The organism is Ancylobacter gelatini, assembly GCF_022601675.1.
Classification (GTDB): Bacteria; Pseudomonadota; Alphaproteobacteria; order Rhizobiales; family Xanthobacteraceae; genus Ancylobacter; species Ancylobacter gelatini.
Genome location: NZ_JAKVIL010000005.1, coordinates 113,770 through 227,143 on the forward strand (window position 1 = coordinate 113,770; position 113,374 = coordinate 227,143).

Genomic DNA, 113,374 nt, shown 5'->3' on the forward strand with positions numbered 1-113,374 from the left:
GAGGCGGCAGCGGCAGTTGCAGCGAGAAGGCCTGTCTTAATTGCAGCCATGGAGAAGTTCCTTCCAATAGAAGACGCCAGCTAGAGCAAGGCCGTCAAAAACGAGGAGTTTGGAGGTGCCGTTGTGTGGCAGGCGTGCAAAGGCATCGCCGCAGCCCTTCGTCGGGCGGCGCCAACAATCAAGAAACGCTTGAGAGGGCTCATTTTTTCGGTCGCCGGAGGCGAACGAAGAGAGGGGGATTAGGCGGTCAGATCAGGAGCTCTCGTTCTCACGCGGCGATCTCATTTGAGTTACGTTGCGTGGTCAGAAGTACCCGATCTTGCGCGGAAGGTGCTCTCGTAGTTTTTTCATTATTTATGATAAATGTTGAGAACGACCCCTTCAAATGGCTATCCCGGCGCATTTTTGGTTTGAAAATGAAAGAAACTTCCAAGCCTTCCCTCGATCGGATAGATGTCAAAATCCTGCGGGCCCTTCAGATCGATGGAAGGTTAAGCAATGCGGAACTCGCAATGCAGGTGAACGTGAGCCCGGCGACGTGTCACAGACGGACGCAGCGCCTGTTCGACAAGGGATTTATCACGGGCGTTCGAGCCGATTTGGCGCCGGAAATGGTGGGCCTGGGCACTCTCGTGATGGTCGGCGTTGCACTTGATCGAGCCGCTCCGGAGCATAGGCTGGCATTCGAAGAGGCGATTCTCAAGATGAAAGAGATCATCGACTGCCTGTTGGTGGCAGGAGAGTTCGACTTTCTACTGAAAATTCGATGCCGTGACATGGACGACTTCAACAGATTGCAGGGAGAGAAATTGATAGCCCTTCCTGGCGTCAGGCAGACACGGACGTTCTTCGTCATGAAGTCGGTTAAAGAGAACGTACGCCTGCCGTTCTGACACCAAGGTCGCGTTTGATAATATGTGCGACTTCGCCAATTGCTTCGCCTGGAAATCGCAGCACGCCCCAGCATCGTATGTTGAGCGCTGGTCCTGGTGAAATGACGTGCCCGTAGTGGAAGTAGCCACGTGTAAGCCCATCCTGGCGTGCCCCCTGAAGCGGACGCTCGGCGCGTCTGGTCTGCGCGCCAGATGGGGGTGCTGATCGAACTCGTCGGCGCACCTTCGCCTCTCAGCGAGCCGATGTCGTTCCGTTCAGGAATACACGGATGCATTCCCGGACATAGGCCCGGCGCCGGTCGCTGCCGTCCCAGTCGAGCCGTCCGTCGAGACCGCGCGTGACGGAGCCCGTCACCATGTCCATCAGCATACGCGCGGCATCTGTCGGATCGGGGACGTCGAGACGCCCGCGACGGCATTCATGCGCGATCCAGTCGCCGAGCAACTGCAAGACGACGCCTCTGCCGTGCGTTACCGATATCTGATCAAGTTCGGGATGCTGAACCGCCTCCACGAATATCAGCTGCAGGAACGCAAAGCGTTCGCGGTCGGCCTCGTCGTCGATGTCGTTGCCGAAGATCAGGTCCAGAGCGCGGTCGAGCGGCACATCATCGTAATTCGCCGGCAGCCGCACCATGAGCGCGCGATGCTGGTCGATGATAGCCGTCAACAGCGCCGCCTTGCTGGGAAACAGCTGGTAGAGCGTGCGCTTCGAGATGCGGCAGCGGGCCGCCACCGCGTCGGTGGTCAGCCGCGCATAACCCGCCTCCTGGAACATCTGCATGGCCACGGCAACGATGTCGTCCCGACGGGCGGCGTCGGGCGCCAGCTTGGGGCGTCCCCGAGAGCGTGGGGCAGTGGGAAGTTTCGTTTCTTCGGAGGGCACAGCAACGCTTCCCGCAGGCGATGACCGATGAGGGCAGACCTAACACAATTGACAAGCCGGGCGCTCGCAAAATATAGGTACTATCCAGTACCATAAATTGGATCGGTTGCGATGTCGCCTCCCAAGGGCCGTTTGGCCAGAATAACGGTGCCCGCATTCCTGGCGCTGGCGCTGGCCGCTTGCGACGGGAACGACAATGCGGGTCCCAATGGCCCGGGCGCGCCGGGTCGTGTGCAGGTTGGCGTCGTCGCCGTGCATCCGCAGTCGGTGGCGGTCACCGCGGAGCTGCCGGGGCGCACCTCGGCCTCGCTGATCGCCGAAGTCCGGCCGCAGGTCGGTGGACTTATCAAGGAGCGGCTTTTTAAGGAGGGCGGTGAGGTCAAGGCGGGCGACCCGCTCTACCAGATCGAGCCTTCGAGCTATCAGGCCGCCTATGACAGCGCCGTCGCCAGCCTCCAGAAGGCCGAGGCGGCCGTGCCGAGCGCCGAGGCCAAGGTCGAGCGCTATGCCGGCCTTATCAAGCAGAACGCGGTAAGCAAGCAGGACAATGACGACGCGATCGCCTCGCTGGCGCAGGCCAAGGCAGAGGTCGCGGCAGCACGCGCGAGCGTCGATACCGCGCGGATCAACCTCGATTACACCCGGATTACCGCGCCGATCGGCGGACGGATCGAGAAGTCTGCGCTTACCCCCGGCGCGCTGGTGACGGCAAGCCAGGATACGGCGCTGACCACGATCCGCACGCTCGACCCGATCAATGTCGACGTGACGCAGTCGAGCACCAATTTGCTCAATCTGCGCGAGGCGGTCCGGGAAGGGCGCATCAAGATCAGCGGCGACGATGTCGCGGTGCGGCTGAAGCTCGATAACGGCATCATCTATCCGCATGCCGGCACGCTCGAATTCGCCTCCGCCTATGTCGACGAGACCACCGGCACCTATTCCGTGCGCGCGCAGTTTCCCAATCCGGACCGCCTGCTGCTCCCCGGCATGTATGTGCACGCCGTCGTCGAGGAAGGCGTGGCACCCAACAGCTTCCTGGTTCCCCAGCGTGGCGTCACCCGCAATTCCAAAGGTGAGGCGGTGGCGCTCGTGGTGAATGCTCAGAACAAGATCGAGCAGCGCGTGCTCACCGTGGCGCGCAGCGTCGGCAATAGCTGGCTGGTCGAGACCGGCATTGGCGATGGCGACCGCGTGGTGGTCGAAGGCAGCCAGTTCGTGCGCAGCGGACAGGACGTCACCGCCATCGACGTGGTGGTCGACGACACCACCGGCGAGGTCAAGGAGCGTGGTCAGCAATCCGCGACACCGACGAGCGGCGCCATTGCAACGGGTGGCGCGGGCGCTTCCACCAGCACGCCGAACTGAGGCCGGTCATGTCGCGTTTCTTTATCGACCGCCCGATCTTCGCCTGGGTGATCTCCATTCTCATCATGCTGGGCGGCCTGTTGGCGCTGAACAGCCTGCCCATCGCGCAATACCCGCAGATCGCGCCGACCACGGTGACGATCAGCGCCAGCTATCCGGGCGCGGACGCACAGACGGTCGAGAACTCGGTGACCAAGATCATCGAGCAGGGCATGACCGGCATCGACCATCTCGACTACATGTCGGCGACGTCGACCTCGACCGGACAGGCCAGTATTTCTCTGACCTTCACCGGCTCCGCCGATCCCGACGTCGCCCAGATGCAGGTGCAGAACAAGCTGCAATTGGTGACCTCGCAGCTGCCGACGATCGTGCAGAACTCCGGCATCGAGGTCGCCAAGGCGTCCGACGGCTTCCTGATGGTGATCAGCTTCGTCTCGTCGGACGGCAAGATGTCCTCGGTCGACCTCGCCGACTATGTGGATTCGACGCTCTCCGACACGCTGAAGCGCGTCGAGGGCGTGGGATCGACACAGCTTTTCGGCTCGGGCTACGCGATGCGCATCTGGCTCGATCCCGACAAGCTGGCCAAGTATCAGCTTATGCCCGGCGACGTTTCCACGGCGCTGGAGAGCCAGAACACGCAGGTGTCCGCCGGCCAGCTTGGCGGCCTGCCGCAGGTTCGCGGCCAGCAGCTCAACGCCACCGTGACCGCTCGCTCGCGGCTACAGACCGCCGAGCAGTTCCGCAACATCATCCTGAAAAGCCAGACCGACGGCTCGCTGGTGCGGTTGAACGATGTGGCCACCGTCGAGCTTGACGCGGAAAGCTTCACCACGACCTCGCAGTACAACGGCAAGCCGGCAGCGGGCCTCGCGATCAATCTCGCCACCGGCGCCAACGCCATTGACGCGGCGGAGGCGGTGAAGGCGACCATCCAACGCCTTGCCGCGACCTTCCCCGAAGGCGTCGAGGTGGTCTACCCCTATGACACGACGCCGTTCGTGGTGCTGTCGATCGAGAGCGTGGTGCACACGCTGATCGAGGCGGTGGTGCTGGTGTTCGTGGTGATGTTCGTGTTCCTGCAGAACATCCGCAGCACCCTTATTCCGACCATTGCCGTGCCGGTCGTACTTCTGGGCACGTTCGGTGTGCTCTCCGTTTTCGACTATTCCATCAATACGCTGACCATGTTCGCCATGGTGCTGGCGATCGGCTTGCTGGTCGATGACGCCATCGTCGTGGTCGAGAATGTCGAGCGCGTGATGGAGGAGGAAGGCCTCTCGCCGCGCGAGGCGACGCGCAAGTCGATGGATGAGATCACCGGCGCGCTGATCGGCATTGCGACCGTGTTGTCGGCAGTGTTCGTGCCGATGGCATTCTTCGGCGGCTCGGTCGGCGTGATCTATCGGCAGTTCTCGGTGACCATCGTCACCGCCATGATCCTGTCGGTGCTGGTGGCGCTGATCCTGACGCCGGCCCTGTGCGCCACCATTCTGAAACCCGCCAAGCCCGGCGCCAAGCAGCGCGGCATCTTCGGTGCGTTCAACCGCGGCTTTGATCGCACCACGGAAGCCTATCGCCGGGGTGCCGCCGGCATCATCGCCCGCACGGGCCGCGCGCTGGTCGTCTTCCTCATCATCGCGCTCGGCATGGGCTGGCTGTTCGTTCGCCTGCCGTCTTCCTTCCTGCCGCAGGAAGATCAGGGCCTCCTGATCACCAGCGTCCAGCTGCCGGTCGGCGCCACGGCGGACCGGACGCAGCAGGTTCTGCAGCAGGTAACCGACCACTATCTCCAGGAGGAGAAGGAGGCGGTCGAGGGCGTCATGACCGTGTCCGGCTTCGGCTTCGGTGGACAGGGACAGAATGTCGGCATCGCCTTCGTGCGCATGCGGCCCTTCGATGAGCGCAAGACCGCCAATCTGTCCGCGGACGCCGTGGCAGGGCGCGCCATGGCCGCGTTCTCGACGTATCGCGACGCCATGGTGTTCGCCCTCTCCCCGCCCGCGATTCAGGGCATGGGCAACTCCAACGGCTTCAGTTTCTACCTTCAGGACATCAATGGCGCCGGGCATGCAGCCCTGATCGCGACCCGCAACGAATTGCTGGCCAAGGCCGCAGGCGATCCCCGCCTCGCCAATACCCGCCCCAACGGGCAGGAGGACGAGCCGCAATTCGTGGTCGATATCGATCAGGAGAAGGCCAGCGCGCTCGGCGTCTCTCTCGGCGACATCAACGACACGCTCTCCACCGCCTGGGGCAGCAGCTACGTCAACGATTTCATCGATCGCGGGCGGGTGAAGAAGGTCTATCTGCAATCGGCAGCCGCGTTCCGCATGCAACCGGAAGACCTCACCAGATGGCAGGTGCGCAACGCGGATGGCGCGATGGTGCCGTTCTCCTCCTTCGCCTCATCGCGCTGGACGTTCGGCTCGCCACGGCTGGAGCGCTTCAACGGCGTCTCGGCGGTGGAGATCCAAGGACAGGCCGCACCCGGCGTCAGCTCCGGGGACGCGATGACGGCGATCGACGAGATTTCCGCAACACTTCCCAGTGGATACGGCCATGTATGGACCGGGCTTTCCAATCAGGAGCGGCTGTCCGGCAACCAGGCGAGCGCGCTCTACGCCATCTCGTTGCTGGTCGTGTTCCTGTGCCTTGCCGCACTCTATGAGAGCTGGTCGATCCCGTTCGCGGTGCTGCTGTCGGTTCCGATCGGCATCTTCGGCGCGCTGGTCGGCGCTCACCTGTTCGGCCAGACCAACGACGTCTATTTCAAGGTTGGCCTGCTCACCACGATCGGCCTTGCCGCCAAGAACGCGATCCTGATCGTCGAATTCGCTATTGAGCGGCAGGCACATGGCCTCGGCCTCGTCGATGCGACACTGGACGCGGCCCGCCAACGCCTGCGGCCGATCCTGATGACGTCCTTCGCCTTCATTCTCGGCGTGACGCCGCTCGCCATCGCCAGCGGTGCCGGCTCGGGCGCGCAGAACGCCATCGGCATCGGCGTGATGGGCGGCATGATCGCGGCCACCGTGCTCGGCGTGTTCTTCATCCCGCTGCTCTTCGTAACGGTGCGGCGGCTGTTCGGAAGGAATGCGGCGTCGCGCGGCGTTTCAGAAGCCGCCCTTCAGGTGGAGGACGCCGATGCCCGCTGACCGCTTCTTCGGATGTGCCCGGCATCCTGCCGCTACCGGTGATCTCATGCCTCGCTCCAAGCCATGGCTGCTTTCGCGGGCCTGCGTGGTCTTGCTTGCCGGCCTTCTCGGCGGCTGTGCGGTCGGCCCCGATTACACGGCACCCACCCTGCAGCTTCCCACCGCCTGGGGCAGCGGCAAAACGGCCGGCATGACGGCCGGCGATGCCACCAGCCTGCCGCCGGACCTTGCCCATTGGTGGGAGCAGCTCAACGACAAGACGCTAAACCGCCTTGTCGAACAGGCTGTGGCCGGCAATCTCGATGTCGCGACGGCCAAAGCGCGGGTGCGGGAGGCGCGGGCTACCCGCCGACAGGCGATCGCCGCGCTCGCCCCGACGCTGACCGGCTCAGGCAGCTACAGCCGAGCCGACAATGGCAGCAACGTCTCGGCGCAGTCCGGTGATGTCACCGTCTCCGGCCCGTTCGACTCCTTCGGCGCCGGGCTCAATGCGAGCTGGGAACTCGACCTGTTCGGCGAAAACCGCCGCGGGGCCGAGGCGGCGGAATATGGGCTCGACGCCTCCGACGAGAACCTCCGCAACACGCTGCTGGTGCTGGTCGGCGACGTGACCACCAGCTATGTCGAAGCGCGCGGCTATCAGGCTCGCATCGCGCTGGCGCGCCGCACGGCGGCCTCGCAGCGCGAGACGGCGGCGCTGACACGCAACAAGCTGGAGGCGGGATCGGCCTCCGCCGTCGACGTGGCCAATGCCGAAGGGCAGGCGGCGAGCACGGAAGCCGATATCCCCCAGCTTGAATCCGCCTATCAGCAATCGATACATCAGATCGCCGTGCTGCTCGGGCAGCCGCCTTCATCGCTGAACGAAACCATGAAGCCGAGCGCGCCGATCCCCGCGCCGCGCCGTGCCGTGCCGCAGGGCGTGCCGGCCGATGTCCTGCTCTCGCGCCCCGATGTGCGGCTCGCCGAACGCCAACTCGCGCAGTACACCGCGAAGATCGGCCAGGCCGAAGCCGCGCGCTATCCCGATGTCAGCCTTGCCGGCGAGGTGTCGACCTCGGCAACCAAGGTGGGCGACCTCGGCAAGAACTCGTCCATCAGCTGGAGTTTCGGCCCGAGCGTGAGCGTGCCGATCTTCAATGCCGGACAGTTGCAAGCCGCCGTCGCGTACGCCCAGGCCGAGCGGGACGAATATTTCATCGCCTATCGCGCTGCCGTGCTGACGGCGCTGCAGGATGTCGAGAATGCCAGCGTGGCGCTGAGGCAGGAGCAGCGGCGCAACCGCAGCCTCGACGCGTCCGCGCGTTCCTACCGGCAGGCGACGTCGCTGGCGCGCACGCTGTATCAAAGCGGCAGCAGCAGCTTCCTCGACGTGCTCGACGCGGAACGTTCGCTCTATTCGGCAGAAGACGCCCAACTACAGAGCCGCGTGGCGATTGCCACTTACTACATCTCCCTGAACAAGGCGCTGGGCGGCGGATGGTCGGGCGTTGTCGATACGCGAACACCGGAGGTCACGGATCAGATGGCGCCCCGCTTTGTGCATGCCGTAAAGACGGCCTCATCCCACTGATCGACCTTGCCTGCCAAAACGTGGTGCGGATCGTCGCGTTCGCACGCGAGCCACGGGCCGGGGTGTACGCGGACCATAACGCTCCCGCACATCCCGCCACGGCGACCCCGCCCGGCTTGTTCGGCAAAAGCCGGGCAATGATCGCCCATTCCCCGTCGGCCCGTTCGTACCGGCGCATCGCTTTCTCCCCTATCGGGAAAGGGTGAATCACGCCCCAGCCGGCCAGCCAATTATTGGGATGACTGCCTGGCGGAATGACGATGCACCATCGCAACCGCGATGGCGGCGAGCATCATTGCGCCAGCCAGCAGGAAGGTCAGCCGCATCCCCGAAGCGATGGCCGACGTGCTGGCGCGCGCGAACTCCTCCGTCCCCACGCCGAAAGCGAAGACGGCCCCCATGGCGGATGCGCCGGCAATCAGGCCGATATTGCGCGACAGGCCAAGCAATCCGGAGATCGTGCCGCGCCGGTCCTCGGAGATATCGGCGAGCGCGGCGGTGTTGTTCGCGGCCTGGAACAGCTGATAGCCGGGCGTCAGCACGATGATGGAGAGCACATAGCCCGCAACGCCGATCCCGTTCGGCAGAAACGCCAGCAGGAAAGCGCCCGTTGCCAGCAGGCCAAGGCCGATGGCGAGCATGCGGCCACTGCCCCAGGCATCGACCAGCCGCCCGGACGGAACGCCGCTGAAAATGGAGATCACGGGGCCGACCGCCATGATGAAGCCGACCTGCGGCGCCGTCAGACCAAGCCCGATGCCGAGATAGAAGGGACCCACCACCAGCGTCGTCATCATGACGGCGGCGACCACGCCATTGACCAGGAGATTGGGCGCAAGGCTCCGGCTCATGACCGACCACAGGCTGACGGACGGCGCCTTTTCCTTGCCGGGATCGGCCGGAAGCATTGTGATTGCCAGTATCAGCGCCAGAATCACCAGCGGTACCTGTACCCAGAAGATGCCGCGCCATCCTGTCACGGGGATCAGCAGCCCACCCAGCGAGGGGCCAAGCGCCGTGCCGAGCGCCGAGACCGTACCGAGCAGGCCCATGGCTCGCCCGACGCGCGCCTCGTTCGCGGTCTGGCGCATCAGCGCCATGGCGAGTGTCATCAGGAATGCCGCCCCGATGCCCTGAAGCGCCCGCGCCCCGATCAGCAGCGGCAGGTTCGGCGCGACGGCGCACAGCAGCGAGGCGACGGCGAACACGGCGAGGCCGGCCACCAGCATGGGCTTCAGCCCGCGACGGTCGCCGAGCCGGCCCGCGATCACTACGCAGACCGTCAGCGCCGCCAGATAGGCGACGACCACCGCCTGCACCTGTGCGAAGGGCGCTGAGAAGGCCTCGGCCAGCGCCGGCAACGCGATATTGGCAATGCTCGTGCCGAGTGCGGCCAACAGCATCGCGAGCGCCAGCGTGACCGCTATCCCCGCTTGCGCCTTCTCCATTACGCCTGACCGTGCCTGTCCCATTGCGTCCTCCTCTTGCTTCGAGAGCCATGAGCGAGCAGGCTGCCACTTCAAGCCGACTTGAGGTCAAGCATGAAGTTTCTGGACATTGGCGAGGTTGCGGAGAAGAGCGGGAACAAGCCCTCGGCGCTGCGCTACTACGAGGAAGCCGGGCTGATTTCCTCGGTCTCCCGGCATGGATTGCGCCGACAGTTTGCCCCCGAGGTGCTGTTGCAGCTCAAGCTGATCGCAATGGGCAAATCGGCCGGCTTTTCGCTCGACGAGATCGCGGGGATGTTCGGCAGGAACGGTATGCCGGATCTGCCGCGCGCGGCCCTACACGCGAAGGCGGAAGAAATTGACCGACGAATCCGCGAGCTGACGGCGCTGCGCGACACCCTCCGCCATGTCGCCGACTGCCCGGCACCCTCTCACATGGAGTGCCCGACGTTTCGCCGACTGGTGGACATGGCGGGCAAACGCAGCGGCAAGCGCGCGAAGATGGCAAAGCCGAAAACGGGCGCGTCACGCGACTATTGACGATCCAATCATCATACGTATGATGATTGGATGACCCTGTACCATGACACTCTCGACCGATTGGGGAAGGACATCTGCGCGGGCCGCTATCGCCCGGGGCAGGTGATTCCGGCCGAGCCGGTGCTGTGTGCGCAACTCGGCGTCAGCCGGATCGTGCTGCGAGAGGCGATCAAGGGGCTGGTGTCGAAAGGCATGCTGGAGGCGCGCCGTCGCACCGGCACGGTGGTGCTGGAACAGAGCCGGTGGAGCCTGCTCGATCAGGAAGTGATGATCTGGCGCGCCGATGCCAATGGCGTCGATCTCGCGCTCGGCTCCGACATCATGGAACTGCGGCGCATCATCGAGCCGGCCGCCGCCCGCCTCGCCGCCGAGCGGGCCAGCCCGGCCGAACTCAAGACGCTGCGCGCGGCCTATGAGGCCATGGCGGCCGCCGTCGACGGGCAGGGCGACTATGTCGCCGCCGACCTCGAATTCCACAGCACCATCATCCGCGCCTGCGCCAATCCGTTCGTCACCCAGTTGCAGAGCGTGATGTCGACGGTGCTTCGCATCTGCTTCGAACGGGTCGCCGCCGTTCCCGGAGGGCGCGCGCATTCGCTGCCGCTGCACCGCCGGGTGTGTGAGGCGATCGAGAGCCGTCGGCCGTCCGATGCCGGCGACGCCATCATCGAACTGCTTGACGATGCCGAGCGCGACATGCGCCATCTGTTGAGCCTGAATGCCAATGCATTCCGCACGCCGGCCCAGAGCGCCAGCGTCGCGGAAGTTCAAAAGCGAGCCAAGCAAGAGCTCGCCCCACGCAACAGCCAAGAGGCTGCGGAGGAACGCCATGACCGGACCGTCCTGACCTGACGCTGCGCCTGTCCGCAGCCTGATCGTCTGCCATCTTCCGGCCGCCCCGCGCGGGCCGGGATAGCGGACCTGTGCCTTACATCGTCGGTTTCTCTGCCAGTTCGTCCTGCCGGACGGGCCACGGCGGAGTGTGTCCTCAAAGCTCCGTGCAAGCGCCATGAAAATCACAGCCATCGAGACTATCCGCCTCGCCGAATTCGCCAATCTGCTCTGGGTACACGTCCACACCGACGAGGGCGTGATCGGCCTCGGCGAGACCTTCTATGGCGCCGGCGCGGTCGAGGCGCACATTCACGACACGCTCGCCGGCCGGCTGCTGGGCCGCGACCCGCTGCGCATCGAGGCGCTCAACCGGGAGATGGTCAACCTGCCGCTGGCGCAGGCCTCGACCGGCGTCGAGTACCGCGCGGCCTCGGCCATCGATTTCGCGCTGTGGGACATTTTCGGCAAGGTCTGCAACCAGCCGGTCCACCAGATGCTGGGCGGCCTCGCCCATGACAAGCTGCGCCTCTACAACACCTGTGCCGGCTACAAATATGTCCGCTCGATGAGCATCAAGCCGGTGTCCACCTGGGGCCTCGGCGAGGCCGAGGGGCCGTATGAGGATCTCGACGGCTTCATGAACCGGGCCGACGAAGTGGCGGAGAGCCTGCTCGACGAGGGCATCACCGCCATGAAGATCTGGCCGTTCGATCCCGCCGCCATCGAGACCGGCGGCAATTACATCACCGCCGAGCAGATGAAGACGGCGATCCAGCCCTTCGAGAGGATCCGCAAGGCTGTCGGCGACAAGATGGAGATCATGGTCGAGTTCCACTCCCTGTGGAACCTGCCGACCGCCAAGCAGATCGCCCGCGCGCTCGAACCCTATGCGCCCACCTGGTATGAAGATCCCATCCGCATGAATTCGCCGCAGGCCCTTGCCGAATATGCGCGCTCGACGGATGTGTGGGTCTGCGCCAGCGAGACGCTGGGTTCGCGCTTTGCCTATCAGGATTTCCTGAACGTCGACGCGGTCGGCGTGGTGATGGTGGATCTGTGCTGGACCGGCGGCCTGACCGAAGGCCGCAAGATCGCCGCCCAGGCCGACACCTATCACCGGCCGTTCGCGCCGCATGACTGCACCGGCCCGGTGGCCTTCGCGGCAGCGATCCACTGCTCCTTCAGCCAGCCCAACACGCTGATCCAGGAGTCGGTCCGCGCCTTTTATCGCGGCTGGTACACCGAGCTGGTGACCGAGCTGCCGCGCATCGAGAACGGCTATGCCTACCCGATGGAAGGTCCCGGCCTCGGCCTTGAGCTGAAGCCCGACGTGTTCACGCGCCCCGACATCAGCACCCGCCGCAGCGCTCTCTAGAAAGCGATATCTCCATGTCCACACAGCTCTTTTCCCTCGAAGGCCGCACGGCTCTCATCACCGGTTCGGCGCGCGGCCTCGGCTATGGCATCGCGCGCGGGCTCGCCCAGGCCGGAGCGCGGGTGGTGCTGAACGGCACCCGGCCCGACACCACCGAAGACGCCCGCCGCCAGCTGGAGGGCGAGGGCCTGCACGCTCATGCGCTGCCCTTCGACGTGACCGACGATGCCGCCGTCGCCAAGGCTTTCGCTAGCCTCGACACTGAGGGCATCGAGGTGGACATCGTCGTCAACAATGCCGGCATCCAGTTCCGCAAGCCGATGGTCGATCTCGACCCGGCCGACTGGCGCCGGGTGATCGAGGTCGACCTCACCAGCGCCTTCCTGGTCAGCCAGCAGGCGGCGCGCCGCATGATCGCGCGCGGCCGCGGCGGCAAGATCATCAATATCGCCTCGCTGATGAGCCAGGCGGCACGCGCCACGGTCGCGCCCTACACGGCGGCCAAGGGCGGCATCAAGACGCTGACCCATTCCATGGTCGCGGAGTGGGCGCAGTTCAACATCCAGGCCAACGCCATCGGTCCCGGCTACATGGCGACCGACATGAACGAGGCCCTGATGAACGATCCGGCCTTCGATGCCTGGGTCAAGGGCCGCACCCCGGCGAAGCGCTGGGGCCAGCCCGATGAACTGGTCGGCGCGGCGGTGTTCCTCGCCTCGCCCGCCTCCAACTACGTCAACGGCCAGCTCATCTATGTCGACGGCGGCATGCTGGCCGTCCTCTAGGCGACGCGCCGCCGCATCCCTCAACAAAACCAAGCCGTACCAAGGAGAGACCCCATGAAGACGCCTTTCGGAACGACCGCCGCCCTTGCGACGAAGACCCCCGGCCTGCGCGCGGCCACCGCCGCGCTGCTCGCCGCCGCCGCCCTGTTCGCGGCCGGCCCCGCCATGGCCGAAATCAAGGCCAAGGCCGGCCATGCCATGCCGGAAAGCCACCCGCAGGCGGCCGCCATGAACAAGTTCGCCGAGCTGGTCGGGACCTACACCAATGGCAATGTGAAGGTGCAGACCTATCACGGCGCCCTGCTGGGCAGCGACGAAAAGCAGCTGCAGGCGGTGCAGTCCGGCACGCAGGAATTCTACATCGGCACGCTGGCGCCGCTGTCGTCGCGGGTCAAGGAAGTGCAGGTCTGGGATCTGCCCTTCATGTTCCAGAACACCAAGGAAGTCTACGCCGTGCTCGACGGCGCCTCGTCCAAGGAAATCTTCGAAAAGGTCGCGCCGTCCGGCATCGTCGGCCTGACCTGGACCGGCATGGGTTTCCGCAACCTGTCGAACAGCCGCCACCCGGTCACCAAGCTTGACGACATCACCGGCCTGAAGCTGCGCGTGATGGCCAACCCCGTCGCGCTCGATACCTGGAAGACCATCGGCGCCAACGCCACCCCGATGCCGTTCTCCGAGGTCTTCCCCGCTCTTGAGGTGAAGGCGATCGACGGCCAGGAAAATCCGCTCCTGCATATGTATGCCAACAAGATGCAGGAAGTTCAGAAGTACATCTCGCTCACCAACCACGTCTACACGCCGGTGGCGCTGGTGGCCTCGCAGAAGTTCTGGGACAAGCTCACCCCGGACGACCAGGCCGGCATCCGCAAGGCCGCCATCGAGGCGGGTCTCCTGCAGCGCAAGCTGCTCGACGAGGGTGACCGCGACGTCATCGCCAAGTTCAAGGAAGCGGGCGTCGAAGTCGACGAGGTTCCCGCCGACCAGCTGGCCCGCATCCAGGCCCAGGTGAAGCCGGTGGTGGCGAAGTTCAAGCCGCAGATCGGCGAGGCTTTCGTCGACGGCTTCTACGCCGAAATCGAGAAGGCGCGCAGCGCCAACTGAGCGATCGCACCCGGCGGCCCGCCTCGGCGGGTCGCCGGCCCCTCCTCCTGCGGCGCACCCCCTCCTTCGGTGACGGAGCGGCGTCCGGCTTTCGCGAGGTGTCACGATGAACCAACTGCTCAGCTGGGCGATTGCAGCGTTCTACCGCGTGCTTGAGGTGGTGATGGTGCTGTGCATGGTCGTCATGCTCGTCACCGTCTTCGGCAATGTGGTGCTGCGGCTCGGCTTCAACACCGGCATCGACCTGTCCGACGAACTGCCGCGCTTCGCGTTTGTCTGGCTCACCTTCCTCGGCGCCATTGTCGGCCTGCACCGGCGGGCGCATCTGGGCGTCGACCTCGTCGTGCGCGCCCTGCCGCTGCTCGGCCGCAAGCTGTGCTGGGGCATCAGCCAGGCCATCATGCTGGTGTGCAGCCTGTACATGCTCTACGGCACCTGGCTGCAGCACGACATCATCGCCGGGAACTCCTCGCCCGTCGCGCAGATCTCCACCCTCTGGGTGTATGGCGTGAGCTACATCACCAGCACCGCCATCGGCCTCATCTGCCTCGCCAATCTCGTTCGCCTCGCCCTCGGCCATGTCGCGGAAGACGAGCTGATCGACGTCAATGAGGAAGGCATGTCCGAGATCCACGACATCGAGCACGAGCTCGCGGACCAGACCTCCCGCAAAGGGGCCGCGTCATGATCGTCCTTATTTTCATCGGTTCGCTGCTGGGCCTCATGGCGCTCGGCATGCCGGTCGCCTTCGCGCTGATCGGCTGCGGCCTCGCCATGATGTTCTACATGGGCATCACCGATCCGCAGATCATCATCCAGAACATGTGGGACGGCGCCAACAGCTTCCCGCTGCTGGCCGTGCCCTTCTTCATGCTTGCCGGCGAGTTCATGAATGCCGGCGGCATGACCCGGCGCATCATCACCATGGCCATGGCCTGGGTCGGCCATATCCGGGGCGGGCTGGGTTATGTCGCGGTCATGGCGGCGGTGATCATGGCCTCGCTCTCGGGCTCCGCCGTCGCCGATACCGCCGCGCTCGCCTCGGTGCTGGTGCCGCTGATGCGCAAGTCCGGCTATGACGTGAACCGCTCCTGCGGCCTCATCGCCTGCGGCGGCATCATCGCCCCGGTCATTCCGCCCTCGATCGGCATGATCATCTTCGGCGTGGCCGGCGGGGTGTCGATCACCAAGCTGTTCATCGCCGGCATCGTGCCGGGCGTGCTCATGGGCATCGCCATCATGGTGGCGTGGCGCTGGTGCATCAAGCGCGACAATCCCCGCGTCGAGCCGCGCCGTTCGATGCGCGAGCGTGTGATCGAAACCCGCGACGCCTTCTGGGCGCTGCTGCTGCCCCTCGTCATCATTGGCGGCCTCAAGTTCGGCATCTTCACGCCGACCGAGGCGGCCGTCATCGCTGCCGTCTACTCGCTCTTCGTGGGCCTGTTCATCTACCGCGAGATCAAGCCGAGCGACCTGTTCCGACTGATCTATCGGGCGGCGGAGACGACGGCGGTCATCATGTTCCTGGTCGCGGCGGCTGGCGTGTCGGCCTGGCTGATCACCACCGCCGACATTCCCCAGCAGCTCGCCGTCTTCGTCGAGCCGTTCATGGACAGCCCGATCCTGCTGATGGCGATACTCATGGTGCTGGTGTTCATCATCGGCACCGCGCTCGACTTCACCCCCACCGTGCTGATCCTGACCCCCGTGCTGATGCCGGTGGTGAAGCAGGCGGGCATCGACCCGGTTTATTTCGGCGTGCTGTTCATCATGAACAACGCGCTGGGCCTGGTCACGCCACCGGTCGGCACCGTGCTCAACGTGGTCTGCGGCGTTGCCAAGGTTCCGATGAGCGGGGTGATACGCGGGGTGCTGCCCTTCCTGATCGCCCAGAGCGTCGTGATGTTCCTGCTGGTCGCCTTCCCGCAGATCGTCCTGTGGCCGCTGCACTGGATGACCCGGTGACGCCGACCGCGTTCCTGCCTCCCCTTCTCTCCAAGGACTTGCCCGCCATGCGCGCCATCGTCATCCACGCCCCGCACGATCTGCGCCTCGAGGTCCTGCCGGCCGCCGCGCCCGGCCCGCACGACGTCGTCGTGCGCATGGGTGCGGGGGGGATCTGCGGGTCGGACCTGCACTATTTCCACCAGGGCGGATTCGGCGTGGTCCGCCTGCGCGAACCCATGGTGCTCGGCCATGAGGTGGCCGGCACGGTGCAGGCGGTGGGCCCGGCCGTGACCTCGGTCAAGATCGGCGACAAGGTCGCGGTGAACCCCTCGGGACCGTGCGGGCAATGCACCTATTGCCAGCGCGGCCTGCGCAATCAGTGCCTCGACATGCGCTTTTATGGCAGCGCCATGCGCTTTCCCCATGTCCAGGGAGCGTTCCGCGAGGAGATGACCGTGCCGGAAGCGCAGGCCGTGAAAGTCGGCGACGCGGTCGACCTGTCGCTCGCCGCGCTGTGCGAGCCCTTCGCCGTGGCGCTGCACGCGGTGGCGCAGGCGGGCGAGCTGGCCGGCAAGACCGTTCTGGTCTCCGGCTGCGGCCCGATCGGCTGCCTCGTCATCGCGGCGGCACGGCTGGCGGGAGCGCGCGACATCATCGCCACCGATATCGCGCCGGAAGCCCTCGCCATTGCCGCCCGGCTGGGAGCGACGCGCTGCGTGGACGTCTCGGGCGGGACGGACGAGCTGGCCGATCTCGCGCAGGACAAGGGCCGCGTCGACGCGGTGCTCGAATGCTCCGGCAATGGCGGCGCGCTGGTGAGCGCCATCTCACTCACCCGCCCGCGCGGCACCATCGTGCTGGTCGGGCTCGGGGGCGAGCTGACCCTGCCGATGAATGCCGTCGTCGCCAAGGAGCTGAACCTCTGCGGCAGCTTCCGTTTCGACGCTGAATTCGCCCGCGCCGCCGAGCTGATCTCCAGCGAACAGGTCGATCTCGCCCCGTTGCTGACCGGCAGCTTCCCGATCGAGGAGGCGGACGCGGCGTTCGCTCTGGCCTCGGACCGGCGGCGGGCGATGAAGGTGCAGTTCCGCTTCGGCACGGCACCGTGACGCCCATGCCGCGCGAGTCTGTTCCCGCCATTGTGGTGATGGGTGTGTGTGGCTGCGGGAAATCCTCGGCCGGGCAAGCCCTTGCCGAGATGTTCGGCGCCGATTTCATCGAGGGGGACGCGCTCCACACCCCCGCCAGCATCACCAAGATGGCCCGCGGCGAGCCGCTGGACGACGCGGATCGCCGTCCCTGGCTTGAGGCGATCTGCCGGGCGATTGCCGACAGCCGGGCCGCCGGGCGCGGGGTCGTGGTGTCCTGCTCGGCGCTGCGCCGCGCCTATCGCGACCAGCTTCGCACGGCCGGGCCGCTCGACATCGTCTTCCTGAGCGGTTCGAGGGCCGTGCTGGCCGAGCGCATGGGCCAGCGTGCCGGGCACTTCATGCCGCTCGCGCTCCTCGACAGCCAGCTCGCCACGCTGGAGGTTCCGACCGGCGAGGCCGATGTGGTGACGGTCGATATCGACCGGCCGCTTGTCGACGTCATCGCCCAGGCGGGGGCGGCGATCGCCGGCGCGCAGGCAGAGCGGTCCGGCATCAGGACCGGCATGTGAGATGCACGCGGGCACCCGCGCGGGTGCTGTGCGAACCGCCGGAAAACGCGGGCAGAACATGAAGGCGGGGCCATCCGCTGGCGCGCGCCCCCACCTCCCGGAACGCGGATGTGACCCAGAAGCCGGAGCCGCGATTGTGCAGCGCTGCTGCTTGATTCCGCGGCGATCCGGCTTCGATACTGCGCGCCCGGCTGCCTCAAGGCACGGTCCGGGGGCCGCGACGAGGGCGTGTCATGGGTATGTTGGCCGGCGGCGCCTCGCGCGGGAGGGATGACCCGCCGGACCGGCACCCATTGCCGAGATGCCGTGTCGGCCCGCGCGCATTCCGGCGCCACCGGATGTCAGTCGTTCCCGTCGTCTTGCCGACGTTCTCGTCCTCCGTTCCCTCTCCGATCAGGGGACGCTCGAAGGCCGGAGCGGCCCGCCTGTTCGCAGGACGCCGGGCTGCCGGCCTCGCGATGCCGGCCTTTCCCGAGCGCTGGGGAAAAACACTCACGACTTTCCGGTGCGACCCGTGCGGTGGTGGAGCCGCCGAGCCGGAGAGATGAGGATTGCCCGCATGCAGGTTAGGCTTCCATTCCTGAAGGGCTTCGCCGGCTTCCAGCCCGGCTGGATCCGCAGCGATGTTCCGGCAGGCCTCGCCATCGCGACCGTGGCGGTCCCGAGCGCCATCGCCTACCCGGCCATCGCCGGGCTGCCGCCGGAAGTCGGCATCTATGCGAGCCTGTTTCCCCTCATCGGCTATGCGCTGTTCGGCCCGTCGCGCAAGCTCATCGTCGGGCCGGACGCGCCGACCATGACCGTGCTGGCCGGCGTTCTCGCCACCATGACGGCGGTGACGCCGGGCGACCGCATGGTGGCCGCCGCGCTGCTGGCCCTCACGGTCGGCGTGCTGTGCCTTATAGCCGGATGGCTGCGCTTCGGGGTTGTGGCGGCCTTTCTCTCAAAGCCGATCCTCATCGGCTTCATCAGCGGTGTGGCGCTCTCAATCCTCGTCGGCCAGATCGGCCGGTTCACCGGGCTGACCATCGAATCCGACGGGCTCATTGCCCCGGTGCTGGAGCTGGCGCGGAAGGCGGGCGAGATCCACTGGACGTCGACCGCGCTCGGCGTCGCGCTGCTGCTGCTCCTGCTGCTGCTCAACCGGCGGGCGTCCGCGATCCCCGGCCCCCTCGTCGTCGTGACGCTGGCGATCCTCGGCTCCTGGCTGTTCGGCTTCGAGGCAATGGGCGTGAAGGTGGTCGGGCCGATCCCCGGAGGCGTCCCCACCCCTTCATTGCCGTTCGGTGCCGGACTGTCGGCGAAAGACCTGCTGCTGGGCGCCATCGCCGTCTGGCTGGTAAGCTTCGGCTCTGGCATCGTCGCCGCCCGCAGCTTCGGCGCCCGCGGCACATTCGAGGTCGACCCCAATGCCGAACTGACGGGCCTCGGCGCGGCCAATATCGCGGCAGGGCTGTTCAGCGGCTTCCCGGTCACGGTCTCGGATTCGCGCACGGCCGTGAACCTGTCGGTCGGCGGACGCTCCCAGCTGAGCGGGCTCGTCGCCGCCGCGAGCCTCGCCATCCTGCTGCTGTTTCTGAATGACGCGCTGCGCATCCTGCCGGTACCGGCGCTCGGCGCCATCCTCGTCGCGGCCGCGCTGAACCTCATCGATCTCCGGGGGCTGGCCGAGCTTTGGCGCATCAGCCGGATGGAGGTGGTTTTCGCGCTGATCAGCTTGCTCGGCGCGGCCAGCTTCGGTGTGCTCAACGGCGTGATGGTCGCGGTCGCCGCAACCCTTGCCTATGTGCTGCTCAAGGAAATGCGCCCGCGCGACGCCATGCTCGGCCGCATTCCGGGGCTGCCGGGGTTCTACAAGCTGCATCGATCGCAGCAAGCACGGCCGGTGCCGGGGCTGGCCGTCTGCATGATCCAGGGCAGCCTCCTGTTCTTCAATGTCGACTATGTCCGCGAACGGCTCAAGGAACATCTGGAGGCGCTGCCTGCCGGGACGCGATGGTTCATCATCGATGCCAGTGCCATCACCCAGGTCGATTCGACGGCGGCCACCATGCTGGCCGCCCTGCAGGGCGAGTTCGCCGCGCGCGGTGTGGCATTGGGCATCGCCGAGTTGCACTGGGAGCCGAGGGACCTGCTCGCCCGCGCCGGCACGCTGGAGCGGATCGGCCCGGCCATGCTCTTCGAAGACCTCGAAGAAATCCTCCCGGCCTTCAGCCGAACGAGGGGCGATGCACAAGAAGGCGATCGCGGCCCTGCGTAGCGACGCCTTTCGCCGTGGGGCATTTCAGCGCCGCCGCCATGGACCTGCCGGCGCCCGCGTCGTGGCGATCCCGTCCGCCTCGTGCAGCCGGCGCGCACGTCTCTTACTTTCGGTAGATTGACCGGCGCCCCCGGCTCTTACACCCTCGCGTCCGAAAAATAGGCACGCACAAGAGGGAAGCACCATGAGCAATTCCTTGGATCACGCCTTGCGCCAGCGTGCGCTGCGTGTGGTTCCCGGCGGCATGTGGGGACACATGCACGCCAAGGCTCTGCCCGAGGGCTACCCCCAGTATTTCGCCCGCGCCGAGGGCACCAAGCTCTGGGATGTCGACGGCAACGAATATCTCGACTTCATGTGCAGCTGGGGCCCGATCATCCTCGGCCACCACCACCCGGAAGTCGACGCCGCCGCCTTCGCGCAATACCAGCAGGGCGATGCCATGAACGGCCCCGGCGAGACGATGGTCGAGCTCGCCGAACTGATGGTGGAACTCATCCCCCATGCCGACTGGGCGCAGTTCGAGAAGAACGGCACCGACGCCACCACCACCGCGGCGACCATCGCCCGCGCCGGCACCGGACGCCGCAAGATCCTCGTCGCCAGGGGCGCCTATCATGGCGCCGTGCCATGGTGCTCGCCCTCCCTCATCGGCGTCACCGCCGAGGACCGGGCGCATATCCTCGCCTATGACTACAACGACATCGACAGCCTGAACGCTGCCGTGGCCCAGGCCGACGGCGATCTCGCCGGGATCATCGTCAGCGCCTTCAAGCATGATTACGGCAAGGATCAGGAACTGCCGACGGTCGCGTTCGCCAGGGCCGCCCGCGCCGCCGCCGATGCCGCCGACGCGGCGCTGATCGTCGACGATGTGCGCGCCGGCTTCCGGCTCTCGCTCGGCGGCAGCTGGGAGCGCGTCGGCGTGCGCCCCGACCTCTCGGCATGGTCCAAGTCGATCGCCAACGGATTCGCGCTCTCGGCCGTGACCGGCAATGACCGCTTCCGCGCGGCGACGCAGTCCATCTTCTCCACCGGTTCCTTCTGGTGCGGAGCGATGTCGATGGCCGCGGCCGTGGCCACGCTGAACATCCTGCGCCGCGACGACGCGATCACGCATATGGAGACGATGGGCACCGCGCTTCGCGACGGCTTCGCCGCCTTGAGCGCCACCCACGGCACCCCCATCCGCCAGACCGGCCCGGTGCAGATGCCAATGGTGCTGTTCGACGACGACGCGGACTGCCGCAAGGGCTTTGCCTTCTGCGCGGCGGCGCTGAAGGCGGGGGTCTATTTCCACCCGCAGCACAACATGTTCCTGAGCGCGGCGCACACGCCCCAGGACATCGACCGGGCGCTCGAGGCCGCAGAACTCGGCTTCCGCGCCGTGCGCGCCCTGGCACCGGCCACCGCCTGAGCGGCCGCAACGTTCCCGTTCCTCGCCCCCTTCGTCCGGAGATATTGCCGATGGCCCGACCCTCCCGCCTTGCCCTCTCCACGGGCGTCGCCGCCTCACTGCTGGCATCGGTCTTCTTCATGCCGATGGCTGCGCAGACGGCGAGCGCCGCCGACGGCCCGCTCGTCGTGGCGCGCGCCATGGACATCAACTCGCTCGATCCGGCGCGCGGCTATTGCGACACCTGCCAGATCTACCTCTCGGCGGTCTATGCGACGCTGCTGACGCTCGCCGCCGACAACCAGACCATCATTCCCAGCCTCGCCAAGAGCTGGGAGGTGAGCCCGGACGTGACCACCTTCACCTTCCATCTCGATCCGGCCGCCACCTTCTCAGACGGCAGCCCGGTGACGGCGGCGGATGTGAAATGGTCGCTGGAGCGGCTGAAGAACGTCAAGGGCGGGCCGTCCTATCTGATGGACAGCCTGAAGTCGGTCGAGGCCAAGGACGACCAGACCGTCATCATCACCACCACGACGCCGAATTCCGAGTTTCTCGGCATTCTGGCAGCGCCCTATACCGGGATCATCAACGCGAAGCTCGCCTCCGCCAACGGCGCCAACGCCAAGGACGACGCCGCGACCTCCGACACCTCCGACACCTGGTTCCTCGCCAACTCGGCCGGCGCCGGCCCTTTCGTACTGGAGAAATACACGGCGGATGACTCGCTGCGCCTCGCCCGCAACGAGAAATACTGGGGCAAGAAGCCGGCGGTTTCCGGCGTGGTGCTGAAGCAGACCGCCGACGCGGTGACGCAGGCGCAGATGCTCCAGTCCGGTGCCGCCGACATCGCCATGCAGGTCGATCCCGACACGGCGAAGACGGTCTCGGCACCTGACGCCACCTTCAAGGCCGTGCCCTCGTTCAACTATGTCTATGCCGCCATCAGCCCGGCGGCCAAGGGCGCCCCCGTGCCGCTGACCAAGGAGGTCCGCGAGGCCATTGCGTTGGCCCTAGACTACCAGGGCCTCATCGACTTCACCGTCGGCGGCGACGGCAAGGAACAGTCCTCCGCGATCCCGAACGGCTATCCCGGCACCAAGGACCTGCCCGCGCCGGTGTTCAACATCGAGAAGGCAAAGGAGTTGCTGGCCAAGGCTGGCCATCCCGACGGCTTCGCGATGGAACTCGAGTTTCCGGCGATGAATGTCTATGGCGTCGACCTCTCCCTGCTCGCCCAGAAGGTGCAGCAGGATCTCGGCAAGGTCGGCATCAAGCTGTCGCTGAAGCCGGTGCCCTTCACCGTGTGGGCGAGCGACATCGACGATCCCGGCGTGCCCTTCGCTCTCGGCTTCTTCGCGCCGGACTATTTCGGCAGCGCCCAGTATGTGCAGTATTTCGGCATGATGCCGGACATGCCCTGGGCCAAGCGTGCCGGCGTCGGCAAGGTTGCCGGCCTCGACGGCAAGGAGCAGCTGGCCATGTACCAGAAGGCCCTCGCCGCGACCGATACCGCCGGGCAGGAGACGGCCTATCACGACCTCGCCATGAAGATGATCGACGACAAGATCATCCTGCCGCTGGTGAGCCCCAACCTCGTTCTCGCCTATCGCAACGATGTGAGCGGCGTGCGCTACAGCGCCTGCTGCAACCTGCCGCTCGGCGAAATCGAAAAGAAGTGAGGGGCTGAACCGCCATGCTGAAGGTCGTCGTGCGGCGATTGCTGGTGATGCCGTTCCTGCTTCTCGGGATCGTCACGGCGACCTTTTTGCTGGCCCAGTTCACCAAGGGCAACCCTCTCATCTCCATCATTGGCGCGCGCAATCTCGACAATGCCGAGATCGTCGCCGCCGCCAAGGCGCGCTGGGGGCTCGACGGCTCGGTGCCGGAGCGCTACGCGACCTATGTGTGGAACCTCGCTCATGGCGATCTCGGCACCTCGTTCCGCACCAAGCAGCCGGTGCTGACCGACCTCGCCCAGCGGCTGCCGGCGACACTCGAACTGGTCATCTGCGCGATGATCATCGGTGCCGTCGGCGGCATCGTGCTCGCCATCGTCTCCGCCGAATTCAAGAACACCTTCGCCGACCATCTGGCACGGCTGGTGGCCCTGCTGGGCTCCTGCCTGCCGGTGTTCTGGCTGGGGCTGATCGCGCTCTTCCTGTTTACCGTGCAGACCCAAATGCTGCCCGGCCCCGGCCGGCTCGACATCCGTGCCGTGCCGCCGCCCGCGGTGACCGGCTTCATGCTGGTCGACACGCTGCTCGCCGGCAACTGGGGCGCCTTCGTCGACGCGCTCCGACATCTCGTCCTGCCCGCGCTGGTGCTCGGCTGGTCGGTCATGGGCATCATCACCCGTATGGTGCGCGCCTCGATGCTCGACGTGCTGGGGCAGGACTACATCACCATGGCGCGGGCCAAGGGGGCGGGGCGGCTGCGGGTGCTGATCCACCACGCGCTCGCCAATGCGCTGATCCCGGCGCTGACCATTCTCGGCTTCACCTTCGCCTATCTCATCACTGGCTCGGTGCTGGTCGAGACGATCTTTTCCTGGCCCGGCATCGGGTCCTACGCGGTCGATGCCGCGCGCAGCCTCGACTATCCGGCGATCACCGGCGTGACCATCATCGGGGGCCTCGGCTTCCTCATCGCAAACCTGCTCACCGACATCGCCTATGCCGTAGCCGATCCACGCATGCGAGAGGCGGGCTGATGCTCTTCAGTCCCCCCGCCCGCGCCGCCGAGCGGCCCCGGCCACGCCTCTCGGCCGGCATCGGCCGTGCTTTCCGGCGCCTTGGCTGGTCGCATCTGCCGCTGATCTTCGCGATCGTCGTGCTGGTCGGGCTCGTCGTCATCGCCATCACCATTCCCTGGTGGACGCCCTACGATCCCGTCGCCCTCGCCGGCCGCCGCCTGCAGCCGCCGAGCGCCGCTCACTGGCTCGGCACCGACGCGCTCGGCCGCGACGTGCTGGTGCGCACGCTCTATGGCGCGCGCTACTCGCTGCCGATCGCGGCCGGCGTGCTGGCCGTCGCGGTCGCCCTCGGCGTGGCGGTTGGCGCGCTGGCCGGCTTTCTCGGCGGCCTCATCGACAATGTCCTGATGCGCCTTGCCGACATCACGCTGGCCTTTCCCCCCGTGCTGCTCGCCATGGCGATCGCCGCCTCGCTGGGACCGGGGCTGGTCAATACCGCGCTCGCGCTCATCATCGTCTGGTGGCCCATCTATGCGCGCCTCATGCGCGCGCAGGTGCTCAACGTGAAGAAACTCGACCATGTCGACGCGGCCATTGTCGGCGGGGTGAAGCCGGGCCGGCTGCTGTTCCGGCACATCATGCCGCTGTGCTGGAGCCCGATCTTCGTCAACATGACCATGGATGTCGGTCAGGTGATCCTGCTTGCCGCGGGCCTCAGCTTCATCGGCCTCGGCGCCCAGCCGCCCACCCCCGAATGGGGACAGATGATCGCCGAGGGCGCCTCCAACTTCTATTGCTGGTGGATCGCGCTGGGTCCGGGCATGGCGATCTTCCTCGTCTCGCTCTCATCCAACTTCCTCGGCGATGCGCTGCGCGATGTCGCCGACCCGCGCGGGCGCCAGTGAGAGGACCATGAGCCAGCCCCTTCTCGACATACGCGGCCTTGCCGTCACCATTCCCACCCGCGACGGCGAGCGCGCGGCGGTCTCGAATGTCGACTTCACGGTCGACCGGGGCGAAGTTGTCGGTCTCGTGGGCGAATCGGGGTCCGGCAAGAGCTTGTCCATGCTGGCGGTGATGGGGCTGCTGCCGCGGCAACTCCACGTCTCCGGCTCCATCCGCTTCGACGGTGTCGAAATCTGCGGCGCGCCGGAACGGCGGATGCGATCGCTGCGCGGACGGCGCATCGCCATGGTGTTTCAGGACCCGATGACCGCGCTCAACCCGGTGAAGACGATCGGGGCACAGATCACCGAGACCATCCGCCTGCACAACCCGACACTCAGCCGCGCCGAGGTGAAGGCGCGTGCGCTCGCCCTGCTGGAGATCGTCGCCATACCCGCGCCGGAGCGGCGGTTCGAACAGTACCCGCACGAGTTCTCCGGCGGGATGCGCCAGCGGGTGGTCATCGCGATCGCCATCGCCAACGACCCCGATCTGCTCATCGCCGACGAGCCGACCACGGCACTCGACGTCACCATCCAGGCGCAGATCATGGAGATATTCGCGCGGCTGCGCGAGGAGCGCGGCATGGCGGTGGTGCTGATCACGCATGATCTCGGCCTCGTCGCCGGGCTCGCCGACCGGATGAGCGTGCTCTATGCCGGGCGCGTCGCCGAGCGCGGGCCGGTGGGGCCCGTCTTCGCCGCGCCGCGCCACCCCTATACGGCAGGCCTGCTCGCCGCAGTTCCCTCGATCGACGATGTGGCCGAGCGGCTCTACGCGATTCCCGGCACGCCGCCCTCGCTTGGCGACAGGCCGGAAGCCTGTACTTTCGCCCCGCGCTGCGATTTCGCCGTGCCGCTGTGCCGGACCAGCGAGCCCGCGCTCACGCGCGTCGGCTCCGCGCTTGTCGCCTGCCACCGCGCCGGGGAATTGTCGCTCTCCGACCTGCCGCGAAAGGGGACGTGATGCCGACCGCTGCCGCCATTGCCGCCGGCCCGCTGCTCGATGTCGAAAATCTGCGCGTCGATTTTCCCGTGCGGCGCGGCCTCGTGTTCGCCCGCCAGGTGGGGGCCATCAGCGCGGTCGCCGGAGTGTCGCTGCATGTCCACCCGGGGGAGACGCTGAGCGTGGTGGGTGAATCGGGCTGCGGAAAATCCACGCTGGCCCGTGCCATCATGGGGCTGATCACGCCGACCGCCGGCCATGTCCGCTTTCGCAGTGCCGAGCTGGCCGGCCTGTCTCCGGCCGCCATGAGGCCCTACCGGCGCCGTATCCAACTGGTGTTTCAGAATCCCTATGCCTGCCTCAATCCGCGCATGACCGCGCTCGAGAACATTGCCGAGCCGCTGCGCATGCTGGCGCTCAACCATGCGGAGCGGCGCGAGCGGGCCCTCCGGGCGATGGAGCAGGTTCAGCTTCTGCCGGAGCAGGCGGACCGTTATCCCTTCGCCTTCTCCGGCGGCCAGCGCCAGCGCATCGGCATCGCGCGCGCCCTCGCGGTCGAGCCGGAGATCATGATCCTCGACGAGCCTGTCTCCGCGCTCGATGTCTCGGTGCAGGCCGGAGTGCTCAATCTGCTGAAGGACATCCAGCAGCGCACGGGCATCGCCTACATCTTCATTGCCCATAATCTCGCGGTCATCCGGCACATGTCGGACCGCGTGGCGGTGATGTATCTCGGCCGGATCGTCGAGAGCGCCGCCCGCGACCAGCTGTATCGCGCCCCCGCTCACCCCTACACGCAGGCCCTGCTGTCGGCCGCACCGATTCCCGATCCGGCGCGGGAACAGGCGCGTCAGCGCATCGTCCTGACGGGGGACGTGCCCAACCCGGCAGACCGGCCGACCGGCTGCGGATTCCGCACCCGCTGCTTCCGGGCGAGCGCGCTCTGCGCGGAACAGGACCCGCCGGCCCGGCAACTCGCCCCCGGTCACACCGTGTGCTGCCATCACCCGTCCTGACGCGGTAACAGAATGACCGACGCGGGTTTGGCAGCCTTCTTGCGTGTGGAGAGCGGCTTTCGCGACACGGGACCGCTGCCATGCTTCAGCTTCCGGAGTTTCATCCCAGGCCTGGAACCGACGCGCAGATCACGCAGATCCGCAGCGTGGCGCTGTCGGTCTTCGAGGCCAGTTCGGCGGTCTTCTACTGGATCGACGAGGACCGCTCCATGGTCGTCGCCGACACGACTGGCCCGTGCTGCCGTCACATCGGGCGCTATGTGCGCGACATGCAGGCATATGACCCGCTGAACATCGACCGGCTGGTCTCGTCCCGCAAGCGCGTGGCGACGATGAGCCATGATCGCTCGCTTGCCCCGCGCAGCGCCTTCGAGCGCTACAGCAGCTATCTGACGGAAAGCGAGATCGTCGACGTGCTCGACTTCGTGTTCTGGCAGGACAATGAGCCTATTGCCGGGCTCGGCATCCTCAAGCGCCGCGACGACCCGCTCATCTCGGGGGAGACACTGCGGGTGGCGCAGTCCATGCAGCCCTATATCGAGTACCACATCGGCAACCACCCCCGCCCGCGCGACCGCCGGCGCCAACGCCTGCTGCAACTGGTCTACGGACTGACGGCGCGGGAGATCGAGATCGCGGAACTCATCCGCGACGGCCTGGCAAACCGCGATATCGCCGAGACGCTCGCGATCGGGCTCGGCACGGTGAAAACCCACCTGCTGCACATCTTCCAGAAAATGGACGTGTCCAGCCGCACGATGCTCTCGATCCGCCTTGCCGATAACGACACGGACTCGGCGACCACGCCGCCGCTCGGCGAAACAGGTTGCGCCGGCCGGCGCTGAAAGCGCGCATGCGTCACGGAACCATCGCCTAGGCGGCTCGCGGCAGGTCGCTGCCCCAGTGTGAGCCGCCCGGCCCAAGCCCCGGCACTCCATCCCGGACGTGCCGGCGCCCGACGCGCCTCAGACCTTGAACGAACGCGCCGCCCATCGGGGATGGGCGGCGCGGGGATCGGCCGGCTTCTGGTTGCCGGATGCCGGTCAGGTCAGCGGGTCACTGGCCCTTGGCCTTGGCGAGGAACGAACCGTCGAAGGTCTTCGACAGGTCGATGCTGGAGGCGCCGAAGCTCGGGTCGGTGGTGGTGAGCAGGCTGAGCGCGCTCTTCATGCTGGCTTCGTTGATGTTGCCGTCGGTCGAATAGGCTTGGCGGGTCGCGTTGAACGCCTTGATGTAAAGCGCCTTGTCGCCCAGCCAGTACTCCTCCGGCACGGCGGCCGCGACCTGTTCCGGCGTCGCCGTCTCCAGCCACTTCAGCGTCTTGTAGAAGGCGTTGGTGAGAGCCTGGACGGTGTTCGGGTTCTCCTTGATGAAGCTTTCCTTCAGGTAGAGCACGGCCGCCGGGTTCATGCCGCCGAACACCTTCTGAGTGCCTTCGGTGGTGCGGGTGTCGACCAGCACCTCGATGGCGTCGAGATCCTGCAGCTTCGAGATAACCGGGTCGAGATGGGAGATGGCGTCGATCTCGCCGTTCTGCATGGCGGCCACGGCGGAGGCACCGCTGCCCACGCCGATGAAGGACGCGTCGTCCGGGTTCAGCCCGGCCTTCTTCATGAGATACTGCACGAGGATATAGGTCGAGGAGCCCGGCGCGGTGACGCCGATCTTCGCGCCCTTGAGGTCCGCGGCGGACTTGATGGTGCCCGCCTTGTCCTTGCGCACGGCGACGACGATGCCGGGATAGCGGCCGAGGTCGATGACCGCCCGCACATCCTGTTTCTTCTCCTGCATGCGGATGGTGTGCTCATAGGCGCCGGTCACGGCGTCGACCGAACCGCCGATCAGCGCCTGAAGCGACTTGGAGCCGCCGCCGAAATCGTTGATCTCGACGTTCAGGCCCTCTTCCTTGAAGTAGCCGAGGCGTTCGGCCAGGGTCAGGGGCAGGTAATACAGCAGGGGCTTGCCGCCGACACCCAGAGTGAGGTTGGGCTTCTCGATCTCGTTCGCCTGTGCGGCGCCGAAGGCGGGAATGAGAAGGCTTGCTGCAAGCAGCAGGGCACGCATCTTCATTAGTATTCCTCCCGTTTGTTTTCGATTGAGGTCCCGGAGCCCCTATCGATCAGGCCGAGCCACCTGAAAGATGAGAAGGCACCGGGTCTATGGACTGGGGCCGATCCCGTCGAACGTCTTTCGACCTTCCGCGGGATCACTGCCTAGTTCTGCCCGCTGGCGGATTGCGGCCGCCAGACGAGAAGCCGACGCTCGATCCGGGTCACGCCCCAGTCGATGACGAGCACGAAGGCGGCGAGAATGACCATGCCGGCGAACACACCGGTCACGTCGAACACGCCTTCGGCCTGATGGATGAGATAGCCCAGACCGGCCGATGAGCCGAGATATTCGCCGACCACGGCGCCCACCAGGGCGAAGCCGACCGCCGTGTGCAGCGAGGAGAACATCCACGACAATGCGGACGGCCAGTACACGTTGCGGAACAGCTGGCGCTCGTTCATCCCCATCATGCGGGCATTGGCGAGAACGACCGGGCTCACTTCCTTCACGCCCTGATAGACGTTGAAGAACACGATGAAGAAGACGAGCGTGACGCCGAGCGCGACTTTCGACCAGATGCCGAGGCCGAGCCACAGCATGAAGATCGGCGCGAGGACCACGCGCGGCAGGGCGTTGAACATCTTCACATAGGGATCGAACACGGCGGCCACATTCGGCTGGCGGGCGAACCAGAAGCCGAAGACGACGCCGGCGATCGAGCCGATGAGGAAGGCCAGCACGGTCTCGGTAAGCGTGATCCAGAGATGCTTCCAGATGACGCCGGTCGCGAACAGGGTGTAGACGCGCGTCAGCACGTCGCCCGGCTTGGAGAAGAAGAATTCCGGCAGCAGGTACTTGCCACCGATCGGCACGGTCGCCCCGACCTGCCAGATGGCGAGCGCCACCACAGCGACGAGGAGCTGAAGGAACAGCAGCTTGACGGGATGAAGCTTCATGACGCGAGGTCCTCCCCGTAGGTCTTGGCGACCTCGGCCTTGAGCTGGTTCCAGATCTGCCGATGCAACTCGTGAAAGCGCGGGTCGAGACGAATATCGGCCGTGTCGCGCGGGCGGGCGAGGTCGATCGGGAAGTCGCCGATGATCCGCGCCTCCGGGCCGGCGGACATGATGACGACGCGGTCGGAAAGCGCGATCGCCTCCTCCAGATCGTGGGTGACGAACAGCACCGCCTTGCGGTCCTGTGCCCAGAGGCGGAGCAGCAGCGTACCCATGATCTGACGCGTCTGGGCGTCGAGCGGCCCGAAGGGTTCGTCCATGAGCAGGATCTTGGGGTGACGCACCAGCACCTGGGCGAGGCCGACGCGCTTGCGCTGGCCGCCGGAGAGCTGGTGCGGGTAGCGGTCGCCGAAGCGGCCGAGGCCTACTTTCTTCAGCCATTCCTGCGCCTCGACGAGCGCGTCCGCGCGGCGCGTGCCGCCGATCTCCAGCGCGATCGCGATGTTGTCGAGCGCGGTCTTCCAGGGCATCAGGGCGTCCTGCTGGAAGAGATAGCCGGCCTGCGCGTTCAGCCCGTTCAGCGGGGCGCCGAAAACCGTCACCGTGCCGCTGGCCGGTGCGAGCAGACCGGCCGTGGCGTTGAGGAGGGTGGACTTGCCGCAGCCCGTGGGGCCGACAATGGCGACGAACTCGCCTTCGCGCACATGCAGCGAGGTCGGGGCAACGGCCTTGTAGACCGGCTGGCCCTTCATCGCGAAACTGATACTGACATCGTCGAGCGCGACCGCCATCGGCGCGGCATCAGATGCCGCCTCCTGAACGACCGGTCGCCTGAGGGCGGCCTCCATGTCACTTCCTCCCATCTTTTGTCTTGTTATGAGGCGGCAAGGCGGGTCGGCGCGGGGTGCAGATCGCCGCTCCGGCCCGCCTTGGCCACCTGTCCTGGTATGTCGTGCCCGATGAGGGACGGCAGAGCGCGTGCCCGTTCAAGCAGGCGGGCGAGGTCTACACCACTGTACACGCCCATCTCGTCCAGCATGTGGACGAGGTCCTCGGTCGAAATATTGCCGGTCGCGCCGGGTGCGAAGGGGCAGCCGCCCAGCCCGCCCAGCGAGGCATCGAAACGGTCGGCGCCGGCGTCGAGCGCCGCCAGCACATTGGCGAGCCCCATGCCGCGCGTGTTGTGGAAGTGCAGCGTGAGCGGCAGCGCGCCGAACTGGCGCCGCACGGCGGCGACGAGGTGAGCCACCTGTCGCGGATTGGCCATGCCGGTGGTGTCCGCCAGCGTGACGGAATGAAGGCCGATATTCAGGAAATTCTCGATCATCTCCAGCACCTTGGGCTCGGGCTGGGCGCCCTCGAACGGACAGCCGAAGGCGGTGGCGATCGAGCCGTTGAGCGTCGTTTGCGTGCCGCGTGCGGCCTCCACGATGGCGCGGAAGCCGGCAAGCGACTGCGCGGGGGTCATCCGCATATTGGCAAGGTTATGGGTCTCGCTCACCGACAGGACGAGGTTCAGCTCGTTCATCCCGGCGTCGAGCGCCTCCTGCGCCCCGCGCAGGTTCGGCACCAGCGCCACATAGGTCACGCCGGGCCTGCGTGTGATGGCGCGCGCGACCTCGCGCGCATCGGCGAGGTTCGGCACCGCTTTCGGGGAAACGAAGGAGGTGACCTCGATCTTCGACACGCCGGTCTGCGACAGGGCATCGATGAGGGCGATCTTGTCGGCAGTGGGCAGGAATCGCGGCTCGATCTGGAGCCCGTCGCGCGTGACGACTTCCTGGATGTGGACGCGGGGCGGGAAGGCTTCCCAGTTCATATGTCCTCTCCCCGCATGATGGCGCCACCGCGGGCGAGCCTCTCGATCTCCTCGGCACTGTAGCCGAGCCGCTCCAGAACCGGCGCCGTGTGTTCGCCAAGCCGGGGCCCGAGCCAGTTCACCGCCCCCGGTGTTTCTGAAAGCTGCGGCACGATGCCCGGCATCCTGACCTCGGTGCCGTCCGGCAGCGTCGAGGCGACGATCATGTTACGCGCGAGATATTGCGGGTCTGAAACGATGTCGGCCACCGAATAGATGCGCCCGTTCGGAACTTCGGCGCGGTCCAGCGCGGCCGTGACCTCCTCCAGCGAGTGGCGGCGGGTCCATTCCGCGATCGTGGCATCGATCATCTCGACATGGGCGACGCGGCCGTCATTGGACGCAAAGCGCGGATCGCTCGCCATGTCCTCGCGGCCGATCGCCGACATGAGCCGCTTGAAGATGGCGTCGCCATTGCCGGCGACGATGACGTAGCTGCCTTCGGAAGTGGGGTAGGAATTCGACGGCGCGATGCCCGGCAGCGAGCCGCCCGAGCGCTCGCGCACGAAGTTGAACAGGTCGTATTCCGGGATCAGGCTCTCCATGAGATTGAAGACGCTCTCATAGAGCGAGACGTCGATCACCTGGCCCGCTCCGCCGCTCTTGACGCGCAGCAGCGCCATCAGGGCGCCCATCACCGCGTGAAGGGCGGCCAGCGAGTCGCCGATGCTGATGCCGGTGCGCGCCGGGGGGCGGTCCGGGTCGCCGGTGGTGAACCGCATGCCGCCCATGGCTTCGCCCACCGCGCCGAAGCCGGGGCGCTCGCGATAGGGACCATCCTGGCCGAAGCCGGAGATGCGCACCATGACGAGCTTGGGATTGACCTCGCGCAGCGCCTCCCAGCCCAGACCCCAGCGCTCCAGCGTGCCGGGGCGGAAATTCTCGATCAGCACGTCCGCCTCACCCACGAGACGGCGCACGATCTCCTGGCCCTCGGGCAGCCGGAGATTGACCGCGACCGACTTCTTGTTGCGCGATTGCAGATACCACCAGAGCGAGGTGCCGTTGTGCAGCTTGCGCCATTTGCGCAGCGGGTCGCCCTCGCCGGGCGCCTCGATCTTGATGACCTCGGCGCCGAAATCGGCCATCAGCCGAGACGCGAAGGGCGCGGCAATGAGATTGCCGAGCTCGACAACGCGAATTCCAGACAGGGGACCGGCCGCAGGATTGGCCGCGGTACCTTCCATAGACGACGCTCCTCACCAGAACTTTTTTCTTTTTCTATCGGTCGAACCGGCGCCCGGGTCCAATAGTCTTTAGACAAAGACCATTCGCGAACGGAGAACGCTCTACGGTCGCGACGCCGCCGATGGACGCGCATCGCCGATGGCGGCTGCCTTGAGGTGCTCGTACATCAGCCGCGCGGCGGAGGGCAAGGTCCGCCCCTCGCGGACGAGAAGCTGGAGCTGGCGCGCTGCCCACGGATCGCTGAGCGGAATGGCGCGCAGGTTCATTCCCCCGCCGAGAATATCGAAGGACCGATCGGGAATGAGCGCTATGCCCATATTCGCCTGAACCATCCGGCAGACCGCATCGAAGCCTGGAACGTGCACGCGCAGCCTGATCTTGCGGCCCAGAAGACTGGCGGCGTAGTGCGAGCGCCGATAGATCGAACTCTCCGGATGCAGGCCGATATGGTCGAAGGCGAGCGTCTCCTCGAAATGCAGGCGTTCGCGAGCGGCGAGCGGGTGATCGGGGCGCATGACGACGACGAGATGATCCCGCCGATAGGGGCAGATCTCCAGCGCGCCGTTCTCGACGTCGCCGGAGCAGATCCCGATATCCGCGGCCCCCTCCGCGATTCCCGTCACCACCTCGGTACTGGGCCGCTCCTGCAGGTCGAGCCGCAGCAGGCTGTGCTTTTCCAGGAAAGAGGGCAGATCCTCGGGCAGGAACTGAACGATGGCCGAGAGATTGGCGAACATGCGCACATGGCCGCGCACGCCGATGGAATATTCGCTGAGTTCAACTCCCATTTTCTCGATGCCGAGCATGGTGGCCCGGGCGTGGTGCAGCAGCGTCTCTCCGGCCGGGGTCAGGACCATGCCCTTTGCCATGCGGTCAAAAAGGTTGATGGCGAGGATCTCCTCCAGATCCGACAGCCGCTTCGACACGGCGGAGGCGGCGATGCCCTCGCGGCGCGCGGCCTTGGTCAGCGAGCCTTCCTCGCAGATCGCCACGAACAGCCGCAGCGAGGTGATGTCCACGCGCCGCAGGAACTGATGGATCGTCGACGCGGAGGATGCCCCCGGCGGGGCGGGCGGCTGCGTGATCGCCATGGCTGTCCTCCCAATGGAACCGCAAGGGCGGACGGAGGCCCATGCGCCCGGTCTCCCGTTCCGCGCGTCAGACCGTTCGACCGATTCCGCCGCAGTATCGGTTCCGTCCGGGCCTGCCGCAACAATGGCGCGGGCATCCAGAGACCGACGTGTCGCAGGCCGACGCGAGCGGCACCGCGCACCCTAGGTGTGGGGGCCAAGCCGGTCGGCCATGGCGATGCCGACGAGCAGCAGCGCGAACGCGGTTCCCGTGCCTAGTCGGCGGGAGAAACGGGAGCGTGGCGCGTAGACGAACCTGTCAAAGAGGCCGGCCACGAGGGAGACCGCTGCCGCGGCCGGCCAGCCCAGCCGCACACCCAGCAGGAACAGCGAACCGATCAGCGCGGCGGTTCCCAGTGTGGCGAGAACGGGGCAGGCCTTCTCGTGTGTTTCATTCAGCAGCCCCAGGAACGTTGGCAGGCTCAACGTCACCGACAGAACGAGCATGAGCATCACGAAAGGGAAGAGCATGACATCTCGCTTGATCGGTCCCCGCCCGCCGTCACGATGAGCTGGCGCAGTTCGGGGAGGCAGGAGCCGCAATTGGTCCCGCATTTGAGGAGCTGGCCCAGTTCGGCCGTCGTGTCGGCGCCCGCGCGGATCGTACGACGGATCAGGTCGGCACCAATGCCGAAGCAGGAACAAACGATCTCGCCGGTCGCCGCCACCGGCTCCACCGAGCGCGCGGCCAGCAGGCTGCGGCGCGTGTGGGCGTCGAGCGGGCCGACGGCGGCAAACAGGCTGAACAGCCAGCCGGGGTCGGGAAGAGCGCCCGGCGCGTCGATCATGACGTAGTCGAGCATCCGGCCCGTCTCATCCGTGCCGGAGCCGCGAAAGATCCCCCGCGTCACATCCCGCAACTCGGCCCGTCCCGCAGATGCGCCGATGAGGCCGAGCACACGGTTGAAGCCGTCTTCCGGCATCCCTGCGCCGGACAGCCGATAGGCATACCCGCCCTCGATCCGGGTACGGGACCAATGCTCGATATTCTCGGGGCGCAGCTGGTCTCGGGAGAGCAACAGCCCCTCCCAGCCCGTTGCAACCGGGACGACGCGCACCGGCGTGTGCTTGAGCTCGGGCTGGCCGGAGACCGGGTCACAGGCGGGGTTGACCACCCGGCCGGGCGATCCGCCGGGCATGATCTCGTCGGTCCAGTGCATCGGCATGAAGATCTGGCCCGCGGCCAGTTCGTCGCTGAGGTTCACGCGGGCCACGGCGGAACCCCAGTCACTCGAGATTTCCGCCAGCCCGCCGGCGCGCAGCCCGGCCTCTTTCGCATCCGCAGGATGGACCGTCACGAAGGCTTCGGGCGTCTGCGCCATGAGGCGCGGCACTTCCCCGGTGCGCGTCATGGTGTGCCACTGGTCGCGCAGCCGGCCGGTATTGAGGATCAACGGCGCCCTGGACGAGAGAGGGTGAGCCGGTGCCGCCTGGCGGACCGGGATGCAGCGCGCGCGCCCGTCCGTCGTCGGGAACCGCCCCTGTGTCAGCAGCCGCGCCGTGCCGGCCCTCTGCCCGGCGGGGACCGGCCACTGGACCGGATCGAGGGCCTCATACTCCGCGTCCGAAAGATCGGCCAGGCCGGATATGTCGAACAGGCGTTCGCCGTCATTGCGAAAGCCTGAAAGCGCCGCGTGCTCGCGGAAGATGTCAGCCGGGTGCTGATAGGCGAAGGCCTCGCCATGCCCGAGCCGGCGGGCCAGTTGCGCGAGCATCCACCAGTCCGGCCGGGCTTCGCCGGGCAAGGGCATGAAGGCCCGCTGGCGAGAGATCCGCCGTTCCGAATTGGTGACGGTGCCCGCCTTCTCACCCCACGCGGCGGCCGGAAGCAGCACATCGGCGTGACGGGTGGTGTCGGTGCCGGCCACGCAATCGGACACGACGAGGAAATCACATCGTTCCAGCGCCGCCCGCACCCGGCCCCCATCGGGCAGGCTCGCGGCGGGGTTTGTTCCCATCACCCAGAGCGCGCGAATGCGCCCTTCCCCGAGAGCGTTGAAAAGCTCCACGGCCTTCAGCCCCGGCCGCTCGGCGAGGCGCGGCGCCTGCCAGAAATCGCGCACCCGGTCGAGATCGGCGCGGTCGGCAAATCCGGCATGGGCGGCGAGCTGGTTGGCGAGCCCGCCCACCTCGCGCCCGCCCATGGCGTTGGGCTGGCCGGTGAAGGAGAACGGGCCCATGCCCGGCGCGCCGATCCGCCCGGTGGCCAGATGGCAATTGATGATGGCGTTGACCTTGTCGGTGCCCTGCGAGGACTGATTCACGCCCTGCGAATAGACGGTGACCACGCGGCGCGTGCCGGCAAAGGCGGCGTAGAACGAGTCGACCTGAGCCGTTTCCAGCCCGCAGCCCCGGGCGACCGTCTCGATATCCGGCGCGTCCTCCTGTGCCGCGAGGAGCGTCGCGGCAAAACCGGCGGTCGAGCGATCGAGGAACGCGGGGTCCAGCGCCCCGACGCGGGCGAGATGGGCCAGCAGGCCGTTGAACAGCAGGACATCCGTACCCGGGCGGAGCGGCAGGAACAGGTCGCAGTCGCTGGCGGTGGCGCTGCGGCGCGGGTCGATCGCCACCAGCCGGGCGCCACGCCGGGCGCGGGCATCGGTCAGGCGACGGAACAGGATCGGGTGACACCAGGCGGCATTGGAGCCGACGAGAACGACGAGGTCGGCCTCGTCGAGATCCTCGTAGCAGCAGGGCACGACGTCCTCGCCGAAGGCCCGCACGTGGCCGGCAACCGATGAGGCCATGCACAGACGGGAATTGGTGTCGATATTGGCGGCGCCGATAAAGCCCTTCATCAATTTGTTGGCGACGTAATAATCCTCGGTCAGCAACTGCCCCGAGGCATAGAAGGCCACCGATTCCGGCCCATGCGCGTCAATCGCCTCGCGAAAGCGCGCCGCCACCAGATCGAGCGCCGTGTCCCAGTCGGCGCGCTCGCCCTTCACCATCGGGTGGAGCAGGCGATGCTCCAGCGAGAGTGTTTCCCCCAGCCCGGACCCCTTGGTGCAGACGCGTCCGTGATTGGCCGGATGGCTCGGATCGCCGGCTGTGACGGGCGCGGCGCCACCCAGCACCCCGCATCCTGTGCCGCAATAGGGGCAGGTGGTGCGAACCGGAGCGGGAGTGATGAGCGCCGTCATGAACCTGCCCGTCAGTACACGTCGGCCTGATAGCGGCCGGCCGCTTTCAGCGCCGCGATATAGGCCTTCGCGGCGGCGGCATCGCGGGCTCCATGCTGCTCGACCACGGCGTGCAGAGCCTTGTCGACATCGGCCGCCATGCGCTTGGCATCCCCGCAGATGTAGAAATGAGCGCCGCGCTCCAACCAGTCGAACAGCGCCGCGCCCTCTTCCCGCATCCGGTCCTGCACATAGACCTTGCGCGCGCCGTCCCGCGACCAGGCGAGCGAGAGCCGCGTGAGCGCACCGGCGGCCTGAAGCCCCTCCAGCTCCTCCTGATAGAAGAAGTCACTGTCGCGACGTTGATGGCCGAAGAACAGCCAGGCCCCGCCCGTTGCATCGGTGGCGAGCCGCTCCTGCAGAAAGGCGCGAAAGGGGGCGATGCCGGTTCCCGGACCCACCATGATGATCGGAATCGCCCCGGAAGCCGGCAATGCAAAGCCATGGGCCTTCTGAACATAAACCGGCAATTGAGCGCCCGGCTCAATCCGGTCGGCCAGAAAGGTCGAGGCCACGCCAAGGCGCGAGCGGCTGCCGACATCGTAGCGCACCGTATCGACCGTCAGGCTCAACTGCCCGGGCGCGGCCTTCGGGCTGGATGAGATGGAGTAGAGGCGGGGCTGAAGCGGATCGAGCGCGGCGAGGAAGGCACCGGTCTCCGGCAATGCCGAGGACTTTCCGAGCGCCGCCAGCACATCCGTGGTGTCGAGGTCGCCATCGGGATCCTCGCCCTCGGCGAGACGGGCCAGCTTCACCTTCTCGTCCAGGTCGGCCGTGGTCTCGGCCAGAAGGGTGAACAGCGCATCGGGCGCGGCCCCGAGCGCCTTGTCCCTCAGGAGCGTTTCGCGAACACGGCGTCCATCCACCAGCGTGTCGGGGGCGAGGCCGAGGCATGCCATCACCGCGTCCACCAGTTCGGGAGCGTTCGCCGGCAGCAGGCCGAAGCTGTCGCCGGCGGCGTAGTCGAGCCCCTCCGGCAACCGGAAATCGAGGTGCCAGGTCTGCTTGGCCGAAGCCCCCTTATTGAGCCGGCGGCGCGACAGGAAGGTCGCCTTCACCGGATGCTCGCGCGAATAGCCGGGCAACGAACCGGCGGGCGACGCGGCCGCGATCTGGCTGGCGCCGGTCGCGGCGGGCTTGGGCGCATCCGCCTCCCCGTCACGCTCGGCGGCCAGCTTCTTGAGCATCCGCAACGTTTCCTTGCCGCCCGGCTGGCACAGGTTGAGCCGCGTCTCGGCGCCACCGGCCAGCGCGTCGGAATAGGCCTCGCACGTATAGCCGCACTGGCCGCAATCCTGCTGGGCCATCGCGGCCATCATCCGGCGGCGCAACGGGCGGCCGGTGGCCATCTCCATGCGGTCGGCCAGCGGCAGCGTCGGGTCGTGCCAGGGTGCGGCACCGTCGTCGCCGTCACCCGGCCCTGCGGACGGCGATTCGAGGTTCACGCCGGGCAGCAGCGCCTGCGCCTGCTCGGGCGCGAGCGGCGCAGCACCCGGCCCTTCAAGCGACAGGAGCCCGGCAAAGAAGCCGTTGAGCCACGCGCGCTGGATGGGGCTGAACGGCGCATTGTCGGGCAGCAGCGGGGCGAGGAAGGGGGGCGGCTGAATGCTCATCGTGCGTCCTCCGCGCGGAACATCGCCGCGAGCTCGGCCACATCGTGGCGGCGGGAGAATTGCGCAAAACTCTCGTCGGGCGAGGCGCGCCGCTCCATCCAGACACCCAGCATGCGCTCGATCAGCCGCGGCGTGTCCTCCGCCTTCACCTGCGAGAACAGTTCCCGTCCGATGGCCGCATCGGGCCCGAAGCCGCCGCCGACCAGCACATTGTAACCGTCCGTGGTATCGCCCTCGTCGGAGATCGGGACACGGGCGCCGAGCAGCCCGATGTCGCCGATATAGTGCTGGGCACAGGAGTGATGGCAGCCGGTCAGGTGAATATTCACCGGCTGGTCGACGCTCAGGCGCCCGTCGCACCAGGCCGCGATTTCCTCGGCGTTGCGCTTGGTCGGGGCGGCCGCGAATTTGCAGCCCTCGCTGCCGGTGCACGCCACGAGCCCCGCGCGGACCGCGCTGGCGGAGATACCGATGCCCAGGGCCTCCAGAGCCGCGACGGCGAGCGGCACATTCGCATCGGACACGCCGGAGATGAGCAGATTCTGCCAGACGGTGAGGCGCAGATCCCCATCGCCGAGATCACGGGCGACGCGCGCGATGCCGCGCATCTGGTCGAGGTTCATGCGCCCTACCGGCAACACGACGCCGATCCAGTTCAATCCCGGCTGCTTCTGGCGGTGCACGCCGATATGCGTCTGCCGGCCGGCGTTGGGTCGTTCCGCGATGGCGCCGGCCGGCGCGCGGGTCAGCGGCGCACCGAGCTTGGCCTCGACCTCCCGCAGGAAGGCATCGAATCCCAGCTCGTCCAGCACATATTTGAGCCGGGCCTTGTTCCGGTTGGTCCGGTCGCCCCGGTCGATGAACACCCGGACGATGGCATCGGCGACGCGGGTCGCCTCCTCCGGCGGGACGATGACGCCGGTGTCGCGGGCGAAGTCCTTGTGGCCGGTGATGCCCCCCAGCGCGAGACGGAACCACACGCCCGGCGCGACGCCGTGGCCGTCGCTCACCTCCACCGCCTGAAAGCCGATATCGTTGGTGTCCTCCAGCGCCGCGATCAGGCCGGCGCCGTCGAAGGCGACATTGAACTTGCGCGGCAGGCCGTACATGGCCCGCTCATTGAGGATGTGGTGATGCCATTCCAGCGCATAGGCGCGGGTGTCGATCAGTTCCTGCGGATCGATACCGGCCGTCGGCGTGCCGGTGACGTTGCGGATATTGTCCGCGCCCGAACCCTTGCAGGTGAGCCCCAGCCCGACGAGCTTCTCCAGTACGGCGATGCCATCGCGCGCCGGCACCTCGCGGATCTGGAGATTGGCCCGCGTGGTGACATGCGCATAGGGGCCGCCATGAGCCTCGGCGATGTCGGCAACCCCTGTGAGTTGCCAATGGCTCATGATCCCGTTGGGAATGCGCAGGCGCACCATGTAGCTGTCCTGCGTCGGGCCGACAAAGAACAGCCCGTGATAGCGCCACCGCAGCACGTCGGGGCCCTTGGGAAAGGCACCATCCCGCGCGGCCCGCTTCATGCGGGGGTAGGAATCGAGGCCCATTTCCTCGCGCTTGGCAACCTCGGCATCGACCAGTTTCCTGCCCGCGACCTCGAAGCGGGCCATGGCCCGGTGGCTGGCGGCATCCGGGCCCACAGGCTCCGGCGGCACGGCAGCGCCCGGCGGGCGGGCGCCGCCGGGCGCGGCTTTCGCATCGCCGATGGGCGCGAGCCCGCGCGCGGCGCGCATCGCCGAAATGCCGGAGACGAAACCCTCCAGGTAGTTCTTCTGTTCGACGGTGAAATCCCCGCTCATGGCGTCCTCAGCTGGAATTGTCAGGCCGCCTTGCACAGGGCCGGGCCAAAGATCAGGGTGTCGCGGATCGGCTCGATATTCCGTCCGCTCTGGATCAGATCGAAGAAGAAGCCCGCATCGCCGGTGTCGCCGTAGAGCACGGCACCGACGAGCCGGTCCTCGCGCACGACGAGGCGGGCGTAGTGGCCGAGGCGCGGGTCGCGCAGCACGATGTCCTCGCACGCCGGTCCGCCGGTGAAATCACCCGCCGAGAACAGGTCGATGCCCGTCACTTTCAGCCGCGTGGCGGTCGGCGATGGAACATAGCGGGCGGCCTCGCCGACGAGATGGGCCGCGAGCGCGCGCGCCATGTCATAGAGCGGCGCCACGAGCCCATGGCAGAGGCCCCGGTGCTCGGCGCACTCGCCGAGCGCGTAAATGCCGGGAACGCTGCTGCGCAGCGCATCGTCGACGACAATGCCGCGCGCCACGTCCAGACCGGCGGCGCGGGCGAGGTCCACCCGCGGTCGCACGCCGATCGCCATGACGACAAGGTCCGCGGGCAGCCGGCGGCCATCGGCGAGCCGCACGCCGGTGACGTGATCCATGCCCAGAATCGCATCGGTCGTGACGCCCGTGAGTATGGACAGGCCCCGGCTTTCCAGAGCGCCGCGCAACAGGTCCGCGGCCTCGGCATCGAGTTGACGCTCCATCAGATGCGGCATGAGATGCAGCACCGTGACCGCCATACCCTGCCGGGCGAGGCCATAAGCCGCCTCAAGACCCAGCAGTCCCCCGCCGATCACCACCGCCCGCCGGCCTTCGCCGGCCCGGTCGAGCATGGCGGCGACATCCTCGACATTGCGGAAGTTGACGACACCCGGCAGGTCGGCGCCGGGCAATGGCGGGCTGACCGGGCTCGACCCGGTGGCAAGGACGAGGCGGTCATAGCCGAAGATGCGGCCATCGGGGGTCACGACGCGGCGCGGCCCCGGCTCGATCGAGGTCACGGTGGCGCCGGTGTGGAGGATCACGCCATGGCGCGCATACCAGCCGGCCGGGTGAAGGAGGATATCGTCCGGCGCACTGTCGCCCGCCAGCACAGGGGAGAGCAGAATCCGGTTATAGGCGGGGCGCGCCTCGGCCCCGAGAAGGGTGATGGCAAAGCGGCCGGGGGCGCGCTCGACCAGTTCCTCGACCAGGCGGGTGCTGGCCATGCCATGGCCGATGATGAGAAGGCGCTCGGGCGCAGCAGGTGGCATGATCGACCTCACGCCGCCTCGATGAAGCGATGGCGCTCATAGAGGAATTTGAGCACCGCCGCCCGGCAGCGCAGATAACCGGAGTCCGCCACCAGATCGAGACGCCGCCGCGGACGCTCCAGCGGCACGTCGAGAATCTCGCCAATACATGCGGCGGGGCCGTTGGTCATCATCACGATGCGGTCGGAGAGCAGCACGGCCTCGTCGACATCATGGGTGATCATCATCACCGTATTGCCGAGGCTGGCGTGAATCTGCATCACCGAATCCTGAAGATGGGCACGGGTAAGCGCGTCGAGCGCACCGAACGGCTCGTCGAGCAGCAACACTTTCGGTTCCATGGCGAGCGCCCGGGCGATACCGACCCGCTGCTTCATGCCGCCGGAAATCTCCGAAGGTCGTTTGGCGCGGGCATGGCCCATCTGCACCAGTTCGAGATTGTGCAGGGTCCAGTCATGACGTTCGGCGGAGGTCTTGCGGGAGCGGAACACCTTGTCCACCGCGAGCCGGACATTGTCGTAGACGGTCAGCCAGGGCAGCAGCGAATGGTTCTGGAACACCACGGCGCGATCGGGTCCGGGCGCGTTCACCTCGCAATTGTCGAGCAGCACGGCACCCGTGCTCACCTGGGTCAGGCCGGCCACGATGTTCAGCAGGGTGGACTTGCCGCAGCCGGAATGGCCGATGATCGAGATGTACTCGCCACGACCGACCTTCAGGTCGATGCCGGTCAGGACCTGGGTGACGGTCCCGCCGCGCGCATAGGACTTGCCGACCTGTTCGATGGAGAGATAGGCGCTTGCCATGATCGCGTACTCCTCAGGAGGTGGCGGTGCCGCGGGTGACCAGCACCCCGACCAGCGCAACGGAACGATCCAGGAAGAAGCCGACGATCCCGACATAGATCAGCGCCACGATGATGTCGCTGATGAGCGAAGAGTTCCAGGCATCCCAGATGAAGAAGCCAATTCCGACGCCGCCGATCAGCATTTCCGCGGCGACGATGGCAAGCCATGACAAGCCGATGCCGATGCGCAGGCCCGTGAAGATGTATGGAGCGGCGGCCGGGATCATGATCTTGACGGCATATTCCAGCGGATTGAGCTGGAGCACCCGCGCGACGTTTCGGTAATCTTCCGGAATATTGCGGATACCGACAGCCGTGTTGATCACGATCGGCCAGACGGCGGTAATGAAGATGACGAAGATCGCCGAGGGCTCGCCGCTCTTGAACGCCGCCAGCGCCAGCGGCAGCCAGGCGAGCGGCGGCACGGTGCGCAAAACCTGGAACAGAGGGTCGAGGCTGCGCATCGCCCATTGCGACTGGCCGATGAGCGTGCCGATCGCCACACCACCAATGGCGGCCAGCGAGTACCCCAGCAGCACGCGCTGGAGACTGGCGTAGAGGTGCCAGAACAGACCCTTGTCGAGCCCGCCCCGATCATAGAAGGGATCGGTGATCAGCTCCCACGTATCGGCGACGACGCGGGACGGCGGCGGCAGCGCGGCATCCGGCCCCGCGCACAGCAGTTCCCAAACCCCCAGAAGGACGATCAGCGGGATCAGCGGCGGCACCACCGTGCCCGCGACCGCGCGGGCGATGGCGACAGGCCGTGCGCTCCACGGCCTGGGTCGGGGCGCGGTGATCGCCAGCACCTTCGCCTTCGGAAAGGCGGCGACCCTGGGCTCGGCCGGGGAAAGATTGTCTCGGGCGGGCAGGCTCATGGCAGCTCTCCTGCGGCTCGCGCTCACGCGGCGATGCGCTTGATGTCGAGACTGGCGAGATAGTCGCCAGGCTTGCCGGGATCGAAGACCTTGCCGTCGAAGAATGTCTCGACCCCGCGCGACGTGGAGGCAGGAACATCGCTGACGCCGAGTTCGACGGCGGCCTGCTTCCAGAGATCCTGGCGGTTCACCTTGGCGACCATCGCCTTGATATCCGTCTCCGGCGGCAGCTTGCCCCAGCGGATATCTTCCGTGAGGAACCACAGATCGTGGCTCTCGAAAGGATAGGAGGTATGGTCGCGCCAGAACTTCATGACGTGCGGGCTGTTCTGCGCGACCCGGCCATTTCCATAATCGTAATTGCCCTTGATGCGGTCGATTATGTCCTTCCGGGGTACATTGAACCAGGCGCGCTTGCTGATGACGTCGGCCATCTGTTCCTTGTTGGCCATGTCATCGCACCATTGCTGGGCCTCCATCACCGCCAGCAGCAGGGCATGCGCCGCCCTGGGGTTGGCATCCACCCAGTCGGCGCGCATCGCCAGGCTCTTCTCGGGGTGGCGGCTCCACAATTCGGCGGTGTTGCAGGCGGTATAGCCGATGCCCTGATTGACGAGCTGCTCGTTCCATGGCTCGCCGACGCAGAACGCGTCCATGGTCCCGACCTTCATGTTCGCCACCATCTGCGGGGGCGGCACCACGATGGTCTCAACGTCCTTGTCGGGGTCGATCCCGGCCGCGGCGAGCCAATAGCGCAGCCAGAGATCATGCGTGCCGCCCGGAAAGGTCATCGCGACCTTGGCCGGCTGGCCGGCGGCCTTCTTCCGGGCAAACACCTCCTTCAGCGGGGTGGCGTCCACGCCGACCTTGATATCGGCATAGTCCTTGCCGACCGAGATGCCCTGCGCGTCGAGATTGAGCCGGGCGAGGATGTACATCGGCAAGGGAACGTTGTTCTGCGTCACCTTGCCGGCCGAGATGAGGTAGGGCATCGGGGTCAGGATGTGCGCACCGTCAATGCCGGACCCCTGCGAGCCCAGCACGAGATTGTCGCGGGTCGTCCCCCAGCTCGCCTGCTTGCTCACCTCGACATCGGGCATGCCATGTTTGGCGAACAGGCCCATTTCCTTGGCGATGATCAGCGGCGCGGCATCGGTCAGGGCGATATAGCCGAGCACGGCCCGCGTGGTTTCCGGGCCGGCGGCCTCGGCCACACGTACCCCGAACGGGAAGGCGGTCTTTGCCGCGGCAAGCACGGCGGTCGCCGACGCCGCCCGCAAGATGCTCCGCCGGGTGATCCCGCTGCGTGCCGTGATGCCGTTCGATTTCGTGAAACCCGTCATGTCGCTCGCCTCTGGTGCAAACAAAAACGCCGCCGCGCATCCCGGTCGTCATGACCTGGCTCGCAGCGGCGTTGCTTATGGATGCACCCTTCGTTGGGCGCGAAACATGCCGCCCACATCGCGGGGCGGCGGATAATCTTGGTCGAATGGCCCGCTATTGGCGGACCGTGACTTCACCAATAGTTTTGAAGCGGTCTTAACTTTCCGCAAGAATGTTTAATGGGCGACATCTGCCCAACGAATAGTCACACGCTGATTTTTGCGAGATAAGCGGTCAGGTCGCCCGGGTCGAAGGCAGGCCCGGCGAAAGCGCCGATGCCATCGTCCCGCCGCCCGGCTCCTGCCAGGCCCGCGAGGGCCGTGTCATATATTTCAGTGGCGTAGCAGGCCTCCACGGCCATCCGGGCGGCATCATCAAGGCTGGCCTGGCCCCAGCGCACCATCTGCGCATAGAGCCAAAACGCCTGCCGGGCATCCGGCCGCGCCGCCGCACTTTCGAGCACCAGATAGCGCGGATCCTCGCGCACCATGCCTTGGGCGTCGATCCGCAATCGGCCGTCGAGCGATCGCAGGATGAGATCCGCGTCTAGATTGAGCCGTTCGGGCGCGGCCAGCAGATGGGCGAGTTCCACCCGGTTTTCCGGCGTGGCGCACCACGCGGTGGCGCGGATCAGCGCGCGGGTGAGCGCCAGCGTCGCCTCGCGGTTCTCCGTGACGAAGCCGGCTCGCATGGCCAGAACCTTCTCCGGGCAGGTCGCGACGATCTCCGAACCGAAATGCAGGATGCGGCCGATGCCCGCCTCCACGGCCACGCTGGGCCACGGCGCTCCGACGCAGAAGCCATGGACATGCCCGTTCGACAGGGCATCGACCATGTAGGGTGGCGGGAGCACGATGAGGCGAACGTCGCGGTCCGGATCGATGCCGGCGACGGCCATCCAGTAGCGCAGCAGGTAGTTGTGGGTGGAGAACGGGAAGGTCATGCCGAAGACGAGCTGATCCTCCCCCCGCGCGGCGCGCACGGCGAGCAGGCGCTTCAGCGCCGAACCGGAAATGAAGGGATCCGCGAGGTCGCCGCCCTGCGCTTGCTCTTCCAGCGCCCGGAACGTCTCATTGCCCAGAAGGAAGGAGTTGCCGTTCTGGTTCATCGCCACCAGGCTGGCAAGCGGCACCCGCGCATGATCGAGCCCTAGGCTGATGGCGATCGCCAGCGGCGCGAGAATATGGGCGGCTTCGAAATGGCCGAGCGTGAGCTTGTCCCGCACATTGGACCAGGAAACCTCGCGCACGAGTTCGAGCTCCACCCCTTCGGCGGCGGCGAAACCATGATCGGCGGCGGCCACCAGTATCGCGGCATCGACCAGCGGGATGAAGCCGGCGCGGATTCTCATTTCAGCAGCTCCGCCGCCGTGATGACGGACTGGGCGATCTCCGCGACCTTCTTCTGGTCCTTCATCGCCTTGGAGCGCAGCAGGTTATAGGCGTCCTCCTCGTTCATCCCGCGCGCCCGCATCAGGATGCCCTTGGCGCGGTCAATCAGCTTGCGCTCGGCGAGGCTGGTGCGCGCGAGATCGAGCTCGCGTCGCAGGCGTTCGAATTCCTGAAAGCGCGCCACCGCGACATCCAGCACCGCCTTGACGCGCTGGGGTTGAAGACCATCCACCACATAGGCGCTCACCCCCGCGCTCACGGCGGTACGCATGGCATCGGTATCGCTCTGGTCGACGAACATCACGATGGGCCGGGCAACTTCGCGGTTGGCGATGCGCAGCTGTTCGATGGTGTCGCGGTCCGGAAGGTCGAGATCGACGATCAGCACGTCCGGCGCCGCCTGCCTCAGCAGCGGCAGCAAATGGCCGGAGCTGACGGCGGCAATCTGCACCTCCACATCCGGCTCCGCCTGCAAAGCCGCCTGAACGCCCTCGGCCCGCTTGCGATTCTGATCGATCACCAATACGCGCAGCACTATCGAACCCCGTTTGCCCGCCAGCAGCAAATTGCAGGCCAGCCGCCGGATCGAGGCCGGTTCGGTTCATGCGAAATCCGGTCGCGGCGTCTCAATGCGCGAGGAGGAGAGGCAGGTCGGCGACCTGCAGCAGTTCCCGCGTCACGCCGCCAAACAGCCATTCCATCAGTTCCATGTGCCCATAGGCGCCGGCGACCAGAAGATCAGCATCGAGCTGGTCCGCTTCGCGCACAAGCCGGGTCGCCGTCGGCTCGTCCGTCGGCGGAACCTTGAGAAAGTCAGGCGCGATGGTCGCAAGGGGCCACATCGCGGCCGGATCGGCGGTGACATTGCTCCCGCCCTCGATACTGATGGCCGATATGCGGCCCGCCCCGCGCAGCCAGGGTTCCGCCGCTATGATGGCACGGCGCATCGTGTCGTCGTCGATCAGCCCGACGGCGATGTGGGCGAAGTGCGTCCGCGCATTGGCGCGCCAGGTTGGCGGCACGAGTATCACCGGCTTTCCGGTCGCGAAGATCGCGGCGTGCAGTGCGTCCGATGCATCCATATTGGCATCGTGCGGCACCACCATCAGGGCCACGTCCGGCGCGGCCTCCCCGACCACACTGTCGGTTTCGGCGCCGGTGACGGAGCGCCAGAGGACCGGGGCAGCCCCTGGATCGCGCCCGGCCATCCAGCCGTCAAACGCCGCGCGCACCGCTTGGGCACGTTCCTGCGCCGAGCCCTCCCTCAACGCCCGCAATTGCTGGATGCTGACTTCCTCACTGGACGCCATCATATGCCCGGGATCGACGACGACATCGAGCGCCTCGATCGAGGCGCCAGCCAACGCGGACGCTGCCAGCGCAGCGGCGTCGAGCGCCGCGGGAACGCTGGCCGCGCTCGTCATGACTGCCAGTATCCTCATGCTCCCACACTCCTCGACAAGGTGGCGACGGTGCCGGGCAGCATATAGCCGAGAGCGACGGCGGTCAGGCAGAGCGCCAGCGACAACGCAATGTTGATCAGCGCCCGGCCGGGCTCCCCCGCATTCAGCAGCGTCAGGGTCTGCAGGCTGAAGGACGAGAAGGTGGTGAAGCCGCCGCACAGGCCGACCAGCACGAACTGGCGGACTTCAAGCGGCGTCGAGGTTCCGGCGGCACCCTCGAACAGCGCCGCGAACAGGCCGATGACGAACGATCCGCCGATATTGATGAGGATGGTTCCCCAGGGGAGTGAATCGCCCAGCAGCAGGGTGAGCCAGCGGTTTATCCCGAAGCGCAGCACGGAGCCGATGGCGCCGCCGAGCGCGATATATCCGTATGAAAGCATGCCCGCCTCTCCCCGTTTCGCCACGCCACTTCCCGGCGCGGTCGAGGTGGAGAGTTCCACGGGTCCGCTGGCAATCACATTCTACATTGAGTTCGGCCCGCTGAACTAACGTATGTCATGCTCACCCGCTGGTACGGAGTGGGCCTCGACGCCCTTCCGGCGGAATATCGGCAGGGCGGCGCGGGATTTCGGCACGAAACGATCGGGGCAATGGATGCCGGCCCATGTGGCCGGACCGCGCTCGACAGTGCCGACCGATCGGGTAGCGGATGGAAGCAGCCGGCAAGAGGGGCGTTCTTGTCGGGCCCCGGACCGCGTGTTGCGACGATGTCTCACGCGTGATCGATACCGGGCTCGCCGTCGACGCGGATCGGTGTATCGTCCCGCCGGCAGGACGCTCGATCTCGGCGGGCAGGAGAACACGCGATGAAGACACGCACGCTCGGGCAGTGCGGCGCTGGAAAAGGCGGCCTTGAGGTTTCCGCGCTCGGCTTTGGCTGCATGGGGCTCAATCACCATTATACCAGCACGCTGACCCGCGCCGAAAGCGTCGCGCTGGTCCGTCAGGCGGTGGAGCGCGGCGTTACCCTGTTCGACACGGCCGAGGTCTACGGCCCGTTCACCAATGAGGAGATTGTCGGCGAGGCGCTGCGCCCGATCCGCGACCGGGTGATCATCGCCACCAAGTTCGGCTACCGTTTCGAGGACGGCAAGCAGGCCGGGCTCGACAGCCGGCCCGCGCATATCCGCGCGGCAGTCGAAGGCTCGCTGAAGCGGCTCGGCATCGAGACCATCGATCTCCTGTACCAGCACCGCGTCGATCCGCAGGTGCCGATCGAGGAGGTGGCGGGCACGGTCCGCGATCTGATCGCGGAAGGCAAGGTGAGGCATTTCGGCCTGTCGGAGCCCGGGGTCCAGACCGTGCGCCGCGCCCATGCCGTGCAGCCGGTAACCGCGCTGCAGAATGAATATTCGCTGTGGACCCGCGATCCCGAAACCAACGGCATTCTCGATGCCTGCGAGGAACTGGGCATCGGCTTCGTCGCCTTCAGCCCGCTCGGGCGGGGCTTCCTGACTGGCGCGATCAACACCGATACCCGGCTGGGCGAGACAGATGCCCGCCGGAACCTGCCGCGCTTCGCGCCCGAGGCCATCGCCAGCAACCTCGCTCTGGTCGAGCTGCTCAAGCGCATCGCGGCCGGCAAGGAGGCCAGCGCGGGACAGATCGCGCTGGCTTGGCTGCTGTCGCGCCGGAGCTGGATCGTGCCGATCCCCGGCACCACCAAGCTGGCGCGGCTGGAGGAAAATCTCGCGAGCACCGAGATCGCGCTGACCGCCGCCGAAATCGCCGACATCGACGCGGCGCTGGCGACGATCCCGATCGCCGGTGCGCGCTACCCGGAACAGCAGCTCGCCGCCGTCGGCCGCTGACCCGCGAGGACATCCATGACCAAGAAGGACTGGCGCCGCCTGCGCAACATCTCGGCCGGGCTGCTCGCCGCGCTGCTCGCCGCTTTCACCGCCTATATGTGGCTGCGCGCGCGCTGACGCGCGTCTCTCTCCATCGCGGGTCCGCACGAGCACGGATCGGCTGGTTTTTCGTGGAACCGGCCCGGACCGGACGCTAGGATCGCCCGAAACAGGCCGGTGCCGGGACGGCGGCGGCGCGATGGGAGGTTCCGATGAAAGCGCTCCAGAGTTTCAGTCTTCCCATGGCCCTGCTGCTGGCGATGGCGGCCGGCGCGCCGGCACTGGCGCAGGACCTTCCGCCCGGCGGCGGCAATGGCGGCAGCCTTGGCCCCGCGCTTCCCGATCCGAATATCCTGCCGCCGCCCGAGGGCGATCCGATCCCGCCCGCCCCGATGACCGGCGAGACCGTGCCCCCGCCCGGCCCGCCCCCGGAAGGCTCCGCGGCCAGAATCAAGCTGCCCGACTGCGCGCCCCCGAACTGCGGCACGCCGCAGATCATGGCGGAATAGCGCGGGCCGGCCGGCGGGCCTTGCACCCGCCGCGACGAAGCGACAGGCAGGACATGAGCGAGCAGGACAATCCCCCGGCGACCACGCGGGCACTGGCGACGCGGGCACTGGAAGGCGTGCGCGTGCTCGACCTCTCCCGCGTGCTGGCCGGCCCCTGGGCCACGCAGATGCTCGGCGATCTCGGCGCCGACATCATCAAGGTCGAGAAGCCCGGAGCTGGCGACGACACCCGCGGCTGGGGGCCGCCCTGGCTCAAGGACGGCGCGGGACACGACACAAGCGAGAGTGCCTATTTCCTCTGCGCCAACCGCAACAAGCGCTCGGTCACCATCGACATGGCGCGACCGGAGGGGCAGGCGTTGATCCGCCGGCTGGCGTCGGCGAGCGACGTGGTGGTGGAGAATTTCAAGGTCGGCGGGCTGAAGCGCTACGGGCTCGATTATGAAAGCCTCGCCGCGCTCAACCCGCGCCTCATCTATTGCTCGATCACCGGCTTCGGGCAGGACGGGCCGGAGGCCTCCCGCGCCGGCTATGATTTCATGATCCAGGGCATGGCCGGGCTGATGTCGGTCACCGGCGATCCCGACACCGAGCCGCAGAAGATCGGCGTCGCGCTGGTCGACGTCCTCACCGGGCTGCACGCCACCATCGCCATCCTCGCCGCGCTGGAGGCGCGCCACCGCAGCGGGCGCGGGCAGTATATCGATCTCGCTTTGTACGACGTCGCCATGGCCAGCCTCGCCAATCAGGCGCTGAACTATCTGGTCGGCGGCACCGCGCCGCGCCGGCTCGGCAATGCCCATCCCAACATCGTGCCCTATCAAGCGTTCGAGACCGCCGACGGCCATCTCATCCTCGCGGTTGGCAATGATGCGCAGTTCGCCCGGTTCTGCCGCCTCGCGGAACTGGCCGAGACCGCCACCGATCCGCGCTTTTCCACCAATGCCGGCCGCGTCGCCCATCGCGAGGTGCTGATCCCGGTCGTGGCGGCCGCCTTGAGGACGCAGACCACCGCGCAATGGCTCGCCATGCTGGATACTGCCGGCATTCCGGCCGGGCCGATCAACAATGTCGCGCAGGCCTTTGCCGAGCCGCAGGCGCTGGCGCGCGGCCTCGCGCTCGCCCTGCCCCACGCCAGCGGCGGCCTCGCCCTCGGCGTGCGCAGCCCGTTGCGGCTCAGCGAAAGCCCGATGGACGAGGCGAACGCGCCTCCCCTGCTCGGCCAGCATACGGACGAGGTGCTGGGCGCGCTGCTCGGCCTGGGCGAACCGGAGCGCAACCGGCTCCGCGCCGACGGGGTCATCTGAGCGCGGCCCTTCCATATTGGCAGGGAATATGATCCTTTTTCCAAAATTGGCGCCCTGATGGAAGGTATCCGTGGAACGCCTCGATTGCGATCGCATGTTCGTGGCGGTGCTGGATGGCGGCAGCTTCGCCAGCGCCGCGCAGCGGCTCGGCACCAGCAGCGGGCAAGCCTCCAAGCTGGTGTCGCGGCTGGAGGCCGAGCTGGGCGTCCAGCTCCTCAAGCGTACCACGCGTGCCCTGTCGCCGACCGAGGTCGGCCTCGCCTATTATGAGCGCATCAAACCGCTGCTCGATGAGTTCGACGCGCTGGACGCTTCGGTGCGCAATGCCTCGGGCGCCCCCGCCGGCCGGCTGCGACTGACCGCGCCGATGTCGTTCGGGACCCTCCAACTCACCCCGGCTTTGCTCGATTTCGCCCGCGCCTTCCCGGATATCCAGCTCGATGTCAGCTTCTCCGACCGCATGGTCAATCTGGTCGACGAGGGGTTCGACGCCGCCATTCGGGTTGGCAGCCCCGGCGATAGCAGCCTGATCGCGCGGCGGCTCTGCGACATGCGCCTCGTGCTGGTCGCCGCCGACACCTATCTGGAGCGGCGCGGCACTCCCGCAGGGCCGGACGAACTGGCCGATCATGACTGCATCCTCGACACCAATCTGCGCGACCTGCCGAACTGGCCGTTCCGTTTGCCTGGACAGGCGGCGCCGGTGACCGTGGCGGTGTCGGGCCGGCTGCGCTTTTCCTCGGGCGAGGCATGCCTCGCGGCGGCGGAAGTCGGGCTCGGGATCGCCTATCTGCCAAGCTTCATCGCCGGGCCGAGCCTGCGCGCGGGCAAGGTGCGGCTATTGCTGCCCGAGCTGGAAGGGCCGCCGCACGGGCTTTACGCGCTCTATCCGCCGAGCCGGCATCTAGCGCTGAAAGTGCGGGTGCTGGTCGATTTCCTCGCCAGCTGCTATCGCGGCGCACCGGCATGGGACCAGGGCTGGTAACGGAGGGTAGCGGACGGAACACCGCCGTGCGGCCACGCGGACACAGGCCCGCATGGAACGTTTCACCTTCCCCGAAGGCACGGATTGCCCATCCGCTTCCGGCAGGCTAGGAGCCGGTTCCGCTGGCGCGCCCCCGCCGCCGGCCGACAGGAACGACCCGCGTCATGGCGACCGAAACGGCGGAGCACGCAGCGCCCGCTCCCATCCCGCTTTCCGCCTATGGCCATCTGCTCACCATCTATCTTGTGTGGGGCGGCGGCTATCTGGCGGTGAAGGTCGCGCTGTCCGGGCCGGCCGCGCTTACCGTGTTCCAGCTCCAGAGCGCACGCATGTGGTGCGCGACGCTGCTGCTCGCAGGCCTCGCCGCGTTCCGCCACGGCTGGCCGGGCCGGCCGGCGCCGCGCGATCTGCTGGTGTGCGCCGCGAGCGGGCTGCTGATGTGGGTCGCCGGCAACGGGCTGGCGACGCTTGCCTCGCGACATGCCGCCTCCAGCTTCATCGTCATGGCGATGGGCGCGATCCCGCTGTGGAGCTGCGTGCTCGACCTGCTGATTGAACGGGCGATCCCCGGTCCGCGGCTGGTCTTCGGGCTGGTGCTGGGCCTGTTCGGCCTGTTCCTCGTGGTGGCGCCGGCCCTGTTCAACAGCGCCACCGCGATCATCGAGCCGGGCTTTGCCGAATTCACCGTGCTGGTGCTGATCGGCGCCGGCACCAGCTGGTCGCTCGGCACCATCGTGCAGCGCCCGCTGGCCGGGCGGATGAAATCCGAATGGGCCGCGACCTTCCAGATGCTCGCCGCATCGCTGGCGCTCACGGTGCTGGTCACCGGCGAGGCCGCGCCGCTGCCGGAGATGCCGGGCCTGCGGCAATGGCTGGCCATCGGCTTCCTCATCGTGTTCGCCTCGGTGATCGGGCTGACCTCCTATCTGCGGGTGCTGCGGGTGTTCAGCCCGGTGATCGCCACCACCTTCGCCTACGTGAACCCGATCGTCGGCGTGCTGGCGGGTTGGGCGATCCTGGGCGAGGAGCCGGCGCCATTGTCGCTGGTCGGGCTGGTCATCGTGCTGGCGAGCATCGCCATCGTGCTGTCGCGACGGCGCTGAACGCGCGAAGATTTTTAACGCTCCAATCTAGGCAACACGGGGCAAGCCGCCCTAATCTCCCCGACTAAGGGCGTAGGGAGACGGGACGGCGAGCCAAGGCTGGATGAATCGCGCCTCCCGCGTGACACTCGCCGCCGCGCTCGCCGCGACCGACATGCCCGGTCGCGAGGGGGGCGGCATGGACCAGCATACGGTATGTTCAGTGCTCGCGCCGGCAGCGCCGGCGGAGATTTCCAGCTGGCCGCCCGGCCATGCCTGGCTCGCCGGGGGAACCTGGCTGATGTCGGAGCCGCAGATCGGCGTCGACACCTTCGTCGATCTCAACGCCTTCGCGTGGCCTGATCTGATCTCCAGCGAGGCCGGCCTCGACATCGCGGCCACCTGCCCGATCGGCGTGCTCGGCGATTTCAAGGCCCCTCCCGGCTGGACCGCCGCCCCGCTGCTGCGGGGCTGCGTCCATGCGCTGCTGATGTCGTTCAAGGTCGCCCATGTCGCCACTGTCGGCGGCAATATCTGCATGTCGCTACCCGCCGGGGCGATGGTCTCGCTGACCGTGGCGCTTGAGGCGCGCTACACGCTGTGGCCGCGCGGCGGCGAGGCACGCACCGTGCTCGCGCGGGATTTCGTGACCGGCAACCATGCCAACGTGCTGGCGCCGGGCGAATTGCTGCGCGCGATCCATATCCCCGCCGCGGCGCTGGAGCGACGCGCCGCGATGCGCCGGGCCTCGCTCACCAAGCTCGGCCGCTCGGCGGCCCTGATCATCGGCACCGCGGGCGCGTCGGGCGACCTCTTGCTGACCATCACCGCCGCCACGCCGCGCCCGGTGCAACTCGCCTTCGCGGCTCCGCCCACGGCACGGGAGCTGCGCGAGGCCATCGCCGCGGCGGTGCCGGAGGATGGCTGGTTCGACGACGTCAACGGCACGCCGGCCTATAAGCGGCACCTCACCACTCATTTCGCGGAAGAGATCCGCGCGGAACTCGCGGGGGCGGGGAGCCTGTCATGAGCTTCACCATTGACGGGCGGGTCGTCACCGCCGAGCCGAAGCCGGGCCAGTGCCTGCGCACCTTCCTGCGCGAGACCGGGGTGTTCGGCGTGAAGAAGGGCTGCGACGCCGGCGATTGCGGCGCCTGCACCGTGTGGCTCGACGGCAAGCCGATCCATTCCTGCCTGATGCCCGCCTTCCGCGCCAAGGGCCGGGAGGTCACCACCATCCAGGGCCTCTCCGATGGCGACGGCCTGCACCCGGTGCAGCAGGCGTTCCACGAGGCGCAGGCGTTTCAGTGCGGCTTCTGCGCCGCCGGCATGATCATGACCGTCGCCGCGCTGGACGAGGAACAGCGCGCCGACCTGCCGCGCTACCTCAAGGGCAATCTGTGCCGCTGCACCGGCTACCGCGCCATCGAGGACGCGGTGCACGGCCGGCGCTCGACGCAGGATGACGTGGCGGGGGAAGCCTGCGGGGCGAGCCTCGCCAACCCGTTCAGCATGGGCATCGTCACCGGCCACGCGCATTACACGATGGATGTCGCGGTCGAGAACCTGCTGCACCTGAAAGTGCTGCGCTCGCCCCACGCCCATGCCCGCATCCTGTCGATCCGCCGCGACAAGGCGCTGGCGATTCCCGGTGTGGTCGAGGTGTTCACCTTCGAGGACGTTCCGCGCAAGCTGTACAGCACCGCGACCCATGAGGATCATCTGGTCGACCCGGACGACACCTACATCCTCGACAATGTGGCCCGCTTCGTCGGCCAGCGCATCGCCGCCGTGGTCGCCGAGAGTGAGGCCGCCGCCGAGGCCGGCTGCCTGGCGCTGGAGGTCGAGTACGAGATATTGCCCGCCGTGTTCGATCCGGTCGCGGCCATGGCCGACGATGCGCCGATCCTTCACGACAAGGGCACCGAGGCCAGGGGCAACATCTACGTCACCATCAAGGGCGAGGTCGGTTCGGTCGAGCGCGGCTTCGAACAGGCCGACATGGTGCACGAGCACACCTACGCCACCTCGCGCGTCCAGCACGCGCATCTGGAGACCCACGGCTCCATCGCCTGGCGCGGCGAGGACGGGCGGCTGCATGTGCGCACCTCGACGCAGGCGCCGTTCATCACCCACAAGAAGCTGTGCTACCTGTTCGGCATCTTTCCCCACGATCTCCATGTCTTCACCGAGCGTGTCGGCGGCGGCTTCGGCGGCAAGCAGGAGATGATCTCCGAGGATCTGTGCCTGCTGGCCACGATGAAGCTGGGCCGGCCGGTGAAATGGGAATTCACCCGCGAGGAGCAGTTCATCGGCGCCACGACGCGCCACCAGATGACCACCCGCGTGAAGCTCGGCGCCAAGGCCGACGGCACGCTCACCGCGCTGGAAATCCATGTGGTGTCCAACACCGGCGCCTATGGCGGCCATGGCGGAGAGACGCTGGGCGCCGCGCTCGGCTCGCCGCCCGCCGCCTATCGCTGCCGCAACAAGAAGGCGGTGGGCCACGCGGTCTACACCAACATGGTGCCCGGCGGCGGCTTTCGCGGTTATGGCGCCTCGCAGACCAGCTTCGCCATCGAATGCGCCATCGACGACCTCGCGGCCAAGCTCGGCATCGACCCGTTCACCATGCGCCGCAGGAACATGATCGGCCCTGACGACGTGATCGAATCGGTGTGGAGCGACCCGACCGATGTCGCGTTCGGCAGCTATGGGCTCGACCAGTGCCTCGACATGGTGGAGCGCGAGCTGGCGGGCGACGGGGGATTGGAGAAGCCCGCGGGCGACGACTGGCTGGAAGGCACCGGCATCGCCTTCTCCATGCTGGAATCCGGCCCGCCCACCGAGCACCGCTCCGGCGGGCAGATGAGCCTGCGGCCGGACGGCTCCTATCATCTGGCCATCGGCTCCACCGAGATGGGCAACGGCTCGGTAACGTCACACCGCCAGATCGCCGCCGCGCTGCTCGGCACGCGGGCTTCGAAAATCGCCATCATCAATGCCGACACCGACCTCACGCCCTACGACACCGGCACCTTCGCCTCCACCGGCACCGTGGTCGCCGGGCAGGCGGTGGAGCTGACCGCGCGGGCGCTGCGGGCGAGCATCCTCGCCTATGCCGCGCGGCGCACCCACACCGCGCCGGACGACTGGACGCTGACCGACGGCGCGGTCGAGAGCGGCAATACGCGGATCGAGCTGACCGAGCTCTACCGGCTCGGCACGTTGGCCGGCCACCGCTTCGAAGCCAAGCGCAAGGCCTATCTTTCTCCGCGCACCGTCGCCTTCAACGTGCAGGGCATCCGCCTCGCGGTACATCGCATCACCGGCGAGATCCGTATCCTGCACAGCGTGCATGCGGCCGATATCGGCCGGCTGATCAACCCGCTGCAATGCCGTGGGCAGATCGAGGGCGCGGTGGCGATGGGGCTGGGCTGGGCGCTGACCGAGCACATGGTCCATGACGCGAACGGGCGGATGCTCAACCCGGCGCTGCGCAACTACCACATCCCCGCCTTCGCCGACATTCCGCGCACCACGCTGCTGTTCGCCGACACCTACGACACGATCGGCCCGCTCGGCGCCAAGGCGCAGGGCGAATGCGCGATCAACTGCGTCGCGCCCGCCGTGTCGAACGCGCTGCGCGATGCCACCGGCATCCGCTTCGACAGCCTGCCCTTCGCGCCGGACCGGGTGTTCGACAAGTTTCCCGCGCCGGAACCCGCATTGTGACGGAGCCCGGGGACCGTGCGGCGGGGGACGGCGCCGTCACCATCGTCACCCAGACCCGCGTGCTGCCGGGTCGCGAGGCGGAGTTTTCGCTCTGGCAGAAGGAGACCGGCGCCGTCGTGGCCGGCTTTCCCGGCTTCATCGAACAGTCGGTAAACCCGCCCGCCCCGCCGGCGCAGGTCGACTGGGTGATCCTGCAGCGCTTCACCACCACGCAGGCGGCGACGGCCTGGCTGAACTCGCGGGAGCGGCTCGCCCGCGTCGCCGGCATCCAGCCCGCGCTCTCGGGCAGCGACGACGTGCATCTGGTGCGCGACGGCGCGGCGGGCGTGCTGCCCTCCCCGGTCTCGGCGGTGATCTCCACCCGGGTCAAGCCGGGACAGGAGGCGGCCTATCGCGCCTGGGAGCAGCGTATCGCGGCAGCGCAGAGCCGGGCGCCGGGCTTTCAGGGCTACCGCTTCGAGCCGCCGATCCCGGGCGTGCAAGAGGATTGGCTGTCGATCCTGCGCTTCGACACCGAGGAGCACCTCCAGGGGTGGTTCGCCTCGCCGGAACGGCTCGCCCTCCTGAAGGAGGCCGACGCCTTCACCGAGGAATTCCACGCCCGCGTGGTGCGCACCGGCTTCGAGCAATGGTTCCCCTCGCCGATCGGCAGTCCCTGCACCTCGCCTCCCGCGTGGAAGCAGAACATGCTGGTGGTGCTGATGCTCTATCCGGTGGTGTTCCTGTTCGGCCTCGCCATTGGCGGGCCGGTGCTCTCAGACTGGGCTCAGATGCCCTTCGCCGCGGCACTCTTCATCGGCAATGTCGCGAGCGTGCTGATCCTGTCGAAGCTCGTGCCCTGGGTCAGCCGGCGCTTTTCCTGGTGGCTGCGCCCGGGCGAGACGCGCGCCTGGGTCCACCCCGCCGGCGCCGCGCTGGTGGTCGCGCTCTATGGGGCGATGATCGCGCTGTTCCTGTGGCTGTGAACGCCTGATCGCCCCGCCCCGTTCCCGATCCGGAGGGAGCGGGAACGGGCGACGATCATTGCGGCGGTGGCGACCCGGCCGCCGCCGAGACCGTGCCGGAGAGCGTTTGCAGCAGCGGAGCCGACAGGTGGCGCGCCGCGGTCAGGCTGATGTGGTTCTCGTTAAAGTAGAGCACGCCCACCGCAGGCCTGTAGACCCGGCACAAGGCGCCGTCACAGAACAGCGCGGCGGGATCGAAGATCCTGGCGCCGTAGCGCGCGGCGAGGTCGGTGAGGAAGGTCCGGGTGTCGGCGACCGACGCGTCGAACTCGGCCTGTCGGACACCGATTGTCGAGGGATCGCCGCCGCGCTCCTGCACGCTGCCGAGCACACTCGGCACGTCGAAGTCGTAGACCGGAATGGGCAGGACGATCACGACATTCTTGCCGGCCTTGCGCAGATCGCGCACCACGTCCTCGAAGCCGGTATCGAAGCCCTTTTCCTTGCGCAGCACCTGATAATAGGCGACCAGAACCACCGTGCGGACGTTGCGGTCGGCGACGAGGGCGGTCAATGTCCGGGCATTGTGAGCCTGGCAGCTCGGCCGCCCGGCACGCGCGGTGTTGAGCGCCGGCGGACAGGCCGAGGCGGTGATCTGCATCACCTTGTGCCCGGCGGCAGGTGCGATCTCGCCGAGCGCATAGGCGAGTTCCGCGCCGTGACTGTCGCCCCACACCACGACATCAGCGGCGACGCCCTCGGCGCCGAACACGCAGTTGCGGTCATAAGGGATGTTGGCTTCCGTGCCGTTGTGACACTGGGCGCGCCTGGGATTGGCATCGTCCGTCGCCGCGAACAGCGCGCGCGCCTCCGGCGAGAAGCGCATCGGTAGTCCGTTCAGCGCATGGCCGGCGATACCGACGGCGCAGAAGGCCGCGATCATGCCGGTTCCCACCGTGAGATAAGGTAGCCGGGGATAGCCCGGGCGGATGAACGGGACCTCCACCCAACGATAGCTGGCCGCGCTGATGAGGATGGCCGCGACCACGCTGAGGCTCGCGACCCACGGCTCCAGCTCCAGCCCCAGCACGGCGCGCGGAAAGGCGAGCAGCGGCCAGTGCCAGAGATAGAGCGAATAGGACAGGTTGCCGAAGAACTGGCACGGCCCGGTCGACAGAACGCGCCCGACCAGCGTACTGGTGCTGGTGCCCCCGACGAACAGCACCAGTGCCGTCCCCAGGCAAGGAACGGCGGCGGCGATGCCGGGGAAGGCGGTCTTGTTCGAATAGACCACCATCGGCACGATCATCAGCGCCAGCCCGAGAGCGGCGAGCGCCTCCATCGCCTTCGGCCAGGCCGTGAGGCGGAAGCGCGGCACCATCAGCGACACCGTGGCGCCGATCAGCAGTTCAAAGGCGCGCGCCGGCGTGAAGAAATAGCCCCATTCCGGGCGCAGGCGCACGATCGCCTCCGACAGGATCAGGCACAGGATGGTCAGCAGAACCATCGACCCGAGCGCGCCGCGCCGGAAATACCGGAACAGGAAGAACATGAAGATGGGGAACAGGATGTAGAACTGTTCCTCCACCGAGAGCGACCAGGTGTGGAGCAGGGGCTTGGCATCCGAGGCGCCGTCGAAATAGCCCGTCGTCTTCATGAAATAGACGTTGGAGACGAAAAGCATCGTCGCCACGACCGACTGGCTCAGGCCGCGAAGCTGCTGCGGGTCGAAGAAGATGTATCCGGCAACGATGCACGCCGCGAGGACCAACGCCATGGCGGGAAACAGCCGCCGGATGCGCCGCCGGTAGAACTCCTTCAGGGAAAACCGCTGGAGCTCGATATCCTTGGTAATCGAATTGGTGATGAGATAGCCGGAGATGACGAAGAAGATGTCGACGCCGACAAATCCGCCCGTCAACAGGCTGGGAAAGGCATGAAAAATGACCACAGAAAGCACCGCGAGCGCGCGGATTCCCTGAATGTCATACCTGAACTCGCCAAAACGGACCCCTGAGGCAAAACGGCGCTTGGAACTGGCTATGCAAGATGAATGCTGAAAATGAATGGGCGCTATGAATTCGTCGGTTCGTGAAACGTACAAATCGAGCCCGTGAGGCTCCGAGCCCAAGCGGCTCGCCGTCATCATGCACGGTGGGGTCCGGGGTGTTCAAGTAACCTGATCGCCCTCATGCGGGAAGCCGCTCTTTCGGCCTGCGCCGCTATGACACCTCGATGAGTTGCATCATGCCCATCTCCTCATGGTTCATCATGTGACAGTGGAGCACGTAGCGGCCGGGAAAATCGGTGAAGCGCGAGCGGAATGTCAGGCTGCCGTTGCGCGGCAGCACCACCGTGTCGAGCCAGACCGGGGGGATGGGATCGCCATTCACCTTGATCAGTTCGAACGGGTTCACATGGATGTGGAAGATGTGGTCGTGGAAATGGGCGTTGACCAGCGTCCATTCCTCCACCGCGCCGAGCGTGATGGCATGATCGACGCGGTTGATGTCGAACACCTTGCCGTCGATCAGGAAGGTGAATTCGCGCCAGTGCGCCGCGGCTTCCGCCTCCGGCACCACCGCGGAGAACACCAGCTCGCGGCGGTTGGTGATCTCCTCATCGCGAATGGTCGGCAGCGGCGGCGGGGCGAGCCGGCCGGGCAGCGCCATGTCCAGCGGCTCACCCTCCACCATCAGCGTGGCGATCGGGCCGAAGGGCGAGGGGTAGCCCTGATTATAGGGCAGCGCCTGCAGCGCATAGCTTCCCGGCGCGCCGGCCTTTACCAGCACGTCGATTCGTTGACCGGGCGCGATCAGCACGGCGTCGGTGCGCTCGGGCTGGTCGGTGCAGACCTGTCCCTCGCCCATCAGCACGAGCCCGATGCCGTCACGGGCGATGGCCTCCATACGATGGCCGGCGAGGTGGAGGAACAGATCGTCCTGATAGCCGGCATGGACGAGGCGCCAGCGCTGCACCTCGCCGGGGCGCATGGTGATGGTGGGCGCGCGCTGCCCATTGAGCGACAGGAAGCGCACTGAGGTTTCGGAGAACAGCGCTTCGAAGCCCTCGACCATGCCGAAACCGTCGAACACCACTTCGCCCAGCACCATGGTCACGTCCTTCGCGGCCACCACCTCCGGCACCTGCTCGGGACCATCCTCGATGATCAGCACCCCGACCATGCCGCTGGACAGCTGCACATCGGCCGAGCCGTGATGATGGGGGTGATACCAGTAGGTGCCGCGCGGGTGATCCTGCGGAATGCGGATCTCGACCTCGTACCGCGACCCCGGCACCATGGTGCGCAGCACGTTGTCGGACACGCCCGCCGGGCTGACGTGGCCACCGTGGAAATGGAAATTGGTCAGGTTCAGCATATGCGGCTGGTTCATGAAGGCCGGCATCTGCTCGCGATTCGGCGGCAGGTCGTTGATCAGGGTAAGGCGCAGCACGTCGCCGGGCTGAACACGTAATGTCGGGCCCGGCATCTGGCCCTCATAGCCGCGCAGATAGAGCCGATAGCCGCCAATGTCGCGATAGCCATAGGCCGCGCGCAGCGTGGTGGCGAGCACGCCATCGACGGAACGCCGAACCTCCGGCTCGCGCAACCGCTCGCCCGGGGTGAACGGGATGCGCAGCGGCGATCCCGCCCCGAGATCAGCCTCGAAGGACGGCCCGGCACTGCGAGGCGCGCCCGCCCCGGCCGGTGCATGGTTCATGGCCGGCGGGACTGTCGGCGCCGCCTTGGCCGGGAGTGAGGCGAGCGGTGCGACCAGAGGCACCGCCAGCCCGGCCAGCCCCGGCACCGCGACGCCGGCAAGGCCCGCAATCAGTATGTCGCGACGCGACGCACCCGCCACCGGCTGCCCACTCGCCACCGTCTCGTTCGCGTGCCCGCGATCCGCCTTGTCCATCCGCCCCTCCCCATCGGCAGTCGCCGATCCGCTCACACCATATGCCGGGAACCGGCGGGCGCGGAAGTTCATCCGCAGCAACAAGGCGACAGGATCTTGGGAGGACCGAAAATTCCCTAACGTTATGGACAGGAACAGCGGCATAAGCCCAGTCGAACTTCTTCACGCTGAACTTGCGTTCCGCTGCAATGTCGCCGCAGCGACGGATCGGGGCACCCGGCACCAGCCGCATGGCGTCCGCTTGACGCCCATGCTACGCCGCGTGCCGGACGAGGCCGGCTGCGGCGGGCCTGTCGGGCACCCGAGGACCAGATGGCGCGCATCAACATCACCCACACGACGGAATACCGTTACCGCAACCCGGTGGGCCTGACGCGTCATTCCATGATGCTGCGCCCCGACGACAGCCATGATCTGCGCCTGCACCACGCGGTTCTGAAGATCGACCCGGAACCTTCCACGATCCGCTGGACCCATGACGTTTTCAACAACGCCATCTGCGTCGCCGAATGGCCGCAGACCCTGCGCACCAACCGGCTGCGCATCGTCTCGACGCTCGACCTCACTCACCACCCGGAAGGCCCGAGCCTGCCGGCCTACAGCCTCGACCCGGCGGCCGAATTCCTGCCCTTTTCCTATTCCGCGCAGGAAATCGCGGATCTCGCCCGCCTCGCCGAACGCCAGCTTCCCGACCCCGAACGCACGGTGGACACCTGGGCGCGGCGCTTCATCGCGGGGCCGGGTCCGGTCCGCACGCTGGACGCCATCAACGCCATGAGCCGCGCCATCAAGGCAGAGCTGGCCTATGGCGCCCGCTACGAGGAGGGAACGCAGAGCGCGGCGCAGACGCTCGCGCTCGGAACCGGCACCTGCCGTGACTTCGCGGTGCTGATGATGGAGGCGGTGCGCAGCCTCGGCCTCGCCGCGCGCTTCGTCACCGGCTATCTGTATGATGACACCAGCGGCACCACGCGGGGCGGCGGCGCCACCCATGCCTGGTGCTCGATCTACCTGCCCGGCGCGGGCTGGGTGGAATATGACCCGACCAACGGGCTGATGGCCGGCAACAACCTGATCCGCGTCGGCGTCACCCGCTCGGCCGAACAGGCCATCCCGGTCGCGGGTGGCTATTTCGGCGACGCGAACGACTTCGAGAACCTGTTCGTCGACGTCTCGGTCAGCGCGGTCCCGCTCCGCTGAAACCGGCTCATATCTCGTTGTCGTCGAAGATCTTAAGCCGACGAAGGATCACCTTCTCTCCTTCCAGAAGCACCATCAGCGTCACGCCGACCGCGACGATCAGCACGCCGTCGGCGAGCGGCACCGGGCGCGTGTCGAAAATCTCCTGCATCGCCGGCAGATAGGTGAAGGCGAGTTGCGCCACCACCACGGTCACCAGCGCGGCAATCACCGCGCGGGTGCCGAGCACGCCGCGCCAGGTGATCGAGGCCATGTGCAGGAAGCGGACGTTGAACAGGTAGAAGATTTCCATCACCACCAGCGTGTTCACCACGATGGTGCGGGCCAGCTCCACCGAATGGCCGCGCGCCAGCGCGAACTCGAACATGGCCAGCGAGGCCGCCAGGAACAGCAGCGAGACCAGCACGATCCGCCACAGCATGAAGCGCGACAGCAGCCCGGCCTGCGCCGCGCGTGGCGCGCGCGTCATCACCCCCGGCTCCGTCGGCTCGAAGGCGAGCGCGAGGCCGAGCGTGATCGAGAGGATGAGGTTGATCCAGAGGATCTGCGCCGGCGACATCGGCATGGTCGACCCGGCGATGATGGCCACAATCACCGCCATCACCTCACCGCCATTGGTCGGCAGCGTCCAGGCGATCATCTTGCGGATATTATCGTAGACGGTGCGCCCCTCCTTCACGGCCGCGACGATGGCGGCGAAATTGTCGTCGAGCAGCACCACCTCGGCGGCCTCCTTCGCCGCCTCCGTGCCCTTGCGACCCATGGCGATGCCGACATCGGCCTGGCGCAGCGAGGGCGCGTCATTCACCCCGTCCCCGGTCATCGCCACCACCGCGCCGGTGGACTGCAGCGCGCGCACGATGCGCAGCTTGTGCTCCGGGCTGGTGCGCGCGAACACGGCCGTCCGCTGCGCGAGCCCGACCAGCGCGTCGTCATCCAGCGCGTCGATTTCCGCCCCCGTCACCGCCACCGGGTCCTCATCGATGCCGAGCTGGCGGGCGATGGCCTGCGCCGTGGCGCCGTGGTCGCCGGTGATCATCTTCACGCCGATGCCGGCCGTGCGGCATTCCGCGATCGCCGCCACCGCCTCGGCGCGCGGCGGATCGATGAAGCCGGCGAGGCCCATCAGTTCCAGCCCGTCGTCCAGGTCGGCGAAGGTGAGGCGCTCCGGCGCGACGTCCAGATGCTTGCGCGCGAAGCCGAGCACGCGCTCGCCCCGCGCCGCCGCCTGTCCGATATAGCCGGCCCACGGACCGTCTCCAGCGCCGCACATCTCGATGACACGCTCCGGGGCGCCCTTCACCAGCACAACCGCGCCACCTTCGGGGTCGCGGTTGAGGCTCGCCATGAAGCGATAGCTGGCATCGAACGGAATCTCGTCGAGCCGGGCGAAGGCGGCGCGCTCCTCGGCCTCATCCAGCCCGGCCTTGCGAGCGAGTGCCACCAGCGCGCCCTCCATCGGATCGCCCTCGACGCGCCAGTGCCCGTCGTGACGGACCAGATGGGCGTCGTTGCACAACACGCCCGCGCGGGCGAGCGCCGTCACCTCGTCCGCCAGCGCGCCGGCCGGGGCGACATCGCCCGCGGTAAGGGCGCCCTCGGGCTCATAGCCCGCGCCGGCCGCCTCGACCTCGCCGCTGGCGACGAACAGCCGGCGCACCGTCATCTCGTTGCGGGTCAGCGTGCCGGTCTTGTCGGAGCAGATCACCGAGGTCGCGCCCAGCGTCTCCACCGCCGGCAGGCGGCGGATGACGGCGTTCCGCAGCGCCATGCGCCGCACGCCGATGGCGAGCGTGATGGTGATCACCGCCGGCAGACCCTCCGGCACCGCGCCCACCGCCAGCGCCACCACCGCGATCAGCGCATCGGCCCACCCATAGCCGCGCACCAGCACGGCGAAGGCAAAGAGCGCCGCCGCGCTGCTGATGGCCACCCAGGTGAAGCGGCGCGCGAAGGCGTCGATCTGGCGCAGCAGCGGCGTCGCCAGCGGCTCGACCCCGGCCAGCAGCCGCCCGATGCGCCCGATCTCGGTGTGCAGGCCGGTCGAGACCACGATGCCGGCGCCCTGACCGGCCGCAACCGTGGTGCCGGAATAGGCCATGGAATGGCGATCGCCCAGCGGCGCGTCTTTGTGCGCGGGCCCCTCGTGCTTGGAAGCGGCCAGCGATTCACCAGTGAGGATGGATTCGTCGATCAACATGCCGCGCGCCCGCACCAGACGGGTATCGGCCGGCACCTTGTCGCCCGCCTCCAGCAGCACGAAGTCGCCCGGCACCAGTTCGTGGGCGTCGACGCTGATGCGGGTGGCGCCGCGAATGAGAGTGGCGCGCGGAGTGATCATGTTGCGGATCGCGGCCAGCGCCTCCTCCGCCTTGCCCTCCTGCAGGAATCCGACGATGGCGTTGACCAGCACCACCGCGAAGATCACGCCGGCATCGACAAAATGTCCCAGCGCGAGCGCGGCCACGGCGCCGGCGAGCAGGAAATAGATCAGCGCGCTGTTGAATTGCGCCAGGAAGCGCAGCAGCGGGTGGCGGCGCGGCGCCTCCGGCAGCCGGTTCGGACCATGAGCGGCCAGCCGGGCCTGCGCCTCCGCGGGCGACAGCCCCTCGCGCGAGACGGCGAAATGGCTCGCCACGTCGTCGGCGTGCAGGGCGTGCCAGTCGAGATCGAGGCGGAAGGGCGGCGTGCGCGCGGCATCGGTCATGGGCGGGGCGGGCGCTCATCTCTGGAAAGGGCGACGCCACCAATCTAGGGCTCTCCCGCCCGGTCGCCTTCCGGGATTTCCCTTACGTCTGATCGCATAAGTCCTTGTTGCTGAAAGAAAAAGAGGGGCCGGCACGGACCGGCCCCAGTTTGGGGATCGAAGAAACACCCGACCACGCACCGACAGGGCGAGGGGAAAGCCGATCGCGGCCTCGTGGCGGGAGTCTTGAGACCGACGCACCTCCCGGCTACCCCGGACACCAAGGACCGGAGAGCCGCTGCGGCGCGTCAGAACTCTTCACCGCCCCCGAACCAGTCGCCGCCGCCATCGAACCAGCCGCCCTCATCCGAAGCCGCCGGCTCGTCAGCGGCAGGCTCGTCAGCGGGAGCGGTCTCAGTCGCCGCGGCATCAGCCGGGGTGGCGGCCTGCGCCTCACCCCCGCCGGAGAACATGCCGGCGATCGCATTGCCAAGCAGCACGCCGCCCGCAACGCCCATGGCGGTCTGCGCGGCACCGGCAAGGAAGCCGCCACCGCCGAAGCCGGGCCGGCCCGCAGCGGCGCCGGGAGCGCCCGACGCCTGCGCGTTGGGACCCCAGACCGCGCCGGACGGCGCGCCCGGGCCGGGCGAGCCGCCCTCACCCATCGGCGCGTCCATCCCCGGCGCTGCCATCCCCGGCGCTGCCATGCCGGCACGCGGCATGGAAGGCACGGAGCCGCGGCGCGGCGCGGGCTGGCTGGAACCGAACAGGCTGCCGAACAGCCCGCCACCTGACGCGGGCGCGGGAGCCGCCTGAGCGGAGGCGGCCTGCGCCTCCAGTTCCTGGATGCGGGACTGCGCCTGCTGCAGCGCGTAGTCCTGCATCACGATGGTCTGCGCCATGTAGTACGGCGCGCCGGGCTGCTGGCCGATCTGCTGGCCGATGAAGGCCTCGGCCCCGGCATCGCGCGGGGGCGACTGGCGCTCCACCTGGGCCAGCTTGTCGAACAGGCCGGCAATGGCCTGGCGATCATTGTCGTTCATCGTATCCGTCTCCCTGTGTCCGGCCGGATCACTCACGCTCGCCGGTGAAGTTCAGCAGGAGCTGGAAGATGTTGACGAAATTCAGATAGAGCGAGAACGCGCCGAACACGGCCAGCTTCTGCTGGGATTCCGCGTCGAAACTGTCGGCATACTGCTCCTTGATGTTCTGGGTATCCCAGGCGGTCAGCCCGACGAACACCAGGATGCCGACCACCGACACCACGAACTGCAGCAGCGACGAGCCGAGGAAGATGTTCACGAGGCTCGCGATCACCACGCCGATCAGGCCCATGATCAGGAACGAGCCGAACTGCGAGAGGTCGCGCTTGGTGGTGTAGCCGTAGAGGCTGGTCGCGCCGAACATGGTGGCGGCGATGAAGAAGGTGCGCGCGATCGAGGTCCCGGTGAACACCAGGAAGATCGACGCCATCGAGACGCCCATCACCGCGCAGAACGCCCAGAACATGGTCTGCGCGGCGCTGCCCGACATGGTCTGCATGCGGAAGGAGAAGAACAGCACGAAGGCCAGCGGGGCCAGCATCGCCACCCACTTCAGCGGGGTGGAGAAGATCGGCACATAGAGCGCCGGCGTGGTGCCGACGATGAAGGCCACAGCGCCGGTCAGCACGAGGCCGAGCGCCATGTAGTTGTAGACGCGCAGCATGTGCCGGCGCAGGCCCTCGTCGAAGACGGCCTGGTCGACGCTGCGGGCGCCGGTTTGCCACTGGAAGCCGGTATTCGGCGGGTTCATGTCATTCTCCCTGAAGAGACAAGAGGTTGATCAGTAAAGCGAGCGGGCGAGCCTGGACGCCGCCCGGTCGAGCTCGGGCGAGTTTGCCCCTGCGACCAGCGCATAGGCGACCTCACCGACCTGCCAGTAGGCCGCACTCAGTTCGTCGCGATAGGCCATGGTGGCCGGCACGACGTCGAAGGTTCCCGGCCGCACCGCGAACAGCGAGACCGTTCCGAAATCTTCGGTGCGGACCGACAGCTCGATGCTGGGGCCGAAGGCCGAGGGGAACACCTGCACATCCGCCACGCTCCAGTCGCGCGGCAGGGCCGGCATCTCGATCGCGGTGGCGGCGCGGATGTCGGCCGGGTCATAATCCTTCGCCCCCGGCTGGGACGGCATGGTCGCGCGCACCTGACTGGTGCGGTGGGCCATGACGGCATCGTTGACATAGGCCGGCGCCAGATCGGACGCGACGACCTTGCCGACGCCGAGCGGGCCGAACTGGGCATGGGCCAGCCAGCCGGCGCCGACGAGAAGCGCGACCGACGCGACGAGGCGCAGGCGGCGCAGCAGCCTGTCCTGGCTGAGCGCCCGCGACAGGCGCCGCGCCGACTCGACGGTCGAGACCCGCATGGCGGCGGCGCTGGCGCTGCGCGGCGCCTCGGCGAGGGCGAGGCGCATCTCGTCGCGGATGCGCAGATCCGCCATCACCCGCGAAGCCTCGGCCGGCCGCGTGCTCAGATAGGCTTCGACATCGATGCGCCGCGCCGCCGACAGCTCGTCGTCGATATAGGCCTGCAGGTCGTCGTCCGAGACCGGATCAGCGTGCGGGATCATCGGAACCTCCAACCACTCTCAAATGCCCCGCGCGGCCCGGCGGCGTGGCGGTCGCCGCGGCGCCGTCCTCCATGGCGCGCAGCGCGGCACGGGCCCGCGACAGGCGCGACATGAGCGTACCCTGCGGAATGCCGAGCGCGGCGGCCGCGGCGGCATAGCCGAGCCCCTCGATCGCCACGAGATGCAGCGCCGCGCGCTGTTCTTCCGGCAGGGCCAGAAACGCCTCGCGCACCTGGGCGAGGCGGACATGATGCTCCTGTGCCGGGGCCGCGCTGGCCTCGGCAAGGTCCACCGCCTCGGCGGTGCGACGCTGTTCCGCCCCGACGGCGCGGCGGCGATCGATGAAGGCGTTGTGCAGCACGGAGAGCAGCCAGACCCGCAGACCCTTGCCGGGCTCGGCGCCGCTTCCGGCGGCGCGTTCGGGCGAAAAGCTGCCGCGCCGTTCATAGGCCCGCACCAGCGCGTCCTGCACCAGGTCCTCGGCGTCGGCCTCGCTGCGCGTCAGCACGCGCGCATAGCGGCGCAGCGCCGGAAGCTGGGCGGGGACATCGAAGCTGGTCGTCTCGCGTGTCATGACCTGTATACGGAGCCCCCGGCGATCCTATTCCCGGCATCCTGACAAATATTGCGCGCGGCGCGCCGAGGGAACGCCCGGCGGGCTGGTTCGTTCTCTCCCGAACCCACCGAGCCGTCAGCGAGAACGCCCGATATGAGCACAGCCGAGAAGACGCGCCCCGCCGATACCCGTCGCGACGACGCGACTGCCCCCGCCACGGTCGCGGTGCACGGAGCCGAGCGGCTCACCGCCGTCACGGTGGATGCCTGCAACAGCCAGCTCCGCGATGAAGACGGCTTCATCGGCGACCGCGCCCGGCGCGCCGCCTTTTTCGAGGCGCTGGAACGTGGGCGCGGATTATGGCCCGGCGGCGCGCTCCCCATGCTCGGCGACACCACGCTGGAGGCGATCTCCAAGAAGCAGGTCGACGAAATGCTGCAGGACGGCTCGCCCGCCGAGCAGGCTCTGGTCGTGGCGGCGATCGAGGAATATGCTGGCGAGCTGGCGACCGTGATCCGGCGGCTGCTGCGCACCAAGGACTGGCGCGACACGCAGCGCATCGCCATTGGCGGCGGGCTGAGGGAGGGGCGTTTCGCCCAGATCGCGGTGGCCCGTGCGCAGATGATCGCCCGTGCCGCCGATGCCGACATTGAACTGACCCCGATCCGCAATCACCCCGACGAGGCCGGGCTCATCGGCGCCGCCCATCTCGCCCCGAGCTGGATGTTCGCGAGCTTCGACAACATTCTGGCGGTCGATATCGGCGGCACCAACATGCGCGCGGGCATCGTGAAGCTCAATCTGGAGAAGGCGCCGGACCTCTCCCGCGCCCGCGTCAAGGAAATGGAGCTGTGGCGCCACGCCGACGAGGAGATGAAGCGTGACGAGGCGATCGGCGGCCTCATCGCCATGTTGAAGGGGCTGATCAAGCACGCCGAGGAAGAGAACATCAGCCTTGCGCCCTTCATCGGCGTCGGCTGCCCCGGCAAGATCCTCGCCGATGGCGGCATCGAGACCGGGGCACAGAACCTGCCGGGCAACTGGGAAAGCTCGCGCTTCAACCTGCCCCATGCGCTGTGGGAGGCCATCCCCGAGATCGGCGGGCGCGAGACCGTGGTGATCCTGCACAATGACGCCGTGGTGCAGGGTCTGAGCGAGGCGCCGTTCATGCAGGATGTCGAGCACTGGGGCGTGCTGACCATCGGCACCGGGCTCGGCAATGCCCGCTTCACCAACCGCACCCCGCCCAAGGACAGCCGCAAGGACAAGGACAGCGGCAAGGACAAAGACAGCAGCAAGGACAAGAGCGGGAAATAAGCCCCGGCGCACGGGCGCATACCCGGGCAGAGCCGGGGTTCGCCCGGCTAGGCTTTGGTTTTCGTGCGCGGTGACTTGGTGCCCCCGCCCGTGGGGTCCGCGCCCGCCCGTTCGCCGGCGACGCGCGCCTTGCGGGCCATGTCCTCGAAGTCGCGCCTGAGCTTTTCAAGCTCGCCCTCATCCAGCTCTTCGAGATCGAGCAGGATTTCGCGCGGGCCATCAAGCTTGGAGATCAGTTCGTCCAGCTTGATCTGCAGCGCGGCGGTATCGCGGTTCTGACTATTCTGGATGATGAACACCATCAGAAAGGTGATGATGGTGGTCGAGGTGTTGATGATCAGCTGCCAGGTGTCGTTGAAGCCGACCACCGGCCCGGTGGCGCCCCAGACCACGATCACCAACGCCGCCGCGACAAAGGTCGCCGGCTTGCCGGCATAGCGGGCGACGGCCTGGGAAAAGCGCGTGAAGAGAGAGCGCGTCGGTCGCCCGTGGGCGTGACTCTGACGCGTATCGCGGACCGGCATGGCGGACACCTCTTTTGACCGGAAAGTCGGCGGGGAGCTAACCCACTTCGTGACGTCCCGTTCCAGCGGCGGACAGCGCTACGGTGCGTCGTCCGCCTCCGTGCGCACCGCGTTACGCCGCGCTAGTCGCGCGAAACATGGTCGGGCTTGCCCTTGCGCCTGGTGGCGGCAAGCTCGTGCAATTCCTTCTCGGTCATGGATTTCTCCATGTCTTTCGAGGCGCTGACCAGATCGCGCTTGGGAATGTCCCCGCGCTTGGCGGCGAGCGCGGCGCCGGCGGCTTTCTGCTGGGCCTTGGAATGGGCAGGCATGGCGGCCTCCTGTCGGATTCGGGGGAAGGCGCCCCGCCGTGAAGCGGGGCGGCCTCGCGCACCACTACTCGGCGGCGCGCAGGTTGACGCGCGATTCAGCCAGCTTCGTCAGCTTGGCATCCGCGTTCTTCTCCTCCGCGAGGGTCTTTTCCAGCACCTTGGCGCAGTCCGGGCGGCCAAGGGTCTGTGCCCAGGACACCAGCGTGCCGTAGCGCGTCATCTCGTAATGCTCCACCGCCTGCGCGGCGGCGATCAGCGCGGCATCCAGCACCTGATCGTCGGCCACGTCGCCGGCGATCTCGTCGGCTTCCTCCAGAATGCCGTCGATCGCCGGGCAGGTGACCGCCTTCGGCTTGACGCCGTGCATCTTGAACACTTCCTCCAGCCGGCGGACATGCTCCTCGGTCTCGGTGAGGTGCTTGTCGAAATCCGCCTTGAGCTGGGCGCTCGACGCCTTGTCGATCATCTTCGGAAGCGCCTTGAGAATCCGGCCTTCAGCATAATAGATATCCTGAAGCGTATGAACGAACAGATCGTCCATCGTCTTAATATCCTTTGAGAACAAGCCCATGGGATTAGCCTCCATCTCTGTGGTATTGGTGTGCGGACGGGGTATTCCGTTCTGGAACAACTGCCGTCTCGCGACACACCCGCAGACAAACGCCTGCCGTCGGTGAACGTTCCCCGCTATTTTGCTGACGGAGCGCGCCAGATTTCGCATGGCGTACCGGCATCTTCGCATCAGGGGTGCGCGATCCCGCGCGCAGCGGCCATGCATGCTTGGCGCTTGCACGCTCGCCGGCTCCGGTCGATATAGCGCTCTCGCCTCTCTACCGAGGAGCCCTCCCGTGCAGCACGGCATACTTCCCCAGATCGAGGCTCGCGCGGACGAGCACACCGCCTGGCGCCGCCACCTTCACACCCTGCCGGAGACCGCCTTCGAGGAGGTGCGCACCAGCGCCTTCGTCGCGGAAAAGCTGGAGAGCTTCGGCCTGCCGGTACATCGCGGCCTTGCCGGCACCGGGCTGGTGTCAACGCTGAAGGGCAGGCTCGGCGAGGGTCCCGCCATCGCGCTGCGCGCGGACATGGACGCGCTCGATATCCATGAAGAGACCAACCTCCCCTGGCGCTCGACCACGGCGGGGAAGATGCACGCCTGCGGCCATGACGGGCACATGACCATGCTGCTCGCCGCCGCCGAATATCTGGCCGCCCACCCCGATTTCGCCGGCACGGTGCATTTCGTGTTCCAGCCGGCCGAGGAGAATGAGGGCGGCGGCAAGGTGATGGTCGACCAGGGCCTGTTCGAGACCTTCCCGGTCATCGCGGCCTATGGGCTTCACAACTGGCCGAACGCGCCGTTCGGCAGCTTCCTCGGTCGCTCCGGCGCGATGTTCGCGTGGTTCGACATTTTCGAGGTGACGATCACCGGGCGCGGCGCGCACGCCGCCATGCCGCACAAGGCCATCGACCCGGTGGTGACGGCGGCCGAACTGGTCGGGGCGCTGCAGTCGGTGGTTTCGCGCAGCGTGCCTCCGCACGAGCCGGCGGTGCTCACGGTCACCCAGATTCACGGCGGCGAGACCTGGAACGTTATTCCCGACGAGGTGGTGCTGCGCGGCACCGCGCGTGGCTTCGACCCGCAGGTCCGCGACCTGATCGAGGCCCGCTTCCGCGACATCGTTGGGGGGGTGTGCGCGGCCCATGGCGCAGGGGCGCGCATCCGCTACGAGCGGCGCTATCCCGCCCTGGTCAACGCGCCCGTCGAGCTGGAACAGGCCTTCGCCGCGGCGGGCGCCACCGTCGGCGGCGAGCACCTGATCCGAGACGCCGCCCCGTTCATGGCGGCGGAGGATTTCGCCTATATGCTGGAACGCGTGCCGGGCTCCTATCTCTGCCTTGCCAGCGGACCCGGGCCCAATCTCCACAACGCGCAGTACGACTTCAACGACGCGCTGATCCCGGTCGGCGCCAGCTACTGGGTCAATCTGGTGCGCCAGGTGCTTGGCCCGGCGGCATAGGTTCCATCATGGCCCTCCCCCACGCCGCTGCACCGGAAGAGACGGGCGCACCCGCTGCAACCGATCCACCGGCGCGGCATGTGCCTCCCCGGCCCGGCGGGCTGTTCATCTCGGCGCTCGGCGCTGCGCAGATCTGCTCCTGGGGCTCGCTCTATTATGCCTTCCCGCTGGTCGCGCAGGCCATGAGCGAGGATCTCGGCTGGAGCAAGGCCGAGCTCTACGGCGCCGCCACGCTCGGCCTCGCTCTGGCGGGCCTTGCCGCCTACCCGATCGGCGCGGCGATCGATGCCGGCCGGGGGCGCCTTATCATGGCCGGCGGCTCGCTGATCGCCGGAACCCTGCTGGTCCTGTGGTCCTTTGCCGGCAACATGGCGCTGTTCTATCTCGCCGTTGCCGGCATCGGCGCGATGCAGGCCGCCACGCTCTACGACCCCGCCTTCGCGGTGGTGGCGCGCCGGGCGGGGCCGCTGCACGCGCGCTCCGGCATCACGGCCATCACCATGTGGGGCGGCTTCGCCTCGACCGTGTTCATCCCGCTGGTCCATCTGCTGATCGAGGCCGGCGGCTGGCGCGAGACTCTGCTGGTGCTCGGCCTGATCAACATCGTCATCTGCGCGGGACTGAACTTCGCGGTCATCGACCCCGCCGCCGACGCGCCACAGCCGGCGGCGGCGCATGATGATCCGAGCGCGCGGCAGGTCATGGCGCAGGTAGTGCGCATGCCGGTGTTCTGGGCTCTCGCCATCGCCTTCACCGCCTATTCGGCGATGTTCTCCGGCTTCACCTTCCATCTCTACCCGCTGCTGATCGAACGCGGCTTCGACGCCGCCACCGTGGTCGCGGCCATCGCCATCATCGGCCCGGCGCAGGTCGGCGGGCGGCTGGTGATCTGGCTTGCCGTGCCGCATGCGCCCGTGCGCGTGGTGGGCTCGATCATGGTCGCGGTATTCCCGCTGGCCTTCCTCGCGCTCGAATTCATGCCGCCCTCCTTCGCCGGCGTGGCCGGGTTCGCCCTGTGCTTCGGCGCCGCCAACGGCATCATGACCATCGTGCGCGGGCTGGTGGTGCCGGAACTGCTGACGCGCCGGTCCTATGGCGCGGTCAATGGCGCCCTCGCCGTCCCCGCCACCGCCGCGCGCGCCGTCGCCCCGGCCGGCATGGCCCTGCTGTGGTCGGCGGCCGGCTCCTATGACGCGGTGCTTGGCGCCGTGATCGTCGGCGCGCTGGTGCTGGCCGCCGGCTTCTGGTGCGCGGCGGCGCTTTCCAGGGCGCGGGCGGAACTGGACTAGCCGGCCCCGGAAGCGCCATCGATCGCACGCCCGGCCTTCAGCGCCGCGTTCTCGGCCTCAAGCTCGGCGAGGCGACGGCGCAGCGGGGCGACCGCCTCGGCAACCTCGCTCTCGGTGAAGCGCGGTGTGATGTGCTGCGGGCAGTTCCAGTCGAAGGCGGTGAGCCTGAGGCGGTAGAGGCGCTCGATCCGTCCCCGGTAGCCGGGCACGCGGAGCTGATCAGCCAGCGCGGGGTCGGCGTCCACCGCGAGCACCTGCGCATGGGCGTAGATCTTCAGCCGCGCCCGGCGCGGATAGTCCATCAGGAACAGGCAGACCCGATCATTGGCGGCGGCGTTGCCGGTGCTGATATATTGCCGGTTCCCGGCGAAATCGGCGAAGGCCAGCGTGCGCTCGTCGATCATCTTGAGAAAGCCGCGCGGCCCGCCGCGATGCTGGACATAGGGCCAACCGGTCTCGGACACGGTCGCCATGTAGAAGCTGTCCCGGCTCGCGATGAAGGCCGCCTCGCTCGGCGTGAAGCGATCCGAGGCGCGCTCGCTGGCGAAGTCCTCCCACATCTCGGCGGTGCCCATCTGCTCCTGAACGGCGCGGACGGCCGGCGTGATGGCGATATCGAGAAACCCATAGCCCATGATAAGCCTCCCACGGCAGATGGGGGCCGAGCCCGGCGCCCGGCCCTTTCGACGTCACGCGGCCTCGGAAGCCCGCACCACCGGAAAGTCGATGTCGGTCTTGGCGACCTCGTTCAGGTAATTGGTGAAGCTGTTCTCCGCGACCAGCGCGACGATTTCCACGATCTGGCCGTCGGTGAAGCCGGCCGCACGCACCGCCGCGAGATCGGCGTCGCCGACATGGCCGCGCTCGCGCGCCACCTTGGCCGCGAAGGCGACGGCCGCATCGGCGCGGGCATCGCCCGAAGCGCCGTTGCGGTTCAGTGCGATTTCCTCCGCGGTGAGCTTGGCGAGGTTGAGCGCGAGATAGCTGTGAGCGGACAGGCAGTAATCGCAGCCATTGACCTGCGCCACGGCAAGCGCGATGCGCTCGCGGGTCTTCACGTCGAGCACCTTCGACAGCGCTCCGTTGAAGCCGGTATAGGCGGTCAGCGCCGTCGGGCTGGTGGCAATGAGGCGGAACAGGTTCGGCACCGCGCCGAGCGCCTTGTGAACGGCGTCGAGCGTGGGCTTCGAGCCTTCCGGGGCGTCGTCGCGGGCGGGGATGGCGATACGGGACATCGGTCTTTCCTTCGCTGATGCGGGCCAGCACGGCCTGCCTGCGACGCAACATGCTCCGTTCCGGTTAGCTGGATAATCTGCTAGTTGTGGGAATTATCCTCTCGAAAACCGGAATGATGAATGGACCGCTTCGAGGCGATGTCCCTCTTGGTGGCGGTCTCCGACGCCGGAAGCTTCTCGGCGGCCAGCCGGGCGCTCAAGGTCCCGCTGGCGACGCTGAGCCGCAAGATCGCCGAGCTCGAAGCGCTGATCGGCGCGCGGCTCCTGACCCGCACCACCCGCCGGCTCTCGCTCACCGATGCCGGCACCGCCTATGTGGCCGCCGCCCGGCGCATCCTGGAGCAGGTCGAGGAGGCCGAGCGCGAGGTCGCCGGCGAGTTCACCACGCCGAAGGGCGAACTGGTCGTCACCGCGCCGCTGATGTTTGGCCGGTTGCATGTGCTGCCAGTGGTGGCCGAGTTTCTCGCGGCGTTCCCGCAGATCGACGTCCGGTTGCTGCTGGCCGACCACAACCTCCATCTCGCCGAGGACCACGTCGACATGGCGGTGCGCATCGGCGCACTGCCAAATAGCACGCTGGTCGCGACCGGCATCGGCACGATGCGCCTCGTCACCTGCGCCAGCCCGGCCCTGCTTGCCGGCCACGGCGTGCCGGACCGGCCCGACGCCCTGCCGGCCCTGCCGACCATTGCCTACGAGATGCCCTCCGCGGTGCCGGCATGGCGCTACCGCGTGCCCGGCAGCTCCGAACCGCTGGATGTTCCGGTGCGGTCGCGGCTGCTGGTGAGCACCACCGAAGCTGCCGTCGACGCGGCCACGCGCGGCATCGGCGTGGTTCGCCTGCTGCATTATCAGGTGGCGGAGGCGATCCAGCGCGGCGCGCTGACCCTGATCCTGGAGGATTTCGAACCGGAGCCGGCACCGGTGCATCTGGTCCACGCCGCGCGCGGGCAGATGCCGCTGAAGATGCGGCGCTTCCTCGACCTCGCCGCGCCACGGCTGCGCGGCACGCTGGCGAAGCTGTCACAAGGGCGGGCGAGTTAGGCGAACAGCGCGCCGAGATAAGGCCGCACGCCGTCATAGACCAGCTTCAGCGACAGCACGAACAGAGCGCCCATCACCAGCCGGAAGAACAGCTGCTCGGGGATGCGCCGGTTGAGCCAGACGCCGAGGAAGGTCGCCGCCACCGCGACCGGCGCCAGCCAGGCGGTGATGGCAAGATTGGTCGGGTTGAGCTGCCCGAGTGCCCAATAGGGCAGGATCTTCATCGCATTGATCGCCGCGAACAGCAGCGTCGAGGTGCCGGCGAACACCATTTTCGGCAGGCGCTGCGGTACCATATAGATCTGATAGGGCGGGCCGCCGGCATGCGTCATGAAGCTGGTGAAGCCGCACACCGTTCCCCAGAACATGCCGCGCGGAACATTGGCGGGCTTCGCTTCGAGATTGGCGCGGCCGAGCCAGCGGTGCAGGCAGAAGGCGAGGCCGATCAGCCCCACCGCCAGCATCACCTCCGCATCCGTCACCACCGAGGCACTCGCCCAGCCGAGCCCGATGCCCAGCGCCGCCGCCGGGGTCAGGATGGCGAGGTTGCGCACCGAGAATTCGCGACGGTAGGCCCAGACACCGAACATGTCGGAAATGACATACACCGGCAACAAAAGCCCGGCGGCGGCGATGGGCGGCATGGCGAGCGAGAGGATCGGGACCGCGAGCAGGCCGATCATCGGCACGCCGCCCTTGCTCATGCCCACGGCAAGGGCAGCCGGCACGGCGGCCAGCGCGAACGCCAGTTGCGGATCGATCATGTCACACTGTCACGCCCGTCGCGGCCCGTTCCCTTCGCGCGATCAGGCCGCCTGCGCACCCTCGATGCGCTTGCCGACCAGCGCGCGCAGGCTGTTGAGGTCCTTCACGAAGGAGCGGATGCCCTCGGAAAGCTTCTCGGTCGCCATGGCGTCCTCGTTCAGCGCGAAGCGGAACGCCTTCTCGTCGAGAGCGAGCCGGTCCGGGGCGCCCTCGACGTGGGAGGGGTCGAGCCGGCGCGCCAGCGTACCCTCGTCCTTGGCGAGTTCGTCGAGCAGCGCCGGGCCGATCGTCAGCCGGTCGCAGCCCGCCAGCGCCTCGATTTCCCCGGTGTTGCGGAACGAGGCGCCCATCACCACCGTCGGGATGCCGTGCTTCTTGTAATAGGCGTAGATCTCGCGGACCGACACCACGCCGGGGTCGGTCTCGGCGGTGAACGGCCCCTTGCCGGCCTTGACGTGCCAGTCGAGGATGCGCCCGACGAAGGGCGAGATCAGGAACGCGCCGGCATCCGCGCAGGCGCTGGCCTGGGCGAGGGAGAACAGAAGGGTGAGGTTGCAGTCGATCCCCTCCTTCTGAAGCACCTCGGCGGCCTTGATGCCTTCCCAGGTCGAGGCGATCTTGATCAGGATGCGATCACGCCCGACGCCCCGCGCCTCATAGGCCTTGATGAAGGCCCGCGCCTTGTCGAGGGTGGCGGCGGTGTCGAAGGACAGATCCGCATCGACCTCGGTGGAGACACGGCCGGGCACGATGCCGGACAGCTCCGCGCCGAAATTCAGCGCCAGCCGGTCGCAGGTCGCCGCCACCACCGCCTCATGCGCGCCGGACTGCTTCTGCCCCCAGGCGATCGCTTCATCAACCAGCCCGGCATAGGCCGGGGTCTCCGCGGCCTTCAGCAGCAGCGTGGGGTTGGTGGTGCAATCCTGCGGTTTGAGCCGGCGCACCGCCTCGATGTCGCCGGTGTCGGCGACGACCACGGTCATGGCGCGCAATTGCTCGAGCTTCGAGGGCATCGTCGTGTCTCACTCTCTCATGGTGGCACGGGTCGCCACCCTTTGAACCTTGGTTCCACTTGGACCACGGAACCCCGGCACGCTTCAAGATGGCCGGCATGCTCCGTCCGGGCGGCGACCGTCTTGTGACGATCGGGGACTAGGCGTAAACCCTTGTTGCACGGCACGAGGCGACCGTTACCAAGGCATACCGATGGACGATATTCACTACCGTGAATACAAAATTCTGCTCCGCCCGGAGCGGTTCTTCGATCCGCATCAATTCGAGGTCTACTGGCACAAGCTGTGCCTCATCGCCGCCGAATTCAAGGTGGGCGTCACCACCAACAAGGATGCGTTCAAGCGTCAGGTCCGCGAGGTGCTGTTCTACGACACACCGGACTACGACCTGTATCGCCAGTCCTTCATCCTGCGGAAGCGCACCTTCTACACCGATGGCTGGCCCGAGCCGCAGCATGAGCTGACCTTCAAGTTTCGCCATGCCGACCTCGAGACCGCGGCAAGCATCGACGTCACGCCGCATCTGCACGGCAGCGCCAACATCAAGTTCAAGGAAGAGCTGCTGCCGCTGAAGGACAGCGTCGGCGGCATGCGCTCGCTCTACTCGCACAATTGCGTGCTGCTCACCCCCGGCCTGGTGCTCGACGAGGGGCTGGAGCGTATCTCCACCGTGTTCCCGACACTGAACGAGCACTGCCCGGCGCAGAAGGGTTCGCCCGTTTCGCTGGTGAACAACCTGCCGGTGGAAGAAGTGCAGGTGAATGTCGGGCTGTTCGATTTCGGCCACGAATTCGAGGCCAAGGCGACGCTTTCGGTATGGCGCGACCGCCCGACCGAGACCACCATCATCGGCGAGTTCGCCTTCCAGGCGAAATTCGACCGCTACGACGCCGTGCACGCCAAGGCGCGCATCCGCTCGGAGGAATTCTTCAAAGCGGTGCAGACCGAGGCCAGCGAGTGGGTCCAGCTCGGCGCCACCAAGACGGCGCTGGTCTACAGCTTCGGCCAGAAGGCAGCGGTCGGCCACGAATGAACACCTCGCTCCCTCCCGTCGAGGCGGCCCCGACGGGGCCGGACGCGCCACCGCCGGGCGCGGCCCCGACCGCACCGGCCAAGGTGCCGATGGCCGAGTTGTTCATCACCTTCCTCATCATCGGCGCCACCAGTTTCGGCGGCGGCGTGGTGGCCTATCTGCGCAACGCGCTGGTGCTGCAAAAAGGCTGGCTCGACGAGGAACGCTTCCTCTCCGCGCTGGAAATCTCGCAGGCGCTGCCGGGGCTGAACGCCACCAATATGGCGATCATCGTCGGCGACCGGCTGCGCGGCGTGGTCGGCTCCGTCGTCGCCTTTCTCGGCATCACCCTGCCGGGCGCGACGCTGGTGATGGTGCTGGGCGTGCTCTACGCCTCCAATGCCAAGAACCCCTATGTGAACGCCGCGCTGATCGGCGTCGGCGCGGCGGCGGTCGGCATGCTCACCGCCGTCACCTTTCAGATCGGGCGCAAGCAGTTCGGCAAGTGGATCGACGTCGCGATCATTCTCGTGACCGTGACGCTGATCAATTACCTCCATGTCTCGCTGATCTGGGTGCTGCTCACGGTCGGGCCGGTCGCGGTCTTCATCTACCGGCCCTCGCAGCTTGAGCCGCCATCGGTACCGCCGAAACAGGAGACGGTGCCGTGAATCTTCAGGAGAACCTCACCGTCCTCGGCGTGTTCTCGCTGCTTTCCGTGCTCGCGGTGGGCGGAGGCGCGGCCGTGCTGCCGGAAACCAAGGCGCTGGTGGTCGACACCCATCACTGGCTGACCGACGACCAGTTCCGCGACATTTACGGCCTCGGGCAGGTGGTGCCCGGGCCGAACATGCTGATGGTGATGGTGATCGGCTATCACGTCTCGGGCTATTTCGGCGCGCTGCTGGCCTATCTCGGCTTCTTCGTGCCGGCCGGACTGATCTCCTGGGGCGCTTCGCGGATCTGGGATCATTTCGAGGGTTCGCCCTGGCGCCGCTCGCTCCAGGAGGGCTTGGCCCCGCTGGTGGTCGGGCTGATGGCGGCCGGCACGATCTCGATCGCCCGTACCGCGATCGACGGCGCGACCACGGTCGCGATCGCCATCGCGGTGTTTCTCGGCGTGCGCTTCGTCAAGAAGGTCAACCCCGCCATCTTCGTGCTCGGCGGCGGGGTGGTCGGCTTCCTGACACTCAGCTGAACCGGCCCGCCGGCGCGGGCCGGCAGCGTTCAGTGCTCGCGAGCCTGCGGCAGGTAATGGCTCAGCGTGTGGGCGAGGCCGGGCGCGGTCAGCGTCTGCAGCCACACCTTGCCGGGCCCGGAAAGCCTGGCGAGGAAAAGCCCATCGCCCCCGAACAGCGCGTTCTTCACTCCGCGCATGGTGGTGATCTCGAAGGAGACGCTCTCCTCGAACATGCCGACATGGCCGGGATGGGCGAGGATGACCTGCCCGGGCTGGAGGTCGTAGGTCACGAGTTCGCCGCCAAGCTCGATCCAGGCCTGCGCGGAGCCGGACAGCTTCTGCAGGATGAAGCCCTCCCCGCCGAACACCGCCCCGCCCAGCGTCTGCTGGAACGCGCTGGCGATCTCGATGCCCGGCGTGCCGCACACGAAGCCGTGGCGATGCACCAGATAGCCGGCACCGGGCCGCACCTCGATCTCCACGATGTTGCCCGGCATCTTGGCGGCGAAGGCGACGTTGCCCGGCCCGCGCGCGGCATGGAACTCGGTCATGAACAGGCCGGCGCCGGACACCGCGCGGCTCACCAGTCCGAACAGTCCGCCGCCACCGCCGCCGCCCATGGCCGATGTCGTCAGCTGCATGTCGCCGGACATCCAGGACAGTTGGTCCGGTGCGCCGATGACCGTCTCCCCGGCATCGAGCCCGACTTCCAGCACCGGCAGCGTGGTTCCGATGATCTTCGCGCGCATCTCGTGGCTCCTCCCGTGGTTCGTTCCGTCACTCATCTGCGCTGAGCTTAGGCGCGCCGCTCAAGGGTAGAAAGTGGCGAAAGGGGGCGAAAGGTTCCACACGCCCTCACCGGCGGTGAGAAAAACGAAGCCGACGAAATTCCTCCGTCTCCGGCCCGCGCTACCGTTCGTCGCGGCCGGGTGACGTGCTATGCTGAAACTGTCCGGCTTTCAGGCCGGTTCTCAGTTCGGGAGTGCTCCATGCCTGCCGTGCCCTCATTCCCTCGCCTGAAACTTTCCCCCTGCCTGCGCTCGCTCGGCCTCGCTGCCCTGCTCGCGCTCGGCACGCTGGCCGCGCCCGTCCTCACCGGCGGCACCGCACAGGCGGCCGTTGCGACCCCCGCGCTCGCAGCCGCACCGGCCATCGCTCCCGCGACGGAAAACGTGCGCTGGGTCTGCGGACCCTGGCGCTGCGTCTGGCGGCCGAATTATCGCTACTGGTATGTGCCGCCCTATGCCCGCGCCTGGGGACCGCCGGTCGGTCCCGGCTGCTTCTGGCGTCGCACCGGGTGGAATGGCTGGGTACACGTCTGCCCGTGAGGCGCGCGCCCGTTCAACTCCGGCGCGCGACGCGGTGCGATACAGGCTGAAGCGGGGCCATGGGCCTCGCTTCAGCTGTCTTGCGGGATCATTGCAGCCCGACGGCATCGCGCGCGGCGGCGACTTCCTGCTGGCAGGCCTCCGTGTCGCCCGCGGCATCAGCCTTGCGCGCGCGCTCCAGCGCGGCCAACGCCTTTTCCGGCGCCGTGCCGTCGCCCAGTTCGCCCTCGACCTTGGCCATGCCGTCCGGCGAAGGATCCTCGCTCAGCAGCGCGGTGTCGCCCTCCGGCGCAGACGGGCCGCTGGCGGCGCGGTCGGCAATGATGCGGTCGACGGCCGCCTGGGTGTCGACCACCGTCTGCGCGCAGGTCGAATCGGCGCGGGCCGTTTCCCCGGGGCCGAGCAGCCCCACCACCAGGGCGGCGAGGGCGGCGAAAAGGGGCAGGCTCCGTTTCATGGCACTTTTCCTTGAGAGGCACCGGCCCGTCCGGTGCCCGACCCTGGCGATTCGGGAGGGGAGCAGGTCTCGCCCCGCGCCATCCTAGCAAAGACCGGCAGGCGATTTCGAGAGCCCTCGCGTGACGCCGTGTCACGAGGCACCAGGCCCGCATCAGTCGCGCGCGATCAGCTCACGCTCACCGCGATGCACGGAGGGGTTCAAAGCCGGGCGGCCCAGCGACCGGCGCTGGAACACGCTGGGACGGCGGTGCTTCAGGCCACCGCGACGGCGGCGACGCAGCTTGGTTGCGGCGACAACCAGACGGCCGAGCATCGGATAGGCCGGATGGCGACTGCCATCCTCCTCGGTCACCAGCATGGGCAGGCCGAGCGCCTCGCTCCAGCCGCGCCACTGCGCCACCACGTCGTCGATACCCGGCGCGCTGTAGAGCGTCACCGAAAGCCCGGGATCGGCATGGACCAGAACCACGGCCACGCCGTCATCCTCGCCTTCCGGGTCGAGCAGCGCCACCGCCACGCCCTCATAGCGCGACAGCTCCATCTCGATCCGCATCGGCACGCCGGAGAGCCGGCGCCGCAGCACGATGCGCGTGGGGTGAAGCTCGATCAGCCGCGCACCGGCATCGGCATTGGGATCAAGCGACTGAAAGACGATCGGCCACCCTTCCGGCGCGGACGGACGGTCCAGCGCGACATAGGGGTAGGACGGAACGGGAGGGCACGCCTCCACTGCGAACTGACGCCTCATGGTACTCCCCGCCGGTTTCGGAAGGCTCTGTCGGCCCCGGTCGTGAGGGGAAGCTATGGGACGCCCTCTCCCTGTCGGCTTAAGGGAAATGGTTGATCGTTTCTTTGCGGGCTTCTTCCGGGTCTATGCTTGACGAAACCTTGAAAAGCTGCGGCTTTTTCGACCGGACCGGCTAAGAAACGGCGCACACCATTGGTGGGGCTTGCCAGCCCGCCCGTGCACGCATAAGGCGTTGCCATGACCTCGCCACTCCACGATCCCGCGTCCGACCCGCTGGCCGATCCGGCCATCGCGGCGCGCCATCTCGCGGATGCGGTGGTGGCGGCCGGTGCGGTCGCTGCCGCCATGTTCCGCGCCGGGGTGAAATCCTGGTCCAAGCACAATGACTCCCCGGTGACCGAAGCCGACCTCGCGGTCGACGCCATGCTGCGCGAGCGGCTCGGCGCGCTGGCGCCGGCCTATGGCTGGCTCTCCGAGGAGACGGTGGACGAGCCCTCGCGGCTGGAGCGCGACCGGGTATGGATCGTCGACCCGATCGACGGCACCCGCGCCTACATGGCCGGCGGCGCGGACTGGTGCGTGGAAGCCGCGCTGGTGGAAAACGGCCGCCCGATCGCCGGCGCGCTCTTCGCCCCGGTCACGGACGAATTGTTCGTCGCCGTGCTCGGCGGTGGCGCTACCCGCAACGGCCAGCCGATCCGGGTCTCGGAGGCCGCGCGCGTGGAAGGCGCCCTTGTCGACGGCCCCGGGCCGTGGCTCAGCCATATCGACCGGGCGGGCGCGGTGCGTCGCCATCCGCGCATCCGCTCGCTGGCGCTGCGCATCGCCCGTGTCGCGACGGGCGAGCTGGATGCGGCATTCGCGTCACCCAATGGCAATGACTGGGACCTTGCCGCCGCCGACCTTTTGGTGCACGAAGCATATGGCCGCCTGACCACACTCGACGGCCTCCCGCTCGCTTACAACGCGCCCGTGCCGCGACATGGCGCCCTGGTTTCCGCCGGCGCCCTGTTGTACCCGTCCATGCTGGATGCGGCGCGCTGAGGCTGGCCCGATCGTAGGAACGCAACCGGCATGACCGAGACCAAATCCCAGCTTCTCCACCTCGTCTTCGGCGGCGAACTCGAAGACATTGACGGCGTGACCTTCAAGGATCTCGACCAGCTCGACATCGTCGGCATCTACCCGAACTATGCCGCCGCCCATGCCGCCTGGAAGTCCAAGGCGCAACAGACCGTCGACAACGCGCATATGCGCTACTTCGTCGTGCATCTTCACCGGCTCCTGGACCCGGAATCCGGCTCCAACGCGCGCTGAGAGTGACATCGACACATGTGGCGCCGCATGCGCACATCGCGGAAGCTCCGCACCGCGCTCGGTCGGAGCATGGCCGCCTATCTGCGTTTCGTCTGGCGCTCCTCGCGCGTGGTGATGGAGCCGGCCGACCTTTATGATCTGGCGGAAGTGCAGCTTCCGATGATCCTCACCTTCTGGCACGGCCAGCATTTCCTGACGCCGTTCCTGGTCAAGCCGCACCATAAGGCGAAGGTCATGATCTCGCGCAGCAAGGATGCGGAAGTGAACGCCATCGCCGCCGAGGCGCTGGGAATCGGGACCATCCGCGGCTCCGGCGCGCAGGGCCGCAACTTCCACCAGAAGGGCGGCCTCAACGCCACGATGGAGATGATCCGCAGCCTGGAAGAGGGCTGCAATGTCGCGATGACCGCGGATGTGCCCAAGATCAGCCGGGTGGCGGGGCTGGGCGTCATCACCATCGCCAAGCATTCCGGCCGGCCGATCTACCCGGTGGCGATCGCCACCCGGAACCGCATCCTGGCACGCAGTTGGGACAGGGCGGCGATCCACCTGCCCTTCGGCAAGGCGGCAGTGGTCGCGGGCGACGGCGTGCGCGTGGCGGCGGACGCCGGACCCGAGGAACTGGAGGCCGCGCGCCGCGAATTGCAGCGCCAGCTCGAAGTGGCAACCACCCGCGCCGAGGAGCTGGTCGGCCGGTGTACCCCCGCAAAGGAGTGCGTCGCGCATCATGGCTAGCGCGCGTTTCACCCTGCCGATCCGCGCCTACCGGCTTGCGACCTGGCTCGCGACGCCGTTCGTGCGCCTGCTGCTGATGAAGCGGCTGAAGCGCGGCAAGGAGGATGGGCAGCGGCTGCGCGAGCGCCACGGATTGAGCCGCGTGCCCCGGCCCAAGGGGCCGCTGGTGTGGCTGCACGGGGCCAGCGTCGGCGAGATGATCGCGGTGCTGCCGTTGATGGACCGGCTGCGGGCCCGCGGCTTCAAGGTGCTGCTGACCTCGGGCACGGTCACCTCGGCGCGGCTCGCGAGCTCGCGGCTGCCGCCCGACATCGTGCACCAGTTCGTGCCGCTGGATTCACCCCTTTTCGTGCGCCGCTTCCTCAAGCACTGGCGGCCGGATCTGGTGCTGCTGGTAGAATCCGAACTCTGGCCCAACCTCTTGATCGAGGTGAATGCCCGCCGCACACCGCTGGTGATGGTGAACGCGCGCATGTCGCCGAAATCCTTCGTCAACTGGCGCCGCATGTCCAAGAGTGTGGCGGCGTTGCTGGCGCGGGTCGATCTGTGCCTTGCCCAGGGCCCGGATGATGGCGATCGCCTCAGCCGGCTCGGCGCGCCGCGCGTCACCGTCACCGGCAATCTGAAATTCGATGCCCCGCCCCCGCCGGTCGACATCGTCGCCTTCGACGCGCTGCGCACCGCGACCTCGGGCCGTCAGGTGCTGGTCGCCGCCTCGACCCATCCGGGCGAGGAGGAGATGGTGATCGAGGCCCATCAGCGCCTGCGCAAGGAATTGCCGAACCTCCTGACCATCATCGCCCCGCGCCATCCCGAGCGCGGCCGCGCGGTGCTCCAGCTCGCCAACGAGGCCGGCTGCCCGGCGGTGCTGCGCTCGGACGGCTATCTGCCCGATCGTGGCACGCAGATTTACGTCGCCGACACCATCGGCGAGCTCGGCCTGTTCTACCGGCTGGCGCCGGTCGCGCTGCTCGGTGGTTCGCTGGTGCGCCATGGCGGGCAGAATCCGATCGAGCCGATCAAGCTGGATTCGGCGATCCTGCACGGACCCTATGTCACCAATTTCGCGGAGATTTATGGCCGGCTCGACGCCGAACGCGGCGGGGCGCAGGTGACCGATGCTCGCTCCCTGGCCGCCGCCGCCTATATGCTGTTCGCCGACGCGCCCGCGCGCCAGCGCATGAGCGCGGCCGGGCAGGCCACCATCGCCAGCTATGGCGGCGCGCTCGAACGTACCCTCGCCGCGATCGACCCCTATCTGGTGCAGATCCGGCTGGAAAGGCACTGAAGACGATGCGGGCCCCCGATTTCTGGTGGCGGCGAAAAGCGGGGCTGGAGGCAACGCTGCTCCGCCCGCTCGGCGCGCTGGTCGGGGCAGCCACGGCCCTGCGCATGCGCCGCGGCGGCATCGACCCCGGCATTCCGGTGATCTGCGTCGGCAACCCGACCGCCGGCGGCTCCGGCAAGACCCCGACCGCCATCCACCTTGCGCGCCATCTCGCCCGGCAGGGTCGGCGGCCGGCCATTCTCACCCGCGGCTATGGCGGGCGCGAGAAGGGGCCGGTGCAGGTCGATCCCACCCGCCACCTCTCCGGCGATGTCGGCGACGAGCCGCTGCTGCTCGCCCGCGCCGCGCCGACCTATGTGTCGCGGGACCGGGTGGCCGGTGCCGCCGCCGCCGTCGCCGACGGCGCCGACGTGCTGCTCATGGATGATGGCTTCCAGAATCCGGCGCTGGCCAAGGCGCTGTCGCTCCTCGTGGTCGATGGCGCGGTGGGCATCGGCAATGGCCTGTGCCTCCCCGCCGGCCCGCTCCGGGCGCCGTTGCCGCCCCAGTTCGCCCGCGCTCAGGCGCTGCTGGTGATCGGCGAAGGTGCGGCGGGCGAGCGCGTGGCGCGCGACGGCTACGAGGCCGGGCTGAAGGTGCTGCGCGGGCGCCTCGCCCCGGATGCGCAGGTGCTCGCCCAGCTCATCGGCCGGCGCGTGCTGGCCTTTGCCGGCATCGGCCGGCCTGCCAAGTTCTTCGACACGCTGCGCTCGCTCGGCGTGCTGCCGGCCATCACCCGCGCCTTTGCCGACCATCACGTCTTCACCGGCACCGAGGCCGTCGACTTGCGGCTTCAGGCCGAGCGCGAAGGATTGCTGCTGGTGACGACGGAGAAGGACGCGGCGCGGCTCGCCGGCAGCGATGCCGGCCGTGCGCTGCTCAGCGCCTGCGTGGTGTTGCCGGTGCGGCTCGCATTGGAACCTCAGAGCGCGGCGGCACTGGACGTGCTGATCGCCGACCGGGCGGCGCCCCGGCGCTGACGCTTACGCTGTGGGGGGACGCAGCCGGCCGGGATGCAGCCGGGCGAGCACCGCCTGCGGCGTGGCATAGGCTTCCTGCAAATCGACGCTCCAGTAGCGCAGTTCGTCGAGCGGGATCGCCTCGCCGGTCACCGCGCAGCGCACATAGGTGCCCGGGCGAACGACGCGGAAATCGCCGTCGAGATAACGCACCTCGGCCTCGCCGGACGCGGAGAATCGTTCAAACCTGTTCATCGCCTGATGCGGCCCTGTTGGCCGCCCTTCAATGCCCTGCGCGCAGCGTCATGCCGGAAACCGGGACGACCGCACCACCATAAAGACCGGGGCACCCTCACGGCAACCCCGCTTCGCACCGTCATTCGCCGAACAAGGTGGGCTGTCCGTCCGTGTCCGGCAAGGGCTTGGCCCGGCGACGCGGCGCGGGACGGACATCCGGTCGCGCCTTGGCCGGCGGGGCGGAAGGCGCCGGCGGCGCGGCCGGATCGCCACCCGCCACCGCCCCGACGCGGCCATCGGCGAATTCAAGGTCCAGCACCGCCCCGGACGCCACGCTCGCCGCCCGGCGCAGGGGCGTGCCCGAAGCATCGCGCACCAGCGCGAAGCCGCGCTCCAGCACGCCGTGATAGGACAAAGCCTGCATGAGTTGGCCGAGCCCAGCGAGCCGGCGAGCCCGCTCCTGACCCGCCCGCAGCATGGCCGGCTGCAGTCGCGCCGCCAACCCTTCCAGCCGCTCGCGCGAACGGGCGTTGCGCTCGGCCTGCGCCTTGGCATTGGCCCGCAGCGCGCTGTCGAGGCGGGCAGCGAACAGTTCGAAGCGCTCACGCCGCCGCTCCACCAGCACGGCGAGCCGGGCAGGCGCGAGCCGGCCTTCGGCACGCGTCAGCCGCAGCCGGTGAGCGGCGGCATTGGCGGTCAGGGCGCGCGGCAGCCGGCCCGACGCCATGTCGAGCCGCTGGCGCGGCTGGGCGAGCAGCGCGTCCGCGTTCGGCAGCAGGCGGGCGAGAGAACGAAGCTCCCCGCGCCGCCGCTCCGCCATGCGCGCCATCGCCCCGCCAAGCCGGGCACCAAGCCCCTGCACCTCGGCGATCAATTCGCCGCGCACGGGCACCGCCATCTCTGCGGCGGCGGTCGGGGTGGGCGCGCGCACATCGGCCGCGAAGTCGATCAGCGTCACGTCGGTCTCGTGGCCGACGGCGGAAATCAGCGGAATGCCGCTCTCCGCGGCCGCCCTCACCACGATCTCCTCGGAAAAGCCGAGCAGGTCTTCGAGCGAACCGCCGCCGCGCGCGACGATCAGCACATCCGGGCGCGGCACCGGGCCGTCCACTGGGAGCGCGTTGAAGCCGCGAATGGCGGCAGCGACTTCCGCGCCCGAAGTCTCGCCCTGTACCCGCACCGGCCACACCAGCACATGGCGGGGGAAACGGTCCTCCAGCCGGTGCAGAATATCGCGGATCACCGCCCCCGTCGGCGAGGTGACCACGCCGATCACGCGCGGCAGGAAGGGCGGGCGCCGCTTGCGTTCGGGCGCGAACAGGCCCTCGCTGGCGAGCCGGCGCTTGCGCTCCTCCAGCATCGCCATGATCGCGCCGGCACCGGCGAATTCAAGCTGCTCGATGACGATCTGGTAGGAGGATTTGCCGGGAAAGGTGGTGATGCGGCCGATCGCCACCACTTCCAGCCCTTCCTCGGGCTTGAGCCGCAGCCGGCCGAAATTGCCCTTCCACACTACGGCGTCGAGCCGGGCAGTGGAATCCTTCAGGCTGAAATAGGCGTGGCCGGAGGAATGCGGCCCGCGATAGCCGGAGATTTCGCCGCGCACCCGCACATGGCCGAACGCATCCTCCACCGTGCGCTTCAGCGCGCCGGAAAGTTCGGAAACGGTCCAGTCGGGGGCGTTGGAGGTCGGGGAATCGGTCATGTCGTCGGGCATCAGGGAGTGATAGTCGCTTTTGCCGGAAGCGGGAACGCCTGCCGGCTACCCGGTCATGTTCGCCTTGATCCGCGCGGGCGCCCGCCTTAGGTTGCGCGCGATTTTTCCGCCAACCGCCGGCTTTCCCATGATCGATCCCACGCTGCCGCCCCATATGCGCCCCGACAAGTCGTTCCAGGGGCTCATCCTCGCGCTCCATGCCTTCTGGGCGGATAAGGGCTGCGTGGTGCTCCAGCCTTACGACATGGAAGTCGGCGCCGGCACCTTCCATCCCGCCACCACGCTGCGCGCACTCGGTCCGCTGCCGTGGAAGGCCGCCTATGTGCAGCCCTCGCGCCGGCCCAAGGACGGCCGCTATGGCGAGAATCCGAACCGGCTCCAGCATTATTACCAGTATCAGGTGATCCTGAAGCCCTCGCCGGCCGATCTGCAGGACCTCTACCTCGCCTCGCTCGACGCCATCGGCATCGACCTCAAGCTGCACGATGTGCGCTTCGTCGAGGACGACTGGGAAAGCCCGACGCTCGGGGCCTGGGGGCTCGGCTGGGAATGCTGGTGCGACGGCATGGAAGTCTCGCAGTTCACCTATTTCCAGCAGGTGGCGGGCATCGAGTGCTCCCCGGTTTCGGGCGAACTCACCTACGGGCTGGAGCGCCTCGCCATGTATGTGCAGGGGGTCGAGAACGTCTACGACCTCAACTTCAACGGCCGCGAGGGCGACGAGAAGGTCACCTATGGCGACGTGTTCCTGCAGGCCGAGCAGGAATATTCCCGGCACAATTTCGAGCATGCCGACACGGCCATGCTGCTGGAACAGTTCCGCATGGCGGAGAGCGCCGCCGCGAAATATCTCGCCGCCGGCTGGAACGACGACAAGAGCCGCCACCTGATGGCGCAGCCCGCCTACGACCAGTGCATCAAGGCGAGCCACGTCTTCAACCTGCTCGACGCGCGCGGGGTGATCTCGGTGACCGAGCGCCAGAGCTACATCCTGCGCGTGCGCGAACTGGCCAAGGCCTGCGGCGCCGCCTGGCTGGCGACGGCGGCGGGCGGAGCGCCCAGCGCGGCGTGAGCGAGCGCGAACGTCGATGTTCGCAGCCTGACCTGATTGGCCGGCCTCAAGGCACGGGCGAACGCGCGGGCCGGCCTTCCGGCCGCGCCCTCCCTGTGTCGCGCCGCCCATGGCCATGGCGGAAGCGACATCATGTTCGGCAACAGACTTCGCCCGCCCTCGCCCGCCTCGGAAGTGAGAGCGCCGGTTCGACGACCTCGCGGCTTTCAACGACCCACGGCGGGTGGCGGATTTGGCCGGTAGGTGGCTCGCGGGGCGATTTCCTCGGCGCGGTCCGGCGGCTACACTGTCGTCGCGCGGGTGCGTCGCGGGCGGGCGGGGGCGGCCGCGGCGAGCACCGCCGGGCGACCGCCATCGGCCGACCGCCGCTTCCAGCGCCCCGCGGGATCAATGCCGGTGACCGTGACCAGCCTCGACGACGCCTCCGCCGTCCCCTCGCCGGTCTCCGCCCCGCCCCGCGCCCTCATCGCCGGCGCGCTGGGCAATGCGCTGGAATGGTACGACTTCGCCGCCTACGGCTTCCTCGCCGCGATCTTCGCGAAGAACTTCTTCCCCGCCAGCGACGCTTTCGTCGGCCTGCTCGCGGCTTTCGGCGTGTTCGCGGCCTCATTCCTGATGCGGCCGGTCGGGGGCATCGTGTTCGGGCATATCGGCGACCGCTACGGGCGGCGGCAGGCGCTGTTCATCTCCGCCGGCATGATGACCTTTTCCACCGTCGCCATCGGCCTGTTGCCGACCTACGCGACGCTCGGCGCGCTGGCGCCGCTGCTGCTGCTGATGCTGCGGCTGCTGCAGGGGCTCTCCATCGGCGGCGAATACACCACATCGGCGATCTTCCTCGCCGAGAATGCCCGCCCGCCCCGGCGCGGCTTCATCGCCTCCTTCGCCGGCTGCGGCGCCTCGGGCGGCACGCTGCTCGGCTCGGCCGTGGCGGCAGTGACCGCCACCGCCATGAGCGGCGACGATCTGGTCGCCTGGGGCTGGCGCGTGCCGTTCCTGCTCGGCGTCCTGCTCGGCGGATTCACGCTCTATCTGCGCGGCTCGGCGATTCCCGAGCCCCGCCGCGCGCCCGCCGCGCCAGACGCTCATGACGGCCTGCCGCTGATCCTCGCCTTCCGCATCGACGGCGCCAACATGCTGCGCGCCGCCGCGCTGAACCTCACGCTCGGCGTCGGCTTCTACATGCTGTTCGTCTATCTCACGACCTATATGCAGCAGGTGGATGGGCTGCCGGAGCGCCTGTCGCTCCAGATCAACACGGTGAGCATGGTCGCGGTGCTGGTGCTCGCCCCGCTGTTTGCGGCGCTGTCGGACCGGGTGGGGCGCAAGCCCGTGGTCTGCGCCGGGCTGGTCGGCCTCATCCTGTTTTCCTGGCCGCTGTTCCGCCTGCTGGATGCCGGCACGCCGGGCCTCGCGCTCGCCAGCCAACTCGGCTTTGCGGTGCTTATCGCCGCCTATGCCGGGCCGATGCCCTGCGTGCTGGTGGAGATGTTCCGCCCGGAGACGCGCTGCAGCGCGCTCTCGCTCAGCTACAATGTCGCGCTCGGCCTTGCCGGCGGCACCGCGCCGATGGTGGCGGTGTATCTGGTCACCCGCGAGCAGTTCGACATGGGGCCGGCGGTCTATCTGATCGCGGTCTCGGTGGTGTCGCTGATCGCAGCGCTGACACTGACCGAGCGTCGCGGCGGCAGCTTGAACTAAACTCAACCCTCCCTTTGCGCGCCCGGGCGTGCTAGGGCGTCGCTCGATCATTTTCCCAAGGCGCGGCGGCCGGCTCGCCGCGCTCCAAGACGCAAGCGTACGCCACGATGCCCGATCTCCTGCTCGAACTGTTCTGCGAAGAAATTCCGGCCCGCATGCAGGCGCAGGCCGCCGACACGCTCAGGAAGCTCGTCACCGACGCGCTGGTGGAGCGCGGCCTGGTCTATGAGGGCGCCAAGGCCTTCGTCACCCCGCGCCGGCTGGCGCTGGCGGTGCATGGCCTGCCCGCCAGCCAGCCGGATGTGCACGAGGAAAGGAAGGGCCCGCGCGTCGGCGCCCCGGACGGCGCGATCCAGGGGTTCCTGAAGGCCTCGGGCCTCGCGTCCATCGATCAGGCCAAGATCGAAAACGACCCGAAAAAGGGCGAGTTCTACGTCGCCCATATCCACAAGCACGGCCGGCCGACGCCGGAGGTGATCGCCGAGATCGTGCCGGCGATCATCCGCAGCTTCCCCTGGCCGAAATCGATGCGCTGGGGCAGGAACTCAGTGAATCCGAACACGCTGCGCTGGGTGCGCCCGCTGCAATCGATCATCGCCACCTTCGGCCCGGAGACCGAGGAGCCGGAAGTGGTGCCGTTCGAGGTCGACGGCATCCGTTCCGGCGACGTGACGCGCGGCCACCGCTTCCTGTCGCAGGGCACGATCCGCGTGCGCCGGCTTGACGACTGGCTGACCAAGCTGGAGGCCGCCTTCGTGGTCGCCGACCGCGAGCGCCGCAAGGACATCATCCTCAACGACGCCAAGGACCTCGCGCTGGCGCAGGGGCTGGAACTGGTCGAGGATGCCGGCCTGCTCGACGAGATTGCCGGGCTGGTGGAATGGCCGGTGGTGCTGACGGGGTCGTTCGACCCGGCCTTTCTCGACGTGCCGGACGAGGTGATCCGCGCCACCATCCGCGCCAACCAGAAGTGCTTCGTGCTCAAGGACCCCGCCACCGGGCGCCTCGCCAACCGCTTCATCCTGGTGTCGAACCTCGAAGCCACCGATGGCGGCAAGGCGATCATCGCCGGCAATGAGCGCGTGATCCGCGCCCGGCTGTCGGACGCCAAGTTCTTCTGGGAGACCGACAAGAAGACCAACGCCACCGTGCCGCTCGAGGAGCGGCTGGCGAAGTTCGGCAATGTGACCTTCCAAGAAAAGCTGGGCTCGCAATTGGAGCGCATCCAGCGCATTGCGCGGCTCGCGCGTGAACTCGCACCGATGGTGGGCGCTGATCCGGACCTCGCCGAGCAGGCCGCGCTCTACGCCAAGAGCGATCTGCGCACCGAAGTGGTGGGCGAGTTTCCGGAAGTGCAGGGCCTGATGGGCCGCTATTACGCCGAACTGGAAGGTCTCGACCCCGCCATCGCTCTTGCGGCGGAAGAACACTACAAGCCGCAGGGCCCGACCGACCGCGTGCCGACCGCGCCGGTCTCTGTCGCCGTGGCGCTGGCCGACAAGCTCGACACGCTCACTGGCTTCTGGGCCATCGACGAGAAGCCGACCGGCTCCAAGGACCCTTACGCGCTCCGCCGCGCCGCGCTCGGCGTGGTGCGATTGATCACAACAACTGGCGCATCGATCAACCTACGAGACGCTGTAAAAAGATCAATTGTTCTTCACGTTATTCATGGCATGCGGCCCAGCAATGGATACCCCTCTATCGCGGCGTATTATGATTGCCAGCACGAGGAGCAACCTAAGCCAGATTGGAATGCGACACCGTACTCTCTGTTGCTGAATGCTGATGGCTTCCTTGATGCTAAGGGCAGCGATGCCGCAATTTGTCAGGCAGGCAATCCTGATTTGGGTAGTGACCCTGAGAGTGCGTCGACAGGCGAGCTGAGATATGCGGCATACACCGAACTAACCAATAGGCTCGAAACGCTCGACTCCGTATATATTTGCAGCGTTTTTGACGATCTCGATAACCCGACAGCCTCATACCTTGAGGTTGCCTGTTTGTTCGTTGCACAGCATTCATGGCTGGATAAAGCCGTAAATGACCTTGCCACCGACCTCCTCTCCTTCTTCGCCGATCGCCTGAAGGTCCATCTGCGCGAGGCCGGTGCCCGTCACGACCTCGTCGATGCCGTGTTCGCACTTGAAGGGCAGGACGACCTCCTGCTTGTCACCAAGCGCGTCGAGGCGCTCGGGCGCTTTCTTGCCACCGAGGACGGCCGGAACCTGCTGGCCGGCACCAAGCGCGCGGCGAATATTCTGCGCATCGAGGAGAAGAAGGACGGCGTGTCCTATGACGGCGGCGTCGATGTCGTGCTGCTGCACGAGCCGGAGGAGCGCGCGCTCGCCGACGCCATCGCCGCGCTCGGCCCGAAGATCGAGGCCGCGCTGGCGCGGGAGGATTTCGAGGGCGCCATGGGCCTGATCGCGGGCCTGCGTGCTCCCGTGGACGCGTTCTTCGACAAGGTGACGGTGAACGCCGCCGATGCAGGCCTGCGCGTCAACCGGCTGCGGTTGCTCGCGGACATCCGCGCCATTACCCGCCAGATCGCGGATTTCGACCGCATCGAAGGCTGATACACGGCGGCAAAATGCCGGGCGGGAAGGTCGTTGCCGGAACCTTCCCCGCCCCGCGCGGTTCTTGAGGGTAACCCCACGGGAGTACCCTTCATGGCCGTCAGTATCGTCGCCCTTCAGCCGATCATCGCGCTCATCGCCGGCATCCTCATCCTGGTGATGCCGCGCCTGCTCAACTACATCGTCGCGATCTACCTGATCTTCATCGGCGTGGTCGGCCTGCTCGGCCCCGGCGGGCTGGAACGCTTCGGGCTTTGAGCGAAGGCGGGGCTTCGGCCCCGCCGCCCGTCACCGCGCCGTCACGCCCGGCCCATCGCCCGGTCCACGCTCCACGGGCCGGGGCCGGAGAACACGAAGTAGAAGAAGACGAAGCAGTACAACGCTGCCAGTTCGCCGCCATTATTGATGGGATAGAATTCCCGTCCGGCATGGACGAGGAAATAGGCGAAGGCCATCACGCCCGACAGCACGAACGCCACCGGCCGCGTGAACAGCCCGATCGCCAGCAACAGGCCGCCGACCAGTTCGAACACGCCCGCCGTCCATGACAGCGAGAACATCGCCGGCGCGCCGCGGCCGCCGGGGAGAAAATCGGGAAAGCCGAGAAGCTTCTGTGTGCCGTGCTGCATCAGCAGCAGCGCCGCCATGACGCGCAGAAGGCTGAGCGCATGCGGCGCGAGACGGGTAAGCGTGGTGATCATTGAACAGTCCCCCTAGCGGTGGGTTGAGTAGCCCGGCCGGCTTCCAGATGCCCGAATCCATCCCCTGCGACAATCGGCGCGGGGCTCACATTGATGTGCATCGCACAAAAAATGCCGCATCGCGAATGATGGCCCCTCAAACCCTGCGAATGATGGATTGAACCCTTGTGCACGAAAGGCTAGACCTAATTTTGGGAAAGCATCTGGCGGCCCTTTTCCGTGATGATGCAAATCCCTGATGCAGTTGAGTTTTCGGTATCGTCTGAATTTCCACCAGGGCGATGGACGCGCGCGGGCGCTTCATACCAACAGGACTTCCGAAATGACGAAATGGGTCTACACCTTCGGCGACGGCACTGCGGAAGGTGCGGCGGAGATGCGCAACCTTCTCGGCGGCAAGGGCGCCAACCTTGCTGAAATGTCGAATCTCGGGCTGCCGGTACCTCCCGGCTTCACCATCTCGACCGAGGTCTGCACCTACTATTACGCCAATGGCAACGTCTATCCGGCCTCGCTCAAGGCCGATGTCGAAGCCGCCCTCGCCCATGTCGGCACGCTCGCGGGCCGCGTCTTCGGTGATCCCGCCAACCCGCTGCTCGTCTCGGTGCGTTCGGGCGCCCGCGCCTCGATGCCCGGCATGATGGACACCGTGCTCAACCTCGGCCTGAACGACGTCACCGTCGAGGCCGTGGCGGCCGGCTCCGGCAATCCGCGCTTCGCCTATGACAGCTACCGCCGCTTCATCCAGATGTACTCGAACGTGGTGCTCGACTTCCCGCACCACCATTTCGAGGAAGTGCTGGACGGCTTCAAGGCCGATAATGGCTACACGCTCGATACCGACCTCTCCGCCGAGGACTGGAAGGAAATCGTCAAGCGCTACAAGGCGCTGGTCGAGCACGAGCTCGGCAATCCCTTCCCGCAGGATCCCCATGACCAGCTCTGGGGCGCCATCGGCGCGGTGTTCGGCTCCTGGATGAACCAGCGCGCCATCGTCTATCGCCGTCTGCACGCCATCCCCGAGAGCTGGGGCACCGCGGTGAACATCCAGGCCATGGTGTTCGGCAATATGGGCGACACCTCCGCCACCGGCGTCGCCTTCACCCGCAACCCGTCCACCGGCGAGAACGCGCTCTATGGCGAGTTCCTGATCAACGCCCAGGGCGAGGACGTGGTGGCGGGCATCCGCACCCCGCAGAACATCACCGAGGTGGCGCGTATCGAGGCCGGCTCCGACAAGCCCTCGATGGAAAAGGCGCTCCCCGAGGTCTATGCCGAGTTCATCCGCATCGCCGGCGTGCTGGAGCGCCATTACCGCGACATGCAGGACCTCGAATTCACCGTCGAGCGCGGCAAGCTGTGGATGCTGCAGACCCGCTCGGGCAAGCGCACCGCCAAGGCCTCGCTGCGCATCGCGGTGGAGCTGGCCGATGCCGGCGTGATCACCCGCGAGGAAGCGATCGCCCGCGTCGATCCCGCCGCGCTGGACCAGCTGCTGCATCCCATGCTCGACCCCAAGGCCGACAAGGCGGTGATCGGCTCCGGCCTGCCGGCCTCGCCGGGCGCGGCCTCGGGCGAGATCGTGTTCTCGGCCGATGAGGCGGAACTGCTGAAGACGCAAGGCCGCAAGGTCATTCTGGTGCGCATCGAGACCTCGCCGGAAGACATTCACGGCATGCACGCCGCGCAAGGGATTCTCACCACCCGCGGCGGCATGACCTCTCACGCCGCCGTGGTAGCGCGCGGCATGGGCAAGCCCTGCGTCTGCGGCGCCGGCACCATCCGCGTCGACTATGCGGCGGGCACGCTGACCTCGGGCGGTGTCACTCTCAAGAAGGGCGACATCCTCACCATTGACGGCGGCACCGGCCAGGTGATCGCCGGCGCGGTGGCGACGCTCCAGCCGGAGCTTTCCGGCGAGTTCGGCACGCTGATGGGCTGGGCCGACGGCGTGCGCCGCCTTAAAGTTCGCGCCAATGCCGAGACCCCGCTGGATGCCCGCACCGCCAAGAACTTCGGCGCCGAGGGCATTGGCCTGTCACGCACCGAGCACATGTTCTTCGACGGCGACCGCATCCGTTCCGTGCGCGAAATGATCCTCGCGGACGACGAGCCGGGCCGCCGGGCCGCGCTCGCCAAGCTGCTCGCCGCGCAGCGCTCGGACTTCCAGGAGCTGTTCGAGATCATGGACGGCCTGCCGGTCACGATCCGCCTGCTCGACCCGCCCCTGCACGAATTCCTGCCGCACACCGACGCCGAGATCGCGGAAGTGGCGGCCGGGCTCGGCGTTTCCGCCGCCAAGCTCGCCGCGCGCAAGAAGGAGTTCGATGAGTTCAACCCGATGCTCGGCTTCCGCGGCTGCCGTCTGGCCATCGCCTTCCCGGAGATCGCCGAGATGCAGGCCCGCGCGATCTTCGAGGCGGCAATCGCCGCGCAGAAGTCCACGGGCAAGCCGGTCGTGCCGGAAATCATGGTACCGCTGATCACCGGCAAGAAGGAATTCGACCTGGTGAAGGCCGACATTGACGGCGTCGCCAGGCAGGTCGAGGCCGAGACCGGCGTCACGCTGGACTATCAGGTCGGCACCATGATCGAGCTGCCGCGCGCCGCGCTGAAGGCGGGCGAGATCGCGGAGACGGCGGAGTTCTTCTCCTACGGCACCAATGACCTGACCCAGACCACCTACGGCATCTCGCGCGACGATGCCGGCACGTTTCTGGGCACCTATATCGGCAAGGGCATCTTCGAGGTCGACCCGTTCGTCTCGATCGATGTCGACGGTGTCGGCGAACTGGTGAAGATCGCCACCGAGCGCGGCCGCGCCGTGCGTCCCAAGCTCAAGCTCGGCATTTGCGGCGAGCATGGCGGCGACCCGGCCTCGGTCGCCTTCTGCGAGGAAGTGGGCCTCGACTACGTGTCGTGCTCCCCCTTCCGCGTCCCCATCGCCCGCCTCGCCGCCGCCCAGGCCGCGCTGAAGACGCAGGCCGCCAGCCAGGCGTGAGTACGCGACTGAACAAAAAGGCCCCGGGGCGTACCCGGGGCCTTTTCATCAGAACATCATTCCGAATGATGTGGAACGAGATTTACCCTCATCAAGAGGCAACGCTGCGCGATCTCTAGATTGCGACGCAGGCGCCCTTGCCGCTTTCTCGCTCGCTGATACCCCTCGGGACCGCTCGCGCTTGCCAACGGCTCACCTCGGCTTCGATGCGCGGCCTCATCGCCTTCCTGGTCCATAGTCAGCCCTTGCCCCGCGCGGCCGCCTTCAGCCGGTACAGCGCTTCCAGCGCTTCGCGTGGGGTCATCTCGTCGGGATCGATGCCGGCCAGTGTCGCCGCTACCGCCGCTGCCACCGGGTCCACCTTCGCGCCGGCTGCCTCGGCGACGGGCGTCCGGTTCAGCGCAGCGAACAGCGGCAGGTCGTCGAGGATGCGCTGCGCGGGTGCCGCGCGGTCGGCGCTTTCCAGTTCGGTCAGCACCGCCTTGGCCCGCGCCACCACCACGGGTGGCAGGCCGGCGAGCTTGGCGACCTGGATGCCGTAGGAGCGATCCGCCGCGCCGGGCACCACCTCGTGCAGGAAGATCACCTCGCCCTCCCACTCCTTCACCTTCACCGTCGCGTTGACGAGGCGGTTGAGGCGCTGGGAGAGCGCGGTCAATTCATGGAAATGGGTGGCGAACAGGCCCCGGCAGCGGTTCACCTCGTGCAGATGCTCAAGGCTCGCCCAGGCGATGGAAAGCCCGTCGAAGGTCGCGGTGCCTCGCCCGATCTCGTCGAGGATCACCAGCGAGCGGTCGGTCGCCTGGTTGAGGATCGCGGCGGTCTCCACCATCTCGACCATGAAGGTCGAGCGCCCGCGCGCGAGGTCATCGGCGGCGCCGACGCGAGAGAACAGCCGGTCCACCGTGCCGAGCCGCGCCGAAAGGGCCGGCACGAAGGCGCCGGCCTGCGCCAGCACCGCGATCAGCGCGTTCTGGCGCAGGAAGGTGGATTTACCGGCCATATTCGGGCCGGTCACCAGCCAGATGCGCCCGGCAGGCGTCGCCTTCTTGGGCGTCTCCGGGGCGGAGAGATCGCACTCATTGGCGACGAACGGCCCGCCATCGCGCTTCAGCGCCTGCTCCACCACCGGATGGCGCCCGCCGGAAATCGCGAAATCGAGGCTGTCATCGACATGGGGCCGGACATAGGCCTGCTCCACCGCCAGCGTGGCGAGGCCGGCGGTGACGTCGATGACCGCAAGCGCACCCGCCGCGGCGCGGATGCTCTCCGCCAGCGCGTTCACCGCCGCCACCAGCCGGTCGAAAATGCCCTGTTCGAGACTGAGCGCGCGCTCCCCGGCGCTGGCGATCTTCGCTTCCAGCTCGCCAAGCTCGGTCGAGGTGAAGCGCATCGCGCCCGCCATGGTCTGGCGATGCACGAACACGCCCGCGAAGGGCGGCTCACGCAGCCGGTCGGCATGCTGCTGGCCGACCTCGACAAAATAGCCGAGCACCGCATTGTGCCGGATCTTCAAGGACTTGACGCCGGTCTCCTCGGCATAGCGCCGCTCCAGCGCCGCCACCACGCGCCGGCTCTCGTCACGCAGCGCGCGCAAGCCGTCGAGGTCGGGATCATGGCCGGCGCGGATGAAGCCGCCATCGCGGCGGTTCAGCGGCAGCTCATCGGCCAGCGCAGCGCCCAGCAGCGCGGCCAGCGCGGGATCGACGCCCGACAAGGTGGCGGCAGCCGCGACAAGCTCGCGCGGCGCCTCGCCCGCGATCATCCCGGCGATTGCGGCGCCTTCGGCGAGCCCCCGGCCGATGGCTGAGAGATCACGCGGCCCCGAGCGGCCGAGCGCGACACGGGACAGCGCGCGGGCAAGGTCCGGCGCGCCGGCGAGCCGCGCGCGCAGCCCCTCGCGCAAGGCCGGCGTCTCGACCAGATGCTCCACGGCATCGAGCCGCTCATTGATGCGCACCGGGTCGGTCAGCGGCTCGGCGAGGCGCCGCGCCAGCAGGCGCGCCCCGGCAGAGGTCACGGTGCGATCCACGCTGGCATTGAGGCTGCCGGCACGATCCCCGGTCGTGGTGCGCAGGATTTCGAGATTGGCGCGGGTCGCGGGATCGATCACCATCACATCCGCGCTGGCCTCGCGCACCGGGCGCTGCAAGGGCGGACGGGCGCCGAGCTGGGTGCGCTCGATATAGGCGACCACGGCCGCGGCGGCGGTCAGCTCGGCGCGGGTGAAGGCGCCGAAGGCATCCAGCGTCGCCACCTGGAAGAAACCGGCGATGCGCCGTTCCGCCACCGTGCCGTCGAAGCTCTCCTTGGGCAGCGGCGTCACCGCCGGCAGGCTGCGCCACAGCTCGCGGAATGCCGGCTCGCCGAACACCGCGTCCGGCACCAGAAGTTCGGCCGGCTCGATGCGGGCGAGATCGGCGGCGAGCCGGGTCGCATCGGTTTCCGCCACGCGGAACGAGCCGGTGGAGATGTCGGCGAAGGCCAGGGCGAAGACGTGACCATCCTCGCCGCGCAGCCGGGCCAGCGCCGCCAGCACATTCTCGCGCCGGGCATCCAGCAGCGCATCCTCGGTCAGCGTGCCCGGCGTGACCAGGCGGGTGACATCGCGGCGCACCACGCTCTTGGGGCCACGCTTGCGCGCCTCGGCGGGGTCCTCGATCTGTTCGCACACGGCGACGCGATGGCCGCAGGCGATCAGCTTGTGCAGATATTCCTCGGCGCGCTCCACCGGCACGCCGCACATCGGAATATCCGCGCCCTGATGCTTGCCGCGCTTGGTCAGCACGATGCCGAGCGCGCGCGAGGCGATTTCCGCGTCCTCGAAGAACAACTCGTAGAAATCGCCCATCCGGTAGAACAGCAGGCTGTCCGGGTTGGCGGTCTTGATCTCGATATATTGCGCCATCATCGGCGTGACGCGTTCGGCCTCGCCTCCCGCCTTGGGCGTGACGCGGGCTGGCTCAGGCGCGAGGGCGGGCGTCACGGCCTCAGTTTTCTCGGTCATGGAATCCATAGGCCAAGGCTTGCAGGGGTGAGCCCGGCACTTCAAGCCCGATGCGGGTCTTGTCCCCCTAAAGCTGCCCGCTCACAGCTCGATGCCACGCAGCGCGTCGGGGTCCATCAGCGCCATCATGCGGCCGGCGGCGACCCGGGCGAGCCGCAGCGTCACCGCGCGCCGGGTGGAGGCCACGAGCGGATGGCGCGGCGCCTCGCGGATCAAGCCGGCGCCGAACGCGTCCGCGACCAGAATGCCGACATCCTCGGGCAGGATTTTCAGCGGGAAGTCGGGGGCGACGGCGAAGAACAGCCGGTCGCAGAACAGCCGGTACTCCGCCCATTTGCGGTCGGTGCGGAAGTCGATGACCGAGGATTTTATCTCCACCACCCACACCTCGCCGCGCGCGTCGACCGCGGCGATGTCGGCACGCCGGCCGGACGCCAGCACGAATTCCGGCACGCCGGCCAGCCCGCCGGCCGCGAGATAGCGCAGCGCGCCGCGCTGGATCGCGCGGGCGGTCTCGGACTGCCGGCCATCGGCCGGCGGCACCAGATCGGGCAGGGCATAGAGGGGCTCGCTCATGCCCGTACTCTATATGTTCTCATCACGCCCCGGCAAGAGCCGATGGCCGGGGGCGACCCGGCCATCGGACGAACTCAGCGCCGTCCGCCGCTGCGGGGGTCGAAGAACTGGTCGAAAATGTCCTGGAACGGCTGCATTTTCGGGTCGGCGGAACGCGGACGGGGCTCCGCCTCGGGCTCGGACGGCGTCGTGCTCCCGCCAGCACCACCGCCGCCAAACATCCCGCCCAGCAGGTCCTCCAACGGATTGCCGCCGCCACTAGAGCGCGGCTGGCCGCCGCCCGCGCCGCCGGCCCCGCCACCGAGCATCCCGCCCAGCAGGTCCTCCAGTGGATTGCCGCTACCGCCAGAACGCGGCTGACCGGCTCCGGCGCCCCCTGCCCCGCCGCCGAACATGCCGCCGAGAAGATCCTGCAATGGGTTCGAGCCGCCGCCCGGGCGCGGCTGGCCTCCGCCCGCGCCACCGCCGAACATGCCGCCCAGAAGGTCCTCCAGCGGGTTGCCACTGCCGCCGGAGCGGGGCTGGCCGGCTCCCGCGCCCCCGGCCCCGCCGCCGAACATGCCGCCGAGAAGATCCTGCAACGGGTTCGAGCCGCCGCCCGATGCCCCGCCGCCCTTCATCAGGCTGCCGAGGACGAGGCTGGCGATCACCGGCAGCATCTGCTTGATCAGGGCCGAGGAGAGGCCGCTGGTGGCGGCAGCCTGCGCGGCCACGGCGCGGCTGACATCGGGCGAGCCGAACATGGCGGCGAGCGCGTCATTGCCCTGCTCGCGCATCTGCGGCGAGAAACCGAAGCCGGTGTTCTCGGCCGCCTGCGCATAGGGATTGCGCGCCATGGTGCCGATAAGGCCGAGCATGCCGGCCTGGGTCTGGGCGCTGCGCTCCAGCCCGAGCTGGAACGCCGGCAGCACCGCGTCTACCGCCTGCTGCGCCTGTTCAGGCGAAATGCCGTAGATCCGCGCGAGATTGCCGGCCATCTGGCCGTCCTGCAGGCCGGCGAGCCGGTCGTTGATGTTGTTCATGGCGTCCTCCCGGAACGTTCCTTTTCGGAACCGGAGCCATCATACCCCCGTCCCGCGCCCGGATCACGAGCCCAGCGCGCTGGCGTCCTCGCCCTTGGAAAAGGGCGGCAACTCACCGACTACCAGCGCCGGGGCGGGCGCCGGGGTGGATGCCGACGTCACGGCCCGGCGCTGCAGCCGCGCCACCACCGCGAAAGCGCTGATGAGCGCCGCCACGCCGAAAGCGACCGAGCCCAGGGCCTGGCCGGCGATCACGCCCTCGGCGCCGTACCAGCGGCCGCCGAGCCAGACGAAGGGAACGACGCCCAGCGTCGCCCGCGACCAGTTGAACAGGGTCGAGAGCAGCGGCGCGCCGAGATTGTTGAAGGCGGCATTGGCGACGAACAGCGCGCCCATGAACACGAAGCTGCCGGCCGCGTAGAGGCAGAAGAACTCCACCAGCGCGACGCCCTCCGGCGACAGGCTGAACACGCCGGCGATCGGCCCGCGCGCCAGCGCCAGCGCCAGCCACATGGTAAGCACGAAGCCGAGCGTGAGCTTGAGACTGTCCAGGATCGACTGCCGCACCCGGTCGAAGCGCCGCGCACCCACATTCTGGCCGATCACCGGCCCGATCGCACCGGTGAGCGCGAAGAGTGGGCCGAACGCCACCGGGATCAACCGGCCGATCACCGCCCACGCCGCCACCGCGGCATCGCCATGGGGCGCCAGCGCATGGGTGATGTAGGCGTTGCCGGCGGGGGTCGCGATATTGGTCAGGATCGCCGGGATCGCGATGCCCGAGAGCGGCCGCACATCCTTGACGAAGCCGGAAACGCTGGGGCGCGCGGCAAGGTCGTGCACCCGCACCACCGCATAGAGCCCATAGGCCGCCATCACCACCCGCGCGAACACGGTGACGATGGCCGCGCCTTCCACGCCGAGCCCCAGGACGAGGATCAGCAGCGGGTCGAGCACAGCCGTCACCAGCCCGGCGCTCAGCGTCACCCACATCGAGCGGCGGGCATCGCCCACCGCGCGCAGCGTGCCGGACGCCGCCATGCCGATGCCGAGGAGCGGCGTCGAGGGCAGCACGATATTGAGAAACAGCGCCGCCACCTCCCGCGTCTGCCCGGTCGCGCCCAGCAGGGAGAGCATCGGCGTGACGAAGGGCATCAGCAGGGCGACGAGAAGGACGGTCGCGACCGTCATGTAGAGGAAGGCCGAGGTTGAAAGCCGCCGCGCCTCTTCGCGCCGGCCGGCGCCGATGGCGCGCGAGACCAGCGCGGAGCCCGCGATCATCACCCCGATGGCGACCGAGGTGGTGAAGAACATCGCGGTGCCGGCATAGCCGATGGCGGCGGCGAGTTCGGTCTCGCCGAGCAGGGAGATGTAGAACAGGTTCAACAGGTCGACGACGAACACCGCCACCAGCCCGACCGAACCGGCCGCCGTCATCACCGCGACATGGCGGAGGGTGGAGCCCTCGACGAAACGCGCCACGGGGGCGGCGGGTGCGGGAGCGGGCTTGTCGCTGTGCGTATCCATCGGCGCTATATGGCATGCGCCCCCCGCCATCGGTAGGCGCAGCCGGGCAAGGCAGCCCTTGCGGCCGTGCCCTCGCCTACTTGCGCTACCTTTCGCGCATGACAATTGAGAAGCGTCATGAAAATCGGCTAGAAGGGCGGCCACCTGAAGGTCCTCGCCGCGAACGGATTCCCTCATGACCGCCGACATCACCGACGACCACGCCAAGGCCCGCGTCCTGGTCCAGGCGCTGCCGCACATGCAGCGCTATGACGACGCCATCATCGTGGTGAAATATGGTGGCCACGCCATGGGCGACGAGCAGGTGGCGCGCGACTTCGCGCAGGATATCGTCCTGCTGGAACAGTCCGGCGTGAACCCGGTGGTGGTGCATGGCGGCGGGCCGCAGATCGGCGCCATGCTGGCCAAGCTCGGCATCAAGTCGGAATTCGCCGCGGGCCTGCGCATCACCGACAAGGCCACCGTCGAGATCGTCGAGATGGTGCTGGCCGGGTCGATCAACAAATCGCTGGTCGGCTTCATCAACGGCGCCGGCGGCAAGGCACTCGGCCTGTCCGGCAAGGACGGCAACATGGTGTTCGCCACCAAGGCGACGCGCTCCGTGGTCGATCCCGATTCCAACATCGAGCGCGAGATCGACCTCGGATTCGTCGGCGAGCCGGCGCGGGTCGACACCACCGTGCTCGACCAGATCCTCGGCCGCGACCTGATCCCGGTCCTCGCCCCGCTCGCCACCGGCGAGGATGGCGGCACCTTCAACGTCAACGCGGACACGTTTGCGGGCGCCATTGCGGGCGCATTGGGGGCCAAGCGCCTGCTGCTGCTGACCGACGTGCCCGGCGTGCTCGACCGCGACAAGAACCTGATCAAGGATCTCACGATCACCGACGCCCGCCGGCTGATCGCCGACGGCACCATTTCGGGCGGCATGATCCCGAAGGTGGAGACCTGCATCTACGCGCTGGAGCAGGGCGTGGAGGGCGTGGTGATCCTCGACGGCAAGGTGCCGCACGCGGTGTTGCTGGAGCTGCTGACCGACCACGGCGCCGGCACGTTGATCCGCAAGGGCTGAGCCGGAAACGGCGTTCCCCCCTCTCCCCGCGGAGAGGGGGCCAGCGACCGCCTGTGGCAAGCGCATTCAGGAGATCCCGCCGTGCCCCCTGACGCCCGGCCGGGATTGCGCTAGAACAGCGCCATGTCCAGAATCCCGACGTCCCGCTCGCCCGCCCCCAGTTCTCCCGCGCCCGTCCGCATCGACCCGCTCGACTTCTCCCATGTCGAGACCTGGGTGTTCGACCTCGACAACACGCTCTATCCGCCCGGGCTCGACCTGTGGCGGCAGATCGACATGAACATGCGCGGCTATATCGCGAACTATCTCGGCCTCTCGCTCGACGAAGCCTTCGCGCTGCAAAAGGGCTATTATCGCAAATACGGCACCTCGCTGCGCGGGCTGATGATCGAGCACGGCATGGACCCGGACGATTTCCTCGCGGCCGCCCACAAGATCGACCTTGCCAGCCTGGACGCGGCGCCCGATCTCGGCCTCGCGCTCGGCGACCTGCCGGGGCGCAAGCTGGTCTATACCAATGGCTCGCGCGCCCATGCCGAGCAGGTGCTGGGCAAGCTCGGCATTTCCGAGCATTTCGCCGACGTGCACGACATCGTGGCCGCCGAGTTCCACCCCAAGCCGCAGGAGCCGGCCTATCGCCGCTTCCTCGACATGTTCGAGGTCGACCCCACGCGTTCCGCGATGTTCGAGGACCTCGCGCGCAACCTCGAAGTGCCGGCCATGCTCGGCATGAAGACCGTGCTGGTGGTGCCGCCCGCGCTCGACGTCTTTCCCGCCGGGCACCAGAGCGTGACCGGCGACCCGAAGACCCGCGAGGATTGGGAGAATGAGGGATTCGACGCCGCCCATGTCGACCATGTGACCGACGATCTGACCGGCTTTCTCACCGCCCTGCGCGCTCCGGCGCGATGAAGCCGCGATGAGCCGTTGACAGACGCCGCGCGGGTCGGGACAAGACGCGGCGCCAGCCAAGAGAGGAAGAAGCCAATGTCCGTGCAGTCGAGCCAGCTCAAGACCGTCATCGAGGAAGCGTTCGAGCAGCGCGGCGGCATCGGCTTCGAGACCAAGGGCGAGATCCGCGACGCCGTGAACGAGGCGCTGGCGCTTCTCGACGCCGGCAAGGCGCGGGTGGCCGAGCAGGATTCGGAAGGCAACTGGACCGTCAACCAGTGGCTGAAGAAGGCGGTGCTGCTGTCGTTCCGCCTCAACGACATGACCGCGATTCCCGGCGGCCCCGGCGGGGCGCACTGGTGGGACAAGGTGCCCTCCAAGTTCGCCGGCTGGGGTGAGGACGAATATCGCGAGGCCGGCTTCCGCGCGGTGCCGGGCGCCATTGTGCGCCGCTCCGCCTATATCGCGCCGAATGTGGTGCTGATGCCGTCCTTCGTGAATCTGGGCGCCCGCGTCGACGAGGGCTCGATGGTCGACACCTGGGCGACGGTGGGCAGCTGCGCCCAGATCGGCAAGCACGTGCACCTGTCCGGCGGCGTCGGTATCGGCGGCGTGCTGGAGCCGCTGCAGGCCGGTCCGGTGATCATCGAGGACAACTGCTTCATCGGCGCCCGCTCGGAAGTCGTCGAGGGCGTCATCGTCCGCAAGGGCTCGGTGCTCTCGATGGGCGTGTTCATTTCCGCCACCACCAAGATCGTCGATCGCGCCACCGGCGAGGTGTTCGTCGGCGAGGTGCCGGCCTATTCGGTGGTGGTGCCCGGCGCGCTGCCCGGCAAGCCGCTGCCCGACGGCACGCCCGGCCCCTCGCTCTATTGCGCGGTGATCGTGAAGCGCGTCGACGAGCAGACCCGCTCCAAGACCTCGATCAACGAGCTGCTGCGGGATTGAGTGCGACGCGGCCTCCGGTCGCCGGACGACGATCCTCTTGACCGTCATCCCGGCCGGGGCGCAGCGTAGCGCCGGGATCGCGTACCGGCGCGGACGTCTACTTGCTTGCGATCCCGGATAACGGTTTCACCGTTTCCGGGAGGAGGGCCGGAGGAGCCAGCCATGTCGATGAACGCGACGCCTAAAGCCGATCCCGTCGACATTGCCCGCGCATTGATCCGCTGTCCTTCGGTCACTCCCGAGGAAGGCGGCGCGCTCGGCTATCTCGACGCGCGGCTCTCCAATGCCGGCTTTTCGGTGCACCGCGTGCGCCTCACCGCCCCCGGCACGCCGGACATCGAGAACCTCTATGCCCGCTTCGGCACGCTGGGGCCGAATTTCTGCTTCGCCGGCCATACCGATGTCGTGCCGCCGGGCGATGCCGCGCAGTGGCGCTTTCCCCCATTCGAGGGCGCGATCTGCGAGGGCATCCTCTATGGGCGCGGCGCGGTCGACATGAAGGGCGGCGTCGCCGCCAGCCTCGCCGCCGCGCTGGACTTCATTTCCGAGCGCGGCGACAGCATGCCGGGCTCGATCTCCTTCCTCATCACCGGCGACGAGGAAGGCCCGGCGATCAACGGCACCGAGAAGCTGCTGCGCTGGCTGGCCGACCGCGACGAGCGCATCGACCATTGCGTGCTGGGCGAGCCCACCAGCCGGGCGAGGCTCGGCGACATGGTGAAGATCGGCCGGCGTGGCTCGCTCTCCGGCACCCTCACCGTGCACGGCAGGCAAGGCCATGTCGGCTATCCCCACCTCGCCGAGAACCCGATCCCCGGCATGGTGAAGCTGCTGGCCGCGCTCAAGGGCGAGCCGCTCGACGCCGGCACCGAACATTTCCAGGCCTCGAACCTCGAAGTCGTGTCGGTCGATACCGGCAATCCGGCCTTCAACGTGATCCCGGCGCAGGTCGAGGCGCGGTTCAACATCCGCTTCAACGACATCTGGACACCCGCGACCCTTCGCGAGGCGATCGAGCGACGGCTCGCGGCCGCCGCCGGCAACGAGGTGCGCTGGAGCGTCGCCTTTGAGGAGCGCTCCTCCGACAGCTTCCTCACCGCGCCGGGCGCCTTCGTCGACCTCGTTGTCGACGCCATCGCGCGCGAAACCGGCACCACGCCGGAGCTTTCGACCACCGGCGGCACCTCCGACGCCCGCTTCATCAAGGATTACTGCCCCGTGATCGAGTTCGGCCTGGTCGGCACCTCGATGCATGGTGTCGACGAAGCCACCCCCGTCACCGAGCTTCAGGCGCTCGCGGGTGTGTATCGCGGCATTCTCGACCGCTATTTCGCAGCCTTCGGGCGCTGAGGCACCATGAGCGACACTCCGGTTCCGCGTCCCGTCCTCGCCGTCAGCACCGCGATCTTCCGCCACGGCCGTGTGCTGCTCGCCCGGCGCGGCGCCGCCACCATGAACGGGCTGTGGAGCCTGCCCGGCGGACGTGTCGAGGCCGGCGAGACGCTGGAGGCCGCCGCGCGGCGCGAGGCGATGGAGGAGGTCGGCGTCGACTGCGCGCTGCTCGGTATTTCCGGCGCGCTGGACATCATCCGCCACGACGAGGCCGGCACCGTCACCACCCATTTCGTCGTCGTGTCCTATGCCGGGCGCTGGCTCGCCGGCGAACCCGCCATCGGCCCGGAAGCCAGCGAGGTCGGCTGGTTCGCGCCCGACGCGCTGCCAGCCGAGCACGAGACCACGCCCGGCCTCGCCGGCATCATCGCCAGCGCCCATCACCTCGTGACGGCGGGCACTTGACGGTGCGCGCCGGCTCGCGCACCACTCGGGCGATGACGCGCCGCCCCCGCTCCCCCATCCCCATGTTGTTCGGCCTCGGCCTGTGCGCCCTGCTGGCGCTCCCGGCGGCGGCGCAGCAGAACAGTGGTGGCGTGCCCCCCTATGAGCCGGACCTGTTGAAGCTCTCGGAGATTCTCGGGGCCCTGCATTATATCCGCCCGCTCTGCGGGGCAGCCGAAGGCACGCGCTGGCGGGAGGAGATGCAGGAGATGCTGGATGCCGAGCAGCCCTCCGACACGCGGCGCGGCCAGTTGATCGCGGCGTTCAATAACGGCTATGAGAGCTACCGGCAGGTCTACCATTCCTGCACCGCCTCGGCGCAGCTCGCATCGCAGAGGTATCTGGAAGCCGGCGCGAAGCTGTCCCGCGACATTGCAGCGCGCTACGGCAGCAATTAACCGGGTTACAACTGGTTTCAGCAAGCGGGCGCCGCCGCCATTAACCGTTCTTCAAAACTTGGGCGGAACGGCCGGCGGACCGTGCTAATGTCGATTCGGGCGCGTCACTCGAACGCGCGGAGGTTACAGATTGTCCCAGCTCCCCGATCCGCTCACGCTCGACGAAACCGCCGACCAGGCGCTTCAGGATGAGCGTCATGCCGCCCTCGCCTATCTCGACGAGGCGTGGAACGAAGCGGTCTATGACGGGCTTGACGAAGATTGCCTGGCGCAGGCCGCGCTGTTCACGGCGATACGCTCGCTGGTCGCGACCTATGGCGAGGAAGCCGCCGCCGGCTTCGCCGAGCGCCTGGCCGGCCGCATCCGCGGCGGTGAATACACGGTGCCGTTCAACCGTCAGTGATCGCGGGCGGCCTCAGGGCCGCTCGATAACCCGAATGTCGGGGCCGGCAAGATCGGCCTCGATCATCACCCGCCAACCCGCGCGGGTGCAGAACGAGACCATGCCGCGCCCCACGGATGGGCGCCTGGCTGGCAGTCAGAAGACCGCACCCTACGCCAGCACCGCACCGATGCCCCGTCTTGCCGCCGGCGCCACCCGGATGGGTGTGACCCGGAGGCGTGTGCATAGGGCCGCCAAGCCGTCATCCGCCAGAGATGGTGCCAACCCCGCCGCGCACCGCGCCTCCCAGATCATCCATGCGGAACGATGGGACCGGCCGGTTCATCGCCGGCTGAAGCGACGCGGGCGACATCTGCCGCCAGCGCAACGCAAAAAGCGCGGCGACCGATGTCACCGCGCTTCCCGCTAACCTGTTGAACCGGCCCCGAAGCGCCGGATCGATGAATGGCCGCTCAGCGGGCGCCGGGGCCCACGGGCTTCGGCTTCGAGGGCAGCAGGCCTTCGCGCTGAGCGCGCTTGCGAGCGAGCTTGCGGGCGCGGCGGACAGCCTCGGCCTCTTCGCGGGCGCGCTTCTCGGACGGCTTCTCGTAGTGGCCGCGGAGCTTCATCTCGCGGAAGATGCCTTCGCGCTGCATCTTCTTCTTGAGGGCCTTCAGGGCCTGATCGACATTGTTGTCCCGAACGAGAACCTGCACGGTTGTTCCTCTTCGTGCCTTCGCGGATCGCGATACGTGAATAAGTAAAGACCGGAACGGTCATCCCATCAGGACGAAGGGACGGCTCGGATGCCGATCAAGGTGTGCGCACATAGCAGAGGGCATCCGGCTTGTCCACATCGACAAGAGGGCCGTCGCCGGATTCCGCTGAAATACCAGAAATGCGGCGCGGAAGCCGCATGAGCGCGCTCACACGCCCTCGGCGATGATCACCTCGCCCTCCGCCGCCGCCTTTCGAAACGCCAGCGCCGCCTGATATTCCGGCGAGCGGTAGCAGGCCAGCGCCGTCTCGTAATCGGCGAAGGCCAGCACGACATTGCGCGAGCGCGCCGTCCCGCTCACCGCCTCGTGCCGCCCGCCGCGCACCAGGAACCAGCCCTTGTATTTGGCGATCGCGATCGCGTCGGCGGCGATATAGGGCTTGTAGCCCTCAGTGTCGTGGACATCGAGGCGCATCACCCAATAGGCGGCGCCCGGCGCAGCGGGTGGCCCGTCGATCTGGCCGGCGGCCGGCTGGTCGCCCTCATAGCCCTCGATGATCAGATGCTCGTCCTGTGAGGCGGCGATGCGGTGCTCATAGGCGACCTGATAGTCGGGCGAGCGGAAACAGGCCAATGCCGTGTCGTAGTCCGGGAACTCCACCACCACATTGCGCGCGCGAGAGGGACCTTCGAGAGCCTCGAAGGCGCCGCCGCGCACCAGAAACCGCCCGCCGAAGGCCTCGATGGCCGGTCCCGCCGCCGCGGCGTAGAGCTTGAAGCGCTCGGGATCGCGGACATCGATGCGGCTGATCCAGTAGCCCTTGGCCATGGCGGTGCTTCCCTTGTTGGATATGTGGCTCAGGCGCCGGCCACGGCCGCCGCGATTTCGGCCTGCACCGCACGCGCCGCCGCCGCCGGGTCCGGCGAGGCGACGATCGGGCGGCCGACCACCAGATGGTCCGCCCCGGCGCGGATCGCCGAGGCCGGGGTGGCGACGCGCTTCTGGTCGCCCACCGCCGCGCCGGCCGGCCGCACGCCGGGGGTCACAATGGCGCGGTGAGGCCCGAGAATGGAGCGCACCATCGGCGCGTCGGTCGGGGCGCAGACGATGCCGTCGATCCCGGCCTCGCGGGCCTGCGCCACCCGGCGCGCCACGGTGGCGGAAACGTCCTGCGCATAGCCGGCCTCTGCGAGGTCGGCATCGTCATAGGAGGTCAGCACCGTCACGGCGAGGATGCGCAGCGGGCTGGCGCCCTTGCCTTCCATCGCCGCGCGCATGGTCTGGGGATAGGCGTGGACGGTGAGGAAGCTCGCGCCCATCGCGGCGATCGAGGCGACGCCATGCGCCACCGTGTTGCCGATGTCGTGCAGCTTGAAGTCGATGAACACCTTCTTGCCGTCCGCGATCAGCTCGCGGGCAAAGCCCAGCCCGCCGGCATAGCCGAGCTCGTAGCCGATCTTGTAGAAGGTCGCGGCATCGCCGATCCGGGCCACCACGCTCTCCGCCACCCCGACCGTGGGCAGGTCCAGCGCCACGATCAGGCGGTCGCGGGGGTCGGCGACGGTGTCGGTCCCGGAAGCGGTCATGAGAGGAGATCCAGCCGTCCGGGGCGCGAAAGGGATCAGGCGCGCAGCCCGGCCCTGAGCGCCGACTGGTCGATAAGCGCTGCGAGCACGGCGCGCAACTGCCTTTGCGAGCGTTCCTCCTTCAGGCCGCCCTGCTCGTCGAAGGCCTGCGCCGCGCCGGGCACCATGGCCTGTTCGGCCAGCACCAGGCAGCCGAGGCCGAGCGCCAGCGTCTGGCGCAGCATCATCGCGGCGCGATAGCCGCCCAGCGCGCCGGGCGAGGAGGAGCCGATGGCATAGACCGGCCCCTTGAAGGCGTCGCCCTCGCTGGATTTCACCCGGCTCACCCAGTCCAGCGCGTTCTTCAGGAGCGGCGGCAGGCCGGCATTATATTCCGGTGTGACGATGAACACGCCGTCCGCCGAGGCGAGCTGGTCGCGAAGCTGGCGGGCCGGGGCGGGCACGCCCTCGGCTGCCTCCAGATCCCCGTCATAGATCGGCAGGGGATAGTCGGCGAGCGAGAGCAGCACCGGCTCGGCATTCATCAGCGCCATGTCCCGCGCCGCCAGCGCGGCGAGGCTCGCCGAATAGGACCCGGTACGGATCGAGCCGGCAAAGGTGACGATCTTCGGCG

104 protein-coding genes (2 of these 104 running past the window's edge) are annotated in these 113,374 nt (G+C 67.8%); 55 read left to right on the forward strand and 49 right to left on the reverse strand.

Annotated elements, in window-relative coordinates; translation table 11 throughout:
- Positions 1-50 carry the start of an alpha/beta fold hydrolase gene (locus MKI84_RS10705; protein ID WP_241619398.1) on the reverse strand. It extends 745 nt beyond the left edge of the window, so 50 of the gene's 795 nt are visible here — the first part of the coding sequence; the start codon lies at positions 48-50; its stop codon lies off the left edge, out of view.
- A 366-nt stretch (positions 51-416) separates the two neighbouring features.
- On the opposite strand from MKI84_RS10705, the gene MKI84_RS10710 reads away from it, so the two are divergent.
- Positions 417-893: an Lrp/AsnC family transcriptional regulator gene (locus MKI84_RS10710; protein WP_241619399.1), complete on the forward strand. Its 477-nt coding sequence runs from the start codon at positions 417-419 to the stop codon at positions 891-893.
- A 232-nt stretch (positions 894-1,125) separates the two neighbouring features.
- On the opposite strand, the gene MKI84_RS10715 is transcribed toward MKI84_RS10710, so the two are convergent.
- Entirely contained in the window at positions 1,126-1,683 is a 558-nt protein-coding gene (locus MKI84_RS10715) for a TetR/AcrR family transcriptional regulator (protein ID WP_342593627.1), read from the reverse strand.
- A 207-nt stretch (positions 1,684-1,890) separates the two neighbouring features.
- On the opposite strand from MKI84_RS10715, the gene MKI84_RS10720 reads away from it, so the two are divergent.
- From MKI84_RS10720 to MKI84_RS10730, 3 genes are read left to right on the forward strand one after another with little or no spacing between them, the layout of a single operon-like run.
- Positions 1,891-3,147, forward strand: a complete 1,257-nt coding sequence (locus MKI84_RS10720; RefSeq protein ID WP_241619401.1) for an efflux RND transporter periplasmic adaptor subunit — start codon at positions 1,891-1,893, stop codon at positions 3,145-3,147.
- An 8-nt stretch (positions 3,148-3,155) separates the two neighbouring features.
- Entirely contained in the window at positions 3,156-6,308 is a 3,153-nt protein-coding gene (locus MKI84_RS10725) for an efflux RND transporter permease subunit (RefSeq protein WP_241619403.1), read from the forward strand.
- 46 nt (positions 6,309-6,354) lie between these two features.
- Positions 6,355-7,881: an efflux transporter outer membrane subunit gene (locus tag MKI84_RS10730; protein WP_241619405.1), complete on the forward strand. Its 1,527-nt coding sequence runs from the start codon at positions 6,355-6,357 to the stop codon at positions 7,879-7,881.
- A 230-nt stretch (positions 7,882-8,111) separates the two neighbouring features.
- Here MKI84_RS10730 and MKI84_RS10735 read toward each other — a convergent pair whose 3' ends face one another.
- Complete coding sequence (locus tag MKI84_RS10735; RefSeq protein ID WP_281063218.1) at positions 8,112-9,404, reverse strand: MFS transporter; 1,293 nt, start codon at positions 9,402-9,404, stop codon at positions 8,112-8,114.
- A gap of 18 nt (positions 9,405-9,422) precedes the next feature.
- Here MKI84_RS10735 and MKI84_RS10740 point away from each other — a divergent pair, with 18 nt between their 5' ends.
- From MKI84_RS10740 to MKI84_RS10820, 17 genes are all read left to right on the forward strand, one after another.
- Entirely contained in the window at positions 9,423-9,869 is a 447-nt protein-coding gene (locus MKI84_RS10740; protein ID WP_241619408.1) for a helix-turn-helix domain-containing protein, read from the forward strand.
- 30 nt (positions 9,870-9,899) lie between these two features.
- On the forward strand, positions 9,900-10,721 hold the full coding sequence (locus tag MKI84_RS10745) for a FadR/GntR family transcriptional regulator (RefSeq protein WP_241619410.1): 822 nt from the start codon (positions 9,900-9,902) through the stop codon (positions 10,719-10,721).
- 157 nt (positions 10,722-10,878) lie between these two features.
- Positions 10,879-12,078, forward strand: coding sequence for a mandelate racemase/muconate lactonizing enzyme family protein (locus tag MKI84_RS10750; RefSeq protein WP_241619412.1), 1,200 nt, complete (start codon positions 10,879-10,881; stop codon positions 12,076-12,078).
- 14 nt (positions 12,079-12,092) lie between these two features.
- The gene (locus MKI84_RS10755; protein ID WP_241619413.1) at positions 12,093-12,863 is read left to right on the forward strand and encodes an SDR family oxidoreductase; all 771 of its coding nucleotides are present in this window, start codon (positions 12,093-12,095) and stop codon (positions 12,861-12,863) included.
- Between the two features lie 54 nt (positions 12,864-12,917).
- Positions 12,918-13,967 (forward strand): TRAP transporter substrate-binding protein, encoded by a 1,050-nt coding sequence (locus tag MKI84_RS10760; protein WP_241619415.1) that lies wholly within the window; start codon positions 12,918-12,920, stop codon positions 13,965-13,967.
- 106 nt (positions 13,968-14,073) lie between these two features.
- Positions 14,074-14,655, forward strand: coding sequence for a TRAP transporter small permease (locus MKI84_RS10765; protein WP_241619418.1), 582 nt, complete (start codon positions 14,074-14,076; stop codon positions 14,653-14,655).
- Positions 14,652-15,932: a TRAP transporter large permease gene (locus MKI84_RS10770; RefSeq protein WP_241619420.1), complete on the forward strand. Its 1,281-nt coding sequence runs from the start codon at positions 14,652-14,654 to the stop codon at positions 15,930-15,932. Before MKI84_RS10765 ends, MKI84_RS10770 begins: the two co-directional genes overlap by 4 nt.
- 47 nt (positions 15,933-15,979) lie before the next feature.
- Positions 15,980-17,023, forward strand: a complete 1,044-nt coding sequence (locus tag MKI84_RS10775) for an L-idonate 5-dehydrogenase (RefSeq protein WP_241619644.1) — start codon at positions 15,980-15,982, stop codon at positions 17,021-17,023.
- A gap of 5 nt (positions 17,024-17,028) precedes the next feature.
- On the forward strand, positions 17,029-17,574 hold the full coding sequence (locus MKI84_RS10780) for a gluconokinase (protein ID WP_241619421.1): 546 nt from the start codon (positions 17,029-17,031) through the stop codon (positions 17,572-17,574).
- 559 nt (positions 17,575-18,133) lie between these two features.
- Complete coding sequence (locus MKI84_RS10785) at positions 18,134-19,834, forward strand: SulP family inorganic anion transporter (protein ID WP_241619423.1); 1,701 nt, start codon at positions 18,134-18,136, stop codon at positions 19,832-19,834.
- A 184-nt stretch (positions 19,835-20,018) separates the two neighbouring features.
- The gene (locus MKI84_RS10790; RefSeq protein ID WP_241619425.1) at positions 20,019-21,251 is read left to right on the forward strand and encodes an aminotransferase class III-fold pyridoxal phosphate-dependent enzyme; all 1,233 of its coding nucleotides are present in this window, start codon (positions 20,019-20,021) and stop codon (positions 21,249-21,251) included.
- A gap of 50 nt (positions 21,252-21,301) precedes the next feature.
- Positions 21,302-22,912, forward strand: coding sequence for an ABC transporter substrate-binding protein (locus tag MKI84_RS10795; RefSeq protein WP_241619428.1), 1,611 nt, complete (start codon positions 21,302-21,304; stop codon positions 22,910-22,912).
- Between the two features lie 14 nt (positions 22,913-22,926).
- Entirely contained in the window at positions 22,927-23,943 is a 1,017-nt protein-coding gene (locus MKI84_RS10800) for an ABC transporter permease (protein ID WP_241619430.1), read from the forward strand.
- A complete protein-coding gene (locus MKI84_RS10805) occupies positions 23,943-24,830 on the forward strand; it encodes an ABC transporter permease (RefSeq protein WP_241619432.1) in 888 nt (295 codons plus the stop codon). Before MKI84_RS10800 ends, MKI84_RS10805 begins: the two co-directional genes overlap by 1 nt.
- Before the next feature lie 7 nt (positions 24,831-24,837).
- Positions 24,838-25,836 carry an ABC transporter ATP-binding protein gene (locus MKI84_RS10810; protein ID WP_241619434.1) on the forward strand — a complete coding sequence of 333 codons (999 nt, stop codon included), beginning with the start codon at positions 24,838-24,840 and terminating at the stop codon, positions 25,834-25,836.
- Entirely contained in the window at positions 25,836-26,831 is a 996-nt protein-coding gene (locus MKI84_RS10815; protein WP_241619436.1) for an ABC transporter ATP-binding protein, read from the forward strand. Before MKI84_RS10810 ends, MKI84_RS10815 begins: the two co-directional genes overlap by 1 nt.
- Before the next feature lie 80 nt (positions 26,832-26,911).
- Positions 26,912-27,676, forward strand: coding sequence for a helix-turn-helix transcriptional regulator (locus MKI84_RS10820; RefSeq protein ID WP_241619438.1), 765 nt, complete (start codon positions 26,912-26,914; stop codon positions 27,674-27,676).
- Between the two features lie 211 nt (positions 27,677-27,887).
- Here the strand turns inward: MKI84_RS10820 and MKI84_RS10825 are convergent, their stop codons facing one another.
- The 18 genes from MKI84_RS10825 to crcB all read right to left on the reverse strand — a co-directional run bounded on the left by MKI84_RS10825 (position 27,888) and on the right by crcB (position 48,201).
- Positions 27,888-28,901, reverse strand: coding sequence for an ABC transporter substrate-binding protein (locus MKI84_RS10825; protein WP_241619440.1), 1,014 nt, complete (start codon positions 28,899-28,901; stop codon positions 27,888-27,890).
- 143 nt (positions 28,902-29,044) lie between these two features.
- On the reverse strand, positions 29,045-29,839 hold the full coding sequence (locus MKI84_RS10830) for an ABC transporter permease (RefSeq protein ID WP_241619442.1): 795 nt from the start codon (positions 29,837-29,839) through the stop codon (positions 29,045-29,047).
- Positions 29,836-30,687 carry an ABC transporter ATP-binding protein gene (locus MKI84_RS10835; protein ID WP_241619444.1) on the reverse strand — a complete coding sequence of 284 codons (852 nt, stop codon included), beginning with the start codon at positions 30,685-30,687 and terminating at the stop codon, positions 29,836-29,838. The genes MKI84_RS10830 and MKI84_RS10835 overlap by 4 nt, the downstream gene beginning before the upstream one ends.
- 26 nt (positions 30,688-30,713) lie before the next feature.
- The gene (locus MKI84_RS10840) at positions 30,714-31,658 is read right to left on the reverse strand and encodes a hydroxymethylglutaryl-CoA lyase (RefSeq protein ID WP_241619445.1); all 945 of its coding nucleotides are present in this window, start codon (positions 31,656-31,658) and stop codon (positions 30,714-30,716) included.
- Positions 31,655-32,884, reverse strand: a complete 1,230-nt coding sequence (locus MKI84_RS10845) for a CaiB/BaiF CoA transferase family protein (protein ID WP_241619447.1) — start codon at positions 32,882-32,884, stop codon at positions 31,655-31,657. The genes MKI84_RS10840 and MKI84_RS10845 overlap by 4 nt, the downstream gene beginning before the upstream one ends.
- A 102-nt stretch (positions 32,885-32,986) precedes the next feature.
- Positions 32,987-33,976: a LysR family transcriptional regulator gene (locus MKI84_RS10850; protein WP_241619449.1), complete on the reverse strand. Its 990-nt coding sequence runs from the start codon at positions 33,974-33,976 to the stop codon at positions 32,987-32,989.
- A 183-nt stretch (positions 33,977-34,159) separates the two neighbouring features.
- Positions 34,160-34,486: a hypothetical protein gene (locus MKI84_RS10855; RefSeq protein ID WP_241619451.1), complete on the reverse strand. Its 327-nt coding sequence runs from the start codon at positions 34,484-34,486 to the stop codon at positions 34,160-34,162.
- Entirely contained in the window at positions 34,468-37,158 is a 2,691-nt protein-coding gene (locus MKI84_RS10860; RefSeq protein ID WP_241619453.1) for a nitrate reductase, read from the reverse strand. Before MKI84_RS10860 ends, MKI84_RS10855 begins: the two co-directional genes overlap by 19 nt.
- A gap of 11 nt (positions 37,159-37,169) precedes the next feature.
- Positions 37,170-38,810: a sulfite reductase subunit alpha gene (locus MKI84_RS10865; RefSeq protein ID WP_241619454.1), complete on the reverse strand. Its 1,641-nt coding sequence runs from the start codon at positions 38,808-38,810 to the stop codon at positions 37,170-37,172.
- The gene (locus MKI84_RS10870; RefSeq protein ID WP_241619456.1) at positions 38,807-40,615 is read right to left on the reverse strand and encodes a NirA family protein; all 1,809 of its coding nucleotides are present in this window, start codon (positions 40,613-40,615) and stop codon (positions 38,807-38,809) included. The genes MKI84_RS10865 and MKI84_RS10870 overlap by 4 nt, the downstream gene beginning before the upstream one ends.
- 20 nt (positions 40,616-40,635) lie before the next feature.
- Positions 40,636-41,856, reverse strand: a complete 1,221-nt coding sequence (locus tag MKI84_RS10875; RefSeq protein WP_241619457.1) for an NAD(P)/FAD-dependent oxidoreductase — start codon at positions 41,854-41,856, stop codon at positions 40,636-40,638.
- An 8-nt stretch (positions 41,857-41,864) separates the two neighbouring features.
- Positions 41,865-42,662: an ABC transporter ATP-binding protein gene (locus MKI84_RS10880; protein WP_241619458.1), complete on the reverse strand. Its 798-nt coding sequence runs from the start codon at positions 42,660-42,662 to the stop codon at positions 41,865-41,867.
- A gap of 13 nt (positions 42,663-42,675) precedes the next feature.
- Positions 42,676-43,581, reverse strand: a complete 906-nt coding sequence (gene ntrB / locus MKI84_RS10885) for a nitrate ABC transporter permease (RefSeq protein WP_241619459.1) — start codon at positions 43,579-43,581, stop codon at positions 42,676-42,678.
- A 23-nt stretch (positions 43,582-43,604) separates the two neighbouring features.
- Complete coding sequence (locus tag MKI84_RS10890) at positions 43,605-44,924, reverse strand: CmpA/NrtA family ABC transporter substrate-binding protein (RefSeq protein WP_241619460.1); 1,320 nt, start codon at positions 44,922-44,924, stop codon at positions 43,605-43,607.
- Positions 44,925-45,169: 245 nt separating this feature from the next.
- Positions 45,170-46,315: a CmpA/NrtA family ABC transporter substrate-binding protein gene (locus MKI84_RS10895; RefSeq protein WP_241619462.1), complete on the reverse strand. Its 1,146-nt coding sequence runs from the start codon at positions 46,313-46,315 to the stop codon at positions 45,170-45,172.
- The gene (locus MKI84_RS10900) at positions 46,312-46,920 is read right to left on the reverse strand and encodes an ANTAR domain-containing response regulator (protein ID WP_241619463.1); all 609 of its coding nucleotides are present in this window, start codon (positions 46,918-46,920) and stop codon (positions 46,312-46,314) included. The genes MKI84_RS10895 and MKI84_RS10900 overlap by 4 nt, the downstream gene beginning before the upstream one ends.
- Positions 46,921-46,981: 61 nt before the next feature.
- On the reverse strand, positions 46,982-47,779 hold the full coding sequence (locus MKI84_RS10905) for a universal stress protein (protein ID WP_241619464.1): 798 nt from the start codon (positions 47,777-47,779) through the stop codon (positions 46,982-46,984).
- Between the two features lie 14 nt (positions 47,780-47,793).
- Entirely contained in the window at positions 47,794-48,201 is a 408-nt protein-coding gene (crcB, locus tag MKI84_RS10910; protein WP_241619465.1) for a fluoride efflux transporter CrcB, read from the reverse strand.
- Positions 48,202-48,627: 426 nt separating this feature from the next.
- On the opposite strand from crcB, the gene MKI84_RS10915 reads away from it, so the two are divergent.
- From MKI84_RS10915 to MKI84_RS10950, 8 genes are all read left to right on the forward strand, one after another.
- Entirely contained in the window at positions 48,628-49,632 is a 1,005-nt protein-coding gene (locus MKI84_RS10915) for an aldo/keto reductase (protein ID WP_241619466.1), read from the forward strand.
- Between the two features lie 251 nt (positions 49,633-49,883).
- Positions 49,884-50,180, forward strand: coding sequence for a hypothetical protein (locus MKI84_RS10920; protein ID WP_241619467.1), 297 nt, complete (start codon positions 49,884-49,886; stop codon positions 50,178-50,180).
- Positions 50,181-50,233: 53 nt separating this feature from the next.
- Positions 50,234-51,487: a CaiB/BaiF CoA transferase family protein gene (locus tag MKI84_RS10925; protein WP_241619469.1), complete on the forward strand. Its 1,254-nt coding sequence runs from the start codon at positions 50,234-50,236 to the stop codon at positions 51,485-51,487.
- A gap of 70 nt (positions 51,488-51,557) precedes the next feature.
- On the forward strand, positions 51,558-52,472 hold the full coding sequence (locus MKI84_RS10930) for a LysR family transcriptional regulator (protein WP_241619470.1): 915 nt from the start codon (positions 51,558-51,560) through the stop codon (positions 52,470-52,472).
- A 164-nt stretch (positions 52,473-52,636) separates the two neighbouring features.
- A complete protein-coding gene (locus tag MKI84_RS10935; RefSeq protein WP_241619471.1) occupies positions 52,637-53,575 on the forward strand; it encodes a DMT family transporter in 939 nt (312 codons plus the stop codon).
- Positions 53,576-53,678: 103 nt separating this feature from the next.
- Positions 53,679-54,584, forward strand: a complete 906-nt coding sequence (locus MKI84_RS10940; protein ID WP_342593628.1) for an FAD binding domain-containing protein — start codon at positions 53,679-53,681, stop codon at positions 54,582-54,584.
- Positions 54,581-57,289 (forward strand): molybdopterin-dependent oxidoreductase, encoded by a 2,709-nt coding sequence (locus tag MKI84_RS10945; protein ID WP_241619472.1) that lies wholly within the window; start codon positions 54,581-54,583, stop codon positions 57,287-57,289. The genes MKI84_RS10940 and MKI84_RS10945 overlap by 4 nt, the downstream gene beginning before the upstream one ends.
- Positions 57,286-58,254: an antibiotic biosynthesis monooxygenase gene (locus tag MKI84_RS10950; RefSeq protein WP_241619473.1), complete on the forward strand. Its 969-nt coding sequence runs from the start codon at positions 57,286-57,288 to the stop codon at positions 58,252-58,254. Before MKI84_RS10945 ends, MKI84_RS10950 begins: the two co-directional genes overlap by 4 nt.
- A 55-nt stretch (positions 58,255-58,309) precedes the next feature.
- On the opposite strand, the gene MKI84_RS10955 is transcribed toward MKI84_RS10950, so the two are convergent.
- Both MKI84_RS10955 and MKI84_RS10960 read right to left on the reverse strand, forming a co-directional pair.
- The gene (locus tag MKI84_RS10955; protein ID WP_342593629.1) at positions 58,310-60,382 is read right to left on the reverse strand and encodes an acyltransferase family protein; all 2,073 of its coding nucleotides are present in this window, start codon (positions 60,380-60,382) and stop codon (positions 58,310-58,312) included.
- A gap of 73 nt (positions 60,383-60,455) precedes the next feature.
- Positions 60,456-62,150, reverse strand: coding sequence for a multicopper oxidase family protein (locus tag MKI84_RS10960; protein WP_241619476.1), 1,695 nt, complete (start codon positions 62,148-62,150; stop codon positions 60,456-60,458).
- 312 nt (positions 62,151-62,462) lie between these two features.
- On the opposite strand from MKI84_RS10960, the gene MKI84_RS10965 reads away from it, so the two are divergent.
- Positions 62,463-63,350 (forward strand): transglutaminase family protein, encoded by an 888-nt coding sequence (locus tag MKI84_RS10965; protein WP_241619477.1) that lies wholly within the window; start codon positions 62,463-62,465, stop codon positions 63,348-63,350.
- A gap of 7 nt (positions 63,351-63,357) precedes the next feature.
- On the opposite strand, the gene MKI84_RS10970 is transcribed toward MKI84_RS10965, so the two are convergent.
- From MKI84_RS10970 to MKI84_RS10990, 5 genes are all read right to left on the reverse strand, one after another.
- Positions 63,358-66,057, reverse strand: coding sequence for an HAD-IC family P-type ATPase (locus MKI84_RS10970; RefSeq protein WP_241619478.1), 2,700 nt, complete (start codon positions 66,055-66,057; stop codon positions 63,358-63,360).
- A gap of 287 nt (positions 66,058-66,344) precedes the next feature.
- Positions 66,345-67,079 (reverse strand): DUF2076 domain-containing protein, encoded by a 735-nt coding sequence (locus MKI84_RS10975; protein ID WP_241619479.1) that lies wholly within the window; start codon positions 67,077-67,079, stop codon positions 66,345-66,347.
- A 28-nt stretch (positions 67,080-67,107) separates the two neighbouring features.
- On the reverse strand, positions 67,108-67,830 hold the full coding sequence (locus MKI84_RS10980) for a Bax inhibitor-1/YccA family protein (protein ID WP_241619480.1): 723 nt from the start codon (positions 67,828-67,830) through the stop codon (positions 67,108-67,110).
- A 30-nt stretch (positions 67,831-67,860) separates the two neighbouring features.
- Positions 67,861-68,649, reverse strand: coding sequence for an anti-sigma factor family protein (locus MKI84_RS10985; RefSeq protein ID WP_241619482.1), 789 nt, complete (start codon positions 68,647-68,649; stop codon positions 67,861-67,863).
- Positions 68,633-69,223: a sigma-70 family RNA polymerase sigma factor gene (locus tag MKI84_RS10990; protein ID WP_241619483.1), complete on the reverse strand. Its 591-nt coding sequence runs from the start codon at positions 69,221-69,223 to the stop codon at positions 68,633-68,635. The genes MKI84_RS10985 and MKI84_RS10990 overlap by 17 nt, the downstream gene beginning before the upstream one ends.
- 135 nt (positions 69,224-69,358) lie before the next feature.
- On the opposite strand from MKI84_RS10990, the gene MKI84_RS10995 reads away from it, so the two are divergent.
- Entirely contained in the window at positions 69,359-70,522 is a 1,164-nt protein-coding gene (locus tag MKI84_RS10995) for an ROK family protein (protein WP_241619484.1), read from the forward strand.
- 47 nt (positions 70,523-70,569) lie between these two features.
- Here MKI84_RS10995 and MKI84_RS11000 read toward each other — a convergent pair whose 3' ends face one another.
- The 3 genes from MKI84_RS11000 to MKI84_RS11010 form a co-directional block, all read right to left on the reverse strand.
- Positions 70,570-71,046 carry a low affinity iron permease family protein gene (locus tag MKI84_RS11000; protein ID WP_241619485.1) on the reverse strand — a complete coding sequence of 159 codons (477 nt, stop codon included), beginning with the start codon at positions 71,044-71,046 and terminating at the stop codon, positions 70,570-70,572.
- A 122-nt stretch (positions 71,047-71,168) separates the two neighbouring features.
- Positions 71,169-71,357, reverse strand: coding sequence for a DUF3008 family protein (locus tag MKI84_RS11005; RefSeq protein WP_241619486.1), 189 nt, complete (start codon positions 71,355-71,357; stop codon positions 71,169-71,171).
- Between the two features lie 64 nt (positions 71,358-71,421).
- A complete protein-coding gene (locus MKI84_RS11010) occupies positions 71,422-71,928 on the reverse strand; it encodes a YciE/YciF ferroxidase family protein (RefSeq protein ID WP_241619487.1) in 507 nt (168 codons plus the stop codon).
- A 277-nt stretch (positions 71,929-72,205) separates the two neighbouring features.
- Between MKI84_RS11010 and MKI84_RS11015 the strand changes: the two genes are divergently transcribed.
- Positions 72,206-73,378 (forward strand): M20 aminoacylase family protein, encoded by a 1,173-nt coding sequence (locus tag MKI84_RS11015; protein ID WP_241619488.1) that lies wholly within the window; start codon positions 72,206-72,208, stop codon positions 73,376-73,378.
- Between the two features lie 8 nt (positions 73,379-73,386).
- Positions 73,387-74,667: an MFS transporter gene (locus MKI84_RS11020; RefSeq protein WP_241619490.1), complete on the forward strand. Its 1,281-nt coding sequence runs from the start codon at positions 73,387-73,389 to the stop codon at positions 74,665-74,667.
- Here MKI84_RS11020 and MKI84_RS11025 read toward each other — a convergent pair.
- Complete coding sequence (locus MKI84_RS11025; RefSeq protein ID WP_241619491.1) at positions 74,664-75,302, reverse strand: pyridoxamine 5'-phosphate oxidase family protein; 639 nt, start codon at positions 75,300-75,302, stop codon at positions 74,664-74,666. The two genes, MKI84_RS11020 and MKI84_RS11025, sit on opposite strands and share 4 nt — an antisense overlap.
- Positions 75,303-75,356: 54 nt before the next feature.
- Positions 75,357-75,902, reverse strand: a complete 546-nt coding sequence (locus MKI84_RS11030; RefSeq protein ID WP_241619492.1) for a carboxymuconolactone decarboxylase family protein — start codon at positions 75,900-75,902, stop codon at positions 75,357-75,359.
- Positions 75,903-76,022: 120 nt separating this feature from the next.
- Here MKI84_RS11030 and MKI84_RS11035 point away from each other — a divergent pair, with 120 nt between their 5' ends.
- Positions 76,023-76,946: a LysR substrate-binding domain-containing protein gene (locus tag MKI84_RS11035; protein ID WP_241619493.1), complete on the forward strand. Its 924-nt coding sequence runs from the start codon at positions 76,023-76,025 to the stop codon at positions 76,944-76,946.
- Here MKI84_RS11035 and MKI84_RS11040 read toward each other — a convergent pair.
- Positions 76,943-77,710, reverse strand: coding sequence for a sulfite exporter TauE/SafE family protein (locus MKI84_RS11040; protein ID WP_241619494.1), 768 nt, complete (start codon positions 77,708-77,710; stop codon positions 76,943-76,945). The genes MKI84_RS11035 and MKI84_RS11040 overlap by 4 nt on opposite strands.
- Before the next feature lie 42 nt (positions 77,711-77,752).
- On the reverse strand, positions 77,753-78,724 hold the full coding sequence (gene tal / locus MKI84_RS11045) for a transaldolase (RefSeq protein WP_241619495.1): 972 nt from the start codon (positions 78,722-78,724) through the stop codon (positions 77,753-77,755).
- A gap of 193 nt (positions 78,725-78,917) precedes the next feature.
- Here tal and MKI84_RS11050 point away from each other — a divergent pair, with 193 nt between their 5' ends.
- The 3 genes from MKI84_RS11050 to MKI84_RS11060 are packed head-to-tail and all read left to right on the forward strand — an operon-like array spanning position 78,918 to position 80,934.
- Positions 78,918-79,757 (forward strand): hypothetical protein, encoded by an 840-nt coding sequence (locus MKI84_RS11050; protein WP_241619496.1) that lies wholly within the window; start codon positions 78,918-78,920, stop codon positions 79,755-79,757.
- Positions 79,754-80,407 (forward strand): chromate transporter, encoded by a 654-nt coding sequence (locus MKI84_RS11055; RefSeq protein ID WP_241619498.1) that lies wholly within the window; start codon positions 79,754-79,756, stop codon positions 80,405-80,407. Before MKI84_RS11050 ends, MKI84_RS11055 begins: the two co-directional genes overlap by 4 nt.
- Positions 80,404-80,934 (forward strand): chromate transporter, encoded by a 531-nt coding sequence (locus tag MKI84_RS11060; RefSeq protein ID WP_241619499.1) that lies wholly within the window; start codon positions 80,404-80,406, stop codon positions 80,932-80,934. The genes MKI84_RS11055 and MKI84_RS11060 overlap by 4 nt, the downstream gene beginning before the upstream one ends.
- A gap of 29 nt (positions 80,935-80,963) precedes the next feature.
- Here the strand turns inward: MKI84_RS11060 and MKI84_RS11065 are convergent, their stop codons facing one another.
- Complete coding sequence (locus MKI84_RS11065; protein WP_241619500.1) at positions 80,964-81,665, reverse strand: AIM24 family protein; 702 nt, start codon at positions 81,663-81,665, stop codon at positions 80,964-80,966.
- A gap of 240 nt (positions 81,666-81,905) precedes the next feature.
- Here MKI84_RS11065 and MKI84_RS11070 point away from each other — a divergent pair, with 240 nt between their 5' ends.
- Complete coding sequence (locus tag MKI84_RS11070; RefSeq protein WP_241619501.1) at positions 81,906-82,244, forward strand: hypothetical protein; 339 nt, start codon at positions 81,906-81,908, stop codon at positions 82,242-82,244.
- A gap of 88 nt (positions 82,245-82,332) precedes the next feature.
- On the opposite strand, the gene MKI84_RS11075 is transcribed toward MKI84_RS11070, so the two are convergent.
- On the reverse strand, positions 82,333-82,701 hold the full coding sequence (locus MKI84_RS11075; protein WP_241619502.1) for a hypothetical protein: 369 nt from the start codon (positions 82,699-82,701) through the stop codon (positions 82,333-82,335).
- A 153-nt stretch (positions 82,702-82,854) separates the two neighbouring features.
- Positions 82,855-83,451, reverse strand: coding sequence for a DUF6101 family protein (locus MKI84_RS11080; protein WP_241619503.1), 597 nt, complete (start codon positions 83,449-83,451; stop codon positions 82,855-82,857).
- A 237-nt stretch (positions 83,452-83,688) separates the two neighbouring features.
- Between MKI84_RS11080 and MKI84_RS11085 the strand changes: the two genes are divergently transcribed.
- Genes MKI84_RS11085 through lpxK form a run of 5 tightly spaced genes read left to right on the forward strand, consistent with a single transcriptional unit; the run spans position 83,689 to position 87,810 of the window.
- The gene (locus tag MKI84_RS11085; protein ID WP_241619504.1) at positions 83,689-84,495 is read left to right on the forward strand and encodes a 3'(2'),5'-bisphosphate nucleotidase CysQ; all 807 of its coding nucleotides are present in this window, start codon (positions 83,689-83,691) and stop codon (positions 84,493-84,495) included.
- A gap of 30 nt (positions 84,496-84,525) precedes the next feature.
- Entirely contained in the window at positions 84,526-84,768 is a 243-nt protein-coding gene (locus MKI84_RS11090; protein ID WP_241619506.1) for a DUF4170 domain-containing protein, read from the forward strand.
- Positions 84,769-84,783: 15 nt separating this feature from the next.
- Complete coding sequence (locus MKI84_RS11095) at positions 84,784-85,503, forward strand: lysophospholipid acyltransferase family protein (RefSeq protein WP_241619507.1); 720 nt, start codon at positions 84,784-84,786, stop codon at positions 85,501-85,503.
- The gene (locus MKI84_RS11100; protein WP_241619508.1) at positions 85,496-86,791 is read left to right on the forward strand and encodes a 3-deoxy-D-manno-octulosonic acid transferase; all 1,296 of its coding nucleotides are present in this window, start codon (positions 85,496-85,498) and stop codon (positions 86,789-86,791) included. Before MKI84_RS11095 ends, MKI84_RS11100 begins: the two co-directional genes overlap by 8 nt.
- A gap of 5 nt (positions 86,792-86,796) precedes the next feature.
- Positions 86,797-87,810 carry a tetraacyldisaccharide 4'-kinase gene (gene lpxK, locus MKI84_RS11105; protein ID WP_241619509.1) on the forward strand — a complete coding sequence of 338 codons (1,014 nt, stop codon included), beginning with the start codon at positions 86,797-86,799 and terminating at the stop codon, positions 87,808-87,810.
- Positions 87,811-87,813: 3 nt separating this feature from the next.
- Here the strand turns inward: lpxK and MKI84_RS11110 are convergent, their stop codons facing one another.
- Complete coding sequence (locus MKI84_RS11110; RefSeq protein WP_241619510.1) at positions 87,814-88,044, reverse strand: DUF2093 domain-containing protein; 231 nt, start codon at positions 88,042-88,044, stop codon at positions 87,814-87,816.
- A 121-nt stretch (positions 88,045-88,165) separates the two neighbouring features.
- A complete protein-coding gene (xseA, locus tag MKI84_RS11115; protein WP_241619511.1) occupies positions 88,166-89,743 on the reverse strand; it encodes an exodeoxyribonuclease VII large subunit in 1,578 nt (525 codons plus the stop codon).
- A gap of 127 nt (positions 89,744-89,870) precedes the next feature.
- On the opposite strand from xseA, the gene MKI84_RS11120 reads away from it, so the two are divergent.
- The 4 genes from MKI84_RS11120 to MKI84_RS11135 all read left to right on the forward strand — a co-directional run bounded on the left by MKI84_RS11120 (position 89,871) and on the right by MKI84_RS11135 (position 95,353).
- Positions 89,871-90,815 carry a glycine--tRNA ligase subunit alpha gene (locus MKI84_RS11120; protein ID WP_241619513.1) on the forward strand — a complete coding sequence of 315 codons (945 nt, stop codon included), beginning with the start codon at positions 89,871-89,873 and terminating at the stop codon, positions 90,813-90,815.
- 396 nt (positions 90,816-91,211) lie between these two features.
- A complete protein-coding gene (locus tag MKI84_RS11125; protein WP_241619514.1) occupies positions 91,212-92,516 on the forward strand; it encodes an MFS transporter in 1,305 nt (434 codons plus the stop codon).
- 107 nt (positions 92,517-92,623) lie between these two features.
- Complete coding sequence (glyS, locus tag MKI84_RS11130; protein ID WP_241619515.1) at positions 92,624-95,095, forward strand: glycine--tRNA ligase subunit beta; 2,472 nt, start codon at positions 92,624-92,626, stop codon at positions 95,093-95,095.
- Between the two features lie 93 nt (positions 95,096-95,188).
- A complete protein-coding gene (locus MKI84_RS11135; protein ID WP_241619516.1) occupies positions 95,189-95,353 on the forward strand; it encodes a DUF3096 domain-containing protein in 165 nt (54 codons plus the stop codon).
- 41 nt (positions 95,354-95,394) lie between these two features.
- Here the strand turns inward: MKI84_RS11135 and MKI84_RS11140 are convergent, their stop codons facing one another.
- A complete protein-coding gene (locus MKI84_RS11140) occupies positions 95,395-95,796 on the reverse strand; it encodes a DoxX family protein (protein WP_241619517.1) in 402 nt (133 codons plus the stop codon).
- A 322-nt stretch (positions 95,797-96,118) separates the two neighbouring features.
- Between MKI84_RS11140 and ppdK the strand changes: the two genes are divergently transcribed.
- Positions 96,119-98,797: a pyruvate, phosphate dikinase gene (gene ppdK, locus MKI84_RS11145; RefSeq protein WP_241619518.1), complete on the forward strand. Its 2,679-nt coding sequence runs from the start codon at positions 96,119-96,121 to the stop codon at positions 98,795-98,797.
- A gap of 238 nt (positions 98,798-99,035) precedes the next feature.
- Here ppdK and mutS read toward each other — a convergent pair whose 3' ends face one another.
- The 4 genes from mutS to MKI84_RS11165 all read right to left on the reverse strand — a co-directional run bounded on the left by mutS (position 99,036) and on the right by MKI84_RS11165 (position 104,929).
- A complete protein-coding gene (gene mutS / locus MKI84_RS11150; RefSeq protein WP_241619520.1) occupies positions 99,036-101,804 on the reverse strand; it encodes a DNA mismatch repair protein MutS in 2,769 nt (922 codons plus the stop codon).
- Between the two features lie 81 nt (positions 101,805-101,885).
- Positions 101,886-102,380: an MmcB family DNA repair protein gene (locus tag MKI84_RS11155; protein WP_241619521.1), complete on the reverse strand. Its 495-nt coding sequence runs from the start codon at positions 102,378-102,380 to the stop codon at positions 101,886-101,888.
- A 74-nt stretch (positions 102,381-102,454) separates the two neighbouring features.
- A complete protein-coding gene (locus MKI84_RS20665; RefSeq protein WP_281063219.1) occupies positions 102,455-103,402 on the reverse strand; it encodes a DUF937 domain-containing protein in 948 nt (315 codons plus the stop codon).
- A 63-nt stretch (positions 103,403-103,465) separates the two neighbouring features.
- Entirely contained in the window at positions 103,466-104,929 is a 1,464-nt protein-coding gene (locus tag MKI84_RS11165) for an MATE family efflux transporter (RefSeq protein ID WP_241619522.1), read from the reverse strand.
- 175 nt (positions 104,930-105,104) lie between these two features.
- Here MKI84_RS11165 and argB point away from each other — a divergent pair, with 175 nt between their 5' ends.
- The 7 genes from argB to MKI84_RS11200 all read left to right on the forward strand — a co-directional run bounded on the left by argB (position 105,105) and on the right by MKI84_RS11200 (position 110,477).
- On the forward strand, positions 105,105-106,001 hold the full coding sequence (argB, locus tag MKI84_RS11170; protein ID WP_241619523.1) for an acetylglutamate kinase: 897 nt from the start codon (positions 105,105-105,107) through the stop codon (positions 105,999-106,001).
- Positions 106,002-106,124: 123 nt separating this feature from the next.
- A complete protein-coding gene (locus MKI84_RS11175) occupies positions 106,125-106,913 on the forward strand; it encodes a pyrimidine 5'-nucleotidase (RefSeq protein WP_241619524.1) in 789 nt (262 codons plus the stop codon).
- 75 nt (positions 106,914-106,988) lie between these two features.
- A complete protein-coding gene (gene dapD, locus MKI84_RS11180; protein WP_245404738.1) occupies positions 106,989-107,840 on the forward strand; it encodes a 2,3,4,5-tetrahydropyridine-2,6-dicarboxylate N-succinyltransferase in 852 nt (283 codons plus the stop codon).
- A gap of 162 nt (positions 107,841-108,002) precedes the next feature.
- A complete protein-coding gene (gene dapE / locus MKI84_RS11185; RefSeq protein WP_425353827.1) occupies positions 108,003-109,190 on the forward strand; it encodes a succinyl-diaminopimelate desuccinylase in 1,188 nt (395 codons plus the stop codon).
- Positions 109,191-109,196: 6 nt separating this feature from the next.
- Positions 109,197-109,637 carry an NUDIX hydrolase gene (locus tag MKI84_RS11190; RefSeq protein WP_241619526.1) on the forward strand — a complete coding sequence of 147 codons (441 nt, stop codon included), beginning with the start codon at positions 109,197-109,199 and terminating at the stop codon, positions 109,635-109,637.
- A gap of 2 nt (positions 109,638-109,639) precedes the next feature.
- Positions 109,640-110,074 carry a TIGR02301 family protein gene (locus tag MKI84_RS11195; protein WP_241619648.1) on the forward strand — a complete coding sequence of 145 codons (435 nt, stop codon included), beginning with the start codon at positions 109,640-109,642 and terminating at the stop codon, positions 110,072-110,074.
- 130 nt (positions 110,075-110,204) lie between these two features.
- Complete coding sequence (locus MKI84_RS11200; protein WP_241619527.1) at positions 110,205-110,477, forward strand: hypothetical protein; 273 nt, start codon at positions 110,205-110,207, stop codon at positions 110,475-110,477.
- A gap of 452 nt (positions 110,478-110,929) precedes the next feature.
- Here MKI84_RS11200 and rpsU read toward each other — a convergent pair whose 3' ends face one another.
- The 4 genes from rpsU to MKI84_RS11225 form a co-directional block, all read right to left on the reverse strand.
- Complete coding sequence (rpsU, locus tag MKI84_RS11205; protein WP_241619528.1) at positions 110,930-111,172, reverse strand: 30S ribosomal protein S21; 243 nt, start codon at positions 111,170-111,172, stop codon at positions 110,930-110,932.
- Between the two features lie 210 nt (positions 111,173-111,382).
- On the reverse strand, positions 111,383-112,003 hold the full coding sequence (locus MKI84_RS20820) for a DUF1330 domain-containing protein (protein WP_425353828.1): 621 nt from the start codon (positions 112,001-112,003) through the stop codon (positions 111,383-111,385).
- A gap of 29 nt (positions 112,004-112,032) precedes the next feature.
- On the reverse strand, positions 112,033-112,761 hold the full coding sequence (gene pyrF / locus MKI84_RS11220; RefSeq protein WP_241619529.1) for an orotidine-5'-phosphate decarboxylase: 729 nt from the start codon (positions 112,759-112,761) through the stop codon (positions 112,033-112,035).
- Between the two features lie 35 nt (positions 112,762-112,796).
- Positions 112,797-113,374, reverse strand: partial view of an NADPH-dependent FMN reductase gene (locus tag MKI84_RS11225; RefSeq protein ID WP_241619530.1) — the 3' portion only. It continues 7 nt past the right edge of the window; the window shows 578 of its 585 coding nt (coding positions 8-585); its start codon lies beyond the right edge, outside the window; the stop codon is at positions 112,797-112,799.

Bases quoted from the DNA above. Each gene is read 5' to 3' on its own strand.
- MKI84_RS10955 (WP_342593629.1), bottom strand. From the start codon at position 60,382: ATGATGACGGCGAGCCGCTTGGGCTCGGAGCCTCACGGGCTCGATTTG.
- dapD (WP_245404738.1), top strand. From the start codon at position 106,989: ATGTCCGTGCAGTCGAGCCAGCTCAAGACCGTCATCGAGGAAGCGTTC.
- MKI84_RS10860 (WP_241619453.1), bottom strand. From the start codon at position 37,158: ATGACGGCGCTCATCACTCCCGCTCCGGTTCGCACCACCTGCCCCTAT.
- MKI84_RS11065 (WP_241619500.1), bottom strand. From the start codon at position 81,665: ATGCGCGCGAAGATCATCGGAACCACGCTGCCGGTGCTGGAAGTCGGG.
- MKI84_RS10945 (WP_241619472.1), top strand. From the start codon at position 54,581: ATGAGCTTCACCATTGACGGGCGGGTCGTCACCGCCGAGCCGAAGCCG.
- MKI84_RS10890 (WP_241619460.1), bottom strand. From the start codon at position 44,924: ATGACGGGTTTCACGAAATCGAACGGCATCACGGCACGCAGCGGGATC.
- MKI84_RS10800 (WP_241619430.1), top strand. From the start codon at position 22,927: ATGCTGAAGGTCGTCGTGCGGCGATTGCTGGTGATGCCGTTCCTGCTT.
- MKI84_RS10990 (WP_241619483.1), bottom strand. From the start codon at position 69,223: ATGACACGCGAGACGACCAGCTTCGATGTCCCCGCCCAGCTTCCGGCG.
- MKI84_RS11165 (WP_241619522.1), bottom strand. From the start codon at position 104,929: ATGGATACGCACAGCGACAAGCCCGCTCCCGCACCCGCCGCCCCCGTG.
- MKI84_RS11000 (WP_241619485.1), bottom strand. From the start codon at position 71,046: ATGCCGGTCCGCGATACGCGTCAGAGTCACGCCCACGGGCGACCGACG.
- MKI84_RS10855 (WP_241619451.1), bottom strand. From the start codon at position 34,486: ATGCTCTTCCCTTTCGTGATGCTCATGCTCGTTCTGTCGGTGACGTTG.
- MKI84_RS11090 (WP_241619506.1), top strand. From the start codon at position 84,526: ATGACCGAGACCAAATCCCAGCTTCTCCACCTCGTCTTCGGCGGCGAA.
- MKI84_RS10875 (WP_241619457.1), bottom strand. From the start codon at position 41,856: ATGCCACCTGCTGCGCCCGAGCGCCTTCTCATCATCGGCCATGGCATG.
- MKI84_RS10960 (WP_241619476.1), bottom strand. From the start codon at position 62,150: ATGGACAAGGCGGATCGCGGGCACGCGAACGAGACGGTGGCGAGTGGG.
- MKI84_RS11120 (WP_241619513.1), top strand. From the start codon at position 89,871: ATGATCGATCCCACGCTGCCGCCCCATATGCGCCCCGACAAGTCGTTC.
- MKI84_RS10850 (WP_241619449.1), bottom strand. From the start codon at position 33,976: ATGGCGATCACGCAGCCGCCCGCCCCGCCGGGGGCATCCTCCGCGTCG.
- MKI84_RS10995 (WP_241619484.1), top strand. From the start codon at position 69,359: ATGAGCACAGCCGAGAAGACGCGCCCCGCCGATACCCGTCGCGACGAC.
- MKI84_RS10770 (WP_241619420.1), top strand. From the start codon at position 14,652: ATGATCGTCCTTATTTTCATCGGTTCGCTGCTGGGCCTCATGGCGCTC.
- MKI84_RS10880 (WP_241619458.1), bottom strand. From the start codon at position 42,662: ATGGCAAGCGCCTATCTCTCCATCGAACAGGTCGGCAAGTCCTATGCG.
- MKI84_RS10780 (WP_241619421.1), top strand. From the start codon at position 17,029: ATGCCGCGCGAGTCTGTTCCCGCCATTGTGGTGATGGGTGTGTGTGGC.
- MKI84_RS10710 (WP_241619399.1), top strand. From the start codon at position 417: ATGAAAGAAACTTCCAAGCCTTCCCTCGATCGGATAGATGTCAAAATC.
- dapE (WP_425353827.1), top strand. From the start codon at position 108,003: ATGTCGATGAACGCGACGCCTAAAGCCGATCCCGTCGACATTGCCCGC.
- MKI84_RS10740 (WP_241619408.1), top strand. From the start codon at position 9,423: ATGAAGTTTCTGGACATTGGCGAGGTTGCGGAGAAGAGCGGGAACAAG.
- MKI84_RS10940 (WP_342593628.1), top strand. From the start codon at position 53,679: ATGAATCGCGCCTCCCGCGTGACACTCGCCGCCGCGCTCGCCGCGACC.
- lpxK (WP_241619509.1), top strand. From the start codon at position 86,797: ATGCGGGCCCCCGATTTCTGGTGGCGGCGAAAAGCGGGGCTGGAGGCA.
- MKI84_RS11035 (WP_241619493.1), top strand. From the start codon at position 76,023: ATGGACCGCTTCGAGGCGATGTCCCTCTTGGTGGCGGTCTCCGACGCC.
- MKI84_RS10905 (WP_241619464.1), bottom strand. From the start codon at position 47,779: ATGACGAGCGCGGCCAGCGTTCCCGCGGCGCTCGACGCCGCTGCGCTG.
- mutS (WP_241619520.1), bottom strand. From the start codon at position 101,804: ATGACCGAGAAAACTGAGGCCGTGACGCCCGCCCTCGCGCCTGAGCCA.
- MKI84_RS10835 (WP_241619444.1), bottom strand. From the start codon at position 30,687: ATGGAGGCCGCCCTCAGGCGACCGGTCGTTCAGGAGGCGGCATCTGAT.
- MKI84_RS10935 (WP_241619471.1), top strand. From the start codon at position 52,637: ATGGCGACCGAAACGGCGGAGCACGCAGCGCCCGCTCCCATCCCGCTT.
- pyrF (WP_241619529.1), bottom strand. From the start codon at position 112,761: ATGACCGCTTCCGGGACCGACACCGTCGCCGACCCCCGCGACCGCCTG.
- MKI84_RS10975 (WP_241619479.1), bottom strand. From the start codon at position 67,079: ATGAACGACAATGATCGCCAGGCCATTGCCGGCCTGTTCGACAAGCTG.
- MKI84_RS11190 (WP_241619526.1), top strand. From the start codon at position 109,197: ATGAGCGACACTCCGGTTCCGCGTCCCGTCCTCGCCGTCAGCACCGCG.
- MKI84_RS11110 (WP_241619510.1), bottom strand. From the start codon at position 88,044: ATGAACAGGTTTGAACGATTCTCCGCGTCCGGCGAGGCCGAGGTGCGT.
- MKI84_RS10925 (WP_241619469.1), top strand. From the start codon at position 50,234: ATGAGCGAGCAGGACAATCCCCCGGCGACCACGCGGGCACTGGCGACG.
- MKI84_RS10915 (WP_241619466.1), top strand. From the start codon at position 48,628: ATGAAGACACGCACGCTCGGGCAGTGCGGCGCTGGAAAAGGCGGCCTT.
- MKI84_RS20665 (WP_281063219.1), bottom strand. From the start codon at position 103,402: ATGAACAACATCAACGACCGGCTCGCCGGCCTGCAGGACGGCCAGATG.
- tal (WP_241619495.1), bottom strand. From the start codon at position 78,724: ATGCCCTCGAAGCTCGAGCAATTGCGCGCCATGACCGTGGTCGTCGCC.
- MKI84_RS10720 (WP_241619401.1), top strand. From the start codon at position 1,891: ATGTCGCCTCCCAAGGGCCGTTTGGCCAGAATAACGGTGCCCGCATTC.
- MKI84_RS10750 (WP_241619412.1), top strand. From the start codon at position 10,879: ATGAAAATCACAGCCATCGAGACTATCCGCCTCGCCGAATTCGCCAAT.
- MKI84_RS10870 (WP_241619456.1), bottom strand. From the start codon at position 40,615: ATGAGCGGGGATTTCACCGTCGAACAGAAGAACTACCTGGAGGGTTTC.
- MKI84_RS10760 (WP_241619415.1), top strand. From the start codon at position 12,918: ATGAAGACGCCTTTCGGAACGACCGCCGCCCTTGCGACGAAGACCCCC.
- MKI84_RS10765 (WP_241619418.1), top strand. From the start codon at position 14,074: ATGAACCAACTGCTCAGCTGGGCGATTGCAGCGTTCTACCGCGTGCTT.
- MKI84_RS20820 (WP_425353828.1), bottom strand. From the start codon at position 112,003: ATGGCCAAGGGCTACTGGATCAGCCGCATCGATGTCCGCGATCCCGAG.
- MKI84_RS10840 (WP_241619445.1), bottom strand. From the start codon at position 31,658: ATGAACTGGGAAGCCTTCCCGCCCCGCGTCCACATCCAGGAAGTCGTC.
- MKI84_RS10730 (WP_241619405.1), top strand. From the start codon at position 6,355: ATGCCTCGCTCCAAGCCATGGCTGCTTTCGCGGGCCTGCGTGGTCTTG.
- argB (WP_241619523.1), top strand. From the start codon at position 105,105: ATGACCGCCGACATCACCGACGACCACGCCAAGGCCCGCGTCCTGGTC.
- MKI84_RS11075 (WP_241619502.1), bottom strand. From the start codon at position 82,701: ATGAAACGGAGCCTGCCCCTTTTCGCCGCCCTCGCCGCCCTGGTGGTG.
- MKI84_RS11135 (WP_241619516.1), top strand. From the start codon at position 95,189: ATGGCCGTCAGTATCGTCGCCCTTCAGCCGATCATCGCGCTCATCGCC.
- ppdK (WP_241619518.1), top strand. From the start codon at position 96,119: ATGACGAAATGGGTCTACACCTTCGGCGACGGCACTGCGGAAGGTGCG.
- MKI84_RS11030 (WP_241619492.1), bottom strand. From the start codon at position 75,902: ATGTCCCGTATCGCCATCCCCGCCCGCGACGACGCCCCGGAAGGCTCG.
- MKI84_RS11020 (WP_241619490.1), top strand. From the start codon at position 73,387: ATGGCCCTCCCCCACGCCGCTGCACCGGAAGAGACGGGCGCACCCGCT.
- glyS (WP_241619515.1), top strand. From the start codon at position 92,624: ATGCCCGATCTCCTGCTCGAACTGTTCTGCGAAGAAATTCCGGCCCGC.
- MKI84_RS10845 (WP_241619447.1), bottom strand. From the start codon at position 32,884: ATGGAAGGTACCGCGGCCAATCCTGCGGCCGGTCCCCTGTCTGGAATT.
- MKI84_RS11010 (WP_241619487.1), bottom strand. From the start codon at position 71,928: ATGGGCTTGTTCTCAAAGGATATTAAGACGATGGACGATCTGTTCGTT.
- ntrB (WP_241619459.1), bottom strand. From the start codon at position 43,581: ATGAGCCTGCCCGCCCGAGACAATCTTTCCCCGGCCGAGCCCAGGGTC.
- MKI84_RS10970 (WP_241619478.1), bottom strand. From the start codon at position 66,057: ATGACCGATGCCGCGCGCACGCCGCCCTTCCGCCTCGATCTCGACTGG.
- MKI84_RS10830 (WP_241619442.1), bottom strand. From the start codon at position 29,839: ATGAAGCTTCATCCCGTCAAGCTGCTGTTCCTTCAGCTCCTCGTCGCT.
- MKI84_RS10865 (WP_241619454.1), bottom strand. From the start codon at position 38,810: ATGAGCATTCAGCCGCCCCCCTTCCTCGCCCCGCTGCTGCCCGACAAT.
- MKI84_RS11040 (WP_241619494.1), bottom strand. From the start codon at position 77,710: ATGATCGATCCGCAACTGGCGTTCGCGCTGGCCGCCGTGCCGGCTGCC.
- MKI84_RS11080 (WP_241619503.1), bottom strand. From the start codon at position 83,451: ATGAGGCGTCAGTTCGCAGTGGAGGCGTGCCCTCCCGTTCCGTCCTAC.
- MKI84_RS10775 (WP_241619644.1), top strand. From the start codon at position 15,980: ATGCGCGCCATCGTCATCCACGCCCCGCACGATCTGCGCCTCGAGGTC.
- xseA (WP_241619511.1), bottom strand. From the start codon at position 89,743: ATGCCCGACGACATGACCGATTCCCCGACCTCCAACGCCCCCGACTGG.
- MKI84_RS10820 (WP_241619438.1), top strand. From the start codon at position 26,912: ATGCTTCAGCTTCCGGAGTTTCATCCCAGGCCTGGAACCGACGCGCAG.
- MKI84_RS11050 (WP_241619496.1), top strand. From the start codon at position 78,918: ATGGACGATATTCACTACCGTGAATACAAAATTCTGCTCCGCCCGGAG.
- MKI84_RS11175 (WP_241619524.1), top strand. From the start codon at position 106,125: ATGTCCAGAATCCCGACGTCCCGCTCGCCCGCCCCCAGTTCTCCCGCG.
- MKI84_RS10825 (WP_241619440.1), bottom strand. From the start codon at position 28,901: ATGAAGATGCGTGCCCTGCTGCTTGCAGCAAGCCTTCTCATTCCCGCC.
- MKI84_RS11140 (WP_241619517.1), bottom strand. From the start codon at position 95,796: ATGATCACCACGCTTACCCGTCTCGCGCCGCATGCGCTCAGCCTTCTG.
- MKI84_RS10980 (WP_241619480.1), bottom strand. From the start codon at position 67,830: ATGAACCCGCCGAATACCGGCTTCCAGTGGCAAACCGGCGCCCGCAGC.
- MKI84_RS11155 (WP_241619521.1), bottom strand. From the start codon at position 102,380: ATGAGCGAGCCCCTCTATGCCCTGCCCGATCTGGTGCCGCCGGCCGAT.
- MKI84_RS11095 (WP_241619507.1), top strand. From the start codon at position 84,784: ATGTGGCGCCGCATGCGCACATCGCGGAAGCTCCGCACCGCGCTCGGT.
- MKI84_RS11070 (WP_241619501.1), top strand. From the start codon at position 81,906: ATGCCTGCCGTGCCCTCATTCCCTCGCCTGAAACTTTCCCCCTGCCTG.
- crcB (WP_241619465.1), bottom strand. From the start codon at position 48,201: ATGCTTTCATACGGATATATCGCGCTCGGCGGCGCCATCGGCTCCGTG.
- MKI84_RS10985 (WP_241619482.1), bottom strand. From the start codon at position 68,649: ATGATCCCGCACGCTGATCCGGTCTCGGACGACGACCTGCAGGCCTAT.
- MKI84_RS10920 (WP_241619467.1), top strand. From the start codon at position 49,884: ATGAAAGCGCTCCAGAGTTTCAGTCTTCCCATGGCCCTGCTGCTGGCG.
- MKI84_RS11055 (WP_241619498.1), top strand. From the start codon at position 79,754: ATGAACACCTCGCTCCCTCCCGTCGAGGCGGCCCCGACGGGGCCGGAC.
- MKI84_RS11025 (WP_241619491.1), bottom strand. From the start codon at position 75,302: ATGGGCTATGGGTTTCTCGATATCGCCATCACGCCGGCCGTCCGCGCC.
- MKI84_RS10745 (WP_241619410.1), top strand. From the start codon at position 9,900: ATGACCCTGTACCATGACACTCTCGACCGATTGGGGAAGGACATCTGC.
- MKI84_RS10785 (WP_241619423.1), top strand. From the start codon at position 18,134: ATGCAGGTTAGGCTTCCATTCCTGAAGGGCTTCGCCGGCTTCCAGCCC.
- MKI84_RS10810 (WP_241619434.1), top strand. From the start codon at position 24,838: ATGAGCCAGCCCCTTCTCGACATACGCGGCCTTGCCGTCACCATTCCC.
- MKI84_RS10805 (WP_241619432.1), top strand. From the start codon at position 23,943: ATGCTCTTCAGTCCCCCCGCCCGCGCCGCCGAGCGGCCCCGGCCACGC.
- MKI84_RS10815 (WP_241619436.1), top strand. From the start codon at position 25,836: ATGCCGACCGCTGCCGCCATTGCCGCCGGCCCGCTGCTCGATGTCGAA.
- MKI84_RS10755 (WP_241619413.1), top strand. From the start codon at position 12,093: ATGTCCACACAGCTCTTTTCCCTCGAAGGCCGCACGGCTCTCATCACC.
- MKI84_RS11005 (WP_241619486.1), bottom strand. From the start codon at position 71,357: ATGCCTGCCCATTCCAAGGCCCAGCAGAAAGCCGCCGGCGCCGCGCTC.
- MKI84_RS11085 (WP_241619504.1), top strand. From the start codon at position 83,689: ATGACCTCGCCACTCCACGATCCCGCGTCCGACCCGCTGGCCGATCCG.
- MKI84_RS10965 (WP_241619477.1), top strand. From the start codon at position 62,463: ATGGCGCGCATCAACATCACCCACACGACGGAATACCGTTACCGCAAC.
- MKI84_RS10795 (WP_241619428.1), top strand. From the start codon at position 21,302: ATGGCCCGACCCTCCCGCCTTGCCCTCTCCACGGGCGTCGCCGCCTCA.
- MKI84_RS10895 (WP_241619462.1), bottom strand. From the start codon at position 46,315: ATGAGAATCCGCGCCGGCTTCATCCCGCTGGTCGATGCCGCGATACTG.
- MKI84_RS11100 (WP_241619508.1), top strand. From the start codon at position 85,496: ATGGCTAGCGCGCGTTTCACCCTGCCGATCCGCGCCTACCGGCTTGCG.
- MKI84_RS10790 (WP_241619425.1), top strand. From the start codon at position 20,019: ATGAGCAATTCCTTGGATCACGCCTTGCGCCAGCGTGCGCTGCGTGTG.
- MKI84_RS10725 (WP_241619403.1), top strand. From the start codon at position 3,156: ATGTCGCGTTTCTTTATCGACCGCCCGATCTTCGCCTGGGTGATCTCC.